This is a genomic window from Micromonospora okii (genome assembly GCF_020884795.1).
Lineage (GTDB): Bacteria > Actinomycetota > Actinomycetes > Mycobacteriales > Micromonosporaceae > Micromonospora > Micromonospora okii.
Genome location: NZ_BBZF01000012.1, coordinates 592386 through 704210, shown reverse-complemented (window position 1 = coordinate 704210; position 111825 = coordinate 592386). Strand labels below are relative to the sequence as shown.

114 protein-coding genes (2 of these 114 running past the window's edge) are annotated in these 111825 nt (G+C 74.3%); 36 read left to right on the top strand and 78 right to left on the bottom strand.

Annotation, left to right across the window (positions count from 1 at the left end):
* The 5 genes from carB to pyrR form a co-directional block, all read right to left on the bottom strand.
* Window positions 1-106, bottom strand: the beginning of a protein-coding gene (gene carB / locus LPU43_RS02685) for a carbamoyl-phosphate synthase large subunit (protein WP_229398472.1). 3257 nt of this gene lie to the left of the window's left edge; the window shows 106 of its 3363 coding nt (coding positions 1-106); it begins with the start codon at window positions 104-106; the stop codon falls past the left edge of the window.
* Window positions 99-1289 (bottom strand): glutamine-hydrolyzing carbamoyl-phosphate synthase small subunit, encoded by a 1191-nt coding sequence (gene carA / locus LPU43_RS02680; RefSeq protein WP_229398470.1) that lies wholly within the window; start codon window positions 1287-1289, stop codon window positions 99-101. Before carA ends, carB begins: the two co-directional genes overlap by 8 nt.
* A 118-nt stretch (window positions 1290-1407) precedes the next feature.
* The gene (locus tag LPU43_RS02675) at window positions 1408-2739 is read right to left on the bottom strand and encodes a dihydroorotase (RefSeq protein ID WP_229398468.1); all 1332 of its coding nucleotides are present in this window, start codon (window positions 2737-2739) and stop codon (window positions 1408-1410) included.
* Window positions 2736-3662, bottom strand: a complete 927-nt coding sequence (locus LPU43_RS02670) for an aspartate carbamoyltransferase catalytic subunit (protein ID WP_229398466.1) — start codon at window positions 3660-3662, stop codon at window positions 2736-2738. Before LPU43_RS02670 ends, LPU43_RS02675 begins: the two co-directional genes overlap by 4 nt.
* A gap of 176 nt (window positions 3663-3838) precedes the next feature.
* Window positions 3839-4420 (bottom strand): bifunctional pyr operon transcriptional regulator/uracil phosphoribosyltransferase PyrR, encoded by a 582-nt coding sequence (gene pyrR / locus LPU43_RS02665; protein ID WP_229398465.1) that lies wholly within the window; start codon window positions 4418-4420, stop codon window positions 3839-3841.
* A gap of 285 nt (window positions 4421-4705) precedes the next feature.
* Here pyrR and bldD point away from each other — a divergent pair, with 285 nt between their 5' ends.
* The gene (gene bldD / locus LPU43_RS02660) at window positions 4706-5194 is read left to right on the top strand and encodes a transcriptional regulator BldD (RefSeq protein ID WP_145777310.1); all 489 of its coding nucleotides are present in this window, start codon (window positions 4706-4708) and stop codon (window positions 5192-5194) included.
* A gap of 106 nt (window positions 5195-5300) precedes the next feature.
* Here bldD and nusB read toward each other — a convergent pair whose 3' ends face one another.
* The 4 genes from nusB to aroB form a co-directional block, all read right to left on the bottom strand.
* Window positions 5301-5711, bottom strand: coding sequence for a transcription antitermination factor NusB (gene nusB / locus LPU43_RS02655; protein ID WP_229398631.1), 411 nt, complete (start codon window positions 5709-5711; stop codon window positions 5301-5303).
* Between the two features lie 23 nt (window positions 5712-5734).
* Window positions 5735-6292, bottom strand: a complete 558-nt coding sequence (gene efp, locus LPU43_RS02650; protein WP_007075814.1) for an elongation factor P — start codon at window positions 6290-6292, stop codon at window positions 5735-5737.
* Between the two features lie 44 nt (window positions 6293-6336).
* The gene (gene aroQ / locus LPU43_RS02645; RefSeq protein ID WP_229398463.1) at window positions 6337-6792 is read right to left on the bottom strand and encodes a type II 3-dehydroquinate dehydratase; all 456 of its coding nucleotides are present in this window, start codon (window positions 6790-6792) and stop codon (window positions 6337-6339) included.
* A 115-nt stretch (window positions 6793-6907) separates the two neighbouring features.
* Window positions 6908-7984 carry a 3-dehydroquinate synthase gene (gene aroB, locus LPU43_RS02640; protein ID WP_229398460.1) on the bottom strand — a complete coding sequence of 359 codons (1077 nt, stop codon included), beginning with the start codon at window positions 7982-7984 and terminating at the stop codon, window positions 6908-6910.
* Window positions 7985-8150: 166 nt separating this feature from the next.
* Here aroB and LPU43_RS02635 point away from each other — a divergent pair, with 166 nt between their 5' ends.
* Both LPU43_RS02635 and LPU43_RS02630 read left to right on the top strand, forming a co-directional pair.
* Window positions 8151-8705 carry a DUF2243 domain-containing protein gene (locus LPU43_RS02635; protein ID WP_229398458.1) on the top strand — a complete coding sequence of 185 codons (555 nt, stop codon included), beginning with the start codon at window positions 8151-8153 and terminating at the stop codon, window positions 8703-8705.
* The gene (locus LPU43_RS02630) at window positions 8702-9577 is read left to right on the top strand and encodes a cytochrome c oxidase assembly protein (RefSeq protein WP_229398456.1); all 876 of its coding nucleotides are present in this window, start codon (window positions 8702-8704) and stop codon (window positions 9575-9577) included. Before LPU43_RS02635 ends, LPU43_RS02630 begins: the two co-directional genes overlap by 4 nt.
* On the opposite strand, the gene LPU43_RS02625 is transcribed toward LPU43_RS02630, so the two are convergent.
* From LPU43_RS02625 to LPU43_RS02570, 12 genes are all read right to left on the bottom strand, one after another.
* On the bottom strand, window positions 9567-10079 hold the full coding sequence (locus LPU43_RS02625) for a shikimate kinase (protein ID WP_229398629.1): 513 nt from the start codon (window positions 10077-10079) through the stop codon (window positions 9567-9569). The genes LPU43_RS02630 and LPU43_RS02625 overlap by 11 nt on opposite strands.
* A gap of 11 nt (window positions 10080-10090) precedes the next feature.
* Window positions 10091-11269 carry a chorismate synthase gene (gene aroC / locus LPU43_RS02620; protein WP_229398454.1) on the bottom strand — a complete coding sequence of 393 codons (1179 nt, stop codon included), beginning with the start codon at window positions 11267-11269 and terminating at the stop codon, window positions 10091-10093.
* Window positions 11270-11463: 194 nt separating this feature from the next.
* Window positions 11464-13329 carry a glycerophosphodiester phosphodiesterase gene (locus LPU43_RS02615; protein ID WP_229398439.1) on the bottom strand — a complete coding sequence of 622 codons (1866 nt, stop codon included), beginning with the start codon at window positions 13327-13329 and terminating at the stop codon, window positions 11464-11466.
* A gap of 247 nt (window positions 13330-13576) precedes the next feature.
* Window positions 13577-14419, bottom strand: coding sequence for a shikimate dehydrogenase (locus tag LPU43_RS02610; RefSeq protein WP_229398437.1), 843 nt, complete (start codon window positions 14417-14419; stop codon window positions 13577-13579).
* Complete coding sequence (gene mltG, locus LPU43_RS02605) at window positions 14419-15621, bottom strand: endolytic transglycosylase MltG (RefSeq protein WP_229398436.1); 1203 nt, start codon at window positions 15619-15621, stop codon at window positions 14419-14421. The genes LPU43_RS02610 and mltG overlap by 1 nt, the downstream gene beginning before the upstream one ends.
* Window positions 15618-16076, bottom strand: coding sequence for a Holliday junction resolvase RuvX (gene ruvX, locus LPU43_RS02600; protein ID WP_229398434.1), 459 nt, complete (start codon window positions 16074-16076; stop codon window positions 15618-15620). The genes mltG and ruvX overlap by 4 nt, the downstream gene beginning before the upstream one ends.
* A gap of 73 nt (window positions 16077-16149) precedes the next feature.
* Window positions 16150-18828: an alanine--tRNA ligase gene (gene alaS / locus LPU43_RS02595; RefSeq protein WP_229398432.1), complete on the bottom strand. Its 2679-nt coding sequence runs from the start codon at window positions 18826-18828 to the stop codon at window positions 16150-16152.
* Complete coding sequence (locus LPU43_RS02590; protein WP_229398430.1) at window positions 18825-19130, bottom strand: hypothetical protein; 306 nt, start codon at window positions 19128-19130, stop codon at window positions 18825-18827. Before LPU43_RS02590 ends, alaS begins: the two co-directional genes overlap by 4 nt.
* A gap of 27 nt (window positions 19131-19157) precedes the next feature.
* Window positions 19158-19619 carry a DUF948 domain-containing protein gene (locus LPU43_RS02585; protein WP_229398428.1) on the bottom strand — a complete coding sequence of 154 codons (462 nt, stop codon included), beginning with the start codon at window positions 19617-19619 and terminating at the stop codon, window positions 19158-19160.
* 148 nt (window positions 19620-19767) lie between these two features.
* Entirely contained in the window at window positions 19768-20385 is a 618-nt protein-coding gene (locus LPU43_RS02580) for a hypothetical protein (protein WP_229398627.1), read from the bottom strand.
* Window positions 20386-22277: 1892 nt separating this feature from the next.
* Window positions 22278-23774, bottom strand: a complete 1497-nt coding sequence (locus tag LPU43_RS02575) for a replication-associated recombination protein A (protein WP_229398427.1) — start codon at window positions 23772-23774, stop codon at window positions 22278-22280.
* Between the two features lie 75 nt (window positions 23775-23849).
* Complete coding sequence (locus LPU43_RS02570) at window positions 23850-24062, bottom strand: hypothetical protein (RefSeq protein WP_229398425.1); 213 nt, start codon at window positions 24060-24062, stop codon at window positions 23850-23852.
* Between the two features lie 117 nt (window positions 24063-24179).
* Here LPU43_RS02570 and LPU43_RS02565 point away from each other — a divergent pair, with 117 nt between their 5' ends.
* On the top strand, window positions 24180-24920 hold the full coding sequence (locus LPU43_RS02565) for a GNAT family N-acetyltransferase (protein WP_229398423.1): 741 nt from the start codon (window positions 24180-24182) through the stop codon (window positions 24918-24920).
* A 70-nt stretch (window positions 24921-24990) separates the two neighbouring features.
* Here the strand turns inward: LPU43_RS02565 and LPU43_RS02560 are convergent, their stop codons facing one another.
* The 10 genes from LPU43_RS02560 to LPU43_RS02520 form a co-directional block, all read right to left on the bottom strand.
* The gene (locus LPU43_RS02560) at window positions 24991-26280 is read right to left on the bottom strand and encodes an MFS transporter (RefSeq protein ID WP_229398421.1); all 1290 of its coding nucleotides are present in this window, start codon (window positions 26278-26280) and stop codon (window positions 24991-24993) included.
* Window positions 26277-26876, bottom strand: a complete 600-nt coding sequence (locus LPU43_RS02555) for an ArsR/SmtB family transcription factor (protein WP_229398419.1) — start codon at window positions 26874-26876, stop codon at window positions 26277-26279. Before LPU43_RS02555 ends, LPU43_RS02560 begins: the two co-directional genes overlap by 4 nt.
* An 87-nt stretch (window positions 26877-26963) precedes the next feature.
* The gene (locus tag LPU43_RS02550) at window positions 26964-27779 is read right to left on the bottom strand and encodes a sugar nucleotide-binding protein (protein WP_229398417.1); all 816 of its coding nucleotides are present in this window, start codon (window positions 27777-27779) and stop codon (window positions 26964-26966) included.
* Window positions 27780-27843: 64 nt separating this feature from the next.
* Window positions 27844-29664 (bottom strand): aspartate--tRNA ligase, encoded by a 1821-nt coding sequence (gene aspS / locus LPU43_RS02545; RefSeq protein ID WP_229398415.1) that lies wholly within the window; start codon window positions 29662-29664, stop codon window positions 27844-27846.
* Window positions 29665-30583: 919 nt separating this feature from the next.
* Window positions 30584-31852: an MFS transporter gene (locus LPU43_RS02540; RefSeq protein WP_306416107.1), complete on the bottom strand. Its 1269-nt coding sequence runs from the start codon at window positions 31850-31852 to the stop codon at window positions 30584-30586.
* On the bottom strand, window positions 31795-31935 hold the full coding sequence (locus LPU43_RS28755; protein WP_306416110.1) for a hypothetical protein: 141 nt from the start codon (window positions 31933-31935) through the stop codon (window positions 31795-31797). The genes LPU43_RS02540 and LPU43_RS28755 overlap by 58 nt, the downstream gene beginning before the upstream one ends.
* A 246-nt stretch (window positions 31936-32181) precedes the next feature.
* A complete protein-coding gene (locus LPU43_RS02535) occupies window positions 32182-33231 on the bottom strand; it encodes a S1 family peptidase (protein WP_229398413.1) in 1050 nt (349 codons plus the stop codon).
* 219 nt (window positions 33232-33450) lie between these two features.
* Window positions 33451-34389 carry an acyl-ACP desaturase gene (locus LPU43_RS02530; protein ID WP_229398411.1) on the bottom strand — a complete coding sequence of 313 codons (939 nt, stop codon included), beginning with the start codon at window positions 34387-34389 and terminating at the stop codon, window positions 33451-33453.
* Between the two features lie 87 nt (window positions 34390-34476).
* Window positions 34477-35802 carry a histidine--tRNA ligase gene (gene hisS, locus LPU43_RS02525; RefSeq protein ID WP_229398409.1) on the bottom strand — a complete coding sequence of 442 codons (1326 nt, stop codon included), beginning with the start codon at window positions 35800-35802 and terminating at the stop codon, window positions 34477-34479.
* Between the two features lie 132 nt (window positions 35803-35934).
* Window positions 35935-36654, bottom strand: coding sequence for an MBL fold metallo-hydrolase (locus tag LPU43_RS02520; protein ID WP_229398407.1), 720 nt, complete (start codon window positions 36652-36654; stop codon window positions 35935-35937).
* Window positions 36655-36915: 261 nt separating this feature from the next.
* On the opposite strand from LPU43_RS02520, the gene LPU43_RS02515 reads away from it, so the two are divergent.
* Both LPU43_RS02515 and LPU43_RS02510 read left to right on the top strand, forming a co-directional pair.
* Window positions 36916-37803 carry a peptidylprolyl isomerase gene (locus tag LPU43_RS02515; RefSeq protein WP_229398405.1) on the top strand — a complete coding sequence of 296 codons (888 nt, stop codon included), beginning with the start codon at window positions 36916-36918 and terminating at the stop codon, window positions 37801-37803.
* Window positions 37804-37870: 67 nt separating this feature from the next.
* Entirely contained in the window at window positions 37871-38710 is an 840-nt protein-coding gene (locus LPU43_RS02510) for a peptidylprolyl isomerase (protein ID WP_229398403.1), read from the top strand.
* Between the two features lie 57 nt (window positions 38711-38767).
* Here the strand turns inward: LPU43_RS02510 and LPU43_RS02505 are convergent, their stop codons facing one another.
* From LPU43_RS02505 to LPU43_RS02460, 10 genes are all read right to left on the bottom strand, one after another.
* Window positions 38768-41242, bottom strand: a complete 2475-nt coding sequence (locus tag LPU43_RS02505) for a RelA/SpoT family protein (protein WP_373321634.1) — start codon at window positions 41240-41242, stop codon at window positions 38768-38770.
* Between the two features lie 215 nt (window positions 41243-41457).
* Entirely contained in the window at window positions 41458-42066 is a 609-nt protein-coding gene (locus LPU43_RS02500; RefSeq protein WP_373321633.1) for an adenine phosphoribosyltransferase, read from the bottom strand.
* 103 nt (window positions 42067-42169) lie between these two features.
* The gene (gene secF, locus LPU43_RS02495) at window positions 42170-43360 is read right to left on the bottom strand and encodes a protein translocase subunit SecF (RefSeq protein ID WP_229398401.1); all 1191 of its coding nucleotides are present in this window, start codon (window positions 43358-43360) and stop codon (window positions 42170-42172) included.
* 1 nt (window position 43361) lies between these two features.
* Window positions 43362-45251 carry a protein translocase subunit SecD gene (secD, locus tag LPU43_RS02490; RefSeq protein ID WP_229398399.1) on the bottom strand — a complete coding sequence of 630 codons (1890 nt, stop codon included), beginning with the start codon at window positions 45249-45251 and terminating at the stop codon, window positions 43362-43364.
* Between the two features lie 241 nt (window positions 45252-45492).
* Window positions 45493-45849, bottom strand: a complete 357-nt coding sequence (gene yajC / locus LPU43_RS02485; protein WP_229398397.1) for a preprotein translocase subunit YajC — start codon at window positions 45847-45849, stop codon at window positions 45493-45495.
* Window positions 45850-45987: 138 nt separating this feature from the next.
* On the bottom strand, window positions 45988-47058 hold the full coding sequence (gene ruvB, locus LPU43_RS02480; RefSeq protein ID WP_229398395.1) for a Holliday junction branch migration DNA helicase RuvB: 1071 nt from the start codon (window positions 47056-47058) through the stop codon (window positions 45988-45990).
* Window positions 47055-47657 carry a Holliday junction branch migration protein RuvA gene (ruvA, locus tag LPU43_RS02475; protein ID WP_229398393.1) on the bottom strand — a complete coding sequence of 201 codons (603 nt, stop codon included), beginning with the start codon at window positions 47655-47657 and terminating at the stop codon, window positions 47055-47057. Before ruvA ends, ruvB begins: the two co-directional genes overlap by 4 nt.
* Entirely contained in the window at window positions 47654-48181 is a 528-nt protein-coding gene (gene ruvC, locus LPU43_RS02470) for a crossover junction endodeoxyribonuclease RuvC (RefSeq protein WP_229398391.1), read from the bottom strand. The genes ruvA and ruvC overlap by 4 nt, the downstream gene beginning before the upstream one ends.
* Before the next feature lie 132 nt (window positions 48182-48313).
* Complete coding sequence (locus LPU43_RS02465; protein WP_229398389.1) at window positions 48314-48922, bottom strand: TetR/AcrR family transcriptional regulator; 609 nt, start codon at window positions 48920-48922, stop codon at window positions 48314-48316.
* Between the two features lie 11 nt (window positions 48923-48933).
* On the bottom strand, window positions 48934-50505 hold the full coding sequence (locus tag LPU43_RS02460; RefSeq protein WP_229398387.1) for an MFS transporter: 1572 nt from the start codon (window positions 50503-50505) through the stop codon (window positions 48934-48936).
* 267 nt (window positions 50506-50772) lie between these two features.
* Here LPU43_RS02460 and LPU43_RS02455 point away from each other — a divergent pair, with 267 nt between their 5' ends.
* Entirely contained in the window at window positions 50773-51633 is an 861-nt protein-coding gene (locus tag LPU43_RS02455) for an SPFH domain-containing protein (RefSeq protein WP_229398385.1), read from the top strand.
* A 28-nt stretch (window positions 51634-51661) separates the two neighbouring features.
* On the opposite strand, the gene LPU43_RS02450 is transcribed toward LPU43_RS02455, so the two are convergent.
* From LPU43_RS02450 to dnaE, 3 genes are all read right to left on the bottom strand, one after another.
* The gene (locus LPU43_RS02450; protein ID WP_229398383.1) at window positions 51662-52699 is read right to left on the bottom strand and encodes an aminotransferase class V-fold PLP-dependent enzyme; all 1038 of its coding nucleotides are present in this window, start codon (window positions 52697-52699) and stop codon (window positions 51662-51664) included.
* A 72-nt stretch (window positions 52700-52771) separates the two neighbouring features.
* Window positions 52772-53683, bottom strand: a complete 912-nt coding sequence (locus LPU43_RS02445) for a DUF2268 domain-containing putative Zn-dependent protease (protein WP_229398381.1) — start codon at window positions 53681-53683, stop codon at window positions 52772-52774.
* A gap of 50 nt (window positions 53684-53733) precedes the next feature.
* Window positions 53734-57270, bottom strand: a complete 3537-nt coding sequence (gene dnaE, locus LPU43_RS02440) for a DNA polymerase III subunit alpha (RefSeq protein WP_229398379.1) — start codon at window positions 57268-57270, stop codon at window positions 53734-53736.
* A 230-nt stretch (window positions 57271-57500) separates the two neighbouring features.
* Between dnaE and LPU43_RS02435 the strand changes: the two genes are divergently transcribed.
* Entirely contained in the window at window positions 57501-58046 is a 546-nt protein-coding gene (locus LPU43_RS02435; protein WP_229398377.1) for an RNA polymerase sigma factor, read from the top strand.
* On the top strand, window positions 58033-58671 hold the full coding sequence (locus LPU43_RS02430; protein ID WP_229398375.1) for a hypothetical protein: 639 nt from the start codon (window positions 58033-58035) through the stop codon (window positions 58669-58671). Before LPU43_RS02435 ends, LPU43_RS02430 begins: the two co-directional genes overlap by 14 nt.
* A gap of 4 nt (window positions 58672-58675) precedes the next feature.
* Here LPU43_RS02430 and LPU43_RS02425 read toward each other — a convergent pair whose 3' ends face one another.
* Window positions 58676-60034, bottom strand: coding sequence for a serine/threonine-protein kinase (locus LPU43_RS02425; protein ID WP_229398373.1), 1359 nt, complete (start codon window positions 60032-60034; stop codon window positions 58676-58678).
* A gap of 172 nt (window positions 60035-60206) precedes the next feature.
* On the opposite strand from LPU43_RS02425, the gene LPU43_RS02420 reads away from it, so the two are divergent.
* From LPU43_RS02420 to LPU43_RS02410, 3 genes are all read left to right on the top strand, one after another.
* Window positions 60207-60815 (top strand): hypothetical protein, encoded by a 609-nt coding sequence (locus tag LPU43_RS02420; protein WP_229398371.1) that lies wholly within the window; start codon window positions 60207-60209, stop codon window positions 60813-60815.
* A 127-nt stretch (window positions 60816-60942) separates the two neighbouring features.
* Complete coding sequence (locus LPU43_RS02415) at window positions 60943-61284, top strand: PadR family transcriptional regulator (protein WP_229398369.1); 342 nt, start codon at window positions 60943-60945, stop codon at window positions 61282-61284.
* Window positions 61281-62225, top strand: a complete 945-nt coding sequence (locus LPU43_RS02410) for a permease prefix domain 1-containing protein (RefSeq protein ID WP_229398367.1) — start codon at window positions 61281-61283, stop codon at window positions 62223-62225. The genes LPU43_RS02415 and LPU43_RS02410 overlap by 4 nt, the downstream gene beginning before the upstream one ends.
* Window positions 62226-62274: 49 nt before the next feature.
* Here the strand turns inward: LPU43_RS02410 and LPU43_RS02405 are convergent, their stop codons facing one another.
* The 8 genes from LPU43_RS02405 to pgsA all read right to left on the bottom strand — a co-directional run bounded on the left by LPU43_RS02405 (window position 62275) and on the right by pgsA (window position 69123).
* Window positions 62275-62895, bottom strand: coding sequence for a ribonuclease FAU-1 family protein (locus LPU43_RS02405; protein ID WP_229398365.1), 621 nt, complete (start codon window positions 62893-62895; stop codon window positions 62275-62277).
* 3 nt (window positions 62896-62898) lie between these two features.
* Window positions 62899-63648, bottom strand: coding sequence for a YebC/PmpR family DNA-binding transcriptional regulator (locus LPU43_RS02400; RefSeq protein ID WP_229398364.1), 750 nt, complete (start codon window positions 63646-63648; stop codon window positions 62899-62901).
* 399 nt (window positions 63649-64047) lie between these two features.
* Window positions 64048-64653 (bottom strand): pyridoxal 5'-phosphate synthase glutaminase subunit PdxT, encoded by a 606-nt coding sequence (pdxT, locus tag LPU43_RS02395; protein WP_229398362.1) that lies wholly within the window; start codon window positions 64651-64653, stop codon window positions 64048-64050.
* Between the two features lie 81 nt (window positions 64654-64734).
* On the bottom strand, window positions 64735-65652 hold the full coding sequence (gene pdxS / locus LPU43_RS02390) for a pyridoxal 5'-phosphate synthase lyase subunit PdxS (protein WP_255684264.1): 918 nt from the start codon (window positions 65650-65652) through the stop codon (window positions 64735-64737).
* Window positions 65653-65791: 139 nt separating this feature from the next.
* Window positions 65792-66292 (bottom strand): hypothetical protein, encoded by a 501-nt coding sequence (locus tag LPU43_RS02385; RefSeq protein WP_229398360.1) that lies wholly within the window; start codon window positions 66290-66292, stop codon window positions 65792-65794.
* A 73-nt stretch (window positions 66293-66365) separates the two neighbouring features.
* Window positions 66366-67526 carry a glycosyltransferase family 4 protein gene (locus tag LPU43_RS02380; RefSeq protein WP_229398358.1) on the bottom strand — a complete coding sequence of 387 codons (1161 nt, stop codon included), beginning with the start codon at window positions 67524-67526 and terminating at the stop codon, window positions 66366-66368.
* 17 nt (window positions 67527-67543) lie between these two features.
* Entirely contained in the window at window positions 67544-68494 is a 951-nt protein-coding gene (locus tag LPU43_RS02375; RefSeq protein WP_229398356.1) for a phosphatidylinositol mannoside acyltransferase, read from the bottom strand.
* Window positions 68491-69123 carry a phosphatidylinositol phosphate synthase gene (gene pgsA / locus LPU43_RS02370; RefSeq protein WP_229398355.1) on the bottom strand — a complete coding sequence of 211 codons (633 nt, stop codon included), beginning with the start codon at window positions 69121-69123 and terminating at the stop codon, window positions 68491-68493. The genes LPU43_RS02375 and pgsA overlap by 4 nt, the downstream gene beginning before the upstream one ends.
* A gap of 253 nt (window positions 69124-69376) precedes the next feature.
* On the opposite strand from pgsA, the gene LPU43_RS02365 reads away from it, so the two are divergent.
* A complete protein-coding gene (locus LPU43_RS02365; protein ID WP_229398353.1) occupies window positions 69377-71542 on the top strand; it encodes an elongation factor G-like protein EF-G2 in 2166 nt (721 codons plus the stop codon).
* A 76-nt stretch (window positions 71543-71618) separates the two neighbouring features.
* On the opposite strand, the gene LPU43_RS02360 is transcribed toward LPU43_RS02365, so the two are convergent.
* On the bottom strand, window positions 71619-72164 hold the full coding sequence (locus LPU43_RS02360; protein WP_229398351.1) for an HIT family protein: 546 nt from the start codon (window positions 72162-72164) through the stop codon (window positions 71619-71621).
* A 186-nt stretch (window positions 72165-72350) separates the two neighbouring features.
* Between LPU43_RS02360 and LPU43_RS02355 the strand changes: the two genes are divergently transcribed.
* Window positions 72351-73088 (top strand): D-Ala-D-Ala carboxypeptidase family metallohydrolase, encoded by a 738-nt coding sequence (locus LPU43_RS02355; protein WP_229398349.1) that lies wholly within the window; start codon window positions 72351-72353, stop codon window positions 73086-73088.
* 56 nt (window positions 73089-73144) lie between these two features.
* On the opposite strand, the gene LPU43_RS02350 is transcribed toward LPU43_RS02355, so the two are convergent.
* Window positions 73145-73507: a hypothetical protein gene (locus tag LPU43_RS02350; protein WP_229398347.1), complete on the bottom strand. Its 363-nt coding sequence runs from the start codon at window positions 73505-73507 to the stop codon at window positions 73145-73147.
* A gap of 388 nt (window positions 73508-73895) precedes the next feature.
* Here LPU43_RS02350 and LPU43_RS02345 point away from each other — a divergent pair, with 388 nt between their 5' ends.
* Genes LPU43_RS02345 through LPU43_RS02325 form a run of 5 tightly spaced genes read left to right on the top strand, consistent with a single transcriptional unit; the run spans window position 73896 to window position 77659 of the window.
* Window positions 73896-74093: a hypothetical protein gene (locus tag LPU43_RS02345; RefSeq protein WP_229398345.1), complete on the top strand. Its 198-nt coding sequence runs from the start codon at window positions 73896-73898 to the stop codon at window positions 74091-74093.
* A gap of 60 nt (window positions 74094-74153) precedes the next feature.
* A complete protein-coding gene (locus tag LPU43_RS02340; protein ID WP_229398343.1) occupies window positions 74154-74717 on the top strand; it encodes a MauE/DoxX family redox-associated membrane protein in 564 nt (187 codons plus the stop codon).
* Window positions 74718-74733: 16 nt separating this feature from the next.
* A complete protein-coding gene (locus LPU43_RS02335; protein WP_229398342.1) occupies window positions 74734-75264 on the top strand; it encodes a thioredoxin domain-containing protein in 531 nt (176 codons plus the stop codon).
* Window positions 75261-77177: an ABC transporter ATP-binding protein gene (locus LPU43_RS02330; protein ID WP_229398340.1), complete on the top strand. Its 1917-nt coding sequence runs from the start codon at window positions 75261-75263 to the stop codon at window positions 77175-77177. The genes LPU43_RS02335 and LPU43_RS02330 overlap by 4 nt, the downstream gene beginning before the upstream one ends.
* Window positions 77174-77659 (top strand): S26 family signal peptidase, encoded by a 486-nt coding sequence (locus tag LPU43_RS02325; RefSeq protein WP_229398338.1) that lies wholly within the window; start codon window positions 77174-77176, stop codon window positions 77657-77659. The genes LPU43_RS02330 and LPU43_RS02325 overlap by 4 nt, the downstream gene beginning before the upstream one ends.
* Window positions 77660-77725: 66 nt before the next feature.
* Here LPU43_RS02325 and thrS read toward each other — a convergent pair whose 3' ends face one another.
* The gene (gene thrS, locus LPU43_RS02320) at window positions 77726-79732 is read right to left on the bottom strand and encodes a threonine--tRNA ligase (RefSeq protein WP_229398336.1); all 2007 of its coding nucleotides are present in this window, start codon (window positions 79730-79732) and stop codon (window positions 77726-77728) included.
* A gap of 109 nt (window positions 79733-79841) precedes the next feature.
* Window positions 79842-80765: an ADP-ribosylglycohydrolase family protein gene (locus LPU43_RS02315; RefSeq protein WP_229398334.1), complete on the bottom strand. Its 924-nt coding sequence runs from the start codon at window positions 80763-80765 to the stop codon at window positions 79842-79844.
* Between the two features lie 73 nt (window positions 80766-80838).
* On the opposite strand from LPU43_RS02315, the gene LPU43_RS02310 reads away from it, so the two are divergent.
* Together LPU43_RS02310 and LPU43_RS02305 are read left to right on the top strand one after the other, a co-directional pair.
* Window positions 80839-81528, top strand: coding sequence for a response regulator transcription factor (locus LPU43_RS02310; protein ID WP_229398332.1), 690 nt, complete (start codon window positions 80839-80841; stop codon window positions 81526-81528).
* A 29-nt stretch (window positions 81529-81557) separates the two neighbouring features.
* A complete protein-coding gene (locus LPU43_RS02305) occupies window positions 81558-82961 on the top strand; it encodes a HAMP domain-containing sensor histidine kinase (protein WP_229398330.1) in 1404 nt (467 codons plus the stop codon).
* Between the two features lie 208 nt (window positions 82962-83169).
* On the opposite strand, the gene LPU43_RS02300 is transcribed toward LPU43_RS02305, so the two are convergent.
* Window positions 83170-84195, bottom strand: coding sequence for an adenosine deaminase (locus tag LPU43_RS02300; protein ID WP_229398328.1), 1026 nt, complete (start codon window positions 84193-84195; stop codon window positions 83170-83172).
* 229 nt (window positions 84196-84424) lie between these two features.
* Here LPU43_RS02300 and LPU43_RS02295 point away from each other — a divergent pair, with 229 nt between their 5' ends.
* Window positions 84425-84622, top strand: a complete 198-nt coding sequence (locus tag LPU43_RS02295; RefSeq protein ID WP_229398326.1) for a hypothetical protein — start codon at window positions 84425-84427, stop codon at window positions 84620-84622.
* Window positions 84623-84762: 140 nt separating this feature from the next.
* Here the strand turns inward: LPU43_RS02295 and LPU43_RS02290 are convergent, their stop codons facing one another.
* The 8 genes from LPU43_RS02290 to LPU43_RS02255 form a co-directional block, all read right to left on the bottom strand.
* Window positions 84763-84966 (bottom strand): cold-shock protein, encoded by a 204-nt coding sequence (locus LPU43_RS02290; RefSeq protein WP_007075740.1) that lies wholly within the window; start codon window positions 84964-84966, stop codon window positions 84763-84765.
* 294 nt (window positions 84967-85260) lie between these two features.
* Window positions 85261-85533: a DUF4235 domain-containing protein gene (locus tag LPU43_RS02285; RefSeq protein WP_229398324.1), complete on the bottom strand. Its 273-nt coding sequence runs from the start codon at window positions 85531-85533 to the stop codon at window positions 85261-85263.
* Entirely contained in the window at window positions 85530-86045 is a 516-nt protein-coding gene (locus tag LPU43_RS29020) for a DUF3618 domain-containing protein (RefSeq protein WP_444543563.1), read from the bottom strand. Before LPU43_RS29020 ends, LPU43_RS02285 begins: the two co-directional genes overlap by 4 nt.
* Entirely contained in the window at window positions 86042-86476 is a 435-nt protein-coding gene (locus LPU43_RS02275) for a phage holin family protein (protein WP_229398322.1), read from the bottom strand. The genes LPU43_RS29020 and LPU43_RS02275 overlap by 4 nt, the downstream gene beginning before the upstream one ends.
* Before the next feature lie 116 nt (window positions 86477-86592).
* Entirely contained in the window at window positions 86593-87819 is a 1227-nt protein-coding gene (locus tag LPU43_RS02270; RefSeq protein ID WP_229398319.1) for a mechanosensitive ion channel family protein, read from the bottom strand.
* An 82-nt stretch (window positions 87820-87901) separates the two neighbouring features.
* Entirely contained in the window at window positions 87902-88726 is an 825-nt protein-coding gene (locus LPU43_RS02265; protein ID WP_229398317.1) for a DUF1206 domain-containing protein, read from the bottom strand.
* Window positions 88727-88806: 80 nt separating this feature from the next.
* Complete coding sequence (locus LPU43_RS02260; protein ID WP_229398316.1) at window positions 88807-89784, bottom strand: lipocalin-like domain-containing protein; 978 nt, start codon at window positions 89782-89784, stop codon at window positions 88807-88809.
* Between the two features lie 27 nt (window positions 89785-89811).
* Window positions 89812-90738 carry a quinone oxidoreductase family protein gene (locus LPU43_RS02255; protein ID WP_229398314.1) on the bottom strand — a complete coding sequence of 309 codons (927 nt, stop codon included), beginning with the start codon at window positions 90736-90738 and terminating at the stop codon, window positions 89812-89814.
* An 84-nt stretch (window positions 90739-90822) separates the two neighbouring features.
* On the opposite strand from LPU43_RS02255, the gene LPU43_RS02250 reads away from it, so the two are divergent.
* Window positions 90823-91254 (top strand): MarR family winged helix-turn-helix transcriptional regulator, encoded by a 432-nt coding sequence (locus tag LPU43_RS02250; protein WP_229398312.1) that lies wholly within the window; start codon window positions 90823-90825, stop codon window positions 91252-91254.
* Window positions 91255-91343: 89 nt separating this feature from the next.
* On the opposite strand, the gene LPU43_RS02245 is transcribed toward LPU43_RS02250, so the two are convergent.
* Entirely contained in the window at window positions 91344-91709 is a 366-nt protein-coding gene (locus LPU43_RS02245) for a hypothetical protein (RefSeq protein WP_229398310.1), read from the bottom strand.
* A gap of 141 nt (window positions 91710-91850) precedes the next feature.
* Between LPU43_RS02245 and LPU43_RS02240 the strand changes: the two genes are divergently transcribed.
* Both LPU43_RS02240 and LPU43_RS02235 read left to right on the top strand, forming a co-directional pair.
* Window positions 91851-93077 carry a cysteine desulfurase-like protein gene (locus LPU43_RS02240; protein ID WP_229398307.1) on the top strand — a complete coding sequence of 409 codons (1227 nt, stop codon included), beginning with the start codon at window positions 91851-91853 and terminating at the stop codon, window positions 93075-93077.
* Window positions 93074-93358, top strand: coding sequence for a GNAT family N-acetyltransferase (locus LPU43_RS02235; protein ID WP_229398305.1), 285 nt, complete (start codon window positions 93074-93076; stop codon window positions 93356-93358). The genes LPU43_RS02240 and LPU43_RS02235 overlap by 4 nt, the downstream gene beginning before the upstream one ends.
* A 33-nt stretch (window positions 93359-93391) precedes the next feature.
* Here the strand turns inward: LPU43_RS02235 and LPU43_RS02230 are convergent, their stop codons facing one another.
* On the bottom strand, window positions 93392-94927 hold the full coding sequence (locus LPU43_RS02230) for a glycoside hydrolase family 3 protein (protein ID WP_229398303.1): 1536 nt from the start codon (window positions 94925-94927) through the stop codon (window positions 93392-93394).
* Window positions 94928-95078: 151 nt separating this feature from the next.
* Here LPU43_RS02230 and LPU43_RS28525 point away from each other — a divergent pair, with 151 nt between their 5' ends.
* From LPU43_RS28525 to LPU43_RS02210, 5 genes are all read left to right on the top strand, one after another.
* Window positions 95079-95204, top strand: a complete 126-nt coding sequence (locus LPU43_RS28525) for a hypothetical protein (RefSeq protein WP_255684263.1) — start codon at window positions 95079-95081, stop codon at window positions 95202-95204.
* 125 nt (window positions 95205-95329) lie between these two features.
* Complete coding sequence (locus LPU43_RS02225) at window positions 95330-96280, top strand: TIGR03557 family F420-dependent LLM class oxidoreductase (protein ID WP_229398301.1); 951 nt, start codon at window positions 95330-95332, stop codon at window positions 96278-96280.
* 107 nt (window positions 96281-96387) lie between these two features.
* Window positions 96388-98019 (top strand): RecQ family ATP-dependent DNA helicase, encoded by a 1632-nt coding sequence (locus LPU43_RS02220; RefSeq protein ID WP_229398299.1) that lies wholly within the window; start codon window positions 96388-96390, stop codon window positions 98017-98019.
* Between the two features lie 56 nt (window positions 98020-98075).
* The gene (locus LPU43_RS02215) at window positions 98076-98579 is read left to right on the top strand and encodes a hypothetical protein (protein WP_229398297.1); all 504 of its coding nucleotides are present in this window, start codon (window positions 98076-98078) and stop codon (window positions 98577-98579) included.
* 105 nt (window positions 98580-98684) lie between these two features.
* Window positions 98685-99101: an ankyrin repeat domain-containing protein gene (locus LPU43_RS02210; RefSeq protein ID WP_229398295.1), complete on the top strand. Its 417-nt coding sequence runs from the start codon at window positions 98685-98687 to the stop codon at window positions 99099-99101.
* 32 nt (window positions 99102-99133) lie between these two features.
* Here LPU43_RS02210 and LPU43_RS02205 read toward each other — a convergent pair whose 3' ends face one another.
* The 3 genes from LPU43_RS02205 to LPU43_RS02195 form a co-directional block, all read right to left on the bottom strand.
* Window positions 99134-99490, bottom strand: a complete 357-nt coding sequence (locus LPU43_RS02205; RefSeq protein WP_229398292.1) for a ribbon-helix-helix protein, CopG family — start codon at window positions 99488-99490, stop codon at window positions 99134-99136.
* The gene (locus tag LPU43_RS02200) at window positions 99487-99771 is read right to left on the bottom strand and encodes a hypothetical protein (RefSeq protein WP_229398290.1); all 285 of its coding nucleotides are present in this window, start codon (window positions 99769-99771) and stop codon (window positions 99487-99489) included. The genes LPU43_RS02205 and LPU43_RS02200 overlap by 4 nt, the downstream gene beginning before the upstream one ends.
* 322 nt (window positions 99772-100093) lie before the next feature.
* On the bottom strand, window positions 100094-100960 hold the full coding sequence (locus tag LPU43_RS02195) for an aldo/keto reductase family oxidoreductase (protein ID WP_229398288.1): 867 nt from the start codon (window positions 100958-100960) through the stop codon (window positions 100094-100096).
* 140 nt (window positions 100961-101100) lie between these two features.
* Here LPU43_RS02195 and LPU43_RS02190 point away from each other — a divergent pair, with 140 nt between their 5' ends.
* Together LPU43_RS02190 and LPU43_RS02185 are read left to right on the top strand one after the other, a co-directional pair.
* Window positions 101101-101568 (top strand): winged helix-turn-helix transcriptional regulator, encoded by a 468-nt coding sequence (locus LPU43_RS02190; protein ID WP_229398286.1) that lies wholly within the window; start codon window positions 101101-101103, stop codon window positions 101566-101568.
* Between the two features lie 10 nt (window positions 101569-101578).
* Complete coding sequence (locus LPU43_RS02185) at window positions 101579-102121, top strand: GNAT family N-acetyltransferase (protein ID WP_229398284.1); 543 nt, start codon at window positions 101579-101581, stop codon at window positions 102119-102121.
* Between the two features lie 157 nt (window positions 102122-102278).
* Here LPU43_RS02185 and LPU43_RS02180 read toward each other — a convergent pair whose 3' ends face one another.
* Window positions 102279-102530, bottom strand: coding sequence for a winged helix-turn-helix domain-containing protein (locus LPU43_RS02180; RefSeq protein WP_229398281.1), 252 nt, complete (start codon window positions 102528-102530; stop codon window positions 102279-102281).
* A 92-nt stretch (window positions 102531-102622) separates the two neighbouring features.
* On the opposite strand from LPU43_RS02180, the gene LPU43_RS02175 reads away from it, so the two are divergent.
* The 4 genes from LPU43_RS02175 to LPU43_RS02160 are packed head-to-tail and all read left to right on the top strand — an operon-like array spanning window position 102623 to window position 105692.
* Window positions 102623-103147, top strand: a complete 525-nt coding sequence (locus LPU43_RS02175) for a hypothetical protein (protein WP_229398279.1) — start codon at window positions 102623-102625, stop codon at window positions 103145-103147.
* Window positions 103137-104342, top strand: coding sequence for a helix-turn-helix domain-containing protein (locus LPU43_RS02170; protein ID WP_229398277.1), 1206 nt, complete (start codon window positions 103137-103139; stop codon window positions 104340-104342). Before LPU43_RS02175 ends, LPU43_RS02170 begins: the two co-directional genes overlap by 11 nt.
* Window positions 104339-104602 (top strand): hypothetical protein, encoded by a 264-nt coding sequence (locus LPU43_RS02165; protein ID WP_229398275.1) that lies wholly within the window; start codon window positions 104339-104341, stop codon window positions 104600-104602. The genes LPU43_RS02170 and LPU43_RS02165 overlap by 4 nt, the downstream gene beginning before the upstream one ends.
* 52 nt (window positions 104603-104654) lie before the next feature.
* Window positions 104655-105692 carry a helix-turn-helix domain-containing protein gene (locus LPU43_RS02160; protein WP_229398273.1) on the top strand — a complete coding sequence of 346 codons (1038 nt, stop codon included), beginning with the start codon at window positions 104655-104657 and terminating at the stop codon, window positions 105690-105692.
* 423 nt (window positions 105693-106115) lie between these two features.
* Here LPU43_RS02160 and LPU43_RS02155 read toward each other — a convergent pair whose 3' ends face one another.
* The 6 genes in view from LPU43_RS02155 to LPU43_RS02130 are tightly spaced (at most 13 nt apart) and all read right to left on the bottom strand, a layout consistent with a single transcriptional unit that may run on beyond the window.
* The gene (locus LPU43_RS02155) at window positions 106116-107102 is read right to left on the bottom strand and encodes a DNA topoisomerase IB (RefSeq protein ID WP_229398271.1); all 987 of its coding nucleotides are present in this window, start codon (window positions 107100-107102) and stop codon (window positions 106116-106118) included.
* Window positions 107086-108165: a glycosyltransferase family 9 protein gene (locus LPU43_RS02150; protein WP_229398269.1), complete on the bottom strand. Its 1080-nt coding sequence runs from the start codon at window positions 108163-108165 to the stop codon at window positions 107086-107088. Before LPU43_RS02150 ends, LPU43_RS02155 begins: the two co-directional genes overlap by 17 nt.
* A complete protein-coding gene (locus LPU43_RS02145; RefSeq protein ID WP_229398267.1) occupies window positions 108162-108863 on the bottom strand; it encodes an SDR family oxidoreductase in 702 nt (233 codons plus the stop codon). Before LPU43_RS02145 ends, LPU43_RS02150 begins: the two co-directional genes overlap by 4 nt.
* Complete coding sequence (locus LPU43_RS02140) at window positions 108860-110329, bottom strand: PfkB family carbohydrate kinase (protein WP_229398264.1); 1470 nt, start codon at window positions 110327-110329, stop codon at window positions 108860-108862. The genes LPU43_RS02145 and LPU43_RS02140 overlap by 4 nt, the downstream gene beginning before the upstream one ends.
* 13 nt (window positions 110330-110342) lie before the next feature.
* A complete protein-coding gene (locus tag LPU43_RS02135; RefSeq protein WP_306416106.1) occupies window positions 110343-111155 on the bottom strand; it encodes a D-sedoheptulose-7-phosphate isomerase in 813 nt (270 codons plus the stop codon).
* Window positions 111155-111825, bottom strand: partial view of a glycosyltransferase gene (locus tag LPU43_RS02130; RefSeq protein ID WP_229398262.1) — the 3' portion only. 547 nt of this gene lie beyond the right edge of the window; the window shows 671 of its 1218 coding nt (coding positions 548-1218); its start codon lies beyond the right edge, outside the window; it ends in the stop codon at window positions 111155-111157. The genes LPU43_RS02135 and LPU43_RS02130 overlap by 1 nt, the downstream gene beginning before the upstream one ends.

The window sequence follows — 111825 nt, the reverse complement described above, 5'->3', positions numbered from 1 at the left end:
CCCGGCACGCCTGGGTGCCCGAGTAGTCGAACTCGCAGGCCTGCCCGATGACGATCGGCCCGGAGCCGATCACCATGATGTGCTTCAGATCGCTCCGCTTAGGCATTGCTGCGCCCCTCGCTGTGGGTCCGGCCCGCGCCGCGCTGCCCGTCGGGGCCGCGGCCCTCGATCAGCTCGGCGAAGCGGTCGAACAGGTAGTCCGCGTCGTGCGGGCCGGCCGCCGCCTCCGGGTGGTACTGGACGGTGAACGCGGGCACGTCCTTCGCCCGCAGCCCCTCGACCACGTTGTCGTTGAGGCAGACATGCGACACCTCGATCCCGCCGAACTCGGTGTCGATCACCCGGTCGGGGACGACCGCCCCCGGCCCCGAGCCGGGCACCTGGACGGCGAAGCCGTGGTTGTGGCTGGTCACCTCGACCCGGCCGGTCACCCGGTCGAGCACCGGCTGGTTGATGCCGCGGTGGCCGTAGCCCAGCTTGTACGTGCCGAAGCCCAGCGCCCGGCCGAGGATCTGACTGCCGAAGCAGATGCCGAACAGCGGCACCCGCCGGGTGAGCACCTCGCGGGCGAGCGCCACCGGGCCGTCGGCGGTGGCCGGGTCACCCGGGCCCGGCGACAGGAAGACCGCGTCCGCGCCGGTGGCGAGCAGGTCGTCGATCGTGGAGCCGGCGGGCAGCACGTGGGTGGTGACGCCGCGCGCGGCGAGCCGGCGCGGCACGTTGCGCTTGATGCCCAGGTCCAGGGCGGCCACCGTGAACCGGTGCGCCCCCTCCGCCTCGACCACGTACGGCTGCGCGGTGGTCACCTCGGCCGACAGGTCCGCGCCGACCATCCCCGGCGACTGGCGGACCCGGGCCAGCAGGGCGCGCGGGTCGTCGTCGACGCTGGAGATGCCGACCCGCATCGCGCCCCGCTCGCGCAGGTGCCGGGTCAGCGCGCGGGTGTCCACCCCGCTGATGCCGACCACGCCCTCGGCGGCGAGCCGCTCCTCCAGGCCGCCGGTGGCGCGCCAGTTCGAGGCGGCCCGGGCCGGGTCGCGGACCACGTACCCGGCGACCCAGATCCGGCCGGACTCGTCGTCGGCGTCGTTGACGCCGGTGTTGCCGATGTGCGGGGCGGTCTGCACCACCACCTGCCGGTGGTACGACGGGTCGGTCAGGGTCTCCTGGTAGCCGGTCATGCCGGTGTTGAAGACCGCCTCGCCGAAGGTCTCCCCGACGCTGCCGTACGCCTCGCCGTGGAACGTGCGCCCGTCCTCCAGGACCAGGATCGCCGATTGCCTGCTCATTCTGCACTTCCTTCGATCCGGACTGCGGGGCTCCGCTCCGCTGCACTCCTCGCTCGGATCACGGTGCCCCCTTCGATCCGGACTGCGGGGCTCCGCTCCGCTGCACTCCTCGCTCGGATCACTTCACTGCCTTTCCGTCGAGGACCGTCGGCTCGCCGCGCAGGAAGGTCGCCACGATGCGACCCGGCAGCGTCATGCGGGCGTACGGGGTGTTGCGACTACGGCTGGCCAGCTCCGCGGGTTCGATGACCCGGCGGGCGGCCGGGTCGACCAGGGTCAGGTTCGCCGGCACGCCGGGGGCCGGGTCGAGGCCGTGCGAGTCGAGGCCGGCGATGCGGGCCGGGGCGCGGGACATCCGCTCGGCGATCAGGTCCCACTGCGGGCCGAGCACCTCCAGGGCGATCGACAGCGCCGTCTCCAGGCCCAGCATTCCCGGCCGGGCGTACGCCCACTCGCACTCCTTGTCCTCCACGGCGTGCGGGGCGTGGTCGGTGGCGACGATGTCGATCACGCCCTCGGCGAGCGCGGCGCGCAAAGCGGTGACGTCGGCGGCGGTGCGCAGCGGCGGGTTGACCTTGAACACCGGGTCGTAGCTTTCCGCTGGGCTCCAGTTGTTCGCGAGTGCGGGGCTCGCAAGCTCGCTCCTCCCGCTCACGGCGACGTCGGTGAGCAGCAGATGGTGCGGGGTCACCTCGGCGGTGACCCGTACCCCCCGGGCCTTGGCCTGGCGCAGCACCTCGACGCTGCCGGCGGTGGAGACGTGACAGACGTGCAGCCGGCTGCCCACGTGCTCGGCGAGCAGCACGTCCCGGGCGATGATCGCCTCCTCGGCGACCGCCGGCCAGCCGGTCAGCCCGAGCCGGGTCGAGACCTCGCCCTCGTGCATCTGCGCGCCCTCGGTGAGCCGGGGCTCCTCGGCGTGCTGGGCGATGATCCCGTCGAACGCCTTGACGTACTCCAGGGCCCGGCGCATCAGCAGCGGGTCGGCCACGCAGTGCCCGTCGTCGGAGAAGATCCGCACCCGGGCGGCGGAGTCGGCCATCGCGCCCAGCTCGGCGAGGCGCTCGCCGGCCAGGCCGACGGTGACCGCGCCGATCGGCTGCACGTCCACGAGGCCGGCCTCCCGGCCGAGCCGCCAGACCTGCTCGACCACGCCGGCGGTGTCGGCGACCGGGGAGGTGTTGGCCATCGCGCAGACCGCCGTGTACCCGCCGAGGGCCGCCGCGCGGGAGCCCGACTCGACGGTCTCGGCGTCCTCGCGGCCCGGCTCGCGCAGGTGGGTGTGCAGGTCGACCAGGCCGGGCAGGGCGACCAGCCCGGCGCCGTCGACGACGGTGGCGTCCGGCGCGTCCAGCTCCGCCCCGGTGGCGGCGACGACGCCGTCGCGGATGAGCAGGTCGGTCGGCTCCGCGCCGACCACGCTGACGTTCCTGATCAGGTACGCGGTCACAGGTTGTTCCCCCCGAGCAGCAGGTAGAGGACGGCCATCCGCACGGAGACCCCGTTGGCGACCTGTTCGACGATGGTGGAGCGGGGCGAGTCGGCGACCTCGGGGGCGATCTCCATCCCCCGGTTCATCGGCCCCGGGTGCATGACGATCGCGTGCTCCGGCAGCCGGCGCATGCGGGGCACATCGAGGCCGTAGCGGCGGGCGTACTCGCGGGCGGAGGGGAAGTAGGAGTCGTTCATCCGCTCCCGCTGCACCCGCAGCATCATCACCACGTCCACGTTCGGCAGGACGGCGTCGAGGTCGTAGGAGACCCCGATGCCGGGGGCGAGCGCCTGCGCGATGTCCACCGGGATCAGCGTCGGCGGGCCGACCAGGGTGACCTTCGCCCCGAGGGTGGACAGCAGCAGCACGTTGGAGCGGGCCACCCGGGAGTGCAGCACGTCCCCGACCACCGCAACGTGCAGGCCGGCGAGGCGGCCCAGCCGGGACCGCATCGTGTACGCGTCCAGCAGCGCCTGGGTCGGGTGCTCGTGGGTGCCGTCGCCGGCGTTGACCACCGACCCGTCCACCCAGTTGGCCAGCCGGTGCGGCGCGCCGGAGGCGGGGTGCCGGACGACCACCGCGTCGGCCCCCATCGCCTGGAGGGTCAGCGCGGTGTCCTTCAGGCTCTCGCCCTTGGCCACGCTGGAGCCCTTGGCCGAGAAGTTGATCACGTCGGCGCTGAGCCGCTTCGCGGCGGCCTCGAACGAGATGCGGGTCCGCGTGGAGTCCTCGTAGAAGAGGTTCACCACGGTCCGGCCGCGCAGCGCGGGCAGCTTCTTGACCTCCCGCCCGGCGACCGTGGCCATCTCGGTGGCGGTGTCGAGGATCAGGGTGGCGGTGTCGGCGTCCACGTCCCCGCCGGAGAGCAGGTGCCTGATCATGAGCGGAGCCACCCTTCGTTCGCGACTGCGGGGCTCCGCTTCGCTGCACTCCTCGCGCTCACGCCGCCCACCTTTCGTTCGCGACTGCGGGGCTCCGCTTCGCTGCGCTCCTCGCGCTCACGCCGCCCCCCTTTCGTTCGCGACTGCGGGGCTCCGCTTCGCTGCGCTCCTCGCGCTCACAGCTGCCCCCCGTACAGGCGGACCTCGTCCGACCCGTCGGTCTCGACGAGGGTGACCTTCACGTTCTCCGCGAGCGCCGTCGGAATGTTCTTGCCCACGTAGTCGGCGCGGATCGGCAGTTGCCGGTGGCCGCGGTCGACCAGCACGGCGAGCTGCACGCAGGCCGGCCGGCCCACGTCGCTCAGCGCGTCGAGCGCGGCCCGGACGGTGCGCCCGGAGAACAGCACGTCGTCGACGAGGACGATCCGCTTGCCGTCGATCCCGCCGGCCGGGAGCTGGGTCGGGCCGACCGCGCGGGTGGCGTGCCGGCGCAGGTCGTCGCGGTAGAGGGTGATGTCGAGCACACCGACCCCGACGGCGACGTCCTCGAAGGTGCTGATCCGGTCGGCGAGGCGCTTCGCCAGCGGGACCCCCCGGGTCGGGATGCCGAGCAGCACGGTGTCGGCGGCGCCCTGGGTCTTCTCGAGGATCTGGTGGGCGATGCGATCCACCACGCGCGAGACGTCCGCTGCGGCGAGGATCACCTTCACCGAGGGTTGTCGCGGTGGCGACGCGGGGGCAGCCGGTGGGTAGGCCACGGCGGACCTCCTTCCCCGCCTCACGGGACGGGTCGTTAAAGGATGTCGGGCACCTCCGGCGGGCCGTGGACGGCCGGACCGGGGCTTCCCGCCACGTTACCAGCGGTCACGGGGTTGCCCTACGCCGGCACTGACCCCCTGATCAGGGTGGCGAACCGGGACAACTCCCCCACGAGGCGTAACGGTAAGGACATCACCACTTGACCAGGTGTCCCAATCCCCGTACCGTCACGCTCCGTAGTGAACACGGGGAAAAACCCCGAGCAGCAGCACTGGGAGTGTGGAATGCCCTCTGAATACGCCAAGTCGCTGGGCGCCCGCCTGCGCTCCATCCGCCAGCAGCAGGGCCTGTCCCTGCAGGGGGTGGAGGAGAAGTCGAACGGCCGGTGGAAGGCGGTGGTGGTCGGCTCGTACGAGCGTGGTGACCGCGCCGTCACGGTGTCCCGCCTGGCCGAGCTCGCGGACTTCTACCGGGTTCCGGTTTCCGAGCTGCTGCCCGACGGCAGCGGGGTGCGCCACGAGCCCACCAGCAAGATCGTCCTGGACCTGGAGCGGCTGTACGACGACGCCTCCGAGGAACTGGCCTACGTCGCCCGGTACGCCCGCGCCATCCAGCAGCAGCGGGGCGACTACAACGGCCGGGTGCTCTCGATCCGCGCCGACGACCTGCGCGCCCTGGCGATCGTCTACGACGCCTCGCCGTCCGGTCTGATCGAGCGGCTCACCGAGCACGGCGTGCTCGTCGCCGACCCGAGGGCGTTCTTCGCCTCCTGACCTCGGTCACGCGAGTGAGGGCCCGTGCCGGTGGCACGGGCCCTCACTCGCACACTGCTGTCCGCCGCCGCGCGGGGCGACGCCACCCGCCGAGCGGGCGCGCCCGTCAGCGGGTGGCGTACTCGGCGATCCGGCCGAGCACCCCGTTGAGGAAGCGCGGCGAGTCGTCGGTCGACATCTGCCGGGCCAGCTCCACGGCCTCGCTGATCGCCACCGCGTCGTCCAGCTCGTCGACGTAGAGCAGCTCGTAGACGGCGATGCGGGCCAGGTTGCGGTCGACCGTCGGCATCCGGTCCAGCGTCCAGCCCTCGGCGTAGCTGGCGATCAGCTCGTCGATCCGGTCCAGGTGCGCGGCCACCCCCTCCACGAGGCCCACCGCGTACGGCAGGTGCTCCGGGTGCGGCTTCTCGATCCGCTCGAGGTAGCCGGCGAGCACCTCCACCGGGGGCCGGTCGCGCAGGTCAGCCTCGTAGAGCACGTCCAACGCCCGCTTGCGCGCCTTGCGGCGCGCGGGCATCTGCTGCTTCGGGCCCTCTGCCATCAGGCGCGGCCGAGGTAACGGCCGTCGCGGGTGTCGACCTTGATCTTCTCGCCGGTGGTGATGAAGAGCGGCACCTGCACGGTCGCGCCGGTCTCCACCGTGGCGGGCTTGTTGCCGCCGGTGGAGCGGTCGCCCTGCAGGCCCGGCTCGGTGTAGGTGATCTCCAGCACGACGGAGGTCGGCAGCTCGATGTAGAGCGGCACGCCCTCGTGGGTGGCCACGGTCGCCTCGGCCTCGGGCAGGAGGTAGTTGGCGGCCTCGCCGACGGTGCCGCCGGGGACGGTGATCTGGTCGAACGTCTCCAGGTCCATGAAGACGTAGTCCTCGCCGTCGGCGTAGAGGTACTGCATCGTGCGCTTGTCCACGGTCGCGGTCTCGACCTTGGTGCCCGCGTTGAAGGTCTTGTCGACCACCTTGCCGGACAGCACGTTCTTCAGGGTGGTGCGCACGAAGGCGCCACCCTTACCGGGCTTGACGTGCTGGAACTCAACGACGGCCCACAGCTCTCCGTCGAGGTTGAGTACCAGGCCGTTCTTCAGGTCGTTGGTGGTGGCCATTTCCTGCCTTGATCATCAATTGGCGGACAGACCTGGAGAGTCTACTAGCTGCCGTCGCCAGCCGCTTCCGACCTGCGCCGGGCCGCCACATGGTGCAGGGCGAGACGGTAACCGTCGACGCCCAGCCCACAGATCACCCCCGTCGCCACGGCCGAGATCACCGAGTGGCGGCGGAACTCCTCCCGGGCGTGGATGTTGGAGATGTGCACCTCGACCAGGGGCCCGCTCAGCAGGGCGCAGGCGTCCCGGACCGCGATCGAGTAGTGCGACCAGGCCGCCGGGTTCAGCACCACCGCCGCCGCCTCGTCGGCCGCCGCGTGCAGCCAGCCCACCAGCTCGTGCTCGGCGTCGGTCTGCCGGACCACCACGTCCAGCCCCAGCTCCCGGCCCGTGGAGACACAGAGCTCCACCAGGTCGGCGTAGCTGGTCACCCCGTACACGTCGACCTGCCGGGTGCCGAGCCGCCCGAGGTTCGGCCCGTTCAGTACGTACACCCTCATGCTCTGCCCTTCTTCGCTCGCGACTGCGGGGCTCCGCTGCGCTACGCTCCTCGCGCTCACCGCGCCGGCCCTTCGCTCGCGACTGCGGGGCTCCGCTGCGCTACGCTCCTCGCGCTCACCGCGAGACCTCCCGGTAGGCCGCCGCCAGCAGCTCGTCGTCTGGGCCCTCCAGGATCGCCGGGCGGGCCAGCCGGTCGAGCACCACGAACCGCAGCACCGAGCCGCGGGTCTTCTTGTCCACCCGCATCGCGGCCAGCAGGTCCGGCCAGGCATCGGCCCGGTAGCTCGTCGGAAGCCCGAGCGCCGTCAGCACCGTCCGGTGCCGCGCCGCCGTCGCCGCGTCCAGCCGGCCGGCGAGCCGGGCCAGCTCGGCGGCGTAGACCAGGCCGACGGCCACGGCGTGCCCGTGCCGCCAGCGGTACTCCTCCACGTTCTCGATCGCGTGGGCCAGCGTGTGGCCGTAGTTGAGCACCTCGCGCACGCCGGACTCACGCAGGTCGCCGGAGACCACGTCGGCCTTCACCCGGACCGCCCGCTCGATCAGCTCCCGGACCACCGGCGACGCCGGGTCGAGGGCCGCCGCCCGGTCCCGCTCGATCAGGTCGAGGATCGCCGGGTCGGCGATGAACCCGCACTTGACCACCTCGGCCAGCCCGGCCGCCAGGTCGGCCGGCGGGAGGCTGTCGAGCACCGCGAGGTCGCACAGCACGCCGGCCGGCGGGTGGAAGCCGCCGACCAGGTTCTTGCCGGCGGCGGTGTTGACGCCGGTCTTGCCGCCGACCGCCGCGTCGACCATGCCGAGCAGCGAGGTCGCCACCGGCACCCAGCGCACCCCGCGCAGCCAGCAGGCCGCGACGAAGCCGGCCAGGTCGGTGACCGCGCCGCCGCCCACCCCGACCACCGCGTCGGTACGGGTGAAGCCCGCCTCGCCGAGCCGGTCCCAGCACGCGGCGGCCACCTCGACGGCCTTGCCGGCCTCGGCGTCCGGCACCTCGACGGCCAGCGGGGCGACGCCGGCGGCGGCCAGGCGGGCGGAGACCTCCTCGGCCAGCGCCTTCAGCGGGGGCGCGTGCAGCACCGCCACCCGGGTCGCGCCGGGCAGCAACGTCGGGAGCGCGCCGAGCAGGTCACGTCCCACCAGCACGTCGTACGGCTGCTCGCCGCCGACCGGAATCCGGGTCACCTCGTCCATCGCCCGGGAGCCTAGTCCAGCGGGCGCAAGGCGACCGCGATTGTCCACTGGGTGGCGAACGGAGGGGCGCGGGGCCGTGACCGGGAGGCACGGGGCGGCGTTTAGCCAGGATGAGCGGGGGGCAGCGGTCAGCACGCACCGGCCGACGAGGCGGAGGTACCCACCGATGACCACACCCACGACCGACGACGCCGACACGCGGGCGCCCGCCGTGACCGACGCCACCGACATCCGGCTGCCCGCCACGATCCTCGGCGTCGGCCTCGGCGGGTTCGTCGACGGCATCGTGCTGCACCAGGTGCTCCAGTGGCACCACCTGCTCAGCAGCACCGGCAGCGACAACATCGGGGTGAAGGCGTACCCGGTGGACACCGTGCCCGGCCTGGAGATGAACACCCTCTGGGACGGCATCTTCCACGTGGTGACCTGGGTGGCGGTGCTGGCCGGCCTCGCCCTGCTCTACTCCCGGGTGACCGGGTCGCGGGGCCGGCTGTGGCGCTCCCCCGTGCTCTGGGGCTGGGCGCTCGTCGGCTGGGGGCTGTTCAACCTCGTCGAGGGGATCGTCGACCACCACCTGCTCGGCATCCACCACGTGCGCGGCGGCCCCCACCAGCTCTGGTGGGACCTCGGGTTCCTGGCGTTCGGGGTGGTGCTCGTCGCCGTCGGCTGGCTGGTGCAGCGCCGCGGCACGGTCGTGGACGTCTGCGCCGACCGGCGGTGACCGGCACCCACGCCGGGCACGACGGGTTCGCGCCCGGCCCGGCGCTGCTCGTACCGCTGGTCCTGTTCTGGGTCTACCTGGCCGCCGCGCTGCGACAGCGCGGGCCGGGCGGCCTCGGCTGGCCGCACCGGCGCACGGCCGTCTTCGGCGTCGGCGCGGCCCTGCTCGCACTGGGCCTCGGCCTGCCCGCCGGCGGCTTCGCCGCGCACGCCTGGGGGCACCTGCTGGTCGGCATGCTCGCGCCGCTCGGGCTGGTGCTCGGCGCGCCGGTCACCCTGCTGCTGCGCACCCTCGACCGGCGGCGCGGCCGGGCCCTGGTGCGGCTGCTGCGCCGGCCGCTCCTGGGCGCGCTCGCCCACCCGGTCACCGGCCTCGCGCTGACCGTCGGCGGCCTCTACGCGCTGTACCTCACGCCGCTGTACCGGGCGACGCTGACCAACCCGGGGCTGCACCACCTGGTGCACCTACACTTCCTGCTCTCCGGGCTGCTCTTAACCTGGTCGGTCGCCGGCCCCGACCCCGGCCCGCACCGCGCGCGGGTGCCCGTGCGGCTGGTCGTGCTCGGCGTCGCCGTGGCCGCCCACGCCGCCCTCGCCCAGCTCATGTACGCGGGCCTGGCCGTGGACGTGCCCGCCCCGCCGGACGACCTGCGCGCCGGGGCGACGGTCATGTACTACGGCGGCGACCTGGCGGAGATCGCCCTGGCCCTCGCCCTCCTCGCCACCTGGCGCCCGGAGGTAAGGAAGGGCCCCTTGTTAACGCATTCGGTAGAGGAAGGGCCCCTTCCCAACACCTCACCCGGGGAGGCGGCGGCAGGTGGGGGCGCGGCAGCGGGCGGGAGGGTGACGGCGCGCGGGGGCGTCAGGGCTTGAGCAGGGCGACGATCTCCGCGGCGATCTCGTCGGGCGCGCGCCCGTCGGTGACGACCGTCGCGGTGGCCACCTCCGCGTAGAGCGGGCGGCGCTGGTCCATCAGGTGCTTCAGCGTCGCCCTCGGGTTGAACGCCAGCAGCGGCCGGCCCGCGCCCAGCCCGACCCGCTTCACCGCGTCGGTCAGCTCCACGCTCAGGTGCACCACGGTGTGCCCGACCAGGGCGGCCCGGTTCTCCTCGGCGAGGACCGCGCCGCCGCCGAGGGCGAGCACCCCCGCGCAGGAGGCCAGCGCGGCGGCGGTCGCGGCCCGTTCGAGGGCGCGGAAGTGCGCCTCCCCCTCGTCGACGAAGATCTCCGGGATCGGCTTGCCGGCCAGCGCCTCGATGTCGGCGTCGGTGTCCCGGAACTCGACCCCGAGCAGCGCGGCGAGCGCCTCCCCGACGGTGGTCTTGCCGGACCCGGGCGCCCCGACGAGGACGACCAGCGGGCGCGTCCCGCCCACGGGCGTCTCGCTCACCGGATCACCAGGGCGTCGAGGTAGCCGGCCAGGTTACGACGGATCTCGGCGACCGAGTCGCCGCCGAACTTCTCCGTGGCGGCCTCGGCGAGCACCAGGGCAACCATCGCCTCGGCGACCACGGCGGCGGCCGGCACGGCGCACACGTCGGAGCGCTGGTTGATCGCGGTGGCCGGCTCCCCCGTGGTCACGTCCACGGTGGCCAGGGCCCGGTTCAGCGAGGAGATCGGCTTCATGGCCGCCTTCACCCGCAGCGGCTCGCCGGTGGTGATGCCGCCCTCCAGGCCGCCGGCCCGGTCGGTGACCCGGCGCACCCCGGTCGCCGTCGGGATGATCTCGTCGTGCGCCTCGGAGCCGCGCGAGCGGGCCTGCTGCCAGCCGTCGCCGATCTCCACGCCCTTGATCGCCTGGATCGACATCAGCGCGGTGGCGAGCCGGGCGTCGAGCTTGCGGTCCCACTGCACGTGGCTGCCCAGGCCCGGCGGCACCCCGTACGCCAGCACCTCGACCACGCCACCGAGGGTGTCGGCGGCCTTCTTCGCGGCGTCGACCTCGGCGACCATGCGGGCGCTGGCGTCGGCGTCGAGGCAGCGCAGCGGGTCGGCGTCGATGCGCTCGGCGTCGGCCGGCGTCGGGCGCAGCCCCGGCTTCACGGCGACCGGGCCCAGCTCCACCACGTGCGAGACGATCTCGACGCCGAGGGCCTGCCGCAGCAGCGCCTTGGCAACGGTGCCGACGGCGACCCGGGCGGCAGTCTCCCGCGCGCTGGCCCGCTCCAGGATGGGGCGGGCGTCGGTGTGGCCGTACTTCTGCATTCCGGCCAGGTCGGCGTGGCCCGGGCGCGGCCGGGTCAGCGGCGCGTTGCGGGCCTGCCGGGCCAGCTCGTCGGGGTCCACCGGGTCGGCGGCCATCACGGTCTGCCACTTGGGCCACTCGGAGTTGCCCACCCGGATGGCGACGGGGCTGCCCAGCGTGACGCCGTGCCGCAGCCCGCCGATCACCTCGATCTCGTCCCGCTCGAAGGCCATCCGCGCGCCTCGGCCGTAGCCGAGCCGGCGGCGGGCCAGCTCGTCGGCTATCTCGCCGCTGGTCACCTCGATCCCGGCGGGCACGCCCTCCAGCAGCGCCACGAGGGCGGGTCCGTGCGATTCCCCTGCGGTCAGCCAACGCAACACGTCGGCCAGTCTGTCACGGCGGGATCGCGTCCCGGCGCGCCGCCCGCCGTGTCCCGCCCTGCGGACGCCCGGCCCCGCCGCGCGCACCTCTCCGCAGGACGGACGCGGCGACGGCAGCGCACACCTCCCAGGAGGGCGGACGCGGGGCCGGCAGCGGTGCGGGCCGCCGGCGCGACGACCCGCACCGCGCGTGGTCACCGCCCGGCGAGGATGCGGGCGTCGGCGGCGATCGTCCGGGCCGCCGCGGCCGGCAGCCGCTTGCCGGCCTGCTGCTCGGCGTACCGGGCCAGCTCGGCGTAGCGGCGCAGGACCAGCAGGTTGGTGGCCACCGTGAGCGCCGGGGTCTTCGCCCCCGAGGTGAGCAGCAGGTGCCCCAGGCCGGCGGCAGTCACCACCACCGTGAACGTGGCCTCGGCGCTCGCCGTCCCCTTCGGTCCGGTCGCCACGGCGCGGAGCCGGTGCTCGCCGGCCGCCAGCCCGGTCAGGTCCAGCGGCCGACCCGCCGACACCGGCTGGCCGTCGAGGGTGACGGTCACGCTGTCGGCGTCGGTGACCGGGACGGTGAGCACGGGCCGCTGGGCGCGGTCCAGCTCCGCCCCGTCGAGCGGGGCGGCGATCGACACGGCGGGGCCGGCCGCCGCGAGCTGCCCGGCGGCGTTCCAGCCGGCCAGCTCCGCCGGCCGGTTGGTGATGATCGCGTCGGTGCCGATGCGCTCCAACTGCTGCCACTGGGCAGGCGAGTCGACCGTCCAGGCCATCACGGCGACGCCGGCGCGGTGCAGGTCGGCGACCACGGCGGGCCGGGCCAGCAGCGCCGCCCCGGTCGGGTTGTACGCGGTGACGCCCAGCTCCCTGGCGACGGCGACCGGATCGGCGTCCAGGCTGCTGCGCAGCAGGCCGGTGGGGAGCTCGGGGGCGAGTTCCCGGGTGTGGCGCAGGGCGTCGACCTCGAAGCTCTGCACGAAGACCCGGGCGGTCATCCGCTCGGCGCGGATCACCTCGACGATCCGGGCCACCTCGGCCCGGGTGTGCGCGCCCTTGATCTCCAGCAGGAGGTTGCCGCCCCGGGTGCGCAGGTCGGCGAGTTGCTCGGCGAGGGTGGGCAGCCGCGCCCCGGCGTACTGCGGGGCGAACCAGGAGCCGGCGTCGAGGGCCTTGAGCTGGGCGGCGGTGAGGGCACGGATCGCGCCCGTGCCGTCGGTGGTGCGGTCCACGGTGGTGTCGTGCAGCACGAACGGCACCCCGTCGCGGCTCGGCTGCACGTCGTTCTCGACGAAGTCCGCGCCGGCCCGGCGGGCGACCTCCTGCGCGACGAGGGTGTTCTCCGGGGCGGCGGCGGACGCGCCCCGGTGCGCGATCACGCTCAGCGGGGCCCCGGCCGGGCGCAGGTAGCCGTTGGGCGGCAACTCGGTGACCCGCACGTCGTCGAAGGAGACGCTGCCGCCGTTGACGACGAGCGCCTGCCCGCCGTCGGTGGACCGGGTCAGGCTGCTGGTGCGCAGCAGTTGCCGGCCGTCGAGGAACCAGCGGGCCTGGTTGCCGTGCACCTCCACGGCGACCTTCACGTCCCGCCCCGTGCCGGCGGCGTACGGCGCGGCGGCGGTGTCGGTGACGTTCCAGGCGTTGGCGGTGGTGAGCTGCGCGAACTCCAGGCCGTTGGCGGCCGTGGTGCCGCTGCGCATGGTGGCGATCCACCAGGGGGTACGCCCGTCGGCGGGCACGTCCAGGCCGAGCGCCGCCCACCGGGTGGGCTCGGCGACGGACTCGAACCGGACGGTGGCCTCGAATCGGAAGTGGGTCAGGTGCCGGCCGAAGGTGATCTTCCTGGTGCCACTGGTGGCGGTGCCGCGCAGCCGGCCGTCGCGCACCGTCCAGTCGCCGTCGACGGCGCGCCAGCCTGCGGGCAGCGTACCGGCGGAGAAGTCCTCGGCGACCACGACGTCGCCGGGCCCGGCGGCTGCGGGGGTGGGGGTCTGGACGGCGGCGAACAGACCGGCGGTCGTGGCGAGGGCCGCGAGCGCGGCGACGGCCCGGCGCGGCCGTCGGCGAAGTGTCAGCATGCTCGGGACGCTAGGCAGCGCCGGGAAACCCCCGGTGTCGTCGCCACCGCCACCGGGCGACCCGGCAATGCACAGCGGACGGGCCGCCACGTCGGCGGCATGGTGGCATCCGGGGTACCCGGACTCGACTGCGCCCACGGTCCAGGCGCCCATGTCGGCGACATGGCGGTGTCCGGGGTGCTCGGATGCCGCCACGTCGCCGACATGGCGCGGCACGCCCCGGGCCGCCCCGGGTCGGGCGACCCGGCTAGCGGGTCGGGCGGATCTCGATGCCGACCTCGGCCGACAGCGCCGCGGCCATCGCCGCGACCGGGGCGCGCACGCCGGTGAAGTGCTCGAACTGGCCGACCGCCTGGGCGACGAGCAGGTCCAGCCCGGAGACCACCCGGCAGCCGGCCGCACCGGCCGACGCGGCGAGCGGAGTGGGCCACGGGTCGTAAAGCGCGTCGAAGTAGACCGCGCCCGGCCGCCACCGGGCGTCGGCGGCGAGGTGGTCGGCGACGCCCTTCGGCACGGTGGAGACCACCACGTCGGCGTCGGTGTGCGCCGGCGCGTCGGCCCAGTCGGCGCCGGCCAGCCGCAGGCCGAGGGCGTCGGCGGCCGGGCGCAGCTCGTCGATCGCCGACGCGCGGCGGGCCACCACGGTCACGGTGCCCGAGCCGAGGCGGGCGGCGGCGGCCAGGGCGGCCCGCGCGGTGCCGCCCGCGCCGAGCACGGTCACCCGGGCCCCCGGCCGGACGGCCGCCGCCGACAGCAGCTCGACCATGCCGGCCGCGTCGGTGTTGTCCGCGTACCAGGAGCCGTCGGTCCGGTGGACGAGGGTGTTCGCCGCGCCCATCGCGGCGGCGACCGGCGACACCTCGGCCGCGAGGGCGAGGGTGGCCTCCTTGCAGGGCATGGTCACCGACAGCCCGGCCCACTCGGGGCCGAGGCCGCCGACCAGGGCCGGCAGCTCGGCCTCCGCGCACTCGATCGTCGTGTACGACCACCCGGTGAGGCCGGCGGCGGCGTAGCCGGCGTTGTGGATCACCGGGGAGAGGGAGTGGCCGATGGGCTTGCCGACCACCGCCGCCCGCCGTGGCGTCGCCATCAGATGATCCCGGCCTCCTTGGCCTTCGCCTCGTTGCGCAGGTGCTTGTCGTATGTCTCGGCGAAGGCGGAGTGCCCCTCCTTGTCGATCGCCACGAAGAAGAGCCACTTGCCCTCCGGCGGGTCCATCGCCCCCTCCAGGGCCTGCTTGCCCGGGTTGTTGATCGGGGTGGGGATCATGCCGGGCAGCTTGCGGTTGTACGGGTTCTTCGGGTCGTCCAGCTCGGCGGCGGTCATGTCCTTCGACCGCTTGCCCTCCTTGCCGATCGACTCGAAGTAGTAGTTGACCGTGACGTCCATCTCCAGGCAGTTGCAGTCGAACTCGCCGTACACCCGGTTGTAGGCGACCCGGGCGACCTTGCCGAGGTCGTCCTTGTTACCCGCCTCGGCCTGGGCGAGGGACGCGACGATCAGCGCCTCGTACGGGCTGATCCCGCCGCGCTCCTCCTGCACCCGGTCGGCGAACTTCATCTGCCCGGTGACGGTGAGGAAGTTCTCCACCATCATCGACAGGATGCTCTCGGCGGTGGCCTTCGGCGGGATCTCGTACGTGTCGGGGAAGAGGAAGCCCTCGACCGACTTCTTCGACGGCTTGCCGTCGCTGCGCTTGAACCACCAGTCCGGCACGCCGAGCCCCTCCGGGTCCTTCGCGGCGGCCTCGAACTCCTTGACCGGGATCTTGGTCTTCTCTGACAGGAGCTTGTAGGTGCGCTTGGCCGTGGTGCCCTCGGGGATGGTGAGCCCGTTGTTGACCTTGTTCTTCAGGTCGAGCAGCATGATCAGGGCCTTCTCGCCGCTCATCTGCTTGCGCACCTTGTAGGTGCCGGGCTGGATGTTCTTGCTGCGCGAGTTCTCCTCGGCGGCCTCGATGAACGCCTTCGAACTCTTGACCACCCCGGCGGCGTAGAGCGCTTCGGCCACGTCGGCGATCAGCGCACCCTGCTTGACCTCGATCGTCACCTCGCCGCTGCCGGCACCGTCGTAGTCGGGCGTGACGAAGTAGCCCTGGATGCGGTCGAAGCCGTAGAAGGCCCCGCCGCCGATGACGCCGAGCAGGACGAACGCCATCAGCAGGGCGAGGGCGGTCTTCCCGCGCCCGCCCGAGGACTCGCCCTTGCGCTTGCGCACGTAGCTGCGCCGGTGCTTGCCCTTGTCACCGCTCCGGTCCGCCTCGTCGAACCCGAGGTCCAGATCGTCGATCATCGCGTCCGCCTCTGCGCGTCCAGCCAGCTCTGCAGGATCTCGACCGCGGCGGCCTGGTCGACCACCGCGCGTTGGCGCTTCCCCCGGACGCCACGCTCGGTCAGCCTACGAGAAGCCACGACGGTCGACATCCTCTCGTCGGTGAGCGTTACCGGAACGGGGGCTATTACAGCAGCCAGCCGGTCAGCGTACGCCTTCACGTTCCGTGCCGCCGGGCCGTGCTGACCTGCGAGGTTGACCGGAAGACCGAGCACGACCTCGACGGCCTCGTGCTCGGCGATCAGCGCGACCAGCCCGGCCATGTCTCGGGGCACCGCGTCGGGGTCGGCGGTCAGGTCCCGGGCGAGGGTCACCAGCGGGGTTGCCAGCACCCCGTGCGGGTCGGACCGGGCCACCCCGACCCGGACCTGCCCGACGTCGACCCCCAGCCGGACCCCGCGCAACGACCCGGTCACCTGTCCCCCAGCCTGTCGGGAGAAGGGGCGGGGCGAACCTGACCGGTCCGCCCCGACCCGACGTGCGTCGTGCTCACGCGTCGGCGATCGCCTTCTCGACCGTCGCCAGCAGCTTCGGCGCCTCGCCGGCCGGCAGGCCGCCGCCCTGGGCGAGGTCGTCGCTGCCGCCACCCCGGCCGGAGAACGCGGCCTTGACCAGCTCCTTCGCGGTCAGGCCCCGGCCCCGGGCCGCCGCGTTCACGGCCACCACCAGGGACGCCTTGCCGTTCGACCGGGCCGCCACCGCCACCACGGCCGGGCGGGCCGGGTCGATGCGGCCGCGGATCTCCTGGGCCAGGGTCCGCACGTCGTTGCCGGCCGCACCCTCGGGCGCCTCCGTGCCGACGTACGCCACCCCGCCCACGTCCTTCGCCTGCGCGGCAAGGGCCGCCGCGCCGCCGAGCACGAGCTGGGCGCGCAGCTTCTCCAGCTCCTTCTCCGCGTCGCGGAGCTGGGTGACCGTCTGCTCCACCCGGTCGGCGACCTGGTCGCCGGGGACCCGGAACAGCTCGGCGAGCCGGGAGACCAGCAGGTGCTCGCGGGCCAGGAAGCCGAACGCGTCCATGCCGACGAGGGCCTCGATGCGGCGCACCCCGGAGCCCACCGACGCCTCGGAGAGGATCTTCACGAGGCCGAGCTGGGCCGAGCGGGCCACGTGGGTGCCGCCGCACAGCTCCCGGGCGTAGTCCCCGACCTCGACGACCCGGACCCGCTCGCCGTACTTCTCGCCGAAGAGCGCCATCGCGCCGATGCGGCGGGCCTCCTCCTGGGTGGTGATGAAGGCGTGCACCTCCAGGTCGGCCAGGAGCACCTCGTTTACCTGCTGCTCCACGTCGTGCAGCACGCTCGGCGCGACCCCGGTGGGGGTGTTGAAGTCGAACCGCAGCCGGCCCGGCGCGTTCAGCGAGCCCGCCTGGGTCGCCGACTCGCCGAGGAAGTTGCGCATCGTCTGGTGCACCAGGTGGGTGGCCGTGTGCGAGCGGGAGATGGCCCGCCGCCGGGTCACGTCGATCTCGGCGTACCCGGTCTCGCCGGAGCGCACCTCGCCCCGCACCACCCGCGCGCGGTGCACGATCAGGCCCGGCACCGGCTGCTGCACGTCGAAGACCTCGACCTGGCCGCCGCCGACGGTGATCAGGCCCTGGTCGGGCTGCTGGCCGCCGCCCTCGGCGTAGAACGGGGTGGTGTCGAGCACCAGCTCGACGGTGTCCCCCTCGACGGCCGCGCCGACCTCGCCGCCACCGGCCAGCAGCGCGCGGACCCGGGACTCCCGGTTCAGCTCGGTGTAGCCGGTGAACTCCACCGGCCCGCCGGAGTCCAGCACCGACCGGTACGCCGACACGTCGGTGTGCCCCGTCTTGCGGGCCCGCGCGTCGGCCTTGGCCCGGTTGCGCTGGTCGGCCATCAGCCGGCGGAAGCCGTCGGCGTCGACCTGGAGGCCCTGCTCGGCGGCGATCTCCAGGGTCAGGTCGATCGGGAAGCCGTAGGTGTCGTGGAGCTGGAACGCCTTGTCGCCCGAGAGCGCCGGCTGCCCCGCCGACTTGGTCTCGGCGATCGCCGTGTCCAGGATCGTCGTCCCGGCGCGCAGCGTCGCCAGGAAGGCGTCCTCCTCCGCGTACGCGTACTGCGCGATCCGGTCGAACTCGGTCGCCAGCTCCGGGTACGACGGGGCCATGCAGTCCCGGGCCACCGGCAGCAGCTCGGGCAGCGCCCGATCGGCGTAGCCCAGCAGCCGGACCGCCCGGATGGCCCGGCGCATGATGCGGCGCAGCACGTAGCCGCGCCCCTCGTTGCTCGGGGTGACCCCGTCGCCGATGAGCATCAGCGCGGTGCGCACGTGGTCGGCGATCACCCGCAGCCGCACGTCGTCCGGGTGCGACTCGCTGGCCACCTGGCCGGAGTGCGCCCCGTACCGCTTGCCGGTCAGCTCGGCGGCCCGCGCCAGGATCGGCCGGACCTCGTCGATCTCGTAGAGGTTGTCGACGCCCTGGAGGATGGAGGCCATCCGCTCCAGGCCCATGCCGGTGTCGATGTTCTTCTTCGGCAGCTCGCCGACGATGCGGAAGTCCTCCTTGCTGACGACGTCCGCGATCTCGTACTGCATGAAGACGAGGTTCCAGAACTCCAGGTAGCGGTCCTCGTCGACCTCCGGGCCGCCCTCGCGCCCGTAGGCGGGGCCCCGGTCGTAGTACAGCTCGGAGCAGGGGCCGGCCGGGCCGGGAATGCCCATCGACCAGAAGTTGTCCTTCTTGCCCCGGCGCACGATCCGCTCCGCCGGCACACCGGTCTCGCGCCAGATTCCGTACGCCTCGTCGTCGTCGAGGTAGACCGTGGCCCAGACGCGTTCCGGGTCCAGCCCGAAGCCGCCCGCCTCGACCGGCTTGGTGACCAGCTCCCAGGCGAGCGGGATCGCCCCGGACTTGAAGTAGTCACCGAACGAGAAGTTGCCGTTCATCTGGAAGAACGTGCCGTGCCGGCTGGTCTTGCCGACCTCGTCGATGTCGGGGGTACGGATGCACTTCTGCACGCTGGTCGCCCGCGCGTACGGCGCGGTCTGCTGGCCGAGGAAGTAGGGCACGAACTGCACCATGCCCGCGTTGATGAACAGCAGGTTCGGGTCGCTGATGGCGGGCAGCGGAGCGGACGGCACCACGGCGTGTCCGTTCGCCTCGAAGTGGGCGAGGAACCGCCGCTTGATCTCCGCCGTCTTCATCGTTGGTGCTCCTCCGGAAAGATCTCTCGGTCGCCGATGCGCGGGTCCTCCCGCAGCTCGGCGAACTGGTCGTCGAACGCCTCGCCCCGGGCGAACGCCTCGTGAATTTCCTGCTCGCGCTCGGCCATCCCGATCCGGACGTCCTCCACGAAGCTACGCAGCGACTCCATCAGGCCGCCAGCGGATTCCGACAGGCCGCTGGCGATGCCCGCCGGCGTGTACGCCTGCGCGGTGCGGGTCGCCTTGCGGACCACCACCACGCCGACGGCCAGCCCGATACCCAGCCAGAACAGGCGTCTCATGCCCTCATCCCCTCGTCGCCGGCCGGCTCAGGCGTTGCCGCGCTTGGCCGCGCGGCGCTGCTGCTTGATGGTGTCGCGCACCTCGCGCTCGGTCTCCGCGTGCCGGCGGGCGGAGGCGGCCCGACGGACGCCGTAGCCGAAGGCGGCCACCTTCACCAGCGGGTTCGCGGCGGCGGCGGAGACCACGGTCGCGAGGTTCGCCACGTTCGCGGTGACGTTCTGGGCGTGACTGGTCATGGTGTCCACCTTGGCCAGTTGGAGGTTCACCCCGTCCAGCGAGGTCTGCACCTGCTCCAGCGCGGTGTTGACGTTCTTCACCGTGGTGTTGACGTCCCCGAGCAGCGGCGCGGTGCGGTCGTTGAGGTCGTTGATCATCCGGGTGGCGGCGTCCACGGTGTGCCGCAGCCGCAGGATGGGCAGCGTCAGGATCAACACGAGCATCGCGAACGCGATCGCCGCGATCAGCGCCGCGACCTCTCCAAAACTCACGCCTGTCCTCCTCGAGCAGAGTTCCGGGACCCGACGTCCCGGAACGCGCGACCGTCATACCCGCACCGGCGGTCGCCGACCCGTGCGGGCCGGCGGGGGCGGGCGGGCCTGCCAGCCCCAGACCCTACCGTCAGTGATGGAACGCGGCTCACGACGGTGAGGGTGTCGCCTCGCCGAGCGGGTCCTCGGTCAGGGTCGGGAAAGGATCTTCGCCGGTGAGCGACGGGTCGGTGCTGGGCTGCGGCCGCAGCCGCTCGTCGTCGATCGCGTTACGGACCTTCACCGACACCAACGAGCCGGTGCACTCCTGCGCTGCGGGCGAGGCCAGCGCCGTCGGAGCGGGCTCCCCGTCGATCGGCGGCGGCACGCAGGCGGGCTCGCGCACCCACAGGTCGAGCGTCAGCTCGTCGCGACGCCAGCAGGTGTAGTCGCCCTTCACCTGCTGCTCGGGGCAGCGCTCCACCTTCCAGGGCTGCCAGCCGTCGCCGGTCAGCGCGCCCTGGTAGGCGCGCGCCGTCTCCTCCACCGGCCGCTGCGAGGTCAGCGTGCGCTCGCGCACCCGGCACTCCTGGAAGCACCATCGGCTGCCGCTGACGTTGTCGACCGTCTTCGCCGCCGCCCAGCCGGGCACGTCCATCTCGTCGAGGGTGTCGAAGACCGGGTCGCGGCTGAGCGTCCGCAGGCCGAAGTAGAGCGGGACGGCACCGAGCAGCAGGAGGCTGACCAGGGCCAGCACGCCCATCCGCAGCCGCCGCCGCTCCCGCATCCGCCGGCGCAGCTCCGACCGGGCGCCGCGCAGGCCGCCCGGACCGGCCGGGGCAGCGTCGGACGGGTCGTCCTGCTCCGCGTTCCGGCGCGGGGACGCCTCGGGGTCCGGCCCGGCCGGGCCGGGGTCGACGCCGGGCCGGACGGACCGCGTACCGGGGCGGGGAGGCTCGGCGGCGGGGCCGTCGGCGACCGGCACCGTCGCGGCGGCGCGGGCCACCGCAGGCGGGTGCCCGGGTCGGGGCGGGGGCGCGGCGGCCGTACCGGCTGCGGGCTCGGGCCGGTCCGGGTCGCGCGGCGCGCGGTCCTCGGGCTGGCCGACGGAGACCGCGGCCCGCGCCACGCCGGGCGGGGTGGGACCGCCGGGCGGGGTGGCTCGGCCACCGGCCGCCGGCGGCGTCGCCCGGCCGGGCGGGACGGGCGGCACCGCCGCGCCGGCCGCGGCGGGCCGGGGGCCGGCGGGAGCGCCCGGGACCGGGGCAGAGCGCACTACCGGGGCCGCGCCGGTCGGCGCCCCCGACTGGCGACGGTCGCCGGGCATCGGCGCCCGGCCGGGGTGCGGGGCCTCGGCGGGCGCGCCCGGCCGGGCGGTGCCCCGGGCCGGTTCCGCCTGCTGGGGCTGTTCGGCACCCGGCTCCCGGCGGGGTCCACGGATCTCACCGGTGCCCGGCTCCCGGGGCTCGCCCGCGCCACGCTCGACCGGCGGGCGCGGGTCGGCAGCGCGGGAGGCAACGGGCGGGCGCGGCTCGGCGGAGTGGGAGGCAACCGGCGGACGCGGCTCGGCGGAGTGGGAGGCGACCGGCGGACGCGGGTCGGCGGAGTGGGAAGCGACCGGCGGACGCTGCTCGTCGGCCCGAGGGTTGGCTGGCGGGCGCTCGCCGGCGCGGGCCGACGCCGGCGGGCGGGGCGGTGGCACGGCGCGGCCGGTGGGCAGGGGCGCCACCACCTCCTCCGCCCCGGCGGGCGCGCCCGGTGGCCGGGCCCGGCCGACCGACCCGCGCCCGGCGTCGACCGCCCGGTGGGCGCCGGTCGTCTCCCCGCTCGGCGCGCCGGGCACGGGAGGCGCGTTACCGCTCAGCGGCACGGGCGGTTCGTTACCGCTGAGCGGCACGGGAGGCGCGTTTCCGCTGGCCGGCACGACCGGCGGCTGCTCGTCGGCGGCCCGTTGACCGGCGGCGGGGGCGGGCGCGGCGGCCCGGCCGGCGGGGGGCGGCCCGGCCGGGGCGACCGGCCAGCCGCCGCTCGGGGGCTGGCCGTCGCGCACCGGGGGCCGGGCGGGCGGTGCCGCCGGGTACGGCGGGCGGTGCGGCGGGACGGCGGAGGGGTCCGGTCCCTGCGCGGAGCGCACCGGGGGGACCGCCGCGTGGGACGGCTGCGCCGGCGGAACCGCGGCCTGCGCGGGGTGGGAGGGCTGCACCGGCCGAGCCGCGCCCTGCGCGGGGCGCGGCGGCGGGGCGGCGTGCGGCGGCTGCGGGACCGACGCGTGCGGCGGGGGGGCCGACGCGTGGGACGGGTGCGGCGGGCCGGGCGGCTCGGCGGGGCCGGGGCGGCGGCCCGGGGCGGGCGAGCCCGGCCACGGCCCGTCGACCGGGCGGGGGCGCGCGGAAGCGGGATCGGCGCCCCGCACCGGGGGCGTGGCCTGGGCCCCGGCCGGGCCACGCCGCTGCTGCGGATCGGGGTGGCCGGTTGCCTGCCCCGGCCCGCCGGCCTCCTGGGTCAGCTCGCCGCGCTGCTGCTTGGCGGAGCGCAGGTCGTCGATCCAGCCGAACTCCTCGCCGCTGACCGGCTCCTCGGGCTCGCTGTCGGGTCGGCCCCGACCCCACCGGCGCCCCTTGGCGCGCGGCTCGCGCCGCTCGTCGGGGCCGTCCTCCGGTCGCTCCGAACCACGGGATCTCACTGCTGACCCTCCCCGACGGCGTCGCTGCCGTCCTCGTCCGCCGCGCCGGCGGGTCCGTTGCCCGAGGGGTGCCGGCCGTTGCCCGACGGGCCCGGACCGTCCGGACGCGCGGGGGCGGGCAGCCCCCGGACGATCCGGCGCAGCAGCGGCAGCCGGGTGGCCACCGACCGCTCCGCACCGTGCCCGCTGGGACGGTAGTAGTCGACCCCGACAAGGTCGTCGGGGACGTACTGCTGGGTGACCACGCCCCGGGAGTCGTCGTGCGGGTACCGGTATCCCGTGCCGTGCCCGAGGCCCCGGGCACCGGCGTAGTGGGCGTCGCGCAGGCCGCGCGGCACCGGCCCGCCCCGGCCGGCGCGCACGTCCGCGACGGCGGCCCCGATCGCGCTCGTGGCGGAGTTGGACTTCGGGGCGGTGGCCAGGTGGATCACCGCCTGGGCGAGGTTGAGCTGCGCCTCGGGCAGGCCGACGAACTCCACGGCCTGGGCGGCGGCGGTGGCCACGCTCAGCGCCCCCGGGTCTGCCATCCCCACGTCCTCGCTGGCGAAGATGACCAGCCTGCGGGCGATGAACCGGGCGTCCTCGCCGGCCACCAGCATCCGGGCCAGCCAGTGCAGCGCCGCGTCGACGTCCGAGCCGCGCATGCTCTTGATGAACGCGCTGGTCACGTCGTAGTGGGCGTCGCCGGCCCGGTCGTAGCGCACCGCCGCCACGTCGACGGCCTGCTCGGCGGTGGCCAGGTCGATCCGGCCGGTGCCGAGCGCCGTGGCCGAGGCCGCCGCCGCCTCCAGCGCGGTGAGCGCCTTTCGCACGTCGCCCCCGGCGAGGCGGACCAGGTGGTCCTCGGCCTCGGCGTCCAGGGCGAGCGCGCCGCCCAGGCCGCGCTCGTCGGCGACCGCGCGGCGCAGCAGGCCGCGCACCGCCGCGTCGTCCAGCGGCTGGAGGGTGAGCAGCACGCACCGCGACAGCAGCGGCGAGATGACCGAGAAGTACGGGTTCTCCGTGGTCGCCGCGAGCAGGGTGACCGTGCGGTCCTCGACGGCGGCGAGCAGCGAGTCCTGCTGGGTCTTGCTGAACCGGTGCACCTCGTCGATGAAGAGCACGGTCTGCGGCCCGCCGGAACGGCGCTGCCGGCGGGCGGTGTCGATCACGGCGCGGACGTCCTTGACCCCGGCGTTCAGCGCCGACATCGCCACGAAGCGGCGGTCGGTGGCGCGGGCCACCAGGTGCGCGATCGTGGTCTTCCCGCAGCCGGGCGGCCCCCAGAGGATCACCGACATCGGGGTCGCCCCGGTGACGAGCTGGCGCAGCGGGGCGCCCGGGGCGAGCAGGTGCTCCTGCCCGACGAGCTCGTCGATGCCGGCCGGGCGCATCCGCACGGGCAGGGGGGAGTCGGTCGACACCGGAGTGAAGCCGTCCACGTCGACAGGACCCGGGGGGGCGCTGGACGGCCCGGCGGGTGCGCCGAGGGAGAAGAGGGCGTCGGACTCCATCAGGAAGACAGTACCGGGCGGGGTCCGCGCCCCTGGAACTGCGGCGCGGACCCCGCCCGGCATGATCGGATACGGTCAGCCCCGGCCCGGGCGGCGACCCCGGTACCAGCGCCCTCCCCCGCCGCTGCGGGAGCCACTGCCGACGCCGGCCAGGTAGAGGGAGAGCAGCAGGAAGCCGATCAGCATCAGGGTGTGGGTGTTGAACAGTGCCGGCGCGCCGAGGTTGGTGTCGAGCAGGTCGATCAACAGGGCGAAGCCGAAGACGATGGCCGCGATGATGGCGAGCATGTCGGTCCTCCGGTGGGGGTTCCCAGTAGGTCGGCGAGGGATGTACCCGATCGGTCCGATCCCCAATCTCCACCCTGGACGCGCACGTCGGCCCGGGCCCTCTCGTACGCTGGGCGGGTGATCGCCCCCAACGAGGTCCTGGTGGGTCGGGACGCCCTGCTCGCCGCCACCGGACACCACCCGTACGCCCGGCACGTCCTGGGGCGCGGCCAGGAGGCACGCGGGTGGCGGCGCGACGGGGCGGTGGGCTGGCTCCTCCCGCAGGGCCAGTGGTCGGCGGGTGGGTCGCTGGGCCCGACCGGGGCGGCGCTCGACGTCTTCGCCGGTCTCCTCGCCGCCGGGACGCTGCGCCCCGGCCAGTCGGTCAACGTTCCCCGCTGCACCCCCGAGGAGGTCGCCGGGCGGCTGCCCGTGGCCCGGCTCGACCACTGGGACTTCCTCTGGACCGGCACCGCCCCGCCGCCGCAAGCTGGCGAGAAGCGGGTGGTGCGCCTGACCGAGGCCGACCACCCCGCCCTCGACGCCCTGATCGAGCGCGCCTTCCCCACCAGCGCCTCGCGCCCGGACGACACGGGGATCGTCGACTGGTACGGCATCCGCGACGGCGACCGGCTGGTCGCCTGCGGGGCCGACCGGAGCCGGGGCGACGTCGGGTTCCTCTCCGGGTTGACCGTGGCCCCGGAGCGGCGGGGACGCGGGCTCGGCGCGGCCCTGACCGCCGGGATGACCAAGGCCCTGCTCGCCCGCCACGACCTCGTGGCGCTCGGGGTGTACACCGACAACGTCGGGGCGGGCCGGCTCTACCGCCGGCTCGGCTTCACCGGCACCGCGCCCCGCTCCTCGGTCCACCTGGGTTGAGGTGCAAGGAGGGGCACCCTGTTAACGCTTTCTGCATAGGAAGGGCCCCCTCCCCACACACCTCGGCCCGTCAGCGCGCCCCGGCGGGGGCGGGGTCGGAGGCCGCCGCCGGGGCAGGAGCGACGGTGGTGCGGGCGGCGCGCCAGGCGGGCAGGTAGAGCGGCGCGGCGACCGCGAGCACCACGGCGCCGACGAGCATCGCCGTGGTGACGCTGCTGCGGTCGGCGAGCGCGGTCAGCACCAACGCGCCGAGCGCGCCGGCCGGCTGGGCCATCATCGAGTTCAGCGACAGCACGCTGGTCCGGTACGGCCCGTCGACCTGCCGGTGCAGCAGCCCCAGGTGCAGCGGGTTCGACGCGCCGTGCACGGCGTAGCAGGCCAGGTACGCGACCAGCACGCCGACCGGGCCCGCGAGCAGCCCCATCCCGACCACGGTCGCGCCCTGGAGCAGCCGCAGCAGCGCCGCGCCCGGGGCGGCCCCCGGCCAGCGCAACAGCAGCGGGGTCAGCGCGGCCCCGGCCGCCGAGGCGAGCCAGGCGACGGAGCTGGCCGGGCCGAGCAGCGCGGCGGCGCGGTCGGGGTCGCCCACCACCTCGGCGAGCCGGACCGGCAGCAGCGACTCGAAGGTGACCATGCCGAAGCCCCAGAACAGCTCCACCGCGACCAGGGCGAGCAGCACCCGGGAGCGGCGCAGCAGCCCGAACGCCCGACCGACCATGCGGGGGGCCTCGACGACCGAGGCGCGCAGCGCCCCCGCGCCCCGGGCGGGGCGGACCTCGACGAGCAGGAGCAGCAGGGCGACCAGCGCCGCCGCCTGCGACGCGAGGGCGGCCAGCACCGGCACGGTCAGCGCGCTCACCGGGCCGAGCGGGCCGAGGGCGATCAGGCCGCCCGCGACCAGCGCGCCGCCCGCGATGGTGAGACCGGCGACGGTGCCCCCGTGGCCGAGGCCGCGCTCGTACTCGGCCCTGGGGTCGGCGGCGAGGATGGCGTCGACGTACCAGGACTCCAGGGGGCCGCTGTCCAGCGCCCGGTAGGCGCCCTGCACCGCGAAGACCAGCAGGAACAGGGCGACGGAGTCGGCGACCGCGAACAGCGCCAGGGAGACCAGGTTGAGCGCCCCGGCGGTGACCAGCACCGGCTTGCTGCCCAGCGCGTCGGCCATGCCGCCGGTGGGCAGCTCCAGGGCCAGCACGACGAGGCCCTGGGCGGTGACGGCGACGCCGATCTGGGACAGCGTCAGCCCGCGTTCCTGCATGAGCAGGACCAGCACGGGGATCAGCAGGCCGGTGGGCAGCCAGCGCAGGCCGTGCAGGGCGAGGTAGCGGAACCGGACCTGGCGTACGGTCAGGGCGCTCACGGGGTCGGCCCGATCAGCGGGTACGCGGCCACGAAGAGGTGCACCGGCTGGGCGTCCGGCTCCACGGGGGCGGAGTCGTCACGGTAGCGCTCGACAACCTGCCACAGCTCCGCCTCCAGCGCCTGGAGCCGCTCCGGCCCGAGGCGGATCAGCGCGTCGCCCATGCCGGCGGCGTCCCGCCAGGCGGACGACCAGGCCGACTGGACGGCGAACCAGCGCTCGGAGATTTCGGCCAGCACCCGCACCTGGTTGGCCTGGATCCACTCGGCGGCGGCGCGGGCGTCCGGGTCGTCGTCGAAGTCCGTCGGGTCCCAGTCGCTGGACTCGTGCACCGCCCGCCACCAGCGCTGCCGCCCGGCGGCCCGGTCGGCGTCCTCGACGACCAGCCCCGCCTCGGCGAGCTGGCGCAGGTGGTAGCTGGTGGCGCCGGTGTTGGTGTCGAGCAGCTCGGCGAGGCCGGTGGCGGTGGCGGCGCCGTGGACCCGCAGCGCGCCGAGCAGCCGCAGCCGCAGCGGGTGGGCCAGCACCCGCACCTGTCGGTGGTCCAGCCGGACCTGGCGCGGCGCGGCCCCGCCGGTCGTGTCGTCTTCTCCCATGGCATGCACAATAGTTGTGCACACATCTTCTGCACAATAGTTGTGCAGAAGATGTGTGCAAGTTCGGTGAGGCGGGAGGACGCGGGCTCAGGGAGCCAGGAACTCGCTGGCCCCGCGCAGGCGGGTGCGCAGCAGGGCGGCGGCCCGGGAGCTGTCGAGGCGTACCTCGGTGGGGCGGGGCGGGCCCGACGCGGCGCTCGTGGCGGTCCGCAGCCCGGCCGGGTCGACGCCGAACCGGCGGGCCACCAGCAGCCCCAGCTCCGCGCGGCTGACCGCGTCCGCACCGGCCACGTTCAGCGGACCGGCGTGGTCGCCCGCCGCCAGTTCGAGGACCGCGGCGGCCAGGTCGGCCACGTCGACCGGGCAGCGGACCTCGTCGGTGAACAGGCTCGCCCGGCCCGCGAGGGCGTCCAGGCAGAGCCGGACCTGCTTGCTCCGCTCGTCGCCCACGATCAACGAGGTACGCACCAGCGCGGCGGACGGGTCGATCGCCCGCACGGCGGTCTCGGCCGCCGCCTTCGCCGCCCCGTACGGGAAGACGGGGGTCGGCACCTCGTCGTCGGCGTACGGCTCGGGCCGGCCGGCGTGCAGCGCGTCGCTGGACAGGTGCACCAGCCGCGCCCCCGCCTCGGCGGCGGCGAACGCGACGTGCGCGGCCCCGTCGGCGGTGACCGCCCAGTCGGCGTACCGGTAGGGGGTGCTCACCACGGCGGTGGGCCGCACCGCCGCGACCAGCGCGCGCACGGCGGCCCGGTCGGTCACGTCGAGCCGGCGCGCCTCGACGCCGGCCGCCTCGACGGGGTGGGCGTGGTACGTGCCGACCACCCGCTCCCCCGCCGCGACGGCCTGCCGGCACACCTCGGCGCCGAGGTGCCCGCTGGCGCCCACCACGAGCAGCGTCACGCGCCTCCCCCTCCACGGCGGCGGGGCGCCACCTCCGTGACGCCCCGCCTCGACACTGTGCGGCTCAGACCGGGTCGGCCACCGGGGCGGCCGGGCCGGCGGTGCCGGCGTGCGGCGCGGCGGCCGGCTTCGGCTTGGCGTCGATGCCCGCCTCGGCCCGCTGCTGCCCGGTGATCGGCGTCGGCGCGCCGGTCAGCGGGTCGAAGCCGCCCCGGGTCTTCGGGAACGCGATGACCTCGCGGATCGAGTCCGCGCCGGCCAGCAGCATGCAGACCCGGTCCCAGCCGAAGGCGATGCCGCCGTGCGGCGGGGCGCCGTACTTGAACGCCTCCAGCAGGAAGCCGAACTTGTCCTGCGCCTCTTCGGGGGTGATGCCGAGCAGGTCGAAGACCCGCTGCTGCACGTCGCCCCGGTGGATACGGATCGAGCCGCCGCCGATCTCGTTGCCGTTGCAGACGATGTCGTACGCGTAGGCCAGCGCCCGGTCCGGGGCCTCCTCGAAGCGGTCCACCCACTCGGCGTTCGGCGAGGTGAACGGGTGGTGCACGGCCGTCCAGCCGCCCGCTCCGCCATTGTCGTCCGAGGTCCGTTCGAACATCGGCGCGTCCACCACCCAGCAGAACGCCCACGCACTGTCGTCGACGAGCTTGGCCCGCCTGGCGATCTCGATGCGGGCCGCGCCGAGCAGCTCCTGGGCCCCGCGGGCCTCGGGGCCGGCGGCGAAGAAGACCGCGTCGCCCGGCTTCGCGCCGACCGCGTCGGCCAGCCCGGCCAGGTGCGCCTCGGAGAGGTTCTTCGCCACCGGGCCGCGCGGGGCACCGGTCTCGGCGTCGAGCACCACGTACGCCAGGCCCTTCGCGCCGCGCGCCTTGGCCCAGTCCTGCCAGCCGTCCAGCTCCTTGCGGGTCTGGCCCGCGCCGCCCGGCATGACGACCGCGCCGACGTAGCCGCCCGCGTCGATCGCCGAGGCGAAGACCCGGAACTCGGTGCCGCGCAGGTACTCCGTCAGCTCGGTCAGCTCGACGCCGTAGCGCAGGTCCGGCTTGTCGGAGCCGTACCGGGCCATCGCGTCGTGCCAGGTGATGCGCGGGATCGGCCGGGAGATCTCGTACCCGGCCAGGTCCTTCCACAGCGCCGAGACGATCGCCTCGCCGAGGTCGATCACGTCGTCCTCGGTCACGAAGGACATCTCGATGTCGAGCTGGGTGAACTCCGGCTGCCGGTCGGCGCGGAAGTCCTCGTCGCGGTAGCAGCGGGCGATCTGGTAGTACCGCTCCATGCCGCCGACCATCAGCAACTGCTTGAACAGCTGCGGGGACTGCGGCAGCGCGTACCAGCTTCCCGGCTGGAGGCGGACCGGGACCAGGAAGTCGCGGGCGCCCTCCGGGGTGGAGCGGGTCAGCGTCGGGGTCTCGATCTCCAGGAAGTCGCGGTCGTGCAGCACGCCCCGGGCGAGCTGGTTGGCCCGCGAGCGCAGCCGCATCGCCCTCGCCGGGCCGCTGCGGCGCAGGTCCAGGTAGCGGTAGCGGAGCCGGATGTCGTCGCCGGCCTCCACCTGGTCGTCCACGGGCAGCGGCAGCGGCGCGGCCTCGGAGAGCACCTCCAGCGCGCTGGCGGTCACCTCGATGTCGCCGGTGGGCAGCTCCGGGTTCTCGTTGCCCTCCGGGCGGCGGGTCACCTCGCCGGTGACCTTCACGCAGAACTCGTTGCGCAGCGCGTGCGCGTCCTCCTCGCGGAAGACCACCTGCACGATGCCGGAGGCGTCGCGCAGGTCCACGAAGATGACACCGCCGTGGTCGCGCCGGCGGGCCACCCACCCGGCGAGCGCCACCGTGGTGCCGGCGTCCGTCGCGCGCAGGCTGCCGGCGTCATGGGTACGGATCACGGCTTGCGTCTCCCTCGTCTGATCGGTCTGCCCCCGCATTCTGTCAGGGCGCCCCGCCCCCCGCCGCCACCGGGCGCGGTCGCGGGGTAAGGAAGGGCACCTTGTTAACGCATTCGGTAGAGGAAGGGCCCCCTATCAACGCCTCGGGGTCCGGCGCACCGCCGTCGGCCGGGGGGCGCGGCCGGCGTCAGCCGTCGGGCGGGGTCACGCGGGGTGCGGCGCGACGGATAAGCGTCGTACCCCGCTGGGCACTGCTCTCCGCCGGCGCGGCACCGGTGTTCCTGGTCGGCGGCCGGACGCGCGCGGCCCGCTCCGTGGCCGGCCACGTCCGGCGGGGCCGGTGAGCTGTCGCCAGTGCGGTCCCACCGCGCCTACCGCCCGACGCCACCCCGGGCTCCCCGCACCCGCCGGGGTTCCCCCCGCTCCGGCGCGCCCGCCACGCTCCGGCGCGCCCGCGAGGCCCGACCCTCCGCGACCGCCAGCCTGACTCTGTGTCACGCCCCCGCCCGCCCCACCCGACCGCCCGCCCCCTTTGCTCTGCACCAACCCACGCAACACCCGCCCGGAGCTGCGCATACCCGAAATCGCGCGCCGCGCCGGGCGGGCTGGTCGCTTGCGCTGCGTACAGCGTTGCGCATACGGCAGCAGAGCAAAGGGGGCGGAGGGGGTGGTGTCGCCGGCGGGCGAGGGTCACACCGGGTCATGGGCGACGGCGGGCGGAGAGCGCGGTGAGCAGCGCTCGACCCGCCGCGTGCCCGCCGTGTGCCCGCCGTGTGCCCGCCGTGTGCCTGCCGCGAATCAGCTCGCGGGTACGGCGGAGTCCGGGGCCGGCGGGACGGCGCCGTTCATCACGCCCACCGGGCAGCGGCGTTAACAAGGGGCCCTTCCTCTACCGAAAACGTTAATAAGGTGCCCTTCCTTACGCCTCGGGCGTGGGGAGGAGGTGGTTGACGCGGACCTCTCCCTCGGCCAGCGCCCGGGCGCGCTCCTCGGCGTCCCGGTCGGCGCCGGTGAGCCGGCCGCCGTGCTGGCGCAGGTGCTCCTCCCAGGACGGCACCTGGTACACCTCGACGAAGCCGTGCGCCCGCTCGCCCGCCCGGAACAGCCCCCAGCGCATCGCCCCGGTGCGCCGCCGCGACCGGCCCACGGCCCGCATCGCCTCGACGAAGGCGGCCTGCCGCTCGGGCGCGACGGTGTAGGAGACGGTCACCAGCACCGGCCCGGTACGCGGGTGCGCCTCCAGGGCCAGGTGCGGCTCGGGCCAGTACGTCGCCGGGTCCCGGTTCACCCCACGGACGTCGCGCAGCGGCCACAGCGGCACGGTCAGCGCGGCCAGGGCCATCGTCGCCCCGGCCACGGCGAGCGCGCCGACCAGGCCGGTCAGTTCGCCGAGCGCACCCCAGGCCAGCGCGCCGAGGGCCTGCCCGCCGGCGAAGACCATCTGGTAGACGGAGAGCCCCCGGGCGCGCACCCAGCCGGGGAGGAAGAGCTGCATCGCGGCGTTCACGGTGGACAGCACGGTCATCCAGGCCAGCCCGGCGGGCACCAGCGCCGCCGTCACCAGGGCCGGCACGGGCACCAGGGCGAGCGTCAGCAGCACCCCCGCGTAGATCAGCCCGGCGACGAGCAGGAGCTGGCTGTTGGTGAGCGCCCGACGCACCCGGGGCAACACGAGCGCCCCGGCGACCGCGCCGACGCCGAGCGCGGCGAGCAGCACGCCGTACCCGCTGGAGCCCATGCCGAGGCGCTGGCTGGCCACCAGCGGCAGCAGGGCCCACAGGGCGCTGCCGGGCACCACGAAGAGCGCGGCCCGCAGCAGGATGCGCCGGACAACGGGCGAGTGGCGCACGTACCGGCCACCGGCGCGCAGCGCGGGGCCGAACCGCTCCGGCATCCCCGCGCCGTCGGGGCGCTCGGGTCGCCAGCGCAGCAGCACCAGCGCGAAGATCGCGAAGGAGGCCGCGTTCACCGCGAAGACCACGGCCACGCCGGCCTGGGCGATGAGCACGCCGGCCACCGCCGGGCCGACCGAGCGGGCCAGGTTGACGCTGATCGAGCCGAGCGCCGCGGCGTTGACGATCTGCGCCCGGGGCACCAGGTCGGGGATCACCGCCTGCCAGGCGGGCAGGGTCAGCGCCTGCCCGACGCCGAGGCCGAAGGTGAGGGTGAGCAGCAGCGCCGGGGGCATCCGGCCGGGGCGTTCGGCTCGTCGACCAACAGCCACTGCGCGCCGACGGTCTGCATCCAGGTGCCGACGTTGCTGGCCAGCACGGCGAGCCAGAGGCTGCGGAAGGCAGCGATGCGCAGGGGCGCCCAGGCGGACGCGGACGCGGGCGCGGGGGCGGCAGGTGTCGGTGCGGTGCTCACCGGGCGCAAGTACCCCGGTTCGCCCCCGCCCAGTCGGACGCCGCGCGGGACCGCGCAGGTCAGCCGCCCGCCGCCCGGCGATCCCCCGGTACGCCGGAAGCGGGCCGCCGGAGGCCGGCGACCCGCTTCGCGGTGGGGTGGGGCGGTGGATCAGATGATGCTGACGCCGTAGACGCTCAGCGCCTCGGTGACCGGCTGGAAGTAGGTGGTGCCGCCGGTGGTGCAGTTGCCGCTGCCGCCGGAGGTGAGGCCGAGTGCGCTGCTACCGCTGAACAGCGAGCCGCCGCTGTCGCCGGGCTGCGCGCAGACGTTGGTGCGGATCAGGCCGGAGACCGAGCCCTCGGCGTAGTTCACGGTCGCGTTGAGGGCCTGGACCGAGCCGCTGCGCAGGCCGGTGGTGCTGCCGGAGCGCTGCACGCTCTGGCCGACGTAGGCGTTGGAGGCGCCGGTGACGTCGCGGAAGGTGCCGTTGTAGAGGGAGACGTTGCCGGTGGCGTTGGCGGCGTTGCTGTGCCGCACGATGCCGTAGTCGTTGCCCGGGAAGCTGCTGCCGGTGCGGGTGCCCAGGACGCTGGTCTGACCCGAGTTCGAGTACCAGGTCGAGGCGATGTTGGTGCAGTGCCCGGCGGTCAGGAAGAAGGTCTGGCCGGCGCTGTTGCGCACGTTGAAGCCGAGCGAGCAGCGCCCGCCGCCGGCGGCGTAGATCGCCTCGCCGCCGGAGATCCGGGTGCTGAGCACGCCGGCCTCGGCCTCGATGCGCACGGCGCCGTTGGTGCGGGCCGCCGCGGCCCTGACCCGCTCCAGCTTGGCGCCGGTGACGGTGCTGTCGACGGAGACGACGACCTGGTTGGTCACCGGGTCGGTCCACCACGCCGTGCCAGGGATCCTCGCCGAGCGCTCCAGCTCGGCGGTGGCCCGGTTGAGCTCCGCGGCGCCCCGCTGGACGATCTTCGCGGTCGCGCCGGCGGCGCGGACCTGCCGCGCGGCGGCCTCGTCGGTCACGGCGACGACCATCCTGCCGCTGGCGTCGGCGTACGCGCCGGCCGAGCGGTCGCCGAGCCGCTCCGCCAGGCTGGCGGCGGCGTCGGGCGAGGCGGTGGGGGCGGCCTGGACGGGCGCGCCGATCAGCGCGGTGGCGGCCAGGGTGCCGGCCGCGGCCACGGACGCGGCGCGGAGAAGCGATGACCTCGTGAGTCGCATGCGACAACCTCCCGAGAGGGGGTGATGGGTCGCGCCGGGGGTGACGGACCCGAGGGTCATGGGGCCGGAGCGGGGGAGAACCGACCTGCCGAAGAGAAGTATTCACATACTTAAGATCACTGGCAAGACCTCGGCAACCCGCCGTTCACCGCGTCATCGATGTTACGGTTGTCGATACCTATCGTGAGGGAAGGCGTGCTCACCGCACGCGCCGGGCGGTCAGGCGCCGGCAGCGGCCAGGCGGGCGGCGCGGGCGTCGCGCTTCTCCTCGAAGCGGGACGCCTGGGTCTCCAGGACGTCCAGGTGGGCGGCGATCTCGTCCCGGGCAGCCTCGCCGTCGGCGTCCAGGCCACCGACGTTGAACAGGTCCCACTGGCGCAACACCGGGACGACCACGTCGTCGCGGTGCTGGCGCAGGTCGTAGATCCCGGCCAGGGCGATCGCCACCGACTTGCGGGCGAAGCCCTCGATGCCCACCCCCGGCATCTGGAAGTCGGCCAGCACCTCGGCGATGGCCCGCATGGCCTGACCCGGGGCCAGTTCGAGGGCGGCTCCGAGCAGGTTGCGGTAGAAGACCATGTGCAGGTTCTCGTCGGCGGCCACGCGCGCCAGCAGCGCCTCGCACCTCGGGTCGCCGGTCACCCGGCCGGTGTTGCGGTGCGAGATCCGCGTCGCCAACTCCTGGAACGACACGTACGCCAGCGAGCGCAGCATCGAGTGGTCGTGCGAGTTGGTGTAGCCGGCCGTCATGTGCACCATGCGGGCCCGCTCCAGCGCCACCGGGTCGACGGCCCGGGTGACGGTCAGGTAGTCGCGGATGGCCGTGCCGTGCCGCGCCTCCTCCGCCGTCCACCGGCCCACCCAGGTCCCCCACGCCCCGTCCGGGCCGAAGAGGGTGGCGATCTGGTGGTGGTACGAGGGCAGGTTGTCCTCGGTCAGCAGGTTCACGATCAGCGCGGTGCGCGCCACCTCGGGCAGCGTCGAGTCCGACTCCGACCACGCCTCGCCACCGAGCGGGCCGTCGAAGGTGCGCCCCTCGCTCCACGGCACGTACTCGTGCGGGAACCACTCCTTCGCCATCGACAGGTGCCGGTCGAGGTTCTTCTCCACGACGGGCTCAAGCTCCATGAGCAGGGCGGTCTGGCTCAGTGCGGGCACGACGATCTCCTTACGGTGGCGTAACTTACGCCACCGTAGGTCCTTCCCGCCGTACGCGCGAGTAATGCCCGGCCCTCGTGCGCACCCTCAGCCGACCAGGGGCTTCAGGTCCGCCCGGGGCGGCGTCCACTCCCCCGCCGCCGCCATCTGCTGCTCGCCCGAGCGGATGTCCTTCACCTCGTCCGCCGCGCCCTCGTCGCCCGGGAACCAGACGTACGGGATGCCGCGCCGCTCGGCGTACCGGATCTGCTTGCCGAACTTCGCCGCGCTCGGCGACACCTCCGTGGGCACGCCCCGACGGCGCAGCGCGTCGGCGATCGCGTTGCTGGCCGCCCGCCGCTCCTCGCTGGGCACCGCCACCAGCACGCAGGTCGGCACGCTGCGCGACACCGACAGCGCGTTCGCGCCGAAGAGCAGGCCGAGCAGCCGGCTCACCCCGATCGAGATGCCCACCCCCGGGAACGAGACCCCGCCGGCGCTGGCCAGGGTGTCGTACCGGCCGCCCGAGCAGATCGAGCCGAAGCGCTCGTACCCGGCGAGGGACGTCTCGTAGACGGTGCCCGTGTAGTAGTCCAGGCCCCGGGCGATGCGCAGGTCGGCCACGCAGAGCCCCGGGGAGTGGGCGGCGGCGGTCTCCACCACCGTGACCAGCTCGGCGATGCCCTCGTCGAGCAGCGGGTCGGTCACCCCGAGGGCCCGCACCGCGTCGGCGAAGGAGGCGTCCGGGGCGGAGATCTCCGCCAGCGCGAGGCACGCCTTGGCCTGCGCCTCGCTCGCCCCCGCCGTGGCGACGAGCAGCTCGGTCACCTTCGCCGGGCCGATCTTGTCGAGCTTGTCCACGGCGCGCAGTGCGGCCTCCGGGTCGGTCAGCCCGACGCCCCGGTAGAAGCCCTCGCAGACCTTGCGGTTGTTCACCCGGATCGTCACCGGCGGGATCGGCAGCGAGCGCAGCGCGTCGCCGACGACGAGGGGCATCTCCGCCTCGTGGTGGGCCGCCAGCGTGTCCCGGTCGACGATGTCGATGTCGGCCTGGAGGAACTCGCGGTACCGCCCCTCCTGCGGGCGCTCGCCCCGCCACACCTTCTGGATCTGGTACCGGCGGAACGGGAACTGGAGCTTGCCGGCGTTCTCCAGCACGTAGCGGGCGAACGGCACGGTCAGGTCGAAGTGCAGGCCGAGCGCGTCGTCGCCAGTGCCCTCGTCGTCGGCCTGGAGGCGGCGCAGCACGTAGACCTCCTTGGAGGTCTCCCCCTTGCGCAGGAGCTGGTCCAGGGGCTCGACCGCGCGGGTCTCCAGGGGGGCGAAGCCGTACAGCTCGAAGGTGGCGCGGATGCGGTCGAGGACGAACTGCTCGATCATCCGCTGCGCCGGCGTCCACTCGGGGAAGCCGGAGATGGGCGTGGGCTTGCTCATCGCGTACTCCTTGCAGGTCCGCGCCGGGCGCGGTGAGGTCGTGGGTCCGCGCGGGGCGCGGCCGGGTCTCCGTGCAGGTCCGCGCCGGGCGCGGTGAGGTCGTGGGGCCGCGCCGGGCGCGACCGGGGGGAACTAGAGGCCGCGGGCGGGCGCGGCCGGCCGCGCGCCGCCGGAGCCCGCCGCCTCGGCGAGGTACGGGTTGCTCGCGCGCTCGCGGCCGATGGTGGTCGCAGGGCCGTGGCCGGGCAGCACCACCGTGTCGTCGGCCAGCGGCAGGACCTTCGACCGCAGGCTCGCCAGCATCCGGGGCATGCTGCCGCCCGGCAGGTCGGTGCGGCCGATCGAGCCGGCGAAGAGCACGTCCCCGGAGAGGCAGACCTGCTCGGCCTCCCAGGGCGAGCCGGCACCGGGCAGCCGGAACAGCACCGACCCGCCGGTATGGCCCGGGGCGTGGTCGACGCTGATCTCCAGGCCGGCCAGGGTGAGGGTGGCCCCGTCGGTCAGCTCGGCGACGTCGTCGGGCTCGGCGTACGGCAGCCGGCCGCCGAAGAGCTGGGTGAGGTCCATCGACAGCGCCTTGGACGGGTCGGCCAGCAGCTCCCGGTCCTCCGGGTGGACGTACGCGGTGATGCCCCGGGCGCCGCAGACCGGCGCGACGGAGAAGGTGTGGTCGAGGTGGCCGTGGGTGAGCAGCACGGCGGCGGGGTGCAGGCGGTGCTCGGCGAGCACCGCGTCGAGCCGGTCGACCACCCCGATGCCGGGGTCGACCACCACGCACTGCTCCCCCGGAGCGGTCGCCACCACGTAGCAGTTGGTGCCGAAGGCGTCCGCGGGAAAGCCGGCCACGAGCACGTCCGCTCCCCTTCCGTCGAGCTGTCGTCCCCTGCACTGGCAGCCTAGCCGCACCGCCGAGCGGATTCCGCCGACCCACCCGTCCCGCCCACCCCGCGCGGCACAGTGACACCGCCCGATACACCGGCCCGGACCTGGTACACCACTTTCACAGCCGGTACCCGTACACTCTGGCGGGCGTGTGGCGTGGCACACGCGGCTCCCGACGGGGCGCGATGCCTGACCGCCGGCGACCATCAGGGCAGAGGAAGGGGAGCACGGGTGGCTTCCAGCAGGGACCGGCAGCGCAAACTGGCGCGGGCCAAGCTCGACCGGCAGCTCGTCCGACGGGCGGCCCGGGTCAGGCGACGCCGGCAGATCCAGGCCGGCGTCGGCGCGGCCGTGGTGCTCGCGCTGATCTTGGCCGGCTCGGCGTGGGCGTTGGGCGCCTTCGACGACGACCCGAAGAAGAACACGGCCGCCGAGGACGTCTGCGTCTGGACCCCGCAGAACGCCAGCGGGAACACCAACCTCAAGGACGTCGGCACCCCGGCCACCAGCGGCCTGCCGACCTCGGGCACCCGGGCGATGACCGTCACCACCAACCAGGGCGCCCCGATCACCGCGGAGCTCGACCTCGCCTCGGCCCCCTGCGCCGGCGCGAGCATCGCCCACCTCGCCAGCCGCGGCTTCTACGACAACACCAAGTGCCACGAGATCACCTCGGAGGGCGCGCTGCGCTGCGGCGACCCCAGCGGCACCGGCCTGGGCGGCCCGACCTACTCGTTCTACGACGAGAACGTCCCGGAGCTGCCCGAGGCCAGCCCGTCGGCCAGCCCCGCGCCCGGCGAGCCCCCGGCGTACCCGAAGGGCACGGTCGCGATGATCGCCAACCCGCCGGGGGCCAACGGCAGCCAGTTCCTCGTCTTCTTCAAGGACTTCAACCCCGCCAAGCCGGCCTATCCGGTGATCGGCAAGGTCACCGGCTCGCTCGACGTGCTCACAAAAATCGGCGCCCTGCCGACCGTGGACAATGGGAGCGGGGCCAAGGTCAAGCCGAAGACCGACGTGCTGGTCCAGAGCCTCACCGTCGGCGAGCCGACCGAGGCACCCGCGCCGGCGACCCCGCCGGCGTCCGGCGCCCCGTCCGCCAGCCCCAGCGCCGGCTGACGGCCCGCCCCACTTCCACACCTTTTTGCGGCAACGGCCGCGCCGAGACAGTCCAGGAGGATCGACCGTGACGTCCACGAGAGAGCGGCAGCGCGCGGCGGCGCGTGCCCGGCTCGAGCGGGAGATGGCCGAGCGCGCGACCCGGGCGCGCAAGCGCCGGCAGACGCAGGCGATCGCCGGGGCGGGGGCGGCCCTGCTGCTCGTGGTCGCCGGTGCCGTCTGGCTGGCCACCACCCTCGGAGGCGACGACGACGACGCCAAGCGGGAGACCGCCGCGAGCGGCCTGTCGCAGTGCGCGTTCACCGAGCTGCCCAAGGAGGGCCGCCCGAAGCAGATCAAGGACGTCGGCCTCCCCGCGTCCGAGCAGGCGAACACCGGCGTGCAGACCCTGACGATGCAGACCAACCTCGGGCCGATCACCGCCAAGGTCGACCGCGCCGCCGCCCCGTGCACCGCCGCCAGCTTCACCCACCTGGCGAGCAAGGACTTCTTCGACAACACCAAGTGCCACCGGCTCGTCACCGAGGGCATCCAGGTGCTCCAGTGCGGCGACCCGGGCGCGACCGGCAAGGGCTGGCGGGAGACCGACGGCACCGGCGGCCCGTCGTACAAGATGACCGAGGAGAACCTGCCCACCGACAAGCGGCCGCCGTACCCGGCGGGGGTCATCGCGATGGCCAACTCGGGGCAGCCGGGCAGCACGGGCAGCCAGTTCTTCATCGTGTACGGCGACTCGCAGCTCGACCCGAACTACACGGTCCTGGGCACGATCACCGGCGGCATGGAGATCGTCAAGGACGTCGCCAAGGCCGGCGACGACAAGGCGTTCGCGAAGCAGGCCGGCGGCGGTCACCCCAAGAAGGAGATCGTCATCACGGACCTGACGATGAGCGAGCCGCAGGGCTGAGCCCCTCCCCCGCGTCGAGAACGCCCGCCGGCCGCGAGCCGGCGGGCGTTCTCGCGCTCAAGCCCCCGAGGTGACCCGGTACGCGTCGAAGACGCCGTCGACCTTGCGGACGGCGACCAGCAGGTGCCCCAGGTGCTTCGGGTCGGCCATCTCGAAGCTGAACCGGCTCACGGCCACGCGGTCCCGGGTCGTGGTGACCGTCGCCGACAGGATGTTCACCCGCTCCTCGGAGAGCACCCGGGTCACGTCGGCGAGCAGCTTGTGCCGGTCCAGCGCCTCGACCTGGATCGCCACCAGGAACGTCGAGGCGGAGGTGAGCTTCCAGCTCACCTCGACCACCCGCTCGCCCTGCACCTTGAGGTCCTCGGCGTTGGCGCAGTCGTCCCGGTGCACGCTGACCCCGCCCGAGCGGGTGACGAAGCCGAAGACGCTGTCCGGCGGCACGGGGGTGCAGCAGCGGGCCAGCTTGATCCACACGTCGCTGACGCCGCGCACCACCACGCCCGGGTCGTGGCTGCTGGCGCGGCTGCGCGGCGGCCGGGTGGCCACGGCGGTCTCGGCGATGTCCTCCGCCGCGCCCTCCTCGCCCCCGTACGCGGCCATCAGCTTCTGCACCACGGACTGGGCGGAGACCTGGCTTTCGCCGACGGCGGCGTAGAGCGAGGCCACGTCGGCCAGGTGCAGGTCCCGCGCGATCGCCATCAGCGCGTCGGGGGTGAGCATCCGCTGCAACGGCATGCCCTGCTTGCGCATCGCCTTGACGATCGAGTCCTTGCCGGCCTCGATCGCCTCCTCGCGCCGCTCCTTGTTGAAGTACTGGCGGATCTTCGTGCGCGCCCGGGGGCTCTTCACGAAGCCCAGCCAGTCCTGTGTCGGGCCGGCCGTGTCGGACTTCGACGTGAAGATCTCGATCACGTCGCCGTTGGAGAGCGTCGACTCCAGCGGCACGAGCTTGCCGTTGACCCGCGCCCCGATGCACTTGTGCCCCACCTCGGTGTGCACGGCGTAGGCGAAGTCCACCGGCGTCGACCCGGTCGGCAGGGGGATGACGTCGCCCTTGGGGGTGAAGACGTACACCTCCTGGCTGGACAGGTCGAAGCGCAGCGCGTCGAGGAACTCGCTCGGGTCCGCCGCCTCGCGCTGCCAGTCCAGCAACTGGCGCAGCCAGGTCATCTCGTCGATGTGCGCCGGCGGGCCGACGATCTGGGTGCCCTTGTGCTCCTTGTACTTCCAGTGCGCGGCGATGCCGAACTCGGCGGTGCGGTGCATCGCGTACGTGCGGATCTGCATCTCCACCGGCTTGCCGGTGGGCCCGATGACCGTCGTGTGCAGCGACTGGTACATGTTGAACTTGGGCATGGCGATGTAGTCCTTGAACCGCCCCGGCACCGGCTGCCAGTTCGCGTGGATCACGCCCAGCGCGGCGTAGCAGTCCCGCACCGTGTCGACCAGGATGCGCACCCCGACCAGGTCGTAGATGTCGTTGAACTCGCGGCCCCGCCCGATCATCTTCTGGTAGATCGAGTAGAGGTGCTTCGGCCGGCCCGTCGTCTCCGCCTTGATCTTGGCGGCCTTCAGGTCGACCTGCACCTTCTGGGTGACCTGCCGCAGCAGCGCCTCCCGCTGCGGCTGGTGCTCCCCGATCAGCCGCATGATCTCCTCGTACCGCTTCGGGAAGAGCGTGCCGAAGGCGAGGTCCTCCAGCTCCCACTTGATCGTGTTCATGCCGAGCCGGTGGGCCAGGGGCGCCAGGATCTCCAGCGTCTCCTTCGCCTTCTGCTCCCGCTTCGGCGCGGGCAGGAACGACAGGGTACGCATGTTGTGCAGCCGGTCGGCCAGCTTGATCACGAGAACCCGCGGGTCCTTCGCCATCGCCACGACCATCTTGCGGATCGTCTCCGCCTTCGCCGCGTCGCCCAGCTTGACCTTGTCGAGCTTGGTCACCCCGTCGACGAGCAGGGCTACCTCGGGGCCGAAGTCCGTCCGCATCTGGTCGAGGGTGTACTCCGTGTCCTCGATCGTGTCGTGCAGCAGCGCCGCGACCAGGGTGGTGGTGTCCATGCCCAGGTTGGCCAGGATGGTGGCCACCGCGAGCGGGTGCGTGATGTACGGGTCGCCGGACTTGCGGTACTGGCCCGAGTGCCAGCGCGCCGCCGTATCGAAGGCGCGCTGGAGCATCCGCGCATCGGCCTTGGGGTGGGCGTCGCGGTGGGAGGCGATCAGCGGCTCCAGCACCTCGCTGACCTGGGAGGTCTGCCAGGGCGCGTTGAACCGGGCCAGCCGGGCCCGCACCCGCCGGCCGGTGGGCGCGTTGGAGAGGGCGAAACCGCCGCCCGACGACGACTCGCCGGAGCCCTCAGGGGACAGCGGCGCCACGACACCCGCCCCCGCCCCGCCGTCGGCGTGGCCGGGAGCCAGGCCGTCCCCGTTGGCCGCGGCCCGGGGGTCAGCGCCCCGGTCGGTCACCGAACCGTCAGCGTCGCCTGTCGGGTGCACCGTGCCCTCCACCGGAGGGACGACATCGTGGGACACCGGCCTCCTCACCGCTCGCCGGGAATGCGCCGGCCGTGCGCCGGCCAGCCTGGTCTCGCGCCGCCCGGTCGGTCACCCGCCCGGTCAGCAAAGGGCAATGCTACCCGCACGCACGGTGCCCCGCCGCTCCGCCGGACGGTCCACCCGGGGTCCCCCCGACGACCCCGGCACCAATCGGGCATCGGGGGACGAATTTTCCAGCCGCCGGAAGGCGGTCAGACGGTGAGCAGGGCGTGCACCGGACGCGGGGCGAGTCGCTCCCGACCGCCGAGGAAGCCCAGCTCCAGCAGCACCGTGAAGCCGGCCACCGTGCCGCCGGCCCGCTCCACCAGGTCCAGGGTCGCCTCGGCGGTGCCGCCGGTGGCGAGCACGTCGTCGACCACCAGCACCCGGTGCCCGGCCGTGAAGGCGTCCTCGTGCAGCTCCAGGGTCGCCTCGCCGTACTCCAGGGCGTACGAGGCCGAGTAGGCGGGCCGGGGCAGCTTGCCGGCCTTGCGCACCGGCACCACGCCCACCCCGGCGGCGTACGCGACGGCCGCCGCGATCACGAAGCCCCGGGCCTCGATCCCCACGACGGCGTCGAACGCGCCCCGCCCGTGGTAGGCGATGATCCCGTCGACCACCTGCCGGAAGACCGCGGCGTCGGCGAAGAGCGGCATCAGGTCCTTGAACACGACCCCCGGCTTCGGGAAGTCCGGCACGTCCAGCACGCGGCTGGCGACCAGCTCGGCGACCTCGGGGCCGCTGTCCCCCCGTACCCGGTCGGTCTCCCCCGGCGCCTCGGCGCCGTCTCCCCGCACCTCGGCGCTGTGCGTCTCCGTCACGAGCCCCGTCTCCCTTCATCCGATACGACGGCGCCCTCCACGCCATCGCACAGCATGGAGGACGCCGTCGTCGGCGTCGCCACCGGGTGTCACCCGGCCCGGGTCAGCGGCGCTTCGCGCCACCCGGTCGGTTGCCGCCGCCACCGGCGGGGCGACCGCCCCGGGCACCGGTCGCGCGCTTGCCGGCGGGCCGGACCCCCACCTTCGGCGCGGCGCCGGCCAGGGCCGCCGCCTCCGGGTCGACCGGCTCGTCGGCCTCCTGGACCGGGCGCGGCGCGCCCTTCGGGGCGACCTCGCCCCGCGCCACGGCGCCCCGCCGGGCCAGGACCCGCTTGTTGTGCGCCTGGATGCGCGGCTCGTAGTTCTTCAGCAGCACCAGCAGCGGGGTGGCCAGCAGGATGGAGGTGAGGAACGCGACCGCCATACCGACGAAGAGCACCAGGCCGAGGTCCTTCAGGGTGCCCGCGCCCAGCAGGCCCGCGCCGATGAAGAGCAGGCCGCCGACCGGGAGCAGCGCCACCACCGAGGTGTTCAGCGACCGCATGAGGCTCTGGTTGATCGCCAGGTTGGCCGCCTCGCCGTACGTCTGGTTGTTGTTCGCGGTGATGCCCCGGGTGTTCTCCTGGACCTTGTCGAAGACCACCACCACGTCGTAGAGCGCGAAGCCCAGGATGGTGAGGAAGCCGATGATCGTCGACGGGGTGACCTCGAAGCCGACCAGCGAGTAGATGCCGGCGGTGAGGAACAGGTTCACGACGAGCGAGGAGACGGCGGCGACCGCCATCCGCCACTCGAAGCGCAGGACCAGGTAGACCATCACCAGGACGATGAAGATCACCAGACCCAGCAGCGCCCGCGAGGTGACCTGGCTGCCCCACGCCTCGCTGACCTGGTTGCCGCTGATCTGGTCCGGCTGGAGACCGAACTGGCGGGCCATCTCGGCCTTCGCCGCGTTGGCCTGCTCGGCGGTGAGCTGCGTGGTGCGCATCTCGTAGTAGTCGCCGCCGGTGCCGCCGACCTTCTGCGCGGTGACCACCTCGGCCCCGCCGCCGGCCGTCCCCAGCACGTTGTCGGTGGTGGTCTCGGCGTGCTCCAGGGTGCCGACGCTGGCCGGCACCTGGAACGAGTTGCCGCCGGCGAACTCGATGCCCAGGCTGAACCCGCGCAGGGCGAAGCTCAGCACGGCGATCAGGATCAGCGCCCCGGCCACGGAGAACCACAGCTTGCGCCGGCCGACGATGTTGATGCCGGCCTCGCCCGCGTAGAGGCGGCTCGCCAAACCAGTCTTAGCCATCTCAGGCCTCCTTGACGCGCGAGGTGCGGCTGGCCTGCTCGCTCCGCGCGGGCGGGAGGATCCGGCCGAGCCCGCTGACCCGCGGGGACAGGAACGCCCGGGTCCGGGCGAACATCGTCATGATCGGGTGACGGAAGAGGAAGACCACGACCAGGTCGAGCACCGTGGCCAGGCCGAGGGCGAAGGCGAAGCCCTTCACCGCGCCGACCGAGACGACGTAGAGCACCACGGCCGACATGATCGTGATGGCGTTCGCCGAGATGATCGTGCGGCGGGCCCGGGTCCACGCCCGGGGCACCGCGCTGCGCGGGCTGCGCCCCTCCCGGATCTCGTCCTTGAGCCGCTCGAAGTAGATGACGAACGAGTCCGCCGCCACACCGAGCGAGACGATCATGCCGGCGATGCCGGCGAGGGTGAGCGTGAAGCCGATCTGCCGGCCCAGGACGACCAGCGCGCCGAAGACCAGCAGCGCCGACAGCACCAGGCTCAGGAAGATGACCGAGCCGAGCAGCCGGTAGTAGAAGAAGGAGTAGATGATGACCAGCAGCATGCCGATGCCGGCGGCGAGCAGGCCCGCCCGCAGGTGGCTCGCGCCGAGGGTGGCGGTGACGTTCTGCTGCTCCTGCGGCTCGAAGGTCACCGGCAGCGCGCCGTAGCGGAGCTGGCCGGCCAGGGCGCTGGCCGTCTTGTTGTCGAAGCTCCCGGTGATCTGCGAGTCACCGGTCAGCACGCCCTGGATCTCCGGGGAGGAGACCACCTTGTTGTCCAGCACCACGGCGACCCGGCACTTGCCGTCCTGGCCCAGCGCGGTCTGGTCGCACGCCTGACCCTCGTTGGTGAACGCCTCGCGGGTCAGGTTGGTCCACTTCTCCTGGCCGTTGCCCTTGAAGTCGAGGCTGACGACCCACGAGCTGGTCTGGTCCATCTGCGCGTTGGCGTCGCCGACGTCCGTGCCGAGCACCTTCGCGACGTCCAGCAGGTACTTCTGGACGCCGTCCTCGCAGGCGACCGCCTTCTGCTTCTCGTCCTTGATCGACGCCGCGGGGCGCTGGTCGAGCTGCGCGCAGGTGATCGTCGGGACGTAGAACTGCATCTCCACCGGCAGCACCGCGACCTCGCGCGGAGAGAGCGCGCCGAACGGCTTGAGCTTCTCGGCCAGCGACGGGTCGGCCGGGGCCTGGAGGCCGCTGGCGGCCTGCCAGGCGTCGGCGCCGACCTTCTGCTGGACGGCCTTGCGCTGCTCCTCGATGCCCTGCGGCGCCGGCTCGGCACCGGCGCTCGGCGACGGCGCGGCGGCGCTCGGCGAGGCCGACGTCGCACCGGCGGTCGGGGTCGGCGCCATGCCGCCCTGGCCGCCCGCGCTCGGCGTGGCGGTCACCTTCGCGCCGGACGGCGACGCGCTCGCCGACGGCTTGGCGCTGCCGGACGGCTTCGGGGCGGCGCTGCCGGACGGGGCCGGCGTGGCGGCCGGGGCGGCCGCTGCGCCGCTGCCGTCGGCGACCTTGAGCACCTTGCGGAAGCGCAGCTCGGCCGCGCTGCCCACGTCGGTGAGGTCCCGGTTCTCACCGGGCAGGGAGATGACGATGTTGCGGTTGCCCTCGGTCACGACCTCGGCCTCGGCCACGCCGTACGCGTTGACCCGGTTCTCGATGATCTGACGGGCCTCCTCGAGGTTCTCCGCCGTCGGGGGCTTGCCGTCGATGCTGTTCGTCGCCTCGAGCGTCATCCGGGTGCCGCCGACCAGGTCCAGGCCGAGCCGAGGCTCGAGCCGGTCCTTGAAGCCGCCGCTGGCGCCGCCCGAGAAGAACACCAAGAGATAGAGGACGACGAAGATGAGCCCGAGCACGGCGAGCTGCCGTCCGGGCCGCATCTGTCCCTGAGGTGGTGCCACGGCTGTCTGTCTCCCTGTTACGGTCGCGCCGCCGGGGGGCGGCGCGAGTGTCGGGCCGGTGGGTCCCGGCGACGGGTGTCCGGGCCGGTGACCCGACGCCGACACGGCCGCCCCCGGTCGCCGCGGGGGCGGCGACCGGCAGCGCTCGCGCGTCGGCGTCGGGGGTAGGCCCAACTATCCAGTTTTATCGTTGGCTCCGCTGCCCCGTCGGTTGGCTCCGCTGCCCCGTCGGGGACGACGGTCACTCCTTGACGATCTCCGCACCGGCGGTGGCCGCATCGGTCGGCTCGGTCGACTCGGCCCGCTCGGCCTGGGTGACGACCCGGGCGATCGCCGGGCGGGCGTACCGGGTCTGCACGCCGGGGGCGACCTCGAGCAGGACGGTGTCGTCGTCGACACCGGCGACCGTGCCGTAGAGCCCGCCGATGGTGACCACCTCGTCGCCCGGGGCGAGGGTGGACTGCATGCGCTCCGCCTCGCGGCGGCGCTTCTGCTGCGGGCGGATCATCATGAAGTACATGACGCCGAAGAGCAGGGCGATCATGAGGATCGGCGTGAAACCGCCGGCTCCCCCGCCACCCTCTGCTGCGTAAAGCACGGTGCTGACCTTCCGATTGGCCTCCGGCTCGGCGCGGGTGGCACCGGAGCGGAGGCGGTCTCTCACATCCTGTACAGACCGCGGCGAGTCTAGTCCCTGCACCTGGGAACGCCCCATGCGGCGCAGATCACGAACGGATCACGGCTGGTCGGGCGCAGCGGAGAAGAGATCGGGCACGGAGGGGACGTCCGAGGCAAATGTACCATTCGGCGGGGTGCGCCCCAGATGGCGCCAGGCCGCCTCGGTGGCCACCCGCCCACGGGGCGTGCGGGCGAGGAGCCCGGCGCGGACGAGGAACGGCTCGCAGACCTCCTCGACCGTGTCCGGCTGCTCCCCCACGGCCACCGCCAGGGTGGAGAGGCCGACCGGCCCGCCCCGGAACGAGTCGACCAGCGCGGTGAGCACCGCCCGGTCCAGCCGGTCGAGGCCGAGCGCGTCGACGTCGTACACCTTCAGCGCCGCGCGGGCGGTCTCCAGGGTGACCACCCCGTCGGCCCGGACCTCGGCGTAGTCGCGGACCCGGCGCAGCAGGCGGTTGGCGATCCGGGGCGTGCCCCGGGAGCGGCCGGCCACCTCGACGGCGCCGTCGTCGGTGATCGGCACGCCGAGGATGCGCGCCGAGCGGCACAGCAGCACCTCCAGGTCGGCCGGCGAGTAGAAGTCCAGGTGCGCGACGAAGCCGAACCGGTCCCGCATCGGGCCGGTCAGCAGGCCGGACCGGGTGGTCGCGCCGACCAGGGTGAACGGCTCCACGTCCAGTGGGATGGCGGTCGCGCCCGGCCCCTTGCCGACCACGACGTCGACCCGGAAGTCCTCCATCGCCGAGTAGAGCAGCTCCTCGGCCGGCTTCGCGATCCGGTGGATCTCGTCGATGAACAGCACGTCGCCCTCGGCGAGGCTGGTCAGGATGGCCGCCAGGTCGCCGGAGCGCTCGATCGCCGGGCCGCTGGTCACCCGAATGCCGGCGCCCAGCTCGGCCGCCACGATGTTGGCCAGGGTCGTCTTGCCCAGGCCGGGCGGCCCCGACAGGAGGATGTGGTCGGGCGGGGAGCCGCGCCGCATCGCGCCCTGCAGCAGCAGGTCGAGCTGGTCGCGGACCCGGTGCTGGGCGATGAACTCCTCCAGCCGCTTCGGCCGGACGCTGGCCTCCGCGTCCCGCTCGGCGTCGTTGACGTACGCCGAGACGAGGTTGCCGTCCGGGCCCGTCATCGGGTCCGGCCGAGCAGCCGGATGGCCTGCTTGAGCAGGACCGGCACGGGCGGCGGCGGGCCGTCGACGGTCTCCGCGACGGCGGCCACCGCCTGGTCGGCCTGCCCGGCCGTCCAGCCCAGCCCGACGAGGGCCTGACGGACCTGCTCGGGCCAGGCCCCGCCGGTCACCCCGGCCGCGCCGTCGGCGCCCACCGGCACCGGACCGATCCGGTCCCGCAGCTCCAGCACCAGACGCTCGGCGCCCTTCTTGCCGATCCCCGGCACCCGGGTCAGCGCCGCCGTGTCGGCGTTGGCGATCGCCTTGCGCACCGCGTCCGGGGTGTGCACGGCCAGCACCGCCTGGGCCAGCCGGGGCCCGACCCCACTGGCCGTCTGGAGCAGCTCGAACAACTGCTTGGCGTCGTCGTCGGCGAAGCCGTAGAGGGTCAGCGAATCCTCCCGGACGACCAGGCTGGTGGCCAGCCGGGCGGGCTGGCCGATCCGCAGGTCGGCCAGCGTGCCGGGGGCGCAGTGCACCGCCAGGCCCACCCCGCCGACCTCCACCACCGCGTGGTCCGGGCCGGTCGCGGTCACCGTGCCGCGCACACTGGCGATCATCGTGCTCCTCCTCGTCGTGCCCGGTCGGCGGCGGCGGCCAGCTTCGAGCGCGTCCCACCCCGCCAGACGTGGCAGATGGCCAGGGCGAGGGCGTCGGCGGCGTCGGCCGGCTTCGGCGGCTCGGCCAGCCGCAGCAGCCGGGTCACCATGGCCGTCATCTGCGCCTTGTCGGCCGTGCCGGACCCGGTGATGGCGGCCTTCACCTCGCTCGGGGTGTAGGTCTGGACCGGCAGGCCGACCCGCGCGCCGGCCAGCACCGCGATCCCGCTGGCCTGGGCGGTGCCCATCACGGTGCGGACGTTGTGCTGGCTGAACACCCGCTCCACGGCGACGGCGTCGGGCCGGTGCTCGGCGACCAGGTCGGTGAGCGCGCGGTCCAGGTGCAGCAGGCGCAGCGGCAGCTCGTCGTCGGGGTCGGTGCGGACGACGTGGTAGGCGACGAGGGTGCAGGGCCGGCCCGGCACGCCCTCGACCACGCCGACGCCGCAGCGGGTCAACCCCGGGTCGACGCCGAGCACGCGCACGCCGCCTCCTCCCCCAGCCGCCAGCAGTACGTGTGTTCGACACCCTACTGGTCGCCCCGGACACCCTCCGCCGGGGACACGCCGGCAGCCGGACGAGGCGTGGCACACGTCGGCGACCGGCCGCGGGGCGGGTCAGCGGGCCCGGATGCCGTCCAGGACGCCGTCGACGATCCGGCCGGGCAGGGACTCCTCGTCCAGCTCGGCGTTCCAGCGCAGCATCCGCTGGACCAGCATCGGCCCGGTGAGCAGGGCCATCGCCACCTCGATGTCGAGATCGGCGCGCAGCTCGCCGCTGCGCACCCCCCGGCGGAGCACCTCGCGCATGAGCTGCCGCCGGGGCTCGATGACGCTCTGGTAGACCTGGAAGTGGTCCGGGCTGCGGTGCACCTCCGGCACGAGGCAGGGCATGATCTTCGCGGCGCGGGGGTCGATGTGGCGTCCGACCGCGCCGACCAGCAGCACCAGGTCCTCCCGGAGGGAGCGCCCGGCCGGCTGCGCGAGGACGCCCTTGAGACGGCTCAGCGCGTCGCGCATCAGCGCGTCCTTGCCCGACCAGCGCCGGTAGATGGTGGCCTTGCCCACCCCGGCGCGGGCGGCGATGGCCTCGATGGAGAGCGCCTCGATCGTGCTGCCCTCGGCGAGCAGGTCGAGGACGGCCTCCACGATCGCCTCGTCCGCGCGGACGCTCCGCGGTCGGCCGGGCGGTCGCGGAGCGTCGGCGGCGGAAGTCATGCCCGACATTCTTCCCTTACCTATGCGGTTCCGGCCAACTCGGGTTTCCCGGCCACCGGCGTCGCGGCCGGCGGCTGCCCCTGGTCACGGCCGGGCATCCAGCGCAGCGCGACCAGGATGCCGAGCGCGGCGACCGCCGCCGACAGGGCCGCCGCCCAGTGCATCGCCGAGACGAAGGCGTGGTTGGCTGACGCGACCAGCGCCGGCCCGGCCGGGCCGAGCTGGCCGGCCGCGGCGTACGCCCCGGAAATCGACTCGGCGGCCGCCTCGTGCGCCGCCGCGGGCAGGTCCCGCAGGGCCGGGGTGACGTCCTGGCGGTACAGCGCGGACAGGACCGAGCCGAGCACGGCCACGCCGAGCGCCCCGGAGATCTGGCGGATCGTGTTGCTGACCGCCGAGCCGACCCCCGCCTTCTGCCTCGGCAGCGCCGACATGATCGACTCGGTGGCCGGCGGCATGATGTTCGCCATCCCCGCGCCCTGGAGGAAGAAGAACACCAGGACCGTCCAAATCGGCGTGCCCGCGTCGATGAACACGAACGCCCCCAGGGACACCATGGTCAGCGTCAGGCCGACGACCGCGACCGCCCGGCCCCCGTACCTGCGGACCATCGCCGCACTGCGCGGGGCGAAGACGAGCTGGGCGGCGGCGAAGGGCAGGAAGAGCAGGCCGGTCTCCAGCGGGCTGTAACCGCGGACCAGTTGCAGGTAGAACGAGCTGAAGAACATCACGCCCATCGCGGCGAAGAAGACCAGCCCGACCAGCGCCACCGGCGCGGCGAACCGGGGCAGCCGGAACAGCCGGACGTCCAGGGACGGGTGGTCGCTGCGCAGCTCCAGCACCACGAACCAGGCCAGCACGGCCAGGCCGCCGGCGATCGACGCCCAGACCAGCGGCCGATCGAAGCCGTGCTCGCCACCGTCGATGATGCCGTAGGTCAGCGCGACCAGGCCCACCACCGACAGCAGTACGCCGGGCACGTCGATCCGGCCCGGGTCGGGGTCGCGCGACTCGGGGACCAGCAGGGAGACCAGGACCACGCCGAGCGCGACGACCGGGACGTTGATCAGGAATACCGAGCCCCACCAGAAGTGCTCCAGCAGCGCGCCGCCGAGGATCGGGCCGATCGCCACGGCGAGCCCGACCGCGCCGGCCCAGATGCCGATCGCCCGGCCGCGTTCCCGGGGGTCGAAGACGTTGGAGATGATCGACAGGGTCACCGGCATGATCGCCGCGCCGCCCAGGCCCATCAGCGCGCGGGCCCCGATGAGCTGGGCCGGGCTCTGCGCGTACGCGGAGAGCAGCGAGGCGAGGCCGAAGAACAGCAGGCCGCCCGCCAGGAACCGCCTGCGCCCGATGCGGTCGCCGAGCACGCCGAAGGTGAACAGCAGGCCGGCGAAGACGAGCGTGTAGGAGTTGATGGACCATTCCAGCTCGCCCTGGGTGGCGCCGAGACCGTGCACCGGGTCGGCGAGGGTCCGCAGAGCGACGTTGAGGATCGTGTTGTCGAGGACGACGACGAGGAGGCTGATCACCAGCACCCCGAGGATCGCCCACCTCCTCGGGTGTCCGGTGTTCTCGTGAGCCTGCATGGCCGCCCCTCCCCCGATGCGCCCGCCCCGCAATACGAACCGAGCCATACTCGTAATCGGGGTGAGCCTACGCGAGGCATTTACGATACGGAACCGCCCCGTATCCATGTGTCCCGCGTCACCGCCACGCCCTCTCCGGGGGTGATCGAGGGGTTCGCGTCCCCGCGTGACGCGAACCCCTCGATCACCGCAGGCCAGTGCAGGTGGGGCCCGCCTTGTCGGGGGGACCTAAGGTGGTGGCTCGCCCCCTCGAAAGGAGCCGAGCGAATGCCCTTCGGCTTCACTGTCGCGATCGTCCTCGCCGTCGGCCTGGTGATCGCCGGCCTGCTCGCCCTCGCCGCGCCGGGCAGGGCGACGAAGCGGACCGCCGCCCTGGTGGCGCTCGGCTGCCTCGTCGGCGCGACGGTGTTCGCCGCCGGCTCCAGCGCCCACTCCGTGCCGATCCGCTCGGTCGGGATCGTCACCAGCTTCGGCAAGCCGACGGGCACGGTCACCGGCTCCGGCCTGAAGTGGGTCGCCCCCTGGCAGAAGGTCGGCGAGTGGGACGCCGGCCGGCAGAAGTACGACCACATCGGCGGCGAGCACTGCGTCCGGGTCCGCACCGGCACGCTCGCCGACGCCTGCGTCGAGGTGCTCGTGGAGTGGCAGGTCAAGCCGGAGAACGCGCCGAAGCAGTTCATGGACTACAAGGGCGACTTCGACAGCTTCCGGGGCCAGCGGGTCGGCGTCCAGCTCGACAGCGCCGTCAACGACGCCTTCGCCGCGTACAACCCGCTGGAGCGGATCGACGCCAACACGGGCAACCTGAACGTGGACCTGAAGCCCTTCGCGGAGAGCATCAAGACCAGCGCGGAGACCCGCCTCTCCAGCGACGTCGACATCCTGTCGGTCACGATCACGCGGGTCAACCACGACGACAAGACCGAGGGCAACATCAAGGCGTTCCAGGACAAGCTCGCCCAGACCCGCAACCTGGAGCAGGACCGGAAGAACGCCGCCATCCAGAAGCAGATCACCGAGACGAACGCGAAGGTCGACAAGGTGTCGCGGTGTCTGGAGATCGCCGAGCGCAACGGCAGCAACCCCGGCCTCTGCATCAACCCGGGGATCGTCACCGGCACCAAGTGACCGCCGGGCGGGGCGCGCCCCGCCCGGTTCAGCCGGTGAGCGCGTCCAGGGCGAGGTCGACGTCGTCCTGCGTGGAGTAGACGTGGAAGGACGCCCGGACCCGGCCGGCGCGCACGGCCGCCCGAACCCCGGCGCGCTCCAGCCGCTCCTGCGCGCCGGGCACGTCCACGGTGACGATCGCACTGTCGCCGGGCGGTTGGCCCAGCCCGGCGAGGAAGCGGTTGGCCAGTGCCACGTCGTGCTCGCGCACCGCCGGCAGGCCGATCGCGGCGAGCAGTTCGAGGGCGGGTGCGGCGCCGACCCAACTGAACCAGATCGGGGAGATGTCGAACCGGCGGGCGTCGGCGGCCAGCCGCAGCGGCGGGCCGTAGAAGGACGCTTGCGGATCCTCGGCCGCGTACCAGCCGGCGGCGTCCGGGCGCAGCCGCTCGCGCAACTCGGGGGCCAGGTAGGCGTACGCGGTGCCGCGCGGGCCCATCAGCCACTTGTACCCGCCGACCACGACCACGTCGGCCAGGCCCGCGTCGAACGGCAGCCAGCCGCACGCCTGGGTGGCGTCCACCGCCACCAGGGCGTCGTGGGCGCGGGCGGCGGCCACGACGCGCTCGTAGTCGGTGATCGTGCCGTCGGCGGACTGCACGAGGCTGAACGCCACCAGGTCGGTGCCGGCGTCGATCGCGTCGACCAGCTCGGCCGCCGGGACCGTGCGCACCCGCACGCCCCGCTCGGCCTGCACCAGCCAGGGGAAGAGGTTGGCGGTGAACTCGATCTCCGGGGCCACCACCGTCGCGCCGGCCGGCAGGGCCGCCGCGACCGGGGCGAGCACCTGGGAGACGGTGCTGCCGACCGCGACGTCGGCGGCGGGCACGCCGACCAGGCCGGCGAAGGCGGCCCGGGCCCGGTCGGTCGAGAGGCCCCAGCTCTCCCAGGAGGTACGCCCCACGCGCCAGTCGGCCAGCGCCTCCTGCAACGCCGACCACGCGGGCTCAGGCGGCAGCCCGAAGCTGGCGGTGTTCAGCCAGCCGGGCTCGGGCTGCCACAGCTTCCGTGCCTGCTCCAGTTCCATGCCGGCGACGCTAGTGCGCCCGGCATCGGCGGCACAGCGCCAACTCACCGACAGTGGCCCTCGCGGGCGCACTCAGTGCGCGGCGGCGAGCACCCCGAGCGCACGGCGGATCTCGGGCACGGCCCGGTCCAGGTCCCAGCGGGCGATGTCCGGGAGCGGATGGCGCCGTCGTAGTTCGCGGACCACCCGCAGCCCGACCAGGTAGCCGCAGCGCTTCGGCAGATCGCCACCGGGCGCGTCACGCGTGAGGAAGTACGGGGCGTACCGGTCGAGGGTGGTGGCGTCCAGGTCGGCGATGATCCGATCGAGGATCTCCGCCCAGCGCCGTCGACACTCGTCGAGCCACAGGGACGACCCGGGCCGCTGAAACCACAGGTACGCCTCGTCCGGCAGGCCCGGATCGACTTCGGCGCCGACCTCGGTCGCCAGCCCTTCGGCGAGCAGCATGCCGGCGACCCCGTGCTCCGGCCAGTCCCGGATGGCCGCCAGCCGGTCGTGCACGACGTGCGCGGCCTCGTGCCGCACCAGGAGCCGGGCCTCGGCGGGGTCGGCGAGTTGCTCGACGGCGAGGAAGAGGGCGTACCGGCCGTCGAGCCGGTCGGCCCAGCCGTTGGCACGGTGCAGGCCCACGAGGGTCACGCACTCGATCGGGTCGTCGTCGCCGGGCCACCGCAGCGCGTCGGCGACCGCCCGCACCGCGTCGGGCAGCTCCGCCGCCAGCAGTGCGGCCCGGTGCGACAGCTCCGCCCCGGCCCCGGCCAGCCGGGCGAGGGCGGCCGGAAGGCCGTCGCCGTCGGACCACTCCCCCGCCTGGTCCAGGGCGGCGGCGAAGACGTCCGGGTGCCGACCGAGGTAGTGGGACCGCCACAGCTCGGGCCATCGGTCCGGGGGCGCGCAGGCGGCGGCGCGGGCGTACCCGAGGTAGGTGGGGACCAGGTCGCGGACCCGCAGGCCCGGAGCGTCTGCGGGCGAGGTCGCAGTCATGGCCGTCATGTTGCCCGACCCCCCGGGCTGTCGCCCCTGGGCGGGACCGGTCAGCTCACGTTGGCCGGACCGAGGACGCTCTTCAGGTCGCCCATCAGCGCGGTGGTGGCGGCGACCCGGAACGGCCCGAGCCGCAGCGTGGTCGTCTTGCCGCCGTTGAGCAGCTTGACGTGCACCTCCGTGTCACCGGGGTGCAGCACCAGGGTCTCCTTGAGGCGTTCCACCAGCGGGGGCGTGCAGCGGTGCACCGGAATGGTGAGGGTGACCGGCTTGCTGCCCGGGTTGCTGCTGATGTCGGGCATCTGCATGTCCATCGCCATGATGCGCGGGGTGTCGTCGCGGCGGTCCACCCGCCCCTTGACGACCACGATCGCGTCCTCGGCGATGTACTGGCCGATCACCTCGTAGGTGTTGGGGAAGAACAGCGTCTCCACGCCGCCGGCCAGGTCCTCTAGGGTGGCCGAGGCCCAGGCCCGGCCCTGCTTGGTGACCCGGCGCTGCACCCCGGAGAGGATGCCGGCGAGGGTGACCACCGCCCCGTCGGGGACCGTGCCCTCCTCGGAGAGCGCGGCGATGGTGCAGTCGGCCGCCGCCCCGAGCACGTGCTCCAGGCCGAACAGCGGGTGGTCGGAGACGTAGAGGCCGAGCATCTCGCGCTCGAAGGCGAGCTTGTCCCGCTTGTCCCACTCGGCCTCGCCGATGGTCGGCATGACCGTGGTGCTGCCGGTGGCGGCCTCCGCGTCGCCGAAGCCGGCGCCGAATAGGTCGTACTGGCCGACGGCCTCCTTGCGCTTGACGTCGGCGTACGCGTCGATGGCGTCGGCGTGCACGGCGAGCAGGCCCTTGCGCGGGTGCTTCATCACGTCGAACGCGCCGGCCTTGATCAGCGATTCGATGGTCTTCTTGTTGCAGACCACCGCGTCGACCTTGGACAGGAAGTCGTAGAAGTCGGCGTAGTCGCCCTTCTCCTGGCGGCAGCGCATGATCGCGGCGACCACGTTCGCGCCGACGTTGCGGATGGCCGCGAGGCCGAAGCGGATGTCCTTGCCGACCGGGGTGAACGGCCCGGCGGAGGTGTTCACGTCAGGCGGGAGGACCTGGATGCCCATCCGCCGGCACTCCGACAGGTAGAGCGCCATCTTGTCCTTGTCGTCGCCGACGGAGGTGAGCAGCGCCGCCATGTACTCGGCCGGGTAGTGCGCCTTGAGGTACGCCGTCCAGTAGGAGACCAGGCCGTACGCGGCGGAGTGCGCCTTGTTGAAGGCGTATCCGGCGAACGGGACCAGGACGTCCCACACCGCCTGGATGGCCTCGTCGGAGTAGCCGCGCTCGCGGCAGCCGTCCCGGAACGGGACGAACTCCTTGTCGAGGATCTCCTTCTTCTTCTTGCCCATCGCCCGGCGCAGCAGGTCGGCCTGGCCGAGGGTGTAGCCGGCGAGGATCTGCGCGGCGCGCTGCACCTGCTCCTGGTAGACGATCAGGCCGTGGGTGGGGGCCAGGATCTCCCGCAGCGGCTCCTCCAGCTCCGGGTGGATCGGGGTGATCTCCTGGAGGCCGTTCTTGCGCAGCGCGTAGTTGGTGTGCGAGTCCACGCCCATCGGGCCGGGCCGGTAGAGCGCGAGGACGGCGGAGATGTCCTCGAAGTTGTCCGGCTTCATCAGCCGCAGCAGCGAGCGCATCGGCCCGCCGTCGAGCTGGAACACGCCCAGGGTGTCGCCCCGGGCCAGCAGCTCGTAGGCGGCCTTGTCGTCCAGGTCGAGACCCAGCAGGTCCAGCTCCTTGCCGTGGTTGAGCTGGATGTTCTTCACCGCGTCGTCGATGATCGTCAGGTTGCGCAGGCCGAGGAAGTCCATCTTCAGCAGCCCGAGCGACTCGCACGTCGGGTAGTCGAACTGGGTGATGATCACCCCGTCCGAGTCCCGGCGCATGAGCGGGATGTGCTCGATGATCGGCTCGGCGGACATGATGACGCCGGCGGCGTGCACGCCGGTCTGCCGGATCAGCCCCTCGATGCCCTTCGCGGTGTCGATCACCTTGCGCACGTCCGGGTCGGACTCGTAGAGGCCGCGGATCTCGCCGGCCTCGGCGTAGCGCGGGTGCTTCGGGTCGAAGATGCCGGTGAGCGGGATGTCCTTGCCCATCACCGCCGGCGGCATCGCCTTGGTGATCCGGTCGCCGACCGCGTACGGGTAGCCCAGCACCCGGGCCGAGTCCTTGATCGCGGCCTTCGCCTTGATCGTACCGAAGGTGGCGATCTGGGCGACCTTGTCCTCGCCCCACTTGTCGGTGACGTACTTGATCACCTCGCCGCGCCGACGCTCGTCGAAGTCGATGTCGACATCCGGCATGGAGACGCGCTCGGGGTTGAGGAACCGCTCGAAGATCAGCCCGTGCTGGATCGGGTCCAGGTCGGTGATGCCCAGGGCGTACGCGACGAGGGAGCCGGCGGCCGAGCCACGGCCCGGGCCCACGGCGATGCCCTGGCTCTTCGCCCACTGGATGAAGTCGGCGACCACGAGGAAGTACGACGGGAAGCCCATCTGGATGATGACGCCCAGCTCGTACTCGGCCTGCACGACGTGGCCCTCGGGGATGCCGCCGGGGAAGCGGCGCGCGAGCCCCTTGAACGTCTCCTTGCGGAACCAGGTCTCCTCGGTCTCCCCCTCCGGGATCGGGAACCGGGGCATCAGGTTGTGGAACTCGAACATCCCCGTCGGGTCGACCTTCTCGGCCACCAGCAGCGTGTTGCGGCAGCCCTCCAGCCAGGCGTCGGAGTTGTCCACCGCGCGCATCTGGTCGGCGGACTTGATGAAGTAGCCGTTGCCGTCGAAGCGGAACCGGTTGGGGTCGGCGACGTTCGCGGCGGTCTGCACGCAGAGCAGCACGTCGTGCGCCTCGGCCTGCGCCTCGTGCGTGTAGTGCGAGTCGTTGGTGACCACCGGCGGGATGTCCAGCTTCCGGCCGATCTCCAGCAGCTCCTTGCGGACCTTGTGCTCGATGGAGATGCCGTGGTCCATGATCTCCAGGAAGTAGTTCTCCTTGCCGAAGATGTCCTGGTACCGGGCGGCGGCCTTGAGCGCCTCGTCGAACTGCCCCAGCCGCAGCCGGGTCTGCACCTCGCCGGACGGGCAGCCGGTGGTCGCCATCAGCCCGTCGGAGTGCTCGGCGATGGTCTCGGCGTCCATCCGGGGCCACTTGACGAAGAAGCCCTCCGTGTACGCCCGGCTGGTGAGCTTGAACAGGTTGTGCAGGCCGTTCTTGTTGGCCGCCCAGATCGTCATGTGGGTGTAGCCGCCGCTGCCGGAGACGTCGTCGCTCTTCTGCTCCGGCCGGCCCCACCGCACCCGCTGCTTGTGGAAGCGCGACTCCGGCGCCACGTACGCCTCGATGCCGAGGATCGGCTTCACCCCGGCGGCCGTGGCCTGCCTGTAGAAGTCGTTCGCGCCGTGCATGTTGCCGTGGTCGGTCATCGCCACCGCCGGCATGCCCAGCCGGTCCACCTCGGCGAAGAGGTCCTTGAGCCGGGCCGCGCCGTCGAGCATCGAGTACTCCGTGTGCACGTGCAGATGCGCGAACGAATCGCCCATGCGTGGCGCCCCCCGGTCAGGATCATGGGTTGGTGAACTCGGTCGGCTCACCCTATCGCCGGCCGCATCGGCACCTCCAGCAGCCGCGCGGGGGCGGGCGCCCGGGGTGGCGCGGATCTCCCGGCGGCCCGCCGCGACGCCGCCGCGTCGGCTGCCCGACTCGGCCTTCCCGGCCGGGGCGCGGGGTCGTACGGTGGTCGGACGGCACCCGGCGAGCATTGGACGACCAGATGCCCCTCGCGGACGGTATCGAGGACCTGGCGCGGTCGGCCGCCCGGGGCGACGGGGCCGCGCTGCACGCCCTGCTCGTGGCCGTCCGCCCGGAGGTGCTGCGCCTGTGCGCCCGGCTGCTGCCCGACCGGCAGGACGCCGAGGAGGCGTGCCAGGACGCCCTCCTCGCGCTGGCCCGGGGAATCACCCGCTTCGAGGGCCGCTCGTCGTTCCACACCTGGCTGTACCGGCTGAGCGCCAACCGGGCGCGCTCGACGTACCGGGCGCTGCGGCGGCGCGCGCTGGTCGAGGCGGCCGGCGCGCCGCTGCCGGACCGGGCCGACCCGCGCCGCACGAGCGTGGTCGCCGGCACCCGGCTCGACCTGTTGGAGGCCCTCGACGCGGTCCGCCCGGACCAGGCCGAGGTGGTGGCCCTGCGGGACCTCCTCGGGCTGGGCTACGGCGAGATCGCCGCCCTGCTCGACCTGCCGGAGGGAACCGTCAAGTCCCGGCTCCACGAGGCCCGCCGGCAGGTCCGGCGGCGGCTGTCCGGTGAGCCGGGCTGAGCCGGGGCGACCGCCGGCGGACGCGCTGCCGCTCCGCACCGCCGCCGGCCACACCCGCCGACCCGCCCGGCCGCTCCACCGGCTCGCCCTGGCCGTCGGCCTCGCCGTCGCCGTCGCGGTCGCGGGGTGCGGCGGCGACCGGCTCGTCTCGCCGCTGCCCGTCCAGCCGGCGAGCGCGGCGGTGAGCGCCGCGCCGGGCCGCCCGCCGGCGTCGGCCGGGTCCACGCCACCGGCCACGCGGCTCCCGCCGACGCCGCCGGCCGCGCCCCCGACGTCCCGGCGGCCCCCGCCCGTCCAGGCCGCGCCGGCCCGGACCACCCGCACGCCCCCGGCCGCCCCGTCGCCGAGCGGGCTGCCCACCGCGTGCCAGGGGGCGGTCCGGTACGAGCTGGTGCTCGCCGAGACCGAGCTGGCGCTGGTCCCTGCGCTCTGCTTCGCCACGGGCGCGGTGCTGCGGATCCGGGGCATCGGGCCGGGCGAGGTGACCGTGGACCGGGAGGACCTGGTCTCCCGCAGCTACGAGGCGGGGGTGGTGGACATCCGGTTCGTCCGTCCCGGCACGGTGACCGTGCTGATCCCGCAGGAGGGCACCACCTACCCGGTGACGGTGGTGGTGCGGGGGTAGCCGGCTAGCGCACCCGGACCCCGGCCAGCAGCGCGTCAACGAAGTCCGCCCCGGCGCCCTCCGGCGGGGTGATCTGCACGTAGAGCAGGCCCGCGTCGCCGGGCCCCCGCCCCGCCGCCTCGACCACCACGGGCCGCCCCCGGGCGCAGGCGTACCCGGCCACCACCCAGTCGACCCCCGCCTGCCGGGTGCGCCGCACCGGGGCCGCCACGCAGTCGGCGTGCGGGCGACCGGCGACGAAACTGGCCGGGGTGTCGCGCGCGGCGGCCGTCGCGGAGAGCCCCACGAAGGCGCCCGGCACGGTGGGGTCCACCGCCCAGCGCTCGGGGTCCGGGGAGATCACCAGGGCGGGTTCGAGGCGGCCGTCGGGGCCGTACCGGCCGGCCCAGCCGGTGCCGGTGGCCCGCCAGCCGGCCGGCAGCGCCACCGTGACCGGGCCGCTGCGCCAGGTGCCGGGGTCCCGGTCGGCGGTCGCGGCGTCCCCGGCCGTCGCGCCGGCCCCGGCGAGCGCCACGACCGCCAGCGCGGCGACCGCGAGCCGCCGCGCCGGGCGGCGGCGGGCACGGCGCGGCGCTCGCCCGGCCGGCGCGCCCGGCTCGGCGGCGCGGCGCAGCGCCGCCCGGAAGGCCGAGGCGTCCGGGTACCGCTCGGCCGGGCGGGTCGCCACCGCCCTGCGCAGCACCACCGCGACCCCCGGCGGTACGCCCGCCCGCAGCCGGACCGGAGCGCCGGGGTGCCCGCCCTCCGCGCCGAGCAGCCGGAGCCCGAGCCGGCCCAGCCCGTAGACGTCGGCGCGGGCGTCGACGACCGAGGCGGGATCGTCCTGCTCCGGCGCCATGTAGCCGGGGGTGCCGGCCCGCACGGTGAGGCCCGAGGCCGCCGCGAGCGCCTTGGCCAGCCCGAGGTCGGCGATCAGCACCCGCTCGCCGTCGGCGGCGGACCGGAACAGGACGTTGCCGGGGGTCAGGTCACGGTGCACCACGTCGTGGCGGTGCAGGACGGCGACCCCGGCGGCGATCTCGGCGAGCAGGTCCAGGGCGGCCGGGGCGGGGACGGGGCCGTCCGCCAGCCGGTCCCGCAGGCTGCCGCCGTCCGCCCAGGCCATGACCGCGTACGGCCGGCCGTCGGCCAGCTCGCCCACGGCGTGCACCCGGACCAGCCGCTCGTGGTCGAGCCGCCGCAGCAGCCGCGCCTCGTCGAGGAACCGCTCCCGGACCCGCAGGTCGTGGTGCCAGTTCTCGGCCAGCACCTTGATCGCCACCCGGGAGTCGAGCACCGGGTCGTGCCCCAGCCAGACCGTCGCGAACGATCCCACGCCGAGCAGCCGCTCGATCCGGTAGGGCCCGATCCGCTCCGGAGTCACCCGTGTCACCCCCGCCGGTCGCCGCCGAGTCTCGACCGTAGACGGTGCGGCCGGGACGGCGCCCGCGTCGCCCCGGCCGACCCGCTCGAAGAAGTTCGGAAACCTGACGAACCGGTGCCGGTGGGCGGGAGACGAACAGGACAGGAACCCGAAACCGGAGGAGGAGATCCCCGTGCACCGTCTCTCGTACCCCCTCGTCACGGCCGTCCTGGCCGTGACCGCACTCCTGCCGATCACCCTGGTCGCCGCGGCCCCGGCCGCCGCCGCCCGGACCGGCGTCGTCACCGGCTCGTCGACGTCGGACGGCCCCGGTCTACCGGTCGCCGACGGGCGCGACCAGGTTCGGCTCATGAGCGTGCGCGGCGCCGGGCCGTTCCGCATCGGTGCCCGCTTCGCGCGTCTGTCGGCGGCCGGGCTCATCGACTGGACGGCGCCCGAGTGCGACGGCGGGGTCGTCGCCGGCGTCACCGGGGCCTGGGCGGGGAAGCTCATCCTGACCTTCCGCGCCGGTCGGCTCGTGGGGATCGGCACCGCCACCGCGCCGCCCCGCTCGCCCGCCGGCGCCTCGGTGGGCATGAGCTTCGCCAGGCTGGAGGAGATCTACGGCCCCCGGGGCGAGCTGGTCGGCAACGACGCGGGGACCGCCTCGGCGTACCTGGTGCGGGTGGGCTCCCGGGTGGAGCTCTTCACCGGGCACCCCATCCGGCCGGGCGTCGGCTACTTCCAGATCGGGCTGGCGTCCGTCGTCGAGCGCGCCTTCCGGGAGGGCCGGCCCTGCTGAGCCCGGACCCGCCGCCGGGGCGGCCCGGCCCGCGCGACGGGCCGGGCCGCCCCTTCCGCGAGCGCCCCCACCTCGAACAATGATGTACGACGTGACAAAGGTGTGCGCCACACAGTATTGTGTCGGCATGGCCAGCGACGACGTACTCCGAATCCACCTGCAGGAGCTGCGGCGCGGCACGGTGGTGGTGGCGAGCCTGGTGGCGCTGCGCCACCCCGACTACGGCTACGCCCTGCTCCAGCGGCTCACCGACCACGGCTTCCCGGTGGACGCCAACACGCTCTACCCCCTGCTGCGCCGGCTTGAGGAGCAGGGCCTGCTGACCAGCGAATGGAACACCGAGGAGAGCCGGCCCCGGAAGTTCTACCGAACCAGTGACGAGGGGGAGTCGGTGCTGCGCCTGCTCCTGGCCGACCTCGCCGCCGTACAGCGATCCCTCGCCGGCCTGATCGAAGGAGTCAACCGATGAGTTCCCTGACCGACCGCTACGTCGCCGCCACCCTGCGGCCGGTGCCGCCCCCGCGCCGGCAGGAGATCGCCGACGAGCTGCGGGCCTCCATCGCCGACATGGTCGACGGCCGCACCGCCGCCGGCCAGGACGCCGAGAGCGCCGAGCGCGAGGTGCTCAACGAGCTGGGCGACCCGGAGCGGCTCGCCGCCCGCTACAGCGACCGCACCCTGCAACTCATCGGCCCGCGCTACTTCCTCATCTGGTGGCGGGTGCTGCGGCTGCTGGTCACCTACATTCCGGCGGTCGCGGGTGTGGTCGCCGGCGTCGCGAAAGCCACGGTCGGCGGCGAGCCGGGCGGGGCCATCGGCGTCGGGGTCTCCGTCGCCATCCAGACCGCGGTGCAGATCGCGTTCTGGGTCACCCTGTGCTTCGCCGTGCTGGAGCGCACCGACGTGTCACTGGGCCTGCCCGAGTGGACGGTCGACCGACTGCCCGAGGAGACCGGCGACCGCCAGATCAGCCAGCCGGACAGTTGGGCCTCGGTGGCGTTCCTGCTCGGCACCGTCGGGCTCCTCGTCGGGCAGCACTTCCGGGGCTGGACCGCCGGCGACGGCTCCTGGCTGCCGGTGCTCGACCCGGCGCTGTGGAGCTTCTGGCTGCCGGCGCTGATCGTGGTGCTGCTCGCCACCGTCGGCCTGGAGGTCGCGAAGTACCGCGCCCGCCGGTGGACCTGGCCGCTGGTCGCGGTCAACGCGCTGCTCAACCTGGCGTTCGCGGCGCCGGTGCTCTGGCTGCTCTCCACCGACCGGCTGCTCAACCCGGAGCTGGTCGAGCGGTTCGCCTGGCTGCGCGAGGGCGGGGTGGACGACGTGACCCGCATCGTCGCCGTGGCGACCGTCGTCATCGCGGTCTGGGACATCGTCGACAGCGCGGTCAAGGCCCGCCGCGCCGCCCGCTGAGGCCCCTTCCCGGCGGGGCCGCCCGCCCCGCCGGGTCGCGGGACGTCGCTCAGCAGGGCACGGTGTCCCAGCCGGCCGGCAGCCGGGGCACCGGCCAGGCCGGGTCCGGCCGCCACCGCGCCCACGCCGGGTCCCACCAGCGCTCCCCCGCGTCGAGGAGGGCGGCGATCCGGTCGCCCTCCGCGCGGATGGCCTCCCCCATCCCCGGGTAGCGCCCCTCGGCGAGGCGCTGGTCGAGCAGCTCGACGTCCTTGAACTCGTACCGCTCGGCGCCCGCCGCCCACCACAGGTCCAGCTCGTGGTCGAGGGTGTCCACCCCGATCGGGGTACGACGCGGCGGGTCCTGGAGGTTGAAGTACCAGCCGGCGAACTCCCGCCCCGGGGGGCCGGCCCAGAACACGTCGACCGAGTGCGCCTCGCCGGGGCGGTGCAGCATCAGCTTGCCGTGCCCCCGCCACTCCCGCCGCCCGGCCACCTGCCAGGGGTGCCGACCGCAGGGGAAGGCCCCCCGCTCGGGAAAGCCGAACTCGGCGCCGGCGGGCAGGTAGAGGGCGAGCAGGTCGGGCGAGTCGGCGACGCAGACGGTCGGCACGGCGAACCAGACCTCGCCGCGCAGGATCTCACGCCGGACGACCACGTCGCCCGGCGCGAACCGTCGCCCGGCCGTCACCGCTCAGCCCACCGCGGCCATGACCTCGTCGGAGATGTCGAAGTTCGCGAAGACGTTCTGCACGTCGTCGCAGTCCTCCAGGACGTCGATCAGCTTGAAGATCTTGCGCGCCCCCTCCTCGTCCAGCGGCACGTTCACGCTGGGGATCAGGGAGGACTCGGCCGACTCGTACTCGATGCCGGCGTCCTGCAGGGCGGTGCGCACGGGCACGAGGTCGCCCGGCTCGGAGACCACCTCGTACGCCTCGCCGAGGTCGTTGACCTCCTCCGCGCCGGCGTCGAGGACGGCCATCATCACGTCGTCCTCGGTGGTGTCGGCCTTGGGGACGATCACCACGCCCTTGCGGGAGAACATGTACGACACCGAGCCGGCGTCGGCGAACGAGCCGCCGTTACGGGTCAGCGCGGTGCGTACCTCGGTCGCGGCGCGGTTGCGGTTGTCGGTCAGGCACTCGATGAGCAGCGCGACGCCGTTCGGGCCGTACCCCTCGTACATGATCGTCTGGTAGTCGGCGCCGCCGGCCTCCAGGCCGGAGCCGCGCTTGACCGCCCGGTCGATGTTGTCGTTCGGTACGGAGTTCTTCTTCGCCTTCTGGATGGCGTCGTAGAGGGTCGGGTTGCCGGCCGGGTCGCCGCCGCCGGTGCGGGCCGCGACCTCGACGTTCTTGATCAGCTTGGCGAACATCTTGCCGCGCTTGGCGTCGATCACGGCCTTCTTGTGCTTGGTGGTCGCCCACTTTGAGTGGCCGGACATCTGCTACCTCCGTCTGTTGATCACGCCTGCGTCGACTGTCCGCGCCAACTCCACCCCCGCGCCGGCGACGAGGTCGGCCGGCTCCGCGTGGAGGGCCGCGGCGGGCGCGGGGCCCTGCCGAACCGCGGCAATCCTACCGAGACGGCATGGGTCGGCGTCACACCCGCCACCGCGGACCGGGTCGGTGACCCGCCCCGCAGGCCCGCGCGCCGACGCCCGGCGGCCCGTCGCGGGCGGGCGCCGGCGGCCCGACCGCCCGTCACAGGCGGCGGCGGACCGGCCGACCGGCCGCTATCGGGCGACAGCGGACCGCCGACCGTCGCCCGGCGGGCGCCGACCGACCGCTCGCCGCCGGGCGGGAGCCGATCGACCGGCGGCCCCGGGCGCGGGGCCGCCGGGTCACGACGCGGCGCGGACCAGGTCCACGAAGTAGCGGTGCAGGCGCAGGTCGCCGGTCAGCTCCGGGTGGAACGAGGTGGCCAGCAGGTTGCCCTGGCGGACCGCGACGACCCGTCCGGCGGCGGGCCCCTCGGTCACCTCGCCGAGGACGTCGACTCCCGCGCCGACCCGCTCGACCCACGGGGCCCGGATGAACACCGCGTGGAAGGGGTCGCCCTCGACGCCGGCGATCTCCACCGGCGCCTCGAAGGAGTCGACCTGCCGGCCGAACGCGTTGCGCCGGACGGTCATCTCGATGCCGGCGAAGCCGCGCTGGTCGGGGCGGCCGTCGAGCACCTCGGTGGCCAGCATGATCATGCCGGCGCAGGAGCCGTAGACAGGCATGCCGCCGGCGATCCGCTTGTCGATCGGCTCGCGCATCTCGAAGATGTCCACGAGCTTGCTGATGGTGGTGGACTCGCCGCCGGGGACGACGAGGCCGTCGACCGCGTCCAGCTCGGCCGGCCGGCGCACCGGGCGCGCATCCGCCCCGGCGCCGGCCAGGGCCGCGACGTGTTCCCGGACGTCGCCCTGGAGCGCGAGCACGCCGATCACGGGTGCCGCCATGGCCGCTCCTCTCCTGCCGAGGTGTGTTAGGAAGGGGCCCTTCCTATACAGAAACCGTTAACAAGGTGCCCTTCCTTACCGTCACCAGCCGCGCTCGGCCAGGCGGTGGGGCTGGGGGATCTCGTCGACGTTGATGCCGACCATCGCCTCGCCCAGGCCCCGGGAGACCTTGGCCAGCACGTCCGGGTCGTCGTGGAAGGTGGTGGCCTTCACGATGGCGGCGGCCCGCTGGGCCGGGTTGCCGGACTTGAAGATGCCCGAGCCGACGAAGACGCCCTCCGCGCCGAGCTGCATCATCATCGCGGCGTCGGCGGGGGTGGCGATGCCGCCGGCGGTGAACAGCACCACCGGGAGCTTGCCGTTCTCGGCGACCTCCTTGACCAGCTCGTACGGGGCCTGGAGCTCCTTGGCCGCGACGTACAGCTCGTCGGCCGGCAGCGAGGCGAGCCGGGCGATCTCCTGGCGGATCTTGCGCATGTGCATGGTGGCGTTGGAGACGTCGCCGGTGCCGGCCTCGCCCTTGGAGCGGATCATGGCCGCGCCCTCGGTGATCCGGCGCAGCGCCTCGCCCAGGTTGGTCGCCCCGCACACGAAGGGGACGGTGAACGCCCACTTGTCGATGTGGTTGGCGTAGTCGGCCGGGGTCAGCACCTCGGACTCGTCGACGTAGTCCACGCCGAGCGACTGGAGGACCTGGGCCTCGACGAAGTGGCCGATGCGGGCCTTGGCCATCACCGGGATCGAGACGGCCTCGATGATGCCGTCGATCATGTCGGGGTCACTCATCCGGGACACGCCGCCCTGGGCGCGGATGTCGGCGGGCACCCGCTCCAGGGCCATCACCGCGACGGCTCCGGCATCCTCGGCGATCTTGGCCTGCTCAGGGGTGACGACGTCCATGATCACGCCGCCCTTGAGCATCTCGGCCATGCCCCGCTTCACGCGGGCGGTGCCGACGACGGGGCTGACGCTGGCGTTCGGGGAGGTGGTTTCGGACACGGGTCATCGCTCCTCGGTGTGCTGGGGGGTGGCTGACGTGATGCTACGACGGGGTCCAACGCGCCTCCGACAGCCAATCAGACCCCGGGTGGCCTGCTCTGTGGCCGTCATCACCCGCGGACGGGGGCCCGACGAGCGGTCAGGCCGGCACGTCGGCGGGGAGCGCGAGGGTCGGGTCGTCGATGTCGAAGTAGCGCGGCCAGGGGTGGCGGCGTCCCATGCGCAACAGCCGCACCAGCGGCCGGCCGCGCGCCGTGCGGGCGTCGCGGACCAGGTCGGTGTGCACCTGCCGGGCCAGCGCGAGCCGCCGGCTCGCGGCGATCACCGCCTCGCAGTCCGGGTCGGCCGGGTCCAGCCGCACCGCCCGGAGCTGCCGGGTGAGGTCGTTCTCCGCGGCCTCCCGCTCCTCCGGCTCGGCGTCGAGGGCGATCCGGGCCGCCGCGTACAGCTCGACGCCGTACCGCCGCTCGGCCAGCACCGCGGCGGCCGCCGCGCGGCGCAGCAGGTGCGCGTCGAGGGCGCGGGCCGCCGACTCCGCGCGCACGCGCAGCCGCTCGACCCGGCCGGCGGTCCAGCTCAGGTACGCCGCGACCAGCCCGACGACCAGGATCGCGCCCACCCACCACCACATGCCCGGCATCGTAGTGCTGCTCCGTTCGCCTCCGGTGCCGGGCGTGACCGCCCCGGCACCCGCGTCCCACCGGCCTGCCCGGTCAGCCCAGCTCCACCCACTCCTGGTCGATGACCCGCCCGTCGGTGGCCTCGATCGCCGCCGCGTACACCTCCAGGACCCGGCGGGCGACCACCGGCCAGTCGAAGTGCGCCACCACCTGCTCCCCGCAGGCGGTCAGCTCCGCCCGGCGGGCCGGGTCGTCGAGCAGGTCGGTCAGGGCCGACCCCAGCGCCGCCGCGTCCCCAGTGGGGAAGAGCAGCCCGGCCCGGCCGCCGTCGAGCACCCGGCGGAACGCGTCGAGGTCGCTGGCCACGACCGTGGCGCCGGCCGCGAGGGCCTCCGTGAGGATCATCCCGAAGGACTCCCCGCCGGTGTTCGGGGCCACGTAGAGGTCGACGCTGCGCAGCATCCGCGCCTTGTCGGCCTCGGAGACAAGGCCGAGGAAGGTGACCCGGTCGCGCAGCGCGGCGGGGAACCGGCCGAGCAGGTCGTCCGGCTCGCCCGGCCCGGCGACCAGCAGCCGCAGCCCGGGGCGGGCGGCGGCCAGCTCGACGAAGGCGTCCCGCAGGATGGGGAAGCCCTTGCGGGGCTCGGTGAACCGGCCGAGGAAGCCGAGCGTGCCGCCCCGCCCGGGGCCGCACTCCCCCGGCCAGCCGGGCAGGGGCGCCGCGTGGCTGAACTTGGCCACGGTGACCCCGTTGGGGATCTCCACCGCGCCGCCGTCCATGTGCTCGACCTGCACCTTGCGCGCCAGCGCGCTGACCGCGATCCGGGCGGTGATCCGCTCCAGCACGATCTGGAGCACGCCCTGCGCGGCGGCGAGCACCCGGGAGCGGGTCATCGCGGTGTGGAAGGTGGCCACCACCGGGCCCTTCGCGGAGAGCACCGCGAGCATCGACACGCTCATCGTCAGCGGCTCGTGCACGTGCAGCACGTCGAAGTCGCCCCGGGTGAGCCAGCGCCGCACCCGGGCGGTGGAGACCGGGCCGAACGCGATGCGGGCCACCGACCCGTTGTACGGCAGCGGCACGGCCCGCCCCGCCGACACCACGTACGACGGCAGCGGGGCCTCCTCGTCGGCGGGCGCGAGGACGCTCACCTCGTGCCCGAGCCCGATCAACGCCTCAGCCAGGTCCATCACGTGGTTCTGGACCCCGCCGGGGACGTCGAAGGAGTACGGGCACACGATGCCGATCCGCATTCCAGCGCCCCTCCGCCTCAGACCGTTCCGGTGGCGGCCGGCGGGGCGGGGACGGGCCCGGACCCGTCGTCGCCGGTGCCCCGCTGGTCCAGCCACATCCGCTGCAACATGTGCCAGTCTTGCGGATGCCGGGCGATGCCCGCCGCCAGACCGTCGGCAATCCGCTGGGTCAGCACCCGTACCCGCTCGTCCAGGGGGCCGCTGTCGGGGTCGGGCAGGGGCAGCGGGTCGGTGATCGAGGCGCAGGCGGCGTCCGCCTCGTACCACATCGAGGCGACGTAGAGCGGGGCCTGCGTGCGGATCGCCAGCAGCGCGGGCCCGGCGGGCATCCGGGTGCGCGCGCCGAAGAAGTCGACCTCGATGCCCCGGGCGGAGAGGTCCCGGTCGGCCAGCAGCGGCACCACCGCGCCGGCCCGCAGCCGGTCGACCAGCACGTCGAACGGGGGCCGCTCGCCGCCGTGGGTGGGCAGGATCTCCATGCCCAGGCCCCGCCGGAAGGCGAGGAAGCGCTGGTAGACGCCCTCGGGCTTGAGCCGCTCGGCGACCGTGGTGATCGGCCAGCCGGTGGCCGCGACCCAGGCGCCGGCGGCGTCCCAGTTGCCTGCGTGCGGCAGCGCCACCACCGCGCCCCGGCCGGCGGCGACGTCGGCGGCGAGGCGCTCGACGCCGGCGGGGGCGAGCCGGAACCCGGAGAGGATCTGCGCCCGGCTCAGCGCCGGCAGTCGGAACGCCTCCATCCAGTACCGGGCGTAGGAGCGCAGGCCGCGCCGGACCAGGTCGTCCAGCTCGGCCTCGGGCAGCTCGGGGCCAACCACCCGCCGCAGGTTGGCGCGCAGTCGGGCCGTACCCGGGCCGCCGGAGCGGTGCGCGCGGTCGGCGCCCGCCCGGAAGGCCGCGGCCACCACGGGCCGGGGCAGCGCGCGGGCCAGGCGCCAGCCGGCGACGTAGCCCAGCTCGGTGAGGTTCACCCGGGCGTCCCGCCCGGGGCCGGCTCGCGGGCCTGCCGGTACACGTGGGCCATCCGCTGCCCGACCGTGAAGATCGAGACGGCGGCCAGCAGCCAGAGCGCGACCTGGAGGGCGTACGGGACGCCGAAGCCGGTGAGCAGGCCGCCGACACCGACGATGAGCAGCCGCTCGGTGCGCTCGGCGACGCCCACGTTGCAGGTCATCCCGAGCCCCTCGGCGCGGGCCTTGACGTAGGAGACCAGGCCGCCGGCGGCCAGGCAGATCAGCGCGGCGGCGACCCCGGCGCGGTCGCCCTCGGTGGCGAGCCAGAACGCCACCGCCCCGAAGACGGCGCTGTCGGCCACCCGGTCCATGCTCGAGTCGAGGAACGCCCCGAACCGGGTGGAGCCGCCGCTCATCCGGGCCATCGTCCCGTCGAGCAGGTCCGTGAGGGCGAAGACCGTCACGATGAGGGCGCCGGCCACCAGGTGGCCCCGGGCACCGAAGCCGAGGGCACCGACGAGCACCCCGAGGGTGCCGGTCACCGTGACCGCGTTGGGGGACACACCGGCGCGGAGCAGGCCGCGCGCGATCGGCTCGACGACGCGGGTCATACCCGCCCGGGCCGACACTTGGAAGATCTTCGCCATGGCGGTCCCACGATAACCGTCGGCCCCGGAAGCGGTACGCCCCGGTGGCCGACCCGCCGGGGCAAGTCTTGTGCCGGCTCCGCGACGGGTGTGAGATCGAGCGTGGGGGTGAGCCAGGTCACCCTCGGAGCCGTCCCGTGCCCGCCGCACGGCAGATCACCGGAGGATGTCGCCGCGGAACCCGTCACCGGGCCGCTTCCCCGTCGCGCGCGGCGGTCACCACCCACCACCGGCTGAGGGAGGTGCGCCCGACATGGCGCAGAGGAACACCGCACAGAAGAGTCAGGACAGGGGCGCCGGCGGCGCGCCGGCGGCGACCGACCCCGGCGGGGTCCGCAACGTGGTGCTCGTCGGGCACTCCGGGGCGGGCAAGACGACCCTGGTCGAGGCGCTGCTGGCGGCCACCGGCACGATCGGCCGGGCCGGTACGGTCGCCGACGGCACCACGGTCTGCGACCACGACCCGGCGGCGGTGCGCCAGCAGCGCTCGGTGAGCCTGTCCTGCGCCCCGCTCGTGCACGACGGCGTGAAGATCAACCTGCTGGACACCCCCGGCTACGCCGACTTCGTCGGCGAGCTGCGCGCCGGGCTGCGGGCCGCCGACGCCGCGCTGTTCGTGGTCTCCGCCGTCGACGGGATGGACGCCGCCACGGCCGCGCTCTGGGAGGAGTGCGCCGCCGTCGGCATGCCCCGGGCGGTGGCGGTGACCCGGCTGGACCACCCCCGGGCCGACTTCGACGAGGCCGTGGCGCTGTGCCAGCGGGTCTTCGGCGAGAACGTGCTGCCGCTGCACCTGACGATGCTCGGCGACGACGGCGAGTCCGTGGCCGGGCTGCTCGGCCTGGTCACCCGCCGGGTGTTCGACTACACCGGGGGGCTGCCGGCGCAGGTGCGCGAGCCCGACCCGGAGCACCTGCCGGCCATCGCGGAGTCCCGCAACGAACTGATCGAGGGGATCATCGCCGAGAGCGAGGACGAGTCCCTGATGGACCGCTACCTCGCCGGCGAGGAGATCGACACCGCGGTCCTGGTCGCCGACCTGGAGAAGGCCGTCGCCCGGGGGCACTTCCACCCGGTGGTGCCGGTCTGCGCGGCGACCGGGGTGGGCCTGGACGTGCTGCTCGACGGCCTCGTCTCGGCGTTCCCGTCGCCGCTGGAGCACGAGCTGCCCGCCGTCACCGGGCTGGACGGCTCGCCCCGACCGCCGATGGCCTGCGACCCGGACGGCCCGCTCGTCGCCGAGGTGGTCCGCACGACGGTGGACCGGCACCTCGGCCGGGTCTCCCTGGTCCGGGTCTTCTCCGGCACCCTGCGCCCCGAGCAGACCGCCCACGTCGCCGGGCACGGCATGGCCGGGCGCGGGCATCCCGACCACGACGCCGACGAGCGGGTCGGGCACGTCTACAGCCCGCTGGGGGCCGCCCTGCGGGAGGTGCCGGCGTGCGTAGCCGGCGACATCTGCGCGATCACCAAGTCGGGCAGCGCGGAGACCGGCGACACGATCTCCGCCAAGGAGGACCCGCTGCTGGTCGCGCCCTGGGAGATGCCCGAGCCGCTGCTGCCGGTGGCGGTCGTGGCGCGCAGCCGGGCCGACGAGGACACCCTGGCCCGCAACCTGGCCCGGCTGGTCGCCGGGGACCCGACGCTGCGGCTGGAGCGCAACCCGGAGACCCACCAGCTCGTCCTGTGGTGCATGGGCGAGGCGCACGCGGACGTGGTGCTCGACCGGCTGCGCGGCGGCGGGGCCGAGCTGGACACCGAGCCGGTCCGGGTGGCGCTGCGGGAGACCCTGACCACCCCGGCGAAGGGGCACGGCCGGCACGTCAAGCAGTCCGGCGGCCACGGTCAGTACGCGGTCTGCGACATCGAGGTGGAGCCGCTGCCCCGGGGGGCGGGTTTCGAGTTCGTCGACCGGGTGGTCGGCGGGGCCGTCCCGCACCACTACGTCCCGTCCGTGGAGAAGGGCGTGCGGGCGCAGGCGGAGCGCGGCCTGGTCGCCGGGCACCCGGTGGTGGACCTGCGGGTGACCCTGGTCGACGGCAAGGCGCACAGCGTCGACTCCTCCGACGCGGCGTTCGCCACCGCCGGGGCGCTCGCGCTGCGGGACGCCGCCGAGCGGGGCGGGCCGGTCCTGCTGGAGCCGGTGGACGAGGTGGAGGTCCGGGTGCCGGACCACACGGTCGGCGCGGTGCTGGGCGACCTGTCCGGCCGGCGCGGCCGGGTGCTGGGCACCGGGCCCGACCCGGACGCCGAGGGTCGCACCCTGGTCCGTGCCGAGGTGCCGGCCACCGGGCTGCTGCGCTACGCGGTCGAGCTGCGCGCGCTGACCGCCGGCGCCGGCACCTTCCGCCGCCACTTCGCCCGCTACGAGGTGCTTCCCGCGCACCTGGCCGAGGGGGCGGGGGGTACCGGCCGGTAGGGGTGCCCGGCGCGGCGGGACGGCCCGGCGACGGTCAGGGCCGGGCCGGCGACGGTCAGGGCCGGGCCGGCGACGGTCAGCTCGGCCAGGCGCGGGCGAGCAGGTCCCGGGTGTCGGTGAGCAACTGCGGCAGCACCTTCGTCCGCGCGATCACGGGCATGAAGTTGGCGTCGCCGCCCCACCTCGGCACCACGTGCTGGTGCAGGTGGGCGGCGATGCCGGCGCCGGCCACGCCGCCCTGGTTCATGCCCAGGTTGAACCCGTGCGCGTTGCTGACCTTGCGCACCACCCGCATCGCGGTCTGGGTGAACGCCGCCAGCTCGGTGGTCTCGGCGGGGTCGAGGTCGGTGTAGTCGGCCACGTGCCGGTAGGGGCAGACCAGCAGGTGCCCCGGGTTGTAGGGGTAGAGGTTGAGCACGGCGAAGACGTGCCCGCCCCGGGCCACCACCAGGCTCTCCCCCGGCGGCAGGCCGGGGGCGCGGCAGAAGGGGCAGCCGGTGGGCCTCTCGTACCCGCCGTCGGGCCGGTCCTCGCCGGTGACGTAGGTCATCCGGTGCGGGGTCCAGAGCCGCTCCAACCCGTCGGTCGTGCCGATGTCCGTGTGCCGTTCCGCCCCTGTCACGCCGTCGATCCTACGTTCCCGGGCCGCGCCACCCCAGTCTCGCGGTCCCGGTGCCACGCCGGCGGCCGGACCGGGGATGCGGGTTCGGCGGGGACGAACAGGGGTTGGAACTTCTTGACGCAACGATACCCGTCAATGAAACTTCTATTCCTACCGATCCTGACGATCGTCGATGGGAGAACCCCCGTGAAGACCGCACTCCGTCGGCTCGGCAAGGCGCTCGCCGCCTGTGCCCTCGCCGCCGCCACCACCCTGGTGGGGCTGACCGTGACGACCGGCGCCGCCCAGGCCGACGGCTGCTACACCTGGGGCCGGGCGCTCACCCTCGGCGCCGTTGGCGAGGACGTCCGGCAGTTGCAGATCCGGCTCGCCGGCTACCCCGGCTACAACTCGGTGCTCGGCCTCGACGGCTCGTTCGGCCCGGCCACCCGGTCCGCCGTGATCCGCTTCCAGCAGGCGTACGGGCTCACCGCCGACGGCGCCGCCGGCCCGCAGACCTTCAGCAAGCTGTACGCGCTCCAGGACGACGACTGCACGCCGGTCAACTTCACCTACGCCGAACTGAACCGCTGCAACAGCACCTGGGCCGGCGGCGCGGTGGCGGCGAGCACCGCCAGGTTCAACGCGCTCGTCTCGATGTGGAAGCTCCAGGCCCTGCGGCACGCCCTCGGGGACGTCTCCATCAACATCAGCAGCGGCTTCCGCAGCTACGCCTGCAACAGCGCGGTCGGCGGCAGCGCGGCCAGTCGGCACCTCTACGGCGACGGCGTCGACCTGGTCGGAGCACCCTCGTTCTGCCGGCTCGCCCAGCAGGCCCGCTACCACGGCTTCGGCAACATCCTCGGCCCCGGCTACCCGGGCCACAACGACCACACCCACGTCGGCGCGACCGGCGGCTGGTCGGCCCCGAGCTGCGGCGTCTGAACCCGCCCGCCGGCCGCCCCGGCCCCGCCGTCGCGGGGTCGGGGCGGCCGGCCCGTTCACAGCTCCTTCAGCCGAACCCGTAGCTGCGGCACGGCCGGGTGTTCGGTCTCCACGCCGAGCGCCAGGGCCCGCAGCCAGGTGGCCCGCGCCGCGTCCCCGTCGCCGGTCGCCCTCTGGGTCCGGCCCAGGTTGCCGAGGATCTCCGCCTCGTCGTAGCGGTCGCCGAACCCGCGCCACAGCGCCAGCGCCGCCCCGATCAGCCGCACCGCCCCGATCAGCCGCGCCGCCTCCTCGACGTGTCGCCCGCCGGCGGCCGGCAGGGCCCGTCCGTCGGCGTACCCGCGCTCGAAGCGGCGCACGCCGAGACGGTCGGGGGGCAGGTCGAGCCGGTAGCCTGCGCCTACCCCGACGCCGACCACCCGGATCACCTCGCTGCGGTCACCGACGGGCCGCAGCGCCCGGCGCAGGTGCGACAGGTGGCTGCGCGGCGTGGCCGCCGCGCCGGGCGGGAGCGGCGGGTCCCACAGCAGCCCACCAGCCGGTCGGCCGGCACGGCGTTGCCCGCCTCGATGAGCAGCACCGACAGCCTCGGCCCAACGGGACCCGCGCCCCGTCGCGCTCGACCCGCGACGGGCCGAGTGCGGCGACCCGCAGCTCCGCCACGATCCCGCCCTCCCGGCCCGCGCCCGCGCCCGCGCCGCGCGTATCGGCGGCCTTCCACACGATTTGCACGCCGCTTCCACCGGGCCCCGCCACCGTGGTCGGCAGAGGCAGCACGGTGCGCCTCGGTCCGAGAGGGGACGCGACATGTACAAGGCGATCGAAGCGATGGGCGGCAGGCTGCTCGGCCTGTTCGTGCCCAAGGTGGACGCGGCGGCCGGCTGTGGTAGCTGGCCGTCCTGCTGGCAGTGCATCTCCCGGTGCGGCCGGGCGCTGCCCTGCCGGGCCTGCACCGTGGGCGAGATCGACCAGCCCGGTGAGTGGATCTTCTGCGAGGGCTGCTGACGAACCGCCGTCCGGGGCCGGCGCGCCGGCCCCGGACGGCACCACGGAGAGGAGAGAGGCGTGCCGTACCTCGCCCTGGCCGTCCGCTGTCTGATCGGGGCCGTCTTCCTGGCCTCCGCCCTGAGCAAGGTCTCGGGGCGGCGGGCCCTGCCCGCCTTCGTCGCCTCGCTGCGGGCGCTGCGGCTGCTGCCCGCCCGGGCCGTGAAGCCGGTGGCGGTGCTGATCGTGGCGACCGAGTTCACCCTCTGCGGGCTGCTCGCCGCGCCCGTCCCGACGGCGGCGGCGGTCGGACTGGCCGGGGCCGCCGCGCTGCTGCTGGTCTTCGCCGCCGGCATCGGCACGGCCGTCCGGCGCGGGACCAGCGCCCCCTGCCGCTGCTTCGGGGCCTCCACCACCCCGCTCGGGGGCCGGCACGTGGCCCGCAACCTGCTGCTCGCCGGCATCGCCGGACTCGCCGCGCCCGCCACCGCGCCGGGGGTGGGGGGCGCCACGCCGACGGGGCTGCTGCTGGCCGCCACGGCCGGCCTGGTCGTGGCCGCGCTGGTCGTCGCGCTCGACGACCTCGCGGCCCTGTTCACCGCCGTACCCCAGCGGCCCACCGGCGACTCGCCGCGCGGGCACTGACCAGAAGGAGATTGTCATGCCGCTACTCGTCACCGCCGTGGTCGCCGTCGGGCTGCTGGGCGCGCTCAACCTGATCCTGACCCTCGGCGTGGTGAAACGGCTGCGCGAGCACAACACGCTGCTCTCCAGCGGGGCCGGGGTGGCCGGCTCCGGCGGCCTGGAGATCGGCGAGGAGGTCGGCGGGTTCTCCGTCGTCGACGTGGCCGGGCGACCGGTGGGCGGACGGGACCTGATGGAGGACACTTTCGTCGCGTTCGTCTCGCCGAACTGCGCCTCCTGCGCCGAGAAGCTGCCCGAGCTCGTGGCGCACGCCGCCGACACCCCGGGCGGCCGGGACCGGGTGCTGGCCGTGGTGGTGGGCGAGCGGGCCGAGGCGGAGTCGTTCGTCGCCGAGCTGGCCCCGGTCGCCCGGGTGGTGGTCGAGCAGCCGGGCGGCCCGCTCAGCCGGGCCTTCCGGGCGACCAACTACCCGACCATGCTCTGGGTGGCCGCGGACGGGCAGGGCCGGGTCGTCCGGGTCAAGAAGCGCTCGGAGGTGCCGGCGTGACCCAGCCCGGGTCGACGCGGGACGCGGGGGCCGGCACCCCGGTGGCCGGCCCCGAGCCGGCTGCGGTCACGCCGGGCACCCGCCTGCTGGCCCGCCGGGCGATGGCGGCGGTCGGGCTGGCCGCCCACGCCGCGCCGCCGCACCTGATGGCGTACGTGCTGGTCACCGTGGCCGCCGGCGGGCTGCCGGTGGTGGTGGCGTGGCTGACCAAGCTGGTGCTGGACACGCTCGCCGGCGCCGCCGACCCGGGCCGGCTGGTCGGGCTGGGACTGGGGCTGGCCGCAGCCGCGCTGGCCACCGGCCTGATCCCGCAGGTCGGCACCTACCTGCGGGCCGAGCTGGACCGGGCGGTGGGGCTGCTGGCCCAGGACCGGCTCTTCACCGCCGTGGACGGCTTCGTCGGGCTCGGCCGCTTCGAGGACCCGGCCTTCCTGGACCGGCTGCGGCTCGCCCGGCAGGCCGGCGAGGTCATGCCCAACCAGGTGTCGGCCGGCCTGCTCGCCGTCGGGCGGGTCGGTCTGACCGTCAGCGGGTTCCTCACCACCCTGTTCGTGCTCAGCCCCCTGCTGGCGGGGCTGGTGCTGGCGTCCGGCGCGCTGGTCCTGGTCGCGGAGATCGTCCTGGCCCGGCAGCGCGCCACGGTCGCCTGGGAGATCGGCCCGGCCGAGCGGCGGGAGTTCTTCCACAGCCAGCTCCTGACCACGGTGCAGGCGGTCCAGGAGGTGCGGCTGTTCGGGATCGGCGCGTTCCTGCGGGGGCGGATGCTGGCCGACCGCCGCGACAGCAACGCCCGCAAGCGGGCGGTGGACCGCCGGCAGGTCCGGCTCCAGGCCGGCCTCGGCGTGCTGGCCGCCCTCGTCTCCGGGGCGGGGCTGCTGTGGGCGGTGCAGGCGGCCCGCTCGGGCCGGCTGTCGGTCGGCGACGTGACCCTGTTCATCGCGGCCGTGGCCGGCGTGCAGGCGGCGCTGGCGGCCCTGGCCGGGGAGGTCGCCCGGGCGCACCACGCGCTGCTGATGTTCGGGCACTACGTCGCCGTCACCACCGCCGGCCCGGACCTGCCCACGCCGCGCGAGCCGCAGCCGCTGCCGGCGCTGCGTCGGGGCGTCGAGTTCCGCGACGTCTGGTTCCGCTACTCCGACCGGCACCCCTGGGTGCTGCGCGGGGTCGACCTGCACATCCCGTACGGGCAGACGGTCGGCCTGGTCGGGGTGAACGGGGCCGGCAAGTCGACGATCGTGAAGCTGCTCTGCCGGTTCTACGACCCGACCCGGGGGCGGATCCTGTGGGACGGGGTGGACCTGCGCGCCGTCGACGTCGCCGAGCTGCGCCGGCGCATCGGGGCGGTGTTCCAGGACTACATGCACTACGAGATGACGGCGGCGGAGAACATCGGGCTCGGTGACCTGGCCGTCCTGGGCGACCGGAGCCGGGTCCGGGCCGCCGCCGTCCGGGCCGGCATCGACGAGGGACTCGCCGCGCTCCCCCACGGGTACGACACCCTGCTGTCCCGGATGTTCCTCACCGAGGCCGGCAAGGACGACCCGGAGACGGGGGTGGCGCTCTCCGGCGGGCAGTGGCAGCGGTTGGCGCTGGCCCGCGCGTTCCTCCGGGACCGGCGGGACCTGATGATCCTCGACGAGCCGTCGGCCGGCCTGGACGCCGCGGCCGAGCACGAGATCCACACCTCGTTGCGCCGGCACCGGGCCGGGCGTACCAGCGTGCTGGTCTCGCACCGGCTCGGCACCCTGCGCGACGCCGACTCGATCGTGGTGCTGCGCGACGGCCGGATCGCCGAGCAGGGCGACCACCGGTCGCTGGTCGCGGCCGGCGGGGAGTACGCCCGGCTGTTCGCGCTCCAGGCGGCGGGCTACCAGGACCAGCCGGTCACGACCGCCACGGGGGACCGGCCGTGACCGCCCGGGTGTGGTGGCTCGTCGCGGGCGGCGTCGTCGTCCTCGGCCCGGTCCTGGTGCTGCTCGCCCGGGCGGCGCTGAGCCGCCTGCTGGTGAGCGTGACCGTGCACGGGGTGAGCATGGAGCCGACCTACCGGCAGGGCGACCGGGTGCTGGTGCGCCGCCGACCGGCGGACGCGGGCGAGGTGGTCGTGGTGGAACAGCCCGACCCGGACGGCCGGTGGCGCAGCCCGGAGCTGTCCGACCGGCCGGCGGAGCTGACCCGGCGGCGGTGGCTGATCAAACGGGTCGCGGCGGCCCCGGGCGACGAGGTGCCCCGCGACCGGGTGCCCGCCCTGGCGGACGCCGCCGAGGGCCGGGTGCCCCCCGGTCACCTGGTCCTGCTCGGGGACAACCCCCGGGCGAGCCTCGACTCCCGCTCGCTCGGCTACTTCCCGGCGACCCGGGTGCTGGGCACGGTGGTCGGGCGTCCCCGCCGGTGACGGGGGCGCGCCCCGGCGGGGACGGACCGCCGGCTGCCCGCCCTCGACGGGCAGCCGGCGTGCCGCTCAGACCTCGGCGGCGGACGGCCCGACGTTGCTGCGGGACCGGATCACGTCGAGGACGTGGGTCACGGCCTCGGCCATCGGCACCCCGTTGCGCTGCGAGCCGTCGCGGTAGCGGAACGACACCGTCCCGGCGGCCACGTCGTCGTCGCCGGCGATCACCATGAACGGGATCTTCTGCTGCTGGGCCGTGCGGATCTTCTTCTGCATCCGGTCGTCGCCCGCGTCCACCTCGGCGCGCACGCCCTCGGCGCGCAGCGCCGCCACGAAGCCGTGCAGGTAGTCGGTGTGCTCCTCGCGGATCGGGATGCCGACCACCTGCACCGGGGCCAGCCAGGCCGGGAACGCGCCCGCGTAGTGCTCGGTGAGCACCCCGAAGAACCGCTCGATCGAGCCGAAGAGCGCCCGGTGGATCATCACCGGCCGCTGCCGGCTGCCGTCGGCGGCCTGGTACTCCAGCCCGAACAGCTCCGGCAGGTTGAAGTCGACCTGGATGGTGGACATCTGCCAGGTCCGGCCGATGGCGTCCTTGGCCTGCACGGAGATCTTCGGCCCGTAGAAGGCCGCGCCGCCCGGGTCCGGGACCAGGTCCAGGCCCGACTCCTGAGCCGCGGAGCGCAGCGCCTCGGTGGCCCGCTCCCAGTTCTCGTCGGTGCCGACGGACTTCTCCGGGTTGCGGGTGGACAGCTCCAGGTAGAAGTCGTCCAGGCCGTAGTCGCGCAGCAGTTCGAGCACGAAGACGAGCAGCGACTTCAGCTCGCCCGCCATCTGCTCCTCGGTGCAGAAGATGTGCGCGTCGTCCTGGGTCATGCCCCGGACCCGGGTCAGGCCGTGCACGACGCCGGACTTCTCGTACCGGTAGACGGTGCCGAACTCGAACATCCGCAGCGGCAGCTCACGGTAGGAGCGGCCCCGGGACCGGAAGATCAGGTCGTGCATCGGGCAGTTCATCGGCTTGAGGTAGTACTTGGCGCCGTCCACCTCCATGGGCGGGAACATGCCGTCGGCGTACCAGCCAAGGTGCCCGGAGACCTCGTACAGCTTGCCCTTGGTGATGTGCGGGGTGTTGACGAAGGCGTACCCGGCCTGCTCGTGCTTGATCCGCGAGTAGTTCTCCATCTCCCGGCGGATGATGCCGCCCTTGGGGTGGAAGACCGGCAGGCCCGAGCCCAGCTCGTCGGGGAAGCTGAACAGGTCGAGGTCCACCCCGAGCTTGCGGTGGTCGCGCCGGGCGGCCTCCTCCAGCAGCTTCAGGTACGCCTTCAGCTCGTCGCGGGTCGGCCACGCGGTGCCGTACACCCGCTGGAGCTGCGGGTTCTTCTCGCTGCCCCGCCAGTACGCGGCGGCCGAGCGCATCAGCTTGAACGCCCCGATCAGGCGGGTGTTCGGCAGGTGGGGGCCCCGGCACAGGTCCGACCAGCAGACCTTGTCCTCCTTGGCGGCGAGGTTGTCGTAGATGGTCAGCTCGCCGCCGCCCACCTCCATCACCTCGGAGGTGTCCAGGCCCTCGCCCTTGACCTCGATCAACTCCAGCTTGAACGGCTCGGCGGCCAGCTCGCCCCGCGCCTCCTCCAGGCTGCCGAAGCGGCGGCGGCGGAACCGCTGCCCCGACTTGACGATCTCCTGCATCCGCTTCTCGAGCTTCGCCAGGTCGTCGGGCTGGAACGGCTTGTCGACCGCGAAGTCGTAGTAGAAGCCGTTCTCGATCGGCGGGCCGATGCCCAGCTTCGCGTCGGGGAAGACGTCCTGCACGGCTTGGGCGAGCACGTGCGCGGTCGAGTGGCGCAGCACGTTCAGCCCGTCCGGCGAGTCGAGGGCGACCGGCTCGACGCTGGTGTCCTCGGCCGGCGACCAGTCGAGGTCGCGGAGCTGGCCGAGCGGGTCGCGGACGACGACGATCGCCTTCGGGCCGCTGCCGGGCAGGCCGGCCGCGGCCACCGCGTCGGCCGCCGTGGTCCCGGCGGCGACGACGACGGGGTCGGCCACGACGGGATTACGGGGTGCTGACACGGCTACTCCTCAGGGTGACGACTGACGCGGCCGGGCGACCGCCCCCGCTGATGCTAGCGGGCAAGGAAGGGCACCTTCTTATCGCATTCCGTAGAGGAGGGGCACCCTGTCAACCGTGGGCCCACTGCGGCAGCGGCTCGCGGGCGGCCAGCCAGTCGGCGGGCACCCCGCCCGGCGCGCCGACGCCGGTGTGGGCGGCCACCACCGCGCCGACGATCGCGGCCGTGGTGTCGACGTCCCCGCCCGCCTCGACGCAGGCCCGGATCGCCGCCGGGTAGTCGTCGAGGTGCGTGGCGGCCACCCAGAGGGTGAACGGGACGGTGTCCTGTGCGGTCACCCGGGAGCCGTTGCCCAGCGCGTCGGCGGCCACGGAGGCGGGGCGGCCCAGCAGGCCGGCGGCCCGGCGTACCCCCTGGTGCACCTCGCCGCCGGGGTCGAGGGCCGCGGCCACCGCGGCGAGCAGCCGCGACGGCGGCGGGCGGTCCCCGTCGAGGCGGGCCCGCGCGGCCAGGGCGGCGGCCACCGCCACCGCGACCGCGCCGGCGATTCCCTCCGGGTGGGCGTGGGTGACCTCGGCCGACGCCCGCGCCTGGGCCGCCGCCCGCGCGGTCGAGTCGGCGAACCACGCGCCGAGCGGCCCGACCCGCATCGCCGCGCCGTTGCCGCAGGAGCCCTGTCCGTCGAACGCGGAGGCCGCCGCGACGGGCCACGGCGTGCCGGTGCGGATCAGGCGCAGGATGGTCACCGCGCCGGGGCCGTAGCCCCGGTACGGCTCGCAGCGCTCGGCGAAGGCCAGCGCCAGCCGGTCCCGGTCGACCTCGCCGCCGCCCGCCAGCTCGGCCAGCACCGAGCACGCCATCTCGGTGTCGTCGGTCCACTGCCAGGGCGGCGCGGGGAGCCGCCCGGCGGCGAGGGCCGCCGGGTCGTTCCCCGGCACGAAGAACTGGGAGCCGAGGGCGTCGCCGACGGAGAGGCCGGCGAGGCTGTCCCGGGCCAGCGCCAGCCGGGTGTCCGGAAAGAGAGTGAAGGACATGGCCGTACCAGCTTGCCCGCTGCGCTGGTGCGCCGCAACGCGCTCGGCTTGCCGCCACGAGTACGGTGCTGACGTGGCCACGGTCCTGCTGGTCGAAGACGACCACGTCGTACGCGGCGCGATGCTGCGCTCCCTCGCCGACCGGGGGCACGCCGTGCACGCCGTCGGCACGGCGCTGGACGCGCTGCGCCGGGTGGCGGCGCAGACCCCGGACCTCGTGGTGCTCGACCTCGGCCTGCCGGACCTGGACGGCTCGGACGCGCTGCGGATGCTGCGCGGGATCACCGACGTGCCGATCATCATCGCCACCGCCCGCGACGACGAGCAGTCGGTGGTGCGCCTGCTGCGGGCCGGGGCCGACGACTACATGGTCAAGCCGTTCACCGGGGCGCACCTGGACGCCCGGATCACCACCGTGCTGCGTCGGGCCGGCCGGGCCAGCCGCAGCGTGCAGCCGGCCGTGCACACCGTCGGCGGGCTGCGGGTCGACGTCGGCGAGCGCAGCGCCCTGCTCGACGGGGCGCCGCTGGCGCTGACCCGCAAGGAGTTCGACCTGCTCGCGTACCTGGCCGCCCGCCCCGGCCGGGTAGTGTCCCGCCGGGAGCTCTTGGAGGAGGTATGGCGGCAGCCATCGGTCGGCGAGGACCAGACCATCGACGTTCACCTGTACTGGCTACGCCGCAAAATGGGCGAGTCCGCGGCGAAGCCGCGCTACCTGCGCACCGTGCGGGGGGTGGGATTCCGGCTGGTGGCCCCGGACTGAGGTTCGCGCTGGCCCGGCTCACGGCCGGGATGTGCGCGCTCGTCGCGCTCGCGTTCCTCGTGCCGCTCGGGGTCGGCCTCGGCGATCGGGCCCGCGAGGAGGCCCTCGCCGACGCCGCCCGGCGCTCCGCCCTGGTCACCGGCGCGCTCGCCGTCAGCACCGCGCCGGCCGCCGTGCGGCGGGCCGTGGAGGCCAGCGGCGCGGACCCGGCGACCCGGCCGGTGGTGCACGGGCTGGGCGGGAACGAGCAGGCCGGCCGGGCCGACCCGGCGGCGCTGGCCCGGGCCGCCGCCGACCGCCGCTCGGTCGTCACCGACGTGCCCGGCGGGGCGCTGCGGCTGGACCCGGTGGTGCTCGGCGACCGGGTGGCCGTGGTCGAGGTGTTCGTGCCCGACTCGGCGCTGCGCGCCGGCGGCGGGAGCCGCTGGCCGCTGCTGGTCGCGGTGGCGGTGGCGCTGGTCGGCGCGGCCGTGCTGGTGGTGGACCGGCTCGCCGCCCGCGCGGTGGACTCGGCCCGGGGGCTGGTGAAGGCCGCCCTCGCCCTCGGCGACGGCGACCTGGGGGTACGCGTCGAGCCGAGCGGCCCGCGCGAGCTGGCCGAGGCCGGGTACGCGTTCAACCGGATGGCCGACCGCCTCGTGGCGGCGCGCACCGACGAACGCGAGCTGGTGGCGGACCTGTCGCACCGGCTGCGGACCCCGCTGACCGTGCTGCGGCTCGACGCCGAGGGGCTGGACTCCGACGACACCAGCGTGGGCTCCTTCACCGAGGCGGAGCTGGACCGGCGGCGCACGATCCGGCGCATCCGGCAGGCCATCGTGACCCTCGAGGGCGAGATCGACGTGCTGATCAACACGACCCGCAAGACGATGGCCCACGAGGCCGGGCCGGCGGAGTGCGACGTCAGCGAGGTGGTCCGGGACCGGATGGTGTTCTGGTCGGCCCTCGCCGGGGACCAGAACCGGCCGCACCGGGTCAGCGGCGCGCAGACGCGCATCCCCGCGCCGGTGCCCCGGGCCGAGCTGGCCGCCGCCCTCGACGCGGTGATCGGCAACGTGTTCCGCTACACCCCGCAGGGCACCGCGTTCGAGGTGGCGGTCTCCCGGCGCGACGGGTACGTGGCGATCCGCATCGACGACGCCGGCCTGGGCATCGCCGACCCGGACCGGGCGCTGCGCCGGGGGGCCAGCGACCAGGGCTCGACGGGGCTGGGCCTGGACATCGCCAAGCGGGTGGCGTTGCAGGCCAGCGGGTCGGTGAGCATCGACCGGGCCCGGCTCGGCGGGGCGAGCGTGGTGATGCTGCTGGCCGACCCGGAGGCCGTACCGCGCCAGGTCAGCCGGTTCGGCCTGGTGGGCCGGATGGCCCGGGAGGCCCGCGAGCAGAAGGCCGCGCGCCGCCGCTGGCCCCGGCGGCGGCCGGCCGACGACTGACCGGCGCGGGTTGACTGTGGGCAGACGTAAGTCTTTCTTAGGTTCTGCTTAACGACGGCGGCGCATGGGGCGCGGGGTGACAGCATCGATGGCGCACACCCACCAGTTCCACCGCCCGGCCCCGGAACCACCCTCGGGTCGGTGGAGTGCATGCGCGCGGCGGGAGCGCGGTTCCCCCACAGCCATCTCCCGCCGCGCGCCCGGCCCGTCAGCGGGCCGCCACCGCCGCGTACGCGTCGATCTCGGCGGTCAGCCGCGCCTTCTCCCCCGGTTCCAGGAACGACGCGGTCACCGCGTCGCGGGCCAGCGCCGCCACCCCGTCGGGGCCGAGGCCCAGCAGCCGGGCGGCCACCGCGTACTCGTCGTCGAGGGTGGTGCCGAACATCGGCGGGTCGTCGGAGTTGATCGTCACGAGCACGCCCGCCTCCACCAGCCGGGGCAGCGGGTGCTCGTCGAGCGAGGCGACGGCCCGGGTGCGGACGTTGGACGTCGGGCAGACCTCCAGGGCGATCCGCCGCTGCGCGAGGTGGGCCAGCAGCTCCGGGTCGGCGGCGGCGGAGATGCCGTGGCCGATCCGCTCCGCGCCGAGGTCGCGCAGCGCGTCCCAGACGGTCTGCGGGCCGGTGGTCTCCCCGGCGTGCGGGACCGAGCGCAGCCCGGCCGCCCGCGCCCGGTCGAAGTACGGCTTGAACTGCGGCCGGGGCACCCCGATCTCGGGGCCGCCGAGGCCGAAGCTGATCAGCCCGTCGGGGCGCTCCTCCAGGGCGATCCGCAGGGTCTCCTCGGCGGCCGGCAGCCCGGCCTCGCCCGGGATGTCGAAGCACCAGCGCAGGGCGATGCCGAAGTCGGCCTCGGCCCGCTTGCGGGCGTCCTCGATCGCCTCGCAGAACGCGGGGGCGGGGATGCCCCGGCTCACGTGCGAGTACGGGGTGATGGTCAGCTCGGCGTACCGGACCTGCTGGCGGGCCAGCTGCCGGGCCACCTCGTGGGTGAGGATCCAGACGTCCTCCGGGTCGCGGATCAGGTCGACGACGCTGAGGTAGACCTCGATGAAGTGGGCGAAGTCGCGGAAGGCGAAGTAGTCGGCCAGGGCGGCCGGGTCGGCGGGAACCGGGGTGCGCCCGGCGTGCCGGGCGGCCAGCTCGGCCACGGCGCGCGGGGACGCGGAGCCGACGTGGTGCACGTGCAGCTCCACCTTGGGCAGGTCGGCGATGAAGGCGGACAGGTCGGTCACGAGGTCTCCTCTGCGGGGGCGCCGGTCCGGGCGACGACGAAGATCCGGCCCCAGTCTCCCAGGCGTCCACTACGGAGCCGGCGTCGGTCGGCGGCGCGGCGTGGCCGATCGGGGGGCCCACCCGTACGGGTCCATGCGCGGCCGGGCACGGCGATCACTAGGCTCGGGGCGCAGGACGACCGCCGCCCCGGGCCGGGCCGGCGGGCCACGGCGGAGGAGGAGGAACGCGATGAAGGGGTGGCTCCCGCTCACCCTCGGGCTGCTCGCGGTGGTCCTGGGCGCGGTCTGGGCGGTGCAGGGTCTCGGCTACGTCGACGGCAGCGTCATGACCGACCAGGGGATCTGGGTGATCGTCGGCGCGCTGCTGGTCGTGATCGGACTCGCCGCCCTCTGGTGGGGCATGCGTGCCCGGCGCCCCCGCCCCTGACGGCGCGGGCCGGCCGCGCCGGTGGCGAGGACCACAGGGGCCGGGGCGCACAGGGGGAAGCCCCGCGTCCCGAGCGGGACACGGGGCTTCACGGTGATCCGGGGTCGGATCGGCTCGGCCGGCACGCCGGCCGGGGCTGCTCAGATCGGGCGGACCTGCTCAGCCTGCGGGCCCTTCTGGCCCTGGGCGATCTCGAACTCCACCCGCTGGTTCTCCTCCAGCGTGCGGTAGCCGCTGGTCTGGATGGCCGAGAAGTGGACGAACACGTCAGCACCCCCGCCGTCGACGGTGATGAAGCCGAAGCCCTTGTCTGCGTTGAACCACTTCACGGTTCCCTGCGCCATGTGTATCTCCTTCTAAAACTGGCGGCCGAGCACGCCGTGCGGCCGATTGGCCGTTTTCGAGCAGCGGCGCCTGAGGCGGCCCCCTGTGCAGGAGACTTCTCTCAACCCACGCCATCTCTCAACAGCGTGGAAAAGCGAACCACGTAGCGAAAACTCTGCACAGCGTACCGGACGAAGTTGCGTGAGAGGTGACCCGAAGGAGGCCGGAATTACGACCGGGTCGGCACCGGGCGGCCATGCGAAAGGGCCCCTTCCCGATGAAAACGGAAAGGGGCCCGCGCCGATGCCGGCAGGTCAGTCGGGCCAGCGGCCGGTCAGCCGGCGTACGCCCACCGCCCCGCCCCGGTCCACGGCCGCCCGGACGACCGAGAAGATCGCGCCCTGTAGCGCGGCGGCGGCCAGGATCTCGCCCCAGCCGCGGTCCTCGTCGGTCGGGTTCGGGGCCTCGCCGTCGCCGGCGGTCATCGTCCAGACCTGCCGGAAGATCGCCCCCGCGACCGCACCGGCGGCCAGCCCCATCAGCACCCCGACGGGCTTGTACGCGGCCCTGCCGATGCCCTTGCTCACCTGCGCCTCCCCCTGACGATCAACAACACGATCATGGTAGCCACCGCGCCGGCCGCGACCGCCGCCCACGGCACGGGGCTGCGCCACAGCTCCGCCCCCGAGGCGTACGCGCGCCCGCCCACGGCCTCGGCCCCCTCGGCGGCCTGCGCGGCGTGCCCGCGCACCCGGGCCACGGTCTGCGCGGCCTGGCCCCGAACCCGCTCCTTGGCGTGCCCGGCCTGACCGAGCACCCGTTCCTTCGCGTGCCCGGCCTGACCGAACATCCGCTCCTTCGCGTGCCCGGCCTGACCGAACATCCGCTCCTTCGCGTGCCCGGCCTGACCGAACATCCGCTCCCTGGCCTGCTCGGCCTGGCCCCGCATCCGCTCCTTCGCCTGCTCGGCCGAGGACCTCAGCCGGGCCTTGACGTCGGCCTTGGCGGCCAGCGCCTCCATCGTCTCGCCCAGCTCCACCCGGGTCCGCCGGATCTCCTCGCGCAGCGCCTCGGTGTCGCCGGTCCCGTTGCCCGTCATGCCCGTCCCCTGTCCTTCACCGCGGCGGCGACGGTGTCCACGTCCGCCCGGATGCTGCGCACCGCCGCCGACGGAACCGGCGGGACCGCCTGGCTGACCTGCTTCTTGCCGACCAGGGCGAGGATCCCGGCCACGACGAACAGCACCACCGCCACGATCAACGCGGCCAGCCACGCGGGCATGACCAGGGCCAGCAGCAGGATCCCGGCGGCGATCAGCGCGCCGAGACCGTAGAGCGCCAGCGCGCCGCCTCCGCCGAAGAGGCCGATCCCGACGCCGGCGTGCTTGCCCTTCTCGGTCAGCTCGGCCCGGGCCAGCGCCAACTCGTCGCGGACGAGTCGGGAGACCTGCTCCGTGGCCCGCTGCACCAGTTCGGCGGTGGACGGCTCGCTCCCGGTCCGAGACGTGCGGTGACTCGCGACGTCAGCCATGCTGTCCTCCTTTCATCATCACCGCGCTGTATGCCCGGAGTCGCCGCCCGTCAATCCTGCGCGGGGCGGTCAGTCGCACTGACCGCGCCGCGCAGCAGTCCCCGCAAAACGCCCGGTCAAACCCGTTTCGTCCCGGCCGGTTGCGCCGGGGCGGGGGTGTGGGCGGTGTCGTCCGGGCCGACGAACGCCTCGCTGCGGGCCTCGCCGTCGTCGCTGCCGCCGAAGACCCGGGCGTCGTCGGGGGCGTCGGAGTCGGCCCGCCGGCGCACCGGGCGCCGGGGGCCCACCGGCTGCCAGGGCAGGGCGCCGGAGGCGTCGCCGACCTCCGCGCGCATCCGGGGCAGGGCGGTCGGCCGGTGGTCGCGCACCCAGGCGACGAGGTGCTCGCGCACCAGGCAGCGCAGGTCCCACAGGCTGCCGGCGTCGGCCGCGCTGACCAGGGCGCGGACCTTGACCATCCCGCCGGTCGCGTCGGTCACCTGGAGCACGCAGACCCGGCCGTCCCACAGGTCGCTGCTCTCGGCCAGCCGGCGCAGCTCCTCCCGCATCGCCTGCACGTTGACCGACCAGTCGACGTCGAACTCGGCGGTGCCCAGCACCGCCGCCTCCGTGCGGGTCCAGTTCTGGAAGGGCTTGCTGGTGAAGTACGAGGTGGGCAGGATCAGCCGGCGGTCGTCCCAGACCTGCACGACGACGTAGCTGAGGGTCAGCTCCTCGATCCGCCCCCACTCCCCCTCGACCACCACGACGTCGTCGAGGCGCACAGCGTCGCTGAAGGCGAGCTGGAGGCCGGCGAAGACGTTGCCGAGCAGGCTCTGCGCGGCCAGCGCGGCCACCACACCGACGACACCGGCAGAGGTCAGCACGCCGGCGCCGACCCCCCGGACGCTGGGGAAGGTCATCAGCATCACGCCGAGGGCGAGGATCACGATGACCGCGATGGTCAGCCGGCGCAGCATCACCACCTGGGTACGCACCCGGCGGGCGTGCCGGTTGTTCGGCACGTCGACCCGGAACCGGGCCAGCGCGACGTCCTCCATCACCACCAGCAGCGAGGCGACCAGCCAGGACGCGGCGGCGATGACGGCGAGCACGAGCATGTGCAGCACCACCTGCCGCCACGGCGTGCCGACGGCGTAGCCGGTGGAGAACCGGACGGCGAACTGCACGGCGAGGACGGTCGCGGCGACCTGGAGCGGACGGTGAGCGTGGTCGCTCAGCTCGGTCATCAGCAGCGCGCGCCGGCCGAACCGTTGGATCGCGCGGTGCACCATCTGGACCAGGAACAGAGCGGTCGCCGCCGCGGCGAGCGCGGCGACGACCGTTGTGAGGTAGCTCTGCACAGGCGTCTTTCCCCCTTCAGCGGGCTCCAGTTGTCCGGGCAAAAGCCCAATGGTGCCCGCTGTCCCCCCGATCCGACCAGCGTCAGACCTTGCGGTACCGGGACTGGAGGAAGCAGTACACGCCGTAGCAGGCGATACCGAGGGCGACCAGGACCAGCAGGATTGGCCCGTAGGACTGGTCACGCAGGGTGCGCAGGGCGGCGTCGAGACCACGCGCCTTCTCCGGGTCGTAGTTGACCGCGGCCAGCACGACCAGCAGGCCGGCGATGCCGTACGCGACGCCCTTGGCGATGTAGCCGGCCATGCCGAGGCGGCGGGCCAGGGTCCGGGTGTGGGCGTCCATCTCCCCGGTCTTCAGGCGCTTCTCGAACTTCTTCTTCCACCCGTAGATCACCAGGCCGACGCCGACGGCGGCGAGCACCAGCCCGGCCAGCCCGATCAGCACGCGACCGCCGGAGGAGGTCATCAGCTTGCCGGTCAGCGCCTCCGACTGGTCGGCGCCGCTGGAGCCGGCGTTGGAGAAGACCTTCCAGGCCGTCCAGGCGAAGTAGAGGTAGACCAGGGTGCGGGCGGCGGAGGCGACGCGCTCGAAGACGCGTTCCTTGCCGCGCTCGGCCTGGTGGCCGGCGGCCGCCTCCAGCGCCTGCCAGATCGCCATGGCGAGCATGCCGACGGCGATGGCGACGCAGAGGAACTTGCCCATGGGCTGCTCCGCCAGGGTGCTGAGCGCACCCGACTGGTCGCCGTCCTTGCCGCCCGAGTCGCCGAAGGCGATCTGGAGGGCGAGCCAGGCGATCAGCAGGTGCACGACGCCGTAGCCGATGAAACCGGCTCGGGCGAGGAGTTCGAGCCACCGGCTGTTCGCGGCCTGCGCGGCGGTGGCTCCCGCGTTCCGGGTGAGTGACATGGCGCCACAATCTCCGAACGCGGAGATTTCCAAACGTCGGGCCACCACCCGGAGCAGAATGCGGCAGGTTCGGGTCGGGTTCACGCCTTCCAGTCACCGACCATCTCGACGTAGCAGTAGCCGTCGACCCTCTCGCCCCGCACCACGCCGCGCACCGTGCTCGCGCCCTCGTAACGCTCGCTGAGACCCTGGATCGTCTGCCCGCGTGGCCTCGACTCCACCGTGAGTTCCATGTCGAGGTCGGGAACGCCCACCAGCCACCGGGTCGGGAACCGCGACCCGCCGTGCGGGCTGAGCCAGTAGTCACGGGCACCGTGGGCCAGCGGGACCAGGTCGGCGACCGTGTGCGCGCCGGTCTCGTCGACCACGGTCACCCACGCGTCCGTCCTGCCGTCCGCGCCGACCGCGTCCCAGAGACTGACCCGCCATCCGTTGCTGAGGTTGAGATCCATCCATGTCCATCTTCCCGACGGCGGGCCGAGGGGCTGCTTCTGCCACTGCCGGTCGAACCAGCTCACCCCCGATGCCGTGAACTCGCGGCCGTCGACGACCAGGCGGCCGGTGGTCTCCATCGTCGGGATCGAGTACTGGCGGACGTCCATGCCCAGCATGTCGAAGCGGCCGGTGCCCCGGTTGTACAGCGGGTGGCCGACGGCTCTCAGGGCGACGTCGATGCTGGCGCCCTTGATCCGGGCACGGACGCGCAGGTCGTCGAAGGTGCCGGCGATCAGGCAGTTCGGGGTCCTGACCAACAGCCGGTCCGACCGGACGCCGGCGCGGAGGAACGGGTGGAAGTTGCTCCGCACGCCGTACCATCCGGTGGTCTCGTCGGTGACACTGGCCGCGGCGTCCACTCCGATGACGACTCCCCTGATGCTGAGGGCCATCATGTGGACCAGGTAGTCGAGCGTGTGCCCGTCGGCCTCGAAGTGGCCGATCACGAACCACGAGTTGAGCGTGTAGCGCGGCTTGCAGGCCAGGTCCGCGACGACGTCGACGGCGGGAACGGCGCCCTCCGGCGTGGTCGTCAGATGTGCGGTGAGCAGCGGAACGTTCATGCGTGTGCCCTTCTGTCCGGGTCTCGGCTACGGCACGAGGACGATGCGGTCGTCCGTGTCGGCGGTCCACGCCCGGGCGACGTCGGCGAGCGGCACCGCCCGGGCCCGCACGTCGATCGCGCCCTCGGTCACCGCCGCGGCGAGCGCCGGCAGTTCCGCGATGAAGTCGCGGGCGGGGACGGAGCCGATACCGCTGCCGACGATGTGCAGCCGGGCCGAACGCAGCGCGACCGACGGGACCGGCGCGGTCTCGCCGGCCATCGACCCGATCTGGATCCAGGTCAGCGGCGCGGTGCGGTCGGCGCGGGCGGCGAGCATCGGGATCATGGCGTCGGCGGCGGGCTCGCCCCAGACGTAGTCGAGGACGACGTCGACGTCGGCCGCACGGCCGATCCGGTCGAACGTGCACGTCTCGTCGGCGCCGAGCGCGGACAGCGCGGCCAGGCGTGCCGCGTCCCGCCCGGCGGCGATCACGTGCGCCGCCCCGAACAGCTTCGCGACCTGCACCGCCATGCGGCCGGCGTTGCCCGTGGCGCCGACGACCAGGACGCGCTGCCCCGGGGCGAACCCGACGCGGCGGCGCAACGCGACCCAGGAGGACATTCCGGGGTTCATCGCGGCGGCGATGCGCACCGGGTCCACGCCCTCCGGCAGCACCACGCTGCGTCGGGCGTCGATCACGGTGCGCTCGGCGAACGTCCCGAAGCTCGTGTCGTCGAGGACCACGTAGCGAAGCTGCCCGGACGGGTCGCGCACGACGCCGTCGACGCCGGGCACCAGCGGGAACGCGCCGGTGCCGCTGTAGTGCGAGCCGTCGGCCTTCGCCCTGGTCAGGTGGTGCAGGCCGGCCGCGAGCACCTCCACGACCAGCTCGTTGTCGTCCGTCGCGACCGGCTCCGGATGATCGCGGTAGACCGGCGGGGCGTCGAACGTGGACAGGACTGCGGCGCGCATGGGGACCTCCGGAAGAGATGGTTCGTATTACCAACCACCCTCAGGATGGTTGGTAATACGAACCATGTCAACTAGCCTTCCGGTATGACCTCCGAGGACTCCCTGGACGCGCTCATCGACGCGCTCGTCCGCAGCACCTTCCAGGTGACCAGCGTGCTCACCCGTATCGGCGCCGAGAACGACCTGTCCCTCACGCAGCTACGGGTGCTCGGCATCCTGCGCGACCGCCGCCCCCGCGTGACCGAACTGGCCGCCCATCTGGGGCTGGACAAGTCGACGATGTCCGGCCTGGTCGACCGCGCCGAGCGCCGGGGGCTGCTGGCCCGGGACAGGAACCCGCACGACGGCCGGGCCGTCGACGTGTTCCTGACCCCGGCCGGCCGCGAACTCACGCAGCGGCTGGACGTCGAGATCCGGCGCGCCCTCGCGCCCACGTTGGGCCGGCTGCGGCCCGAGCAGCGCGAACAGCTCGTCGGGCTGCTCGAACCCCTCCTGGGGCCCGCCGACGCCGACTGAGCCCTTCCCCGCGTACCGGGCCCGCCGACGCCGACTGAGCCCGTTCCCGCGCGCACCGGGCCCGTCGCCGTCAGGGTCTCAGCAACCGGCTAGCTGCTGGGATTGCGCGAGACGCGGATCTTGACCTCCTGGTCGGTGACGCTGTCCAGCGTGACGGCGAAGCCGCCGACCTCGGTGGCCTGCTGGCCCACGGTCAGCGAGAGCTGCTCCCCGGCGACCTCGACGGTCACCTGGTCACCCTGCGCGCCGACCAGCTTGGCCTCGACGCCGAGGATGGTGGCGCTGGCCTCGACGCCCCGGTCGAAGGTGACCGTGCAGGCGTCCAGGCCGCAGTCGGTGGAGGCGCCCTCGGAGCTGCAACCCGCGAGCAGCGCGGCGCCGAGGGCCAGGCCGGCCAGCAGACCGGCGGCCCGGCGGACGGGGGTGGACGGGGGGATACCGGGTCGGTTCGTCACCCGATCAAGGGTACGAGATCCGGTCGACCCCGCCCCGACGCAAGGAAGGGCACCTTCTCGACGCCTGCGGTGGAGCGGGGTACCCCGCTCACCTCGCCGGACGCACGCGGGGCGCTTCGTGCCAGGGGCTAGGGTCCGGGGATGCCGTTCGACATCGCCCGTACCCGGGCCGCGTACCCCGCCCTGGCCGAGGGCTTCGTCCACCTCGACGGGGCCGGGGGCACCCAGACCGCCGCGCCGGTCGTCGACGCGGTCGCCGCCGCCATGCGGGCCGCCGTGGGCAACCGCAGCGCCGCCTTCGTCCCCGGCCGCCGGTCGCTGGAGCTGGTGGCCGCCGCCCGCTCGGCGGTCGCGGACCTGCTCGGGGCGCGCCCCGAGGGCGTGGTGCTCGGGCCGAGCGCGACCGCGCTGACGTACACCCTCGCGCGTACCCTCGGGGCGGGCTGGCGGCCGGGCGACGAGGTAGTGCTCTCCCGCCTGGACCACGACGCGAACGTGCGGCCGTGGGCGCAGGCGGCCGAGGCGGCCGGCGTCACCGTGCGCTGGGCGGAGTTCGACCGGGCCACCGGGGAGCTGCCGGCGGAGCAGTACGCCGACCTGGTGGGCGAGCGGACCCGGCTGGTCGCGGTGACCGCCGGCAGCAACGCCATCGGCACCGTGCCGGACGTGGCGGCGATCGCCAAGGCGGCGCACGCGGCCGGGGCGCTGGTCTGCGTCGACGGCGTGCACTCCGTGCCGCACGGCCCCACCGACCTCGCCGCGCTCGGCGCGGACTTCCTGGTCACCAGCGCGTACAAGTGGTCGGGGCCGCACCTGGCCGCGATGGTCGCCGACCCCGCTGTCTGGGCGGGCCTGCGCCCGGCGAAGCTGCGGCCCTCCTCCGACGCGGTGCCGGAGCGGTTCGAGTACGGCACGCCGAGCTTCCCGCTGCTGGCCGGCGTCGCCGCCGCCGTGGACCACCTGGCCGGCCTGGACCCGGACGCCACCGGCGACCGGCGGGGGCGGGTGCGCGCCGGGCTCGCCGCCGCGCGGGCGCACGAGGAGGCCGTCTTCGGCCGGCTGCTCGCCGGCCTCGCCGCCCGCCCCGGGATCACCGTGTACGGCTCGGCGGCCCGGCGCTGCCCCACCGTGTCGTTCCGGGTGGCCGGGTGGAGCCCAGCCGAGACGGCGGCGGCGCTGGGCGAGCGGGGCGTCTGCCTCTCCTCGGGCGACTACTACGCCTACGAGTACTTCCGGGCGATGGGGCTGCGCGACGACGGCGGCGCGGTCCGCGCCAGCGTGTACCACTACAACACGGTCGACGAGGTGGACCGATTGCTGGCGGAACTGGACGAGCTGGGCGCGGACCGCGACAGAATGACCGGGTGAGCTTCCTGGTCGAGGACGATCCCGCCCGGCGCCGCTTCGAGATCCTGGTCGACGACGCGTTCGCCGGGTTCACCGCGTACCGGCCCCGGGGCGAGGCGCTGGTCTTCACCCACACCGACGTCGACGAGCGGTTCCGGGGCATGGGGGTCGGCTCGGCGCTGATCCGGGGCACGCTGGACCAGGTCCGCGAACGCGGCGGGCAGGTGGTGCCGAAATGCCCGTTCATGGCGGCCTTCATCGGCCGCCATCCCGAGTACGCGGACCTGGTGGCGGCCGGCTGACCCGCGCGGTGCGCGGGTCAGCCGGCGACGGCCCTAACCGAGACCGGCGAGCAGCGGCGCCGAGGCGCGCTCCAGGCCGGCGAGCAGCTCGGCGGCGGCACGCGCGCTGGACCGGGTCGCGCCGTGGGTGGCCACGTGCACCCGGCCGGTGACCAGGGCGGGCACGCCCAGCTCGACGACCACCCCGTCGGGGCGGGCGGCGAGGGCCTGCTCCACGGCGGCGCGCATCCAGTCGTGCCGGTGCAGGTCGCGCACCACGAGCACCAGCGGCCGACCGGCGGCACTGGCGATCGAGTCGGTCGCCGGGTCGCCCGCGCCGATCCGGACGGCGGTGGTGCCCGGGAGCAGGTCGGCGAGCGGGGCGGCGACGCCCCAGGGGGTCTCCGCGCCGATCGCGATGTTGCGCGGCGGCGCGAACTCCACCACGTGCGGGGCGGCGGCCAGGGGCAGCGCCGTGCCGGCGTCGCCGGACGCGGTCACCCGCACGGCCCGACGGGCGGCGGCCAGCCCGACCGGGGAGCCGTCCTGGTCGGCGTCGGGACGGGTCGGCACGCCGGCGCGGGCGGCCACGCTCCAGGCGGCGAGCCGGCCGACCCGCTCGGCCGCCTCGGCGAGGCGCTCCTCGGGCAGCTCGCCGGCGACCACCGCGGCGACGATCGCGTCGCGCAGCTCGCGGGCGGCCTCCTCGTCGTCCCGCTCGCCGCCCACGCAGACCGCGTCCACCCCGGCGGCGAGGGCGCGGACCGCCGCGCCGGCGAAGCCGTACCGGTCGGAGACCGCCCGCATCTCGATCGCGTCGGTGACCACCAGCCCGGTGAAGCCCAGCTCCTCGCGGAGCAGGCCGCCGATGATGCGCGAGCTGAGGGTGGCCGGCAGCTCCGGGTCCAGCGCCGGTACGAGCAGGTGGCCGGTCATCACGGCCTGCACCCCGGCGGCCACCGCGGCGCGGAACGGCACCAGCTCGGCGGCGTCGAGCTGGGCCCGGGTGCCGCCGATGCTGGGCAGGGCGAGGTGCGAGTCGACGCGGGTGTCACCGTGGCCGGGGAAGTGCTTGGCGCACGCCGCCACGCCGCCGGACTGGATCCCCTGCACCCACGCGGCGGTGTGCCGGGCGACCACGGCCGGGTCGTCGCCGAAGGCCCGCACCCCGATCACCGGGTTGTTCGGGTTGGAGTTCACGTCGGCGCTCGGCGCGTAGTCGAGGGTGACGCCCACCGAGGCGAGCTCCCGGCCCAGGTCGCGGGCCACCTCGCTGGTCAGCTCGGGGTCGTCGACGACGCCGAGGGCGAAGTTGCCGGGCCGGGAGCTGCCCCGGCCGGACTCGATGCGCGTGACGTCGCCGGCCTCCTCGTCGATGGCGACGATCACGTCGGGGCGTTCGGCCCGCAGCGTGGCGGTGAGCGCGGCGACCTGGTCGAGGGTGACGATGTTGCGGGCGAAGAGCACCACCCCGCCGAGCCCGTCACCGAGCCATCGGCACACCCACGGGGGCGGTGTGGTGCCGACGAATCCGGGTTGCAGGACGGCGGCCGCCAGGCTCGCCAGATTTCCCGTCCGTGCGCTGCTCATGCGGCTGCCGTACCCCCGTCTTGATCCGTCTATATGGCCCCGCCCTGTGGACACGGCGGTGCTGCCATGTTCACACCACTGCTTACTAATAGTCAATAAACCTTACTGTTGTTCTATGGCGCGAACAGGCCCTTCATGGGAGAGTTCCCACATGTCTGTCCCGTCGCTCGCCGACGCCACCAACGCGGCCGACATTCCCGGGGTGCGGCTGCTCGGCCTGGTGGTCGGTGGCCTGCTCCTGCTCGCCGCGATCAGGGCGATGTTCGGCCGGCGCTGACCCGACCGGGGCCCGAGGCCGCCCGCGCCCGGCCGCACGACGCCGTTCATCCCGTGCCCCTCGGGGTACCGCTGCCCTGTGCGGTCGGTGCGCCGGGCACCGGCACGAGGCGAGGCGAGGAACACATGAAGATCGGCTACTTTCTGTCGAGCGAGGAACTGACGCCGACCGAGCTGCTGGCGCAGGCGCGGGCCGCCGAACGGGCCGGCTTCGAGGCGCTGTGGATCTCCGACCACTACCACCCGTGGACCGACGCCCAGGGCCAGAGCCCGTTCGTCTGGTCGATGATCGGCGCGCTCAGCCAGGTCTGCTCGCTGCCGGTCACCACCGCGGTGACCTGCCCGACCGTCCGCATCCATCCGGCGGTGCTCGCCCAGGCGGCGGCGACCAGCGCGGTGCTGCACTCCGGCCGGTTCGTGCTCGGCGTCGGCTCCGGGGAGGCGCTCAACGAGCACATCCTCGGCGACGCCTGGCCGCAGACCGACGTGCGGCTGGAGATGCTGGAGGAGGCCGTGGAGGTGATGCGCGAGCTGTGGCGGGGCGGGTTCGTCAACCACCACGGCAAGCACTACACGGTCGAGCACGCCCGGATCTACACCCTGCCGGAGACTCCCCCGCCGGTCTACGTCTCCGGTTTCGGGCCGAAGGCCGTCGACCTGGCCGCCCGCATCGGCGACGGGTACGTCAGCACGATGCCCGACGCCGACCTGGTGCGCCGGTTCCGGTCGGGCGGCGGCGGCGACAAGCCGTGCCAGGCCGGCTTCAAGGCCGCGTACGCGGAGAGCGAGGACGCGGGCGCGCGGATCGCGTACGAGAAGTGGCCCAACGCCGGCGTGCCCGGCGAGCTGTCCCAGGTGCTCCCCTCCCCCCGGCACTTCGAGCAGGCCGCGCAGCTCGTCCGGCCGGAGATGATGAAGGACGCCTTCGTCTGCGGCAACAGCGCCGACGCGCACCTGGAGATGATCGACCGGTACGCCCAGGCCGGCTTCGACGAGGTGTACGTGGCCAACACCGGCCCGCACCACGAGGGCCTGTTCGAGCTCTACCGCACCCAGGTCCTCCCCCGGCTGCGCTGAACCGTCCCGGCCGGAGCCGCCGGCCCCCGGCCTGACCGTCCCGGCCGGAGCCGCCGGCCCTGGCCTGCGGTTTCGGCCGAGAACGCCCCGGGTACCTCTGCCCCTCGATGAAGACGTCCACGCACTCCACGACGTTGCGCCGCGCGGCGCGCAGCCTCTTCGGCTGGGAACAGCTGCGGCCCCACCAGCTCGCCGCCATGCGGGCGGTGATGAAGCGGCGCGACGCCCTCGTGGTGCTCCCCACCGGCGCGGGCAAGTCGGCGATCTACCAGATCCCGGCCAGCCTCATCCCCGGCCCGACCGTGGTGATCTCCCCCCTGCTGGCCCTCCAGCAGGACCAGATCGCGGCGCTCAACGAGCGGCAGCGCCCGGAGCTGCGGGCGGTGCGGATCAGCTCGAACGAGAGCCCGGCCCAGCAGGCGGAGGCGATCGCCGAGATCCGCGAGGGCCGGGCGGAGTTCCTCTTCATCACGCCGGAGCAGCTCACCAACCCCGACCGGATGGCCGAGGTGAGAGCGCTCAAGCCGGCCCTCGTCGCGATCGACGAGGCGCACTGCATCTCGGCGTGGGGGCACGACTTCCGCCCCGACTACCTGGCGCTCGGGCACCTCATCGAGGGCATCGGCCGACCCCCGGTGGTCGCCCTGACCGCCACCGCCTCCCCGCCCGTACGCGAGGACATCCTGGACCGGCTGCGGCTGCGCGACGCCGAGGTGGTGGTCTCCGGGCTGGACCGGCCGAACCTCTTCCTGGAGGTGGGCCACTGCCCCACCGAGGACTACCGGTGGCGTCGGCTGCTCGCCCTGCTGCGCGAGGACGAGCGCCCCGGGATCATCTACGTGCCGACCCGGCGCGCCGCCGAGGAGCTGGCCGCCCGGCTCACCGACGCCGGCTTCCCGGCGGAGTTCTACCACGGCGGCATGGCGGCCGGGGCGCGCGCCGAGCTGCACGAGGCGTTCCTCGCCGACCGGGTGCCGATCATGGTGGCCACCTCGGCGTTCGGCATGGGCATCGACAAGCCCAACATCGCCTGGGTGGTGCACATGGCCCTGCCCGACTCGCCCGACAGCTACTTCCAGGAGATCGGCCGGGCCGGGCGCGACGGCCAGCCGGCCCGGGTGCTGCTGCTGTGGCAGGCCGAGGACGTCGGGCTGCAACGCTTCTTCAGCGGCGGCCTGCCGAACGACACCGAGCTGCGCGACCTGGCCGCCCTGCTGCGCCGCAAGCCCGCCACGAGGAAGCAACTGCGGGAGGTGACCGGCCTGGGGCCGCGCAAGCTCGGACAGTACCTCGCCCTGCTGGAGCAGGTCGGCGCGGCCGAGCCCCGGGCGAAGCAGCGCATCGGCGCGCCCCGGTACTCTCCCGAGCCCGTCGAGGCGGCCGAGGCCGCGCTGGCCGAGGCCGAGCGCCAGCAGACCGTCAGCCGGTCGCGCACCGACATGATGCGGGCCTTCGCCGAGACGACCGGCTGCCGGGGGCAGGCGCTGCTGGCGTACTTCGGCGAGCAGATGACCGACGTCTGCGGGCACTGCGACAACTGCCTGGCCGGCACCAGCGTCGCCGACGACGGGGCCAGCGGGCCGTTCCCGGTGCACAGCCAGGTGCGCCACCCGGAGTGGGGGCCCGGCATGGTGCTCAGCTACGAGGACGACCGGATGACCGTCCTCTTCGACGAGGTCGGTTACAAGACGCTGTCGGTGCCCGTGGTGTCCGAGCAGGGGCTGTTGAGCCTCGACTAGCCTGAGCCGGGCCACCGTGCCACGGCATCGCAGTGACAGACGAGAGGAGCGCGTCCGTGATCGAGCAGCCGGCGTACACCGGGTTCGGTTTCTCCGACGAGGAGTGGGGGCTGCTGGTGGGCCTGCCGCAGTCGGTGCTGACGGCGGCGAGCGCCGCCGAGCACGACGGCGCCCGCCGCACCATGGCCGAGAACGCCGCCGGGCTGGAGACCATCGCGGCGGGCCGGGGCTCGGCCAGCCCCCTCGTCGCGGCCGTGGCCGGCGAGATCGTCTCGCGAGTGGGCGACCCGGAGGCCGGCGAGGAGCTGCCGGTGATCGCGCCCGCCGACCCGCGCGCGGTCATCGAGGACGTGCTGAACCGGGCCGTCTCGGCGGCGCGGCTGCTGGCCGAGAAGGTCGACGAGGGCGAGGCGGGCGCGTACAAGCACTGGCTCGTGGAGATCGCCGAGCAGGTGGTGACGGCGGCACCCAGCGGGGGCATCCTGGGCCTCGGGGGCGACCAGGTCAGCGACTCGGAGCGCCGCTTCCGCGACCGCCTCTCCGAGGTCCTCCACGACTGACCCGCCCCGCGCGCTCACCCGCCCGAGATCTTGGTACGAAACGGCCCCTCCGGGGGCCGTTTCGTACCAAGATTCACTCGCGACCCCCCACCTACGCTGAGAGCCGTGAACAGGCGACAGCGGAAGAAGCGCGCCACGCGTCTGGTGGAGGCGGTGCTGCGCGAGGACGCCGCCGTCGTCCGGGGCCTCCTGCGCGCCGGGGCGGACCCTGACGCGGCCGACCGCGAGGGCACGACCCCGCTGTACCAGGCGTCGGTGCACGGCGCGGTCGACCTCGTGCAGCTCCTTCTCGCCGCCGGCGCTGCGCCCGACACCGAGAGCGGGCACGGCCGGGAGGGAACACCCCTGTGCGCCGCCGCGGCCTGGGGACACACCGACGTCGTACGGGAACTCCTCGCCCACGGCGCGGACCCGAACCTCCGCGAGGACGGCGGAACCGGCTACTCGCCGCTGGAGTGGGCGCTGCGCGGCGGCCACTCGCAGACAGCGGAGCTGCTCCTTGCCGCCGGCGCTGACACCTGAGAGGGCCGTTCGGAACGCTGGAGCCGCTACTCCTATGCCGCGTCGGCGCGGCCCTGCGTGGTGCGCGTGGTGACGATGCGGCGGAGCACGTCGAGGGCGTGTTCGGCTTCGTCCTGGCTGACGGGTGCGATCTGGTCAGCGACGTAACTGGTCAGGGCGTCGCGGACGATGTCGGATCTGCGGGTAGCGGCCTGGTCGGCGAGGTGGTCGAGTTGTTCGACGAGCGAGACCGGCAGCCGGATGCTGACCAGCATCATGGGTGTTCCGGGTGCGCCGCCGGGCGCTGGGGCTGCGGTCATGGACTTGATGACCGGTGCCAGGCTGTCCGTGTTCTGAAACCACGCAACGACCTCGTTCTTGGTCATCCGGTCGAAGTCCGGCTCGGTCACAGGACTCGCCTCCTCCACTCGTCGAAGTCTGCGCCGCGTAGGGCACGGACCCCTATGATCTTGTATGTCCGGGTGGCGCCGATCCGGTCGCACAGCGCGGCGATGACCCGACCGCTGTCGGCCATGCCCATGACGATGAGCAGCAGGTCCCCGAGGGCACGCTCGTAGCGCAGGCCGGGCGGGGAGTACAGCGCCTGGGTCGTCTCGTCCACCCCGACACCGTTGCGGCGAGCGTTGTCCAGGCCCTCGTCGGTCCACACGTACTCGCGTTCCGGTCCCACCTTCCGACCGTAACACGTCGTAATACAACGAGCTGGCGAAGGCGGGAACTGGGTCGCTCACCAACAGGGGCGTGAGTAGCCCGCTGAAACGGCGCTATCGGTCAGGTAACTCGCGGCGGTCCCACGACGGCGAATCCGCACACATCGAGGGCCGGCCACTCTCCCTCCGCCGATACGTGCACCGTTGACTGCCGTGCCAACTGCTGGTGGTACGGCAGCCCCCATGATCGTCTGTCGGTCATGGAGAACTCCACCGGCGTGTCGTCTCACAAATCAGCAGACGATCAAGACAGTCGAAGTGTGACGAGACCGAACGCGGAAGCTAGCGGCCGACCTTGTCCAGCTCGGCGAGGTCTTCGTCGGAGAGGATGAGGCCCGCGCCCTGGATGTTCTCGCGCAGGTGCGCCGTGGACGAGGTGCCCGGGATCAGCAGGATGTTCGGCGACCGCTGCAACAGCCAGGCCAGGGCGACGGACATCGGTGCCGCCCCCAGCCGGGCGGCCACCGCCTCCAGCGCCGCCGACTGCAACGGAGTGAAGCCGCCGAGCGGGAAGAACGGCACGTACGCGATGCCCTGCTCGGCGAGCGCGTCGATCAGCTCGTCGTCCTGGCGGTGCGCCAGGTTGTACATGTTCTGCACGCACACGATCGGCGCGATGACCTGCGCCTCGGCGACCTGTTCCGGGGTCGCGTTGCTGACCCCGAGGTGCCGGATCAGGCCCTGCTGCTGAAGCTCGACCAGCGTCCCGAACGCCTCGGCGACCGAGCCCGGCCGGGGCCCCTTGGCGTCGCCGAGCCGAAGGTTGACCACGTCGAGCGCGTCCAGACCAAGATTGTCGAGGTTGTCGCGCACGGACCGGCGCAGGCTCTCCGGGTCACGGGCCGGGGGCCAGCCGCCCTGCTGGTCGCGGTTCGCGCCGACCTTGGTCACGATGTGCAGCGATTCGGGGTACGGATGCAGGGCCTCCCGGATCAGCCGGTTGGTGACGTGCGGCCCGTACGCGTCGGCGGTGTCGATGTGGGTGATGCCGCGCTCGACGGCCTCGCGGAGGACGGCGAGCGCGCCCTCGCGGTCGACCGGCGGGCCCATGACCCAGGGGCCGGCGAGCTGCATGGCGCCGTAGCCGAACCGGGTGACGGTCAGGTCCCCCAGCGTCCAGGTGCCGCCGGGAAGGGAAGTGGAGGGCATTGCTCTACCTCTGGCTTTCGTTCGACGCTGATCTGCTCTGGTGCATCGCGGATGCCTGCACCACTCTGAGGGCGTAACTTCCTGACCGGAAGTAGGCACCTGAAGGTGCGTAACTCACCAACGGTGGGAGGGGCGGCTCGATGGCGACGACGACGGCAGCGCAGAAGAGGGCACAGGCGAAGGTCGAGTACGACGCCTTCCTGGCGCAGTGTCCGAGCCGGCAACTGCTCGACCGCATCGCGGACAAGTGGGTCACGCTGGTGCTGTCCGCGCTGGGCAGCGACGGCTCACACCGGTTCGGCGCGGACTGCGCGGGTGAGCCCCGGCCGATGCGGTACTCGGAACTGTCGCGCATGCTGGCCGGGGTCAGCCAGAAGATGCTCACCCAGACGCTGCGCTCCCTCGAACGCGACGGCCTGATCACGCGGACGGTGGTGCCGACCGTGCCCGTCACGGTCACCTACGAGCTGACCGACCTCGGCCTCTCCCTGCACCGGACGATGCGCGGCGTGAAGGCCTGGGCCCAGGCACACATGGACGACGTGCTCGCCAACCGCGCGACGTACGACGATCACGCCGCGAACCCGGCTCGACGGCCCGTGGCGTAGCGTTGGTCCGGTGGCGCTTGCCTATCCTGATGTTGACCTCACCGACGGCACTGTTCTTCTCCGTCGGTGGCGGAACGATGATCTGGATTGCGTCCGAGCCGCCGCCCAGGATCCGCGCATTCCCGAGGCCACCACGGTTCCAGCGCCTTTCTCGGTAGACGCGGGTCGCGCATTCCTCCGTCGACAGTGGCGTAGAGCCGACAGTGGTGAGGGGCTCTCCCTTGCGATCGCCGATGCGGTGACAGATCAGGCGCTGGGTTCGGTCACGCTCATGCTGCGGCCGCAGCCGGGTGTGGCTGGTCTCGGCTACTGGCTCATCCCCTCGGCGCGGGGACGAGGGCTCGCCACTCGCGCGGCGAGACTGGTCTTGTCGTGGGCGTTGAACCTCGCGGGCATCGTACGGGTGGAGGCGTGGGTTGAGCCGGACAATCTGGCCTCGCAGCGGGTGCTCACCGCCGCCGCCTTCGAGCAGGAGGGCGTGCTGCGCAGCTTCCTGGCCTTTCCTGGCCGACGCGCTGACGCCGTGGTCTTCTCCGCCGTACGCGGACACTGACCTACCCCGTGAGTGGGCGACAGCGAAATGCGCCGAGCGCCTGGTGGAAGCGGCCACCGCTCAAATGTTTGTCAGTTTTCGGCACCGCTTCAGTCTGACGTTCCTGTGATGAGAATTGGCTTAGCGGTAGCTACGCAGCCAATCGTCCCGCGCGGAGTTACTCGGCGACGAAGACGCCGACGCCCGGCAGCGTCTCGGTCATCCCCTTGATGCGGAGCACCTGCATGGCACGATCGATCACCGGCTCGGTGACTTCGTATTGCTCGATCAACTCTCGACGGCTGGGCAGCTTGGAGCCGGGCGGGAACTCCCCCGACGCGATGCGGGCGGCGAGATCGTCGGCAATCTGCTCGTAGCGGTAACGCGGTGGCACGGCGCTTCTCCTCGGTTGGCAACCCGAGTAGACCACCTACGTCGCCCCTTGACTACCCAACGGTACCTGTGGGAGGTTGCAGAGGAGGCGATTCCCTCGGTTGGCACTGTCGGACCGCCCTCACCAGCGTGGGTGCCCGGGCGAACTTCCCGCGTCCGGGCACCCACGTCTTCCCCTGGCACAAGGAGGAAGCCATGTTCTCTTTCAGGGCCGATCGGAAGACCGCTGGCCCAACTGGCAGCAACGAGCCGATCAGGCTCGTCTCCTACGACGAGTACGTCCTGGCGGTTGGCCTCAACCTCGCCCGCCGGCATCAGCCCGTCTGGTCCTGGCGGGAGTGGCGGCGGATCTGCCGATGCGGCTCCGACCTCCCCTGCCGCATCCGGCACCGCATCCCGGTCGATCGCGGTCACTGGCCGAGCGAGGCGGGCTCGGCCCTCCACGATCACGCCGCCGCACCCTATTCGGAGAGCGGGAATGACAGCATGAAGGCCAGCAATGACGAGTCGACGCCCAGTCGTGGTGAGCAGATCCAGGAGGCCGAGCGGGAGGCCGCGCGCCAGCGCATCCTCGCGCTCGCCGAGGCCGAGCGGATTCCGGCCGAGGAGACCACCCGGGCGATCCCGGACCGGCGGTGGCGTCGTGGGCGGTGACGAGCTGCCGATAGGCCGCCGCGTCGCGCACTGGCGCAGCCGGCGCAGGTTGACGCAGCAGATGTTGGCCGACCGGCTCGGCAAGTCGAAGAGCTGGGTCGACAAGGTCGAGCGCGGCGTCCGCTCCCTGGACCGCTTCTCGGTCATCCTGGACGTCGCCGAGGTCCTTCGCGTGGACCCGTCGATCCTGATGGTCGGGGCCGCCCCACCCTCGACCGCCGTCGCGGGCGTCGACGCGCTCCGGGCCGCGCTGGCCCGCTACTCCACCCGCCTCCCGGCCGCGCCGGATGCCCGCCCGATGCCGCCGGTCGGCGAGCTGGGCCGGCGGGTCGCGCACGCCTGGCTGTCGTACGAGCACGCGCACTACCCGCAGTTGGTGCGGGCGCTGCCGGAGCTGCTCGGCGACGCCCAGCAGGCCCACGCCCACGCCGCCGACCCGACGGGCGAGGCGGCGGGGCTGCTGGTGCAGGCGTACCGGATCGTGGCGTCGACGCTGGTGAAGCTCGGGGAGCCGGACGTGGCGTGGCTGGCCGCCGACCGGGCGATGGCGGTGGCCGCCGCCGACCCGCTGCGGGAGGCGGGCGCGGCGGTGCCGCTGGGGCAGGCGCTGCGGGCGGCGGGGCGGGGCCGGCTGGCGATGGGCGTGACGATCAGCGCCGCGCACCGGATCGCGCCGAGCGTGCCGCACGAGGGGCCGCCGGAGGAGCTGGCGCTGTGCGGGACGCTGCTGGTGGAGGCGGCGCTCGCCGCCGCCGTGTGCGGTGACGGGCACGGCGTGGAGGAGCTGGTCGAGCAGGCTGCCGAGATTGCCGAGCGGGTCGGCAGGGGCGGGGAACAGCGCCACGGGGCGAGTTTCGGGCCCACGGCGGTCGAGGCGGCCCGGGTGGTGGCGGCGGTCGAGCTGGGCGACGGCGGCACGGCGGTGGCCTGGCACGAGAAGGCGACCGGGGGCGGCGGGTGGGCGCGCCTGCCCGTCGAGCATCGGGCCGCGCACCTCGTGGACGCCGCGCGGGCGTACCTCCAAATGGGTGACCTGATGCGGGCGGGCCGCGCGCTGGTCGAGGCCCACCGCGCCGCGCCGGCGGAGATCCGGTGCCGGCCGGTGGCGCGTACGGTGATCGCCGAGGTGGTGCGCGGCGGGCCGGTGCCGGCCGACGTGGCGTGCCTGGCCGACGGGGTCGGCCTGACCCGGTGACCGCGCCGTTCCTCTCCCCCGCCCAGATCCGCAACCGGCTCGTCCTCGTGGCCCGGATGGCCCTGCGCGTCCACCGGCCCGGCCCGGACGGGCGCTGCCGGGTGTGCCGGGTGCCGCGCTGCCCGGCGGTGGCCGCCGCGCGGGGCCTGCTCGCGGCCGTCCGCCCGCCGCATCCGGGGCCGAGGACGACGACTGTCGAAAATGGATATTTGCCACAGGCGAGGAGATGGGCACGGCACCTGCCGGCCGGTGATGATTGATCGTCAGGCCGCGTCGTGGGTCGGCGCGGGCGACACGCCGGGGAGGTCGGTGATGGGCGGGCTGCACGCCGAGCGGATGGACACGACGCTGCTGCCACCCGCGCAGCGCTGGTCGTACTTCGCGGAGATCACCTCTCGTGCCTCCGCCCCGATGGCCATGGACAGCGAGCACACGGCCGATTTCCGCGCCCGCGCCGACATCATCGGGCTGGACGGCGTCGAGCTGAGCCGGTTCCGCTACCAGTCGCTCATCGCCCGGCGCACGCCACGGCTCATCCGCCAGGCCGACCCGGAGGCGTACCAGATCGCCCTCGTCCTCTCGGGCACCAGCGCCATCGGCGCCCGCCAACCCGCGAACGCCATCCCGGTGGGCGACCTCACCCTGCTCGACTGGGGACGGCCGCACGAGCTGCTGCACCTCGGCCAGGGCGGCGGGCGGGGGCAGGTCCGCGCCGTCACCGCCCTGTTCCCCCGCTCCCGGCTGCCCCTGCCCCCGGACCGCGTCGCCCGGCTCGCCACGAGGCGGATTCCGGGCGGGGAGGGGCCCGCCGCGCTGCTGGCCCGGCACCTCGACCAGATCACCCGCCGCCCCCGGCAGTTCCGGGCCGAGGACGCCCCGCACCTGGCCGACGTCACCCTGACCCTGATCTCCCTGCTGCTCGCCCGGCACCTCGACGCCGAGAACCGGCTCCCGGCCGAGGTGCGCCAGCAGGCGCTGTTCGCCCAGGTCCGCGACTTCATCGAGCGGCACCTCGACGACCCCGAGCTGTCCCCCCGCTCCGTCGCCGACGCCCACCACGTCGGCCTGCGCACCCTGCACCGGCTCTTCGCCGACCAGGACGACTCGGTCGCCGGAACCATCCGCCGCCGCCGGCTCGAACGCTGCCGGCGCGACCTGGCCGACCCGCTGCTGGGCGACCGGCCCGTGCAGGCCGTCGCCGCCCGCTGGGGCTTCCACGACAAGGCCCACTTCAGCCGCGCCTTCCGGGCGGCGTTCGGGGTGAGCCCCCGGGCCTGGCGGGAGGGGCAGCGGCCCGGGGCCACCTCCCCGGCCACCCGGGACGCCCCGGCCGCCCCGCCCCCGCGCTGAGCGGGATCGACACCGGGTCGGCGACGTGGGGTGTTCCCGGGGCCGGCGAAGGCGCGCTGTCGCCGACATTGAGTCGATCATGGGCCTGCCTGCGATCCGGCCTACCAGAGGAACGGCGACGGGCACGGATCGTCAACCGTCCGGCGTTGATCGTCAACTCCCCCGGCCGGTCCCGCCGGATACTGGTCCCCGGGCCGGGTGCCGGGCGACCGGCGCGACGGCCCGCAAGTATCGGGGGACCGTGGCGAGCGCCCGCGAGCGCGCGTTCGCGGGCGACCGCCCGGTGTCGGGCCTGATCTCGACTCGATGTCGGCGACATCGCGCGATCAGGACGCCCTCGAACACCCCATGTCGCCGGCACGGAGTCGATCACGGGCGCAGGGGTCCCACCCGCAGCGACCGCCCGGTGTCGGGCCGGTTGCCTCAGCCCTCCTCCTCCAGCAGCTCCAGCACCCGCCGCTCGGCCTCCCGCCGGGGCGTGTCCCCGTCCACCGGGGCGACCACGCCGTCGTGGTACAGGTCCACCACCCGGGGGTCGACGTACGAGTTGCGGGCCACGGTCGGCGTGTTGCCCAGCAGCTCGGCGACCTCGCGCATCACCCCGGCCACGGCCCTCTTCCGGGCGGTGGCGGAACGGGCCGGGCCCCGCGCGGCCAGCTCGGTGGCGGCCAGCACGGTCGCGTGCCAGGTGCGGAAGTCCTTCGCGGTCATCTCTCCGCCGCTGGCCTCGCGCAGATACTCGTTGATTTCGTCGCTGTGCACGTCGCGCCACTGCCGGCCGTCCCAGTAACCGAACAGCCGCTCGGCCCGGCGACGCCGGCGGCGCAGGTTGGTCAGCACCCCGCACAGCTCCGGGTCGTCGATCCTGCGCACCTGCTCGATGCCGCCCTTGGCGGGAAACTCGAAGACCACGCAGCCGCCCCGGGTGCGGGCGTGCTCCGGTCGCAGCGTGGCGACGCCGAAGGTGGCGTCGTCGCCGACGGCGTACTGGTCGCTGCCGACCCGGAACATGCCCATGTCGAGCAGGCCGGCGACCGTGGCGAGCACCCTTTCGCGGCCCAGCCCCCGGCCGGCGAGGTCGCGGTCCACCCGCTCGCGCAGCGTCGGGAGTCGGTGGGCGACCTTGAGCACGTGGTCGAACTTCGCCTCGTCCCGCTTGCGCCGCCACTGCGGGTGGTAGAGGTACTGCTTGCGGCCGGCGGCGTCGATGCCGGTGGCCTGGATGTGCCCGTTGGGGTGGGGCGAGATCCACACGTCCCGCCAGGCCGGCGGGATCACCAGGTCCCGCAGCCGGGCCAGCTCGGCGGGGTCGCGCACCGGCTCGCCGGCCGGGTCGAGGAAGAGCCATCCCCGGCCACGCCGGCGGCGGGTGTAACCCGGCCTGCCCGGGTCGCTACGCCGTAACCGCACCGGAGATCCGCACCGCCCGTTCCGCCTCGTCCACGGCCGCCAGCACCTCCTCGACGCCGAGAGCCGCCATCGGGTCCGTTCGTACCCCGTCCGTCCCGGGCCGAACCCCCGCCGGGGCGGGACCACCGGCGGCGGGGCCCGGGTCGGCGGGCCGCGCGCCGGCCCAGAGCGCGCGGTGCCACGGCCGGTCCGGCGGCGGCCCCCACCGGGCGGGCGGGACCGGGCCGAACAGGACCACCGAGGGGGTGCCGTAGCCGGTGGCGAGGTGGGCCACGCCGGTGTCGCCGCTGACCACCAGCCGGGCGTACGCCACGACGGCGGCGAGGTCGCCGAGGTCGGTGCGGCCGGCGAGCACCGCGCCCGGGGCCAGGTTCGCCGCCGACGCCACCGACCGAGCGAGGGCGCGCTCGTCCGCCGAGCCGGTGACCACCACCCGGTGCCCCCGCCCGGCCAGCTCCCGGGCGACCGCCGCGAAGCGCCGCGCGGGCCAGCGCTTCACGGCGACCTTGCTGCCCGGGTGGACGACGGTCACCCCGGGCGGCGTCCGGCCGGGCGCGGGGCGGCGCAGGGCCAGGTCGGCGCGGTCGGCGGGGATGCCGTACCAGGCGAGCAGGCGGCACCAGCGGTCGACCTCGTGCTCGTCGTCGCGCCAGTCGGGCCCGTCGAGGTGCCCGGCGTCGGGGTTGGCGAAGGCGAGCAGCCGGGCCGGCCGGGTCGCGGCGAGCGCCCGGTGCGACTGCGGGCCGCGCCCGTGCAGGTTGACGGCGAGGTCGGGGGGCGGGCCGGGCACGCGCGGCGCGGCGGGCCCGTCGGCGGGGCCGGGCGGCGAGCCGGCCACGCGGGGCGCGGCGGGGTCGGGGGGCAGGCCGGGCACGCGTAGGGCGTCGAGGCCGTCGGCGGGGACGAGCCGGTCGACGCCGCCGACCAGGTCGACGAGGGGGGCCAGCCAGGCGGGGGCGGCCAGCGCCAGCTCCCGGCCGGGGTGCGCGGCGCGCAGGCCGCGCAGCGCCGGGACGGCGGTGGCGAGGTCACCGACGCCGAGCGCGCGCAGGACGAGGATCACGGGTACGAGGTTTCCCGCTCGGCGCAGACGACCATCTCCCGTACGGCGCAGCCGGGCGGCTGGGAGAGGGCGAACAGGACGGCGGCGGCGGCGTGGGCGGGGTCGTTGAGGGCGGCGTCCGGGCCCGGCCGGTAGCGGGCGTCCCGCTCGTCGAAGAAGGCGGTGCTCATCCCGCCCGGGATCAGCAGGGTGACGCCGACGGCCCCGGCCAGTTCGGCGGCGAGGGCGCGGGTGAAGCCGACCACTCCGAACTTCGCGGCGCAGTAGGCCGTGGCGTCGCCGACGGCCTTGACGCCGAGGGTGGAGGCGACGGTGACGACGTTGCCCCGGGCCGCCTCCAGCCAGGGCAGGGCGGCCCGGATGACGGCGGCGGTGGCCAGCAGGTCCACCGCCACGATCCGCTCCCAGGTCTCGCCGGGGACGTCGGCGAGGCGGCCCGGCACGTCGACGCCGGCGGCGGTGACCACGGCGTCGAGGCCGCCGGAGCGCTCGGCGAGCCGCCGGGTGGCCTCCTCGGCGGCCCGGGTGTCGGCCAGGTCGCACTCGATCCAGGGCACCCCGTCGGCCGGGGGCCGCCGGTCCAGCACCAGCGGCCGGCCCCCGGCCTTCGCCACCGCCGCCACCACGGCCGCGCCCAGCCCGCTCGACCCGCCCGTGACCAGCACGGTCGGCCCCGCTCCCGGTACGTCGCCGGTCATCGTGCCCCCCTCGTCGTCGTCGCGCCCGCCACGGGCGCGGCGCGCCCAAACGGCCCGCCGTCGGCGCGGGCGGCGGCGATCATGTCGGTGGTGGAGCGCCCGTCGAGGTACGGCACGACGACCGTGTGCCCGCCCCAGCGGCGCAGCACCTCCGCCTCGGGCAGCGCCGGCCCGCCGCCGTCGGGCGCGTAGTCGCCGCCCTTGACCCAGACGTCCGGGCGCAGCCAGGTCAGGGCCGCCTCCGGGGTGGGCTCGTCGAAGACCAGCACGGCGTCGACGCAGCCCAGCGCGGCCAGCACCCGGCTGCGGTCGCCGTGCGGCACCACCGGCCGGCCCGGCCCCTTCAGCCCGGCCACGCTGGCGTCGGAGTTGAGGCAGACCACGAGGCAGTCGCCGAGCTGCCGGGCCGCCTCCAGGGTGGCCACGTGCCCCGCGTGCAGCAGGTCGAAGCAGCCGCCGGTGGCGACGACCGTGCCGCCGGCGGCGCGTACCCGGGAGACCACCTCGGCGGCGGCGACCGCGCCGACCCGGGGGCCGCCGGGCCGGGACGGCGTCGGGGGCACCGCCCGGGGCGGCGGCGGGAGGGCGGCGGCCACTCCCCCGGCGGCGACGTACGCCGACGCCTCGGCCACGGCCGCCTGCACCGCCTCGGAGACCAGCGCGCCCCGGGACAGGGCGAGGGTGGCGGTGGCGGCGAACCGGTCGCCCGCGCCGCAGGTGTCCCCCTCGGCACCGCCCGGCGTGGGCACCACCAGCGGGGTCGACCCGGCGTGGCAGAGCAGGGCCCCGTCGGGGCCCAGGGTCACCGCGACCGCGCCGGCCCGCCAGCGGCGGCGCAGCGCCTGCGCGCCCAGGGACGCGGTGGCCAGCCGGGACGCCCCCGGCGGGGCCGGCACCAGGTCGCGCACCTCCGACTCGTTCGGGGTGGCCAGGTGCACCCCCGGCACGGCGGCCGGGCCGCGCGGGTGCGGGTCCCACACCACGGGGGCGCGGGTCGCCGCGAGGGCCGCCCGCAGGGCCGGCTGCCGGGCCACGCCCCGCCCGTAGTCGCTGACCAGCACGGCCGAGGCGGAGGCCAGCAGCCGCAGCACGGCGTCGGCCGGCTCGCCGGGCTCCCCCAGCGGGCCGCCCCGGTCGTGCCGCAGCAGCACCCGGCCCCGGGCGTGCAGCCGGATCTTCTCGGGGGTGGCGCCGCGCAGCGGCAGCGCGTACACGCCCACCCCGGCGGCGGCGAGCAGCGTGCTCAGCCGGGCCCCGCCCTCGTCGTCGGCGAGCGCGGTCACCAGGGCCACCTCGGCGTCGCCGGCGGCGGCGAAGACCGCCGCGAGGCCCGCGCCGCCGGGCCGGTCGACGGCCGTGGACTCGTCGAGGACCGGCACCGGGGAGTCCGGGCAGAGCCGGTTCACCACCCCCTCGACGTCCCGGTCGAGCAGGATGTCACCGACCACCACCACCGGTCCCGCCATCAGCTCGCCTCCCTCATCCCGTCCCGGGGTCTCGGGCCACCCCGTCGTCCAGCACCACCTCGACCCCCGCGTGCACCGGCCGGCCACCGGCTGGCCCCGACCCGGGGTCGGCCGGGGCCCGCGCCGGCCGGCCCGCCGCCGCCAGCGCGGCGGGCAGCACCCGGTCGACGTACTCGCAGAGCACATGGGTGGAGACCAGGTGCAGCTCCTGGACCACCTGGCTGTGGGGGGAGGCGATGGTGAGGGCCTCGTGGCAGGCGTCGGCGAGGGGGTTCGGGTCGGGGCCGGTGAAGGCCCAGCAGCGCAGGCCAACGTCGCGCCCGGCGGAGGCGGCGGCGAGGAGGTTCGCGCTGGCGCCACTGGTGGACATGAGCAGGAGGATGTCGTCGGCGCGGCCGTGGGCGCGGACCTGCCGGGCGAAGACCTCGTCGTAGCCGTAGTCGTTGCCGATGGCGGTCAGGGCGCTGGTCTCGGCGTGCAGGGCGATGGCGGAGAGCGGCTCGCGGTCGTCGCGGAGCTTGCCGACGAGTTCGGCGGTGAGGTGCTGGGCCTCGGCGGCGCTGCCGCCGTTGCCGGCCACCAGCAGTCGGCCGCCGGCCGCCAGGCGGTGCGCCAGCTCCCCGCCCCAGCGGGCCAGCAGCTCCTCGCAACCCCGGTACGGCACCAGCGCCGCCGCCAGGTCGGCCAGGTGCGCGTCCAGCACCGACGGCGCGACGGCAGGAGCGCCGGTGGCAGGAGCGCCTACGGCACGGGAGTCGGCCGCGCTGGGGTCGGCCGCGCGGGAGCCGGTGGCGCGGGAGCCGGTGGCGCGGGGGGCGGCGGCCATCAGGCGACCACCCGGGTGGGTCGGCGCACCGCCGCCACCTCGCCGTACACCTCGGCCAGCCGGTCGGCCGCCGTCGCCCAGGAGTAGCTGCTCCGGGCCCGGTCGCGGGCCGCCGTCGCGTACGCGAACCGGCGGATGCGGTCGTCGAGCAGCCGGTGGACCGCGACGCCGAGCGCCCGGGGGGACCGGGCCGGGACCAGGTCGCCGGTCACCCCGTCGCGGACGGTGTCGATGAGCCCGCCGACGGCCGTGCCGACCACGGGCACCCCGCAGGCCATCGCCTCCAGCGGGGTGAGGCCGAACGGCTCGTACCAGGGGGCGGCGACCAGCACGTCGGCGGAGCGGTACCAGCGGCCCATCTCCTCGCGGGGCACCGCCCCGACGAGGGTCACCCGGTCGGCGACCCCGCACGAGCGGGCCAGGGCCCGCAGCCGGCGGGCGTGCGGGTCGGTCTCCAGCAGCCCCTCGGGCGGGCCGCCGACCACCACGCACTCGGCGTCGGGGACCAGCGGCATCGCCCGGATCACGTCCTGGAACCCCTTGCGCTCCACCAGCCGGCCGACGGTCAGCACGCGGGCGCGGCCGGGCGTCCGCTCGGCGGCCGGGCCCAGCGGCGCGAACGTGGCCAGGTTGACCCCGGACGGCACCACGGTGATCCGCGACCGGGGCA

Excerpts from the sequence above, each read along its gene's own strand:
- carA (WP_229398470.1), bottom strand. The coding sequence starts at position 1,289 with ATGAGCAGGCAATCGGCGATCCTGGTCCTGGAGGACGGGCGCACGTTC.
- LPU43_RS02670 (WP_229398466.1), bottom strand. The coding sequence starts at position 3,662 with ATGATCAGGCACCTGCTCTCCGGCGGGGACGTGGACGCCGACACCGCC.
- bldD (WP_145777310.1), top strand. The coding sequence starts at position 4,706 with ATGCCCTCTGAATACGCCAAGTCGCTGGGCGCCCGCCTGCGCTCCATC.
- nusB (WP_229398631.1), bottom strand. The coding sequence starts at position 5,711 with ATGCCCGCGCGCCGCAAGGCGCGCAAGCGGGCGTTGGACGTGCTCTAC.
- efp (WP_007075814.1), bottom strand. The coding sequence starts at position 6,292 with ATGGCCACCACCAACGACCTGAAGAACGGCCTGGTACTCAACCTCGAC.
- aroQ (WP_229398463.1), bottom strand. The coding sequence starts at position 6,792 with ATGAGGGTGTACGTACTGAACGGGCCGAACCTCGGGCGGCTCGGCACC.
- aroB (WP_229398460.1), bottom strand. The coding sequence starts at position 7,984 with ATGGACGAGGTGACCCGGATTCCGGTCGGCGGCGAGCAGCCGTACGAC.
- LPU43_RS02635 (WP_229398458.1), top strand. The coding sequence starts at position 8,151 with ATGACCACACCCACGACCGACGACGCCGACACGCGGGCGCCCGCCGTG.
- LPU43_RS02615 (WP_229398439.1), bottom strand. The coding sequence starts at position 13,329 with ATGCTGACACTTCGCCGACGGCCGCGCCGGGCCGTCGCCGCGCTCGCG.
- LPU43_RS02610 (WP_229398437.1), bottom strand. The coding sequence starts at position 14,419 with ATGGCGACGCCACGGCGGGCGGCGGTGGTCGGCAAGCCCATCGGCCAC.
- mltG (WP_229398436.1), bottom strand. The coding sequence starts at position 15,621 with ATGATCGACGATCTGGACCTCGGGTTCGACGAGGCGGACCGGAGCGGT.
- alaS (WP_229398432.1), bottom strand. The coding sequence starts at position 18,828 with ATGAAGACGGCGGAGATCAAGCGGCGGTTCCTCGCCCACTTCGAGGCG.
- LPU43_RS02590 (WP_229398430.1), bottom strand. The coding sequence starts at position 19,130 with ATGAGACGCCTGTTCTGGCTGGGTATCGGGCTGGCCGTCGGCGTGGTG.
- LPU43_RS02580 (WP_229398627.1), bottom strand. The coding sequence starts at position 20,385 with ATGCGGGAGCGGCGGCGGCTGCGGATGGGCGTGCTGGCCCTGGTCAGC.
- LPU43_RS02575 (WP_229398427.1), bottom strand. The coding sequence starts at position 23,774 with ATGGAGTCCGACGCCCTCTTCTCCCTCGGCGCACCCGCCGGGCCGTCC.
- LPU43_RS02570 (WP_229398425.1), bottom strand. The coding sequence starts at position 24,062 with ATGCTCGCCATCATCGCGGCCATCGTCTTCGGCTTCGCCCTGTTGATC.
- LPU43_RS02555 (WP_229398419.1), bottom strand. The coding sequence starts at position 26,876 with ATGGGAGAAGACGACACGACCGGCGGGGCCGCGCCGCGCCAGGTCCGG.
- LPU43_RS02540 (WP_306416107.1), bottom strand. The coding sequence starts at position 31,852 with ATGCCCCCGGCGCTGCTGCTCACCCTCACCTTCGGCCTCGGCGTCGGG.
- LPU43_RS02535 (WP_229398413.1), bottom strand. The coding sequence starts at position 33,231 with ATGCGACTCACGAGGTCATCGCTTCTCCGCGCCGCGTCCGTGGCCGCG.
- hisS (WP_229398409.1), bottom strand. The coding sequence starts at position 35,802 with ATGAGCAAGCCCACGCCCATCTCCGGCTTCCCCGAGTGGACGCCGGCG.
- secF (WP_229398401.1), bottom strand. The coding sequence starts at position 43,360 with ATGGCTAAGACTGGTTTGGCGAGCCGCCTCTACGCGGGCGAGGCCGGC.
- ruvB (WP_229398395.1), bottom strand. The coding sequence starts at position 47,058 with ATGACGGGCCCGGACGGCAACCTCGTCTCGGCGTACGTCAACGACGCC.
- ruvA (WP_229398393.1), bottom strand. The coding sequence starts at position 47,657 with ATGATCGCCAGTGTGCGCGGCACGGTGACCGCGACCGGCCCGGACCAC.
- LPU43_RS02465 (WP_229398389.1), bottom strand. The coding sequence starts at position 48,922 with ATGTCGGGCATGACTTCCGCCGCCGACGCTCCGCGACCGCCCGGCCGA.
- LPU43_RS02460 (WP_229398387.1), bottom strand. The coding sequence starts at position 50,505 with ATGCAGGCTCACGAGAACACCGGACACCCGAGGAGGTGGGCGATCCTC.
- LPU43_RS02455 (WP_229398385.1), top strand. The coding sequence starts at position 50,773 with ATGCCCTTCGGCTTCACTGTCGCGATCGTCCTCGCCGTCGGCCTGGTG.
- LPU43_RS02450 (WP_229398383.1), bottom strand. The coding sequence starts at position 52,699 with ATGGAACTGGAGCAGGCACGGAAGCTGTGGCAGCCCGAGCCCGGCTGG.
- LPU43_RS02445 (WP_229398381.1), bottom strand. The coding sequence starts at position 53,683 with ATGACTGCGACCTCGCCCGCAGACGCTCCGGGCCTGCGGGTCCGCGAC.
- dnaE (WP_229398379.1), bottom strand. The coding sequence starts at position 57,270 with ATGGGCGATTCGTTCGCGCATCTGCACGTGCACACGGAGTACTCGATG.
- LPU43_RS02435 (WP_229398377.1), top strand. The coding sequence starts at position 57,501 with ATGCCCCTCGCGGACGGTATCGAGGACCTGGCGCGGTCGGCCGCCCGG.
- LPU43_RS02415 (WP_229398369.1), top strand. The coding sequence starts at position 60,943 with ATGGCCAGCGACGACGTACTCCGAATCCACCTGCAGGAGCTGCGGCGC.
- LPU43_RS02410 (WP_229398367.1), top strand. The coding sequence starts at position 61,281 with ATGAGTTCCCTGACCGACCGCTACGTCGCCGCCACCCTGCGGCCGGTG.
- LPU43_RS02400 (WP_229398364.1), bottom strand. The coding sequence starts at position 63,648 with ATGTCCGGCCACTCAAAGTGGGCGACCACCAAGCACAAGAAGGCCGTG.
- pdxT (WP_229398362.1), bottom strand. The coding sequence starts at position 64,653 with ATGGCGGCACCCGTGATCGGCGTGCTCGCGCTCCAGGGCGACGTCCGG.
- LPU43_RS02385 (WP_229398360.1), bottom strand. The coding sequence starts at position 66,292 with ATGCCGGGCATGTGGTGGTGGGTGGGCGCGATCCTGGTCGTCGGGCTG.
- LPU43_RS02380 (WP_229398358.1), bottom strand. The coding sequence starts at position 67,526 with ATGCGGATCGGCATCGTGTGCCCGTACTCCTTCGACGTCCCCGGCGGG.
- pgsA (WP_229398355.1), bottom strand. The coding sequence starts at position 69,123 with ATGGCGAAGATCTTCCAAGTGTCGGCCCGGGCGGGTATGACCCGCGTC.
- LPU43_RS02365 (WP_229398353.1), top strand. The coding sequence starts at position 69,377 with ATGGCGCAGAGGAACACCGCACAGAAGAGTCAGGACAGGGGCGCCGGC.
- LPU43_RS02345 (WP_229398345.1), top strand. The coding sequence starts at position 73,896 with ATGTACAAGGCGATCGAAGCGATGGGCGGCAGGCTGCTCGGCCTGTTC.
- LPU43_RS02335 (WP_229398342.1), top strand. The coding sequence starts at position 74,734 with ATGCCGCTACTCGTCACCGCCGTGGTCGCCGTCGGGCTGCTGGGCGCG.
- LPU43_RS02315 (WP_229398334.1), bottom strand. The coding sequence starts at position 80,765 with ATGTCCTTCACTCTCTTTCCGGACACCCGGCTGGCGCTGGCCCGGGAC.
- LPU43_RS02305 (WP_229398330.1), top strand. The coding sequence starts at position 81,558 with ATGTGCGCGCTCGTCGCGCTCGCGTTCCTCGTGCCGCTCGGGGTCGGC.
- LPU43_RS02295 (WP_229398326.1), top strand. The coding sequence starts at position 84,425 with ATGAAGGGGTGGCTCCCGCTCACCCTCGGGCTGCTCGCGGTGGTCCTG.
- LPU43_RS02290 (WP_007075740.1), bottom strand. The coding sequence starts at position 84,966 with ATGGCGCAGGGAACCGTGAAGTGGTTCAACGCAGACAAGGGCTTCGGC.
- LPU43_RS29020 (WP_444543563.1), bottom strand. The coding sequence starts at position 86,045 with ATGACGGGCAACGGGACCGGCGACACCGAGGCGCTGCGCGAGGAGATC.
- LPU43_RS02275 (WP_229398322.1), bottom strand. The coding sequence starts at position 86,476 with ATGGCTGACGTCGCGAGTCACCGCACGTCTCGGACCGGGAGCGAGCCG.
- LPU43_RS02265 (WP_229398317.1), bottom strand. The coding sequence starts at position 88,726 with ATGTCACTCACCCGGAACGCGGGAGCCACCGCCGCGCAGGCCGCGAAC.
- LPU43_RS02260 (WP_229398316.1), bottom strand. The coding sequence starts at position 89,784 with ATGAACGTTCCGCTGCTCACCGCACATCTGACGACCACGCCGGAGGGC.
- LPU43_RS02255 (WP_229398314.1), bottom strand. The coding sequence starts at position 90,738 with ATGCGCGCCGCAGTCCTGTCCACGTTCGACGCCCCGCCGGTCTACCGC.
- LPU43_RS02250 (WP_229398312.1), top strand. The coding sequence starts at position 90,823 with ATGACCTCCGAGGACTCCCTGGACGCGCTCATCGACGCGCTCGTCCGC.
- LPU43_RS02240 (WP_229398307.1), top strand. The coding sequence starts at position 91,851 with ATGCCGTTCGACATCGCCCGTACCCGGGCCGCGTACCCCGCCCTGGCC.
- LPU43_RS02230 (WP_229398303.1), bottom strand. The coding sequence starts at position 94,927 with ATGAGCAGCGCACGGACGGGAAATCTGGCGAGCCTGGCGGCCGCCGTC.
- LPU43_RS28525 (WP_255684263.1), top strand. The coding sequence starts at position 95,079 with ATGTCTGTCCCGTCGCTCGCCGACGCCACCAACGCGGCCGACATTCCC.
- LPU43_RS02225 (WP_229398301.1), top strand. The coding sequence starts at position 95,330 with ATGAAGATCGGCTACTTTCTGTCGAGCGAGGAACTGACGCCGACCGAG.
- LPU43_RS02220 (WP_229398299.1), top strand. The coding sequence starts at position 96,388 with ATGAAGACGTCCACGCACTCCACGACGTTGCGCCGCGCGGCGCGCAGC.
- LPU43_RS02195 (WP_229398288.1), bottom strand. The coding sequence starts at position 100,960 with ATGCCCTCCACTTCCCTTCCCGGCGGCACCTGGACGCTGGGGGACCTG.
- LPU43_RS02190 (WP_229398286.1), top strand. The coding sequence starts at position 101,101 with ATGGCGACGACGACGGCAGCGCAGAAGAGGGCACAGGCGAAGGTCGAG.
- LPU43_RS02160 (WP_229398273.1), top strand. The coding sequence starts at position 104,655 with ATGGGCGGGCTGCACGCCGAGCGGATGGACACGACGCTGCTGCCACCC.
- LPU43_RS02145 (WP_229398267.1), bottom strand. The coding sequence starts at position 108,863 with ATGACCGGCGACGTACCGGGAGCGGGGCCGACCGTGCTGGTCACGGGC.
- LPU43_RS02140 (WP_229398264.1), bottom strand. The coding sequence starts at position 110,329 with ATGGCGGGACCGGTGGTGGTGGTCGGTGACATCCTGCTCGACCGGGAC.
- LPU43_RS02135 (WP_306416106.1), bottom strand. The coding sequence starts at position 111,155 with ATGGCCGCCGCCCCCCGCGCCACCGGCTCCCGCGCCACCGGCTCCCGC.